This window comes from Microbacterium esteraromaticum, from assembly GCF_028747645.1.
Classification (GTDB): domain Bacteria; phylum Actinomycetota; class Actinomycetes; order Actinomycetales; family Microbacteriaceae; genus Microbacterium; species Microbacterium esteraromaticum_C.
In genome coordinates this window covers 2,157,710-2,267,517 of record NZ_CP118100.1, presented here as the reverse complement: position 1 = coordinate 2,267,517, position 109,808 = coordinate 2,157,710, and the positions used below count along the sequence as shown (strand labels likewise).

Annotated in this window: 121 protein-coding genes and 2 tRNA genes (2 of these 123 running past the window's edge); 51 read left to right on the top strand and 72 right to left on the bottom strand. The window is 67.9% G+C overall.

What is annotated here, in order from left to right; all coding sequences use genetic code 11:
- Together metG and PTQ19_RS10855 are read left to right on the top strand one after the other, a co-directional pair.
- Nucleotides 1–845, top strand: the 3' portion of a protein-coding gene (gene metG, locus PTQ19_RS10860; RefSeq protein WP_274367338.1) for a methionine--tRNA ligase. 748 nt of this gene lie to the left of the window's left edge; 845 of the gene's 1,593 nt are visible here — the last part of the coding sequence; the start codon falls outside the window, past its left edge; it ends in the stop codon at nt 843–845.
- 19 nt (nt 846–864) lie between these two features.
- Entirely contained in the window at nt 865–1,740 is an 876-nt protein-coding gene (locus PTQ19_RS10855; RefSeq protein WP_274367337.1) for a TatD family hydrolase, read from the top strand.
- 3 nt (nt 1,741–1,743) lie between these two features.
- On the opposite strand, the gene PTQ19_RS10850 is transcribed toward PTQ19_RS10855, so the two are convergent.
- The gene (locus PTQ19_RS10850; protein WP_274367336.1) at nt 1,744–3,024 is read right to left on the bottom strand and encodes an MFS transporter; all 1,281 of its coding nucleotides are present in this window, start codon (nt 3,022–3,024) and stop codon (nt 1,744–1,746) included.
- Between the two features lie 58 nt (nt 3,025–3,082).
- On the opposite strand from PTQ19_RS10850, the gene rsmA reads away from it, so the two are divergent.
- From rsmA to PTQ19_RS10825, 5 genes are read left to right on the top strand one after another with little or no spacing between them, the layout of a single operon-like run.
- On the top strand, nt 3,083–3,964 hold the full coding sequence (gene rsmA / locus PTQ19_RS10845) for a 16S rRNA (adenine(1518)-N(6)/adenine(1519)-N(6))-dimethyltransferase RsmA (protein ID WP_206824754.1): 882 nt from the start codon (nt 3,083–3,085) through the stop codon (nt 3,962–3,964).
- A complete protein-coding gene (mgrA, locus tag PTQ19_RS10840) occupies nt 3,961–5,025 on the top strand; it encodes an L-glyceraldehyde 3-phosphate reductase (RefSeq protein ID WP_274367335.1) in 1,065 nt (354 codons plus the stop codon). The genes rsmA and mgrA overlap by 4 nt, the downstream gene beginning before the upstream one ends.
- A 40-nt stretch (nt 5,026–5,065) precedes the next feature.
- Nucleotides 5,066–5,998, top strand: coding sequence for a 4-(cytidine 5'-diphospho)-2-C-methyl-D-erythritol kinase (locus PTQ19_RS10835; protein ID WP_274367334.1), 933 nt, complete (start codon nt 5,066–5,068; stop codon nt 5,996–5,998).
- Between the two features lie 53 nt (nt 5,999–6,051).
- Complete coding sequence (locus PTQ19_RS10830; RefSeq protein WP_274367333.1) at nt 6,052–7,446, top strand: threonine/serine exporter family protein; 1,395 nt, start codon at nt 6,052–6,054, stop codon at nt 7,444–7,446.
- A gap of 57 nt (nt 7,447–7,503) precedes the next feature.
- Complete coding sequence (locus PTQ19_RS10825; protein ID WP_274367332.1) at nt 7,504–9,312, top strand: ABC-F family ATP-binding cassette domain-containing protein; 1,809 nt, start codon at nt 7,504–7,506, stop codon at nt 9,310–9,312.
- 16 nt (nt 9,313–9,328) lie between these two features.
- On the opposite strand, the gene PTQ19_RS10820 is transcribed toward PTQ19_RS10825, so the two are convergent.
- Complete coding sequence (locus tag PTQ19_RS10820; RefSeq protein ID WP_274367331.1) at nt 9,329–10,267, bottom strand: pseudouridine synthase; 939 nt, start codon at nt 10,265–10,267, stop codon at nt 9,329–9,331.
- A 16-nt stretch (nt 10,268–10,283) separates the two neighbouring features.
- The gene (locus PTQ19_RS10815; protein ID WP_206551706.1) at nt 10,284–10,778 is read right to left on the bottom strand and encodes a MarR family winged helix-turn-helix transcriptional regulator; all 495 of its coding nucleotides are present in this window, start codon (nt 10,776–10,778) and stop codon (nt 10,284–10,286) included.
- Between the two features lie 99 nt (nt 10,779–10,877).
- Here PTQ19_RS10815 and PTQ19_RS10810 point away from each other — a divergent pair.
- The 6 genes from PTQ19_RS10810 to PTQ19_RS10785 all read left to right on the top strand — a co-directional run bounded on the left by PTQ19_RS10810 (nt 10,878) and on the right by PTQ19_RS10785 (nt 16,393).
- A tRNA-Gln gene (locus PTQ19_RS10810) sits at nt 10,878–10,949 on the top strand.
- A gap of 1 nt (nt 10,950) precedes the next feature.
- The gene (glmU, locus tag PTQ19_RS10805; RefSeq protein ID WP_274367330.1) at nt 10,951–12,381 is read left to right on the top strand and encodes a bifunctional UDP-N-acetylglucosamine diphosphorylase/glucosamine-1-phosphate N-acetyltransferase GlmU; all 1,431 of its coding nucleotides are present in this window, start codon (nt 10,951–10,953) and stop codon (nt 12,379–12,381) included.
- Nucleotides 12,382–12,391: 10 nt separating this feature from the next.
- Complete coding sequence (locus PTQ19_RS10800) at nt 12,392–13,426, top strand: ribose-phosphate diphosphokinase (protein WP_179410325.1); 1,035 nt, start codon at nt 12,392–12,394, stop codon at nt 13,424–13,426.
- Nucleotides 13,427–13,461: 35 nt separating this feature from the next.
- Nucleotides 13,462–13,932 (top strand): FMN-binding protein, encoded by a 471-nt coding sequence (locus PTQ19_RS10795; protein ID WP_274367329.1) that lies wholly within the window; start codon nt 13,462–13,464, stop codon nt 13,930–13,932.
- Nucleotides 13,933–13,941: 9 nt separating this feature from the next.
- Entirely contained in the window at nt 13,942–14,787 is an 846-nt protein-coding gene (locus PTQ19_RS10790; RefSeq protein ID WP_274367328.1) for an FAD:protein FMN transferase, read from the top strand.
- Nucleotides 14,788–14,842: 55 nt separating this feature from the next.
- Nucleotides 14,843–16,393, top strand: coding sequence for an FAD-dependent oxidoreductase (locus tag PTQ19_RS10785; RefSeq protein WP_274367327.1), 1,551 nt, complete (start codon nt 14,843–14,845; stop codon nt 16,391–16,393).
- On the opposite strand, the gene PTQ19_RS10780 is transcribed toward PTQ19_RS10785, so the two are convergent.
- Nucleotides 16,387–17,883, bottom strand: a complete 1,497-nt coding sequence (locus PTQ19_RS10780) for a sensor histidine kinase (RefSeq protein WP_274367326.1) — start codon at nt 17,881–17,883, stop codon at nt 16,387–16,389. The genes PTQ19_RS10785 and PTQ19_RS10780 overlap by 7 nt on opposite strands.
- 9 nt (nt 17,884–17,892) lie before the next feature.
- On the bottom strand, nt 17,893–18,621 hold the full coding sequence (locus PTQ19_RS10775; RefSeq protein WP_179410330.1) for a response regulator transcription factor: 729 nt from the start codon (nt 18,619–18,621) through the stop codon (nt 17,893–17,895).
- A 123-nt stretch (nt 18,622–18,744) separates the two neighbouring features.
- On the opposite strand from PTQ19_RS10775, the gene PTQ19_RS10770 reads away from it, so the two are divergent.
- Nucleotides 18,745–19,974 carry an FAD-binding oxidoreductase gene (locus PTQ19_RS10770; RefSeq protein ID WP_274367325.1) on the top strand — a complete coding sequence of 410 codons (1,230 nt, stop codon included), beginning with the start codon at nt 18,745–18,747 and terminating at the stop codon, nt 19,972–19,974.
- Between the two features lie 71 nt (nt 19,975–20,045).
- On the opposite strand, the gene gndA is transcribed toward PTQ19_RS10770, so the two are convergent.
- Complete coding sequence (gene gndA, locus PTQ19_RS10765) at nt 20,046–21,500, bottom strand: NADP-dependent phosphogluconate dehydrogenase (protein ID WP_274367324.1); 1,455 nt, start codon at nt 21,498–21,500, stop codon at nt 20,046–20,048.
- 99 nt (nt 21,501–21,599) lie between these two features.
- Entirely contained in the window at nt 21,600–21,725 is a 126-nt protein-coding gene (locus tag PTQ19_RS10760; RefSeq protein ID WP_274367323.1) for a hypothetical protein, read from the bottom strand.
- A gap of 200 nt (nt 21,726–21,925) precedes the next feature.
- On the opposite strand from PTQ19_RS10760, the gene PTQ19_RS10755 reads away from it, so the two are divergent.
- On the top strand, nt 21,926–22,525 hold the full coding sequence (locus tag PTQ19_RS10755; RefSeq protein WP_274367322.1) for a 50S ribosomal protein L25/general stress protein Ctc: 600 nt from the start codon (nt 21,926–21,928) through the stop codon (nt 22,523–22,525).
- 85 nt (nt 22,526–22,610) lie between these two features.
- On the top strand, nt 22,611–23,192 hold the full coding sequence (gene pth / locus PTQ19_RS10750) for an aminoacyl-tRNA hydrolase (protein ID WP_224818630.1): 582 nt from the start codon (nt 22,611–22,613) through the stop codon (nt 23,190–23,192).
- A gap of 40 nt (nt 23,193–23,232) precedes the next feature.
- On the opposite strand, the gene PTQ19_RS10745 is transcribed toward pth, so the two are convergent.
- Genes PTQ19_RS10745 through sdhC form a run of 8 tightly spaced genes read right to left on the bottom strand, consistent with a single transcriptional unit; the run spans nt 23,233 to nt 30,406 of the window.
- Nucleotides 23,233–23,730: a hypothetical protein gene (locus tag PTQ19_RS10745; RefSeq protein ID WP_274367321.1), complete on the bottom strand. Its 498-nt coding sequence runs from the start codon at nt 23,728–23,730 to the stop codon at nt 23,233–23,235.
- Nucleotides 23,731–23,760: 30 nt separating this feature from the next.
- Nucleotides 23,761–24,765, bottom strand: coding sequence for a tryptophan--tRNA ligase (gene trpS / locus PTQ19_RS10740; protein WP_274367320.1), 1,005 nt, complete (start codon nt 24,763–24,765; stop codon nt 23,761–23,763).
- Nucleotides 24,766–24,775: 10 nt separating this feature from the next.
- On the bottom strand, nt 24,776–25,618 hold the full coding sequence (locus tag PTQ19_RS10735) for an exodeoxyribonuclease III (RefSeq protein WP_206822163.1): 843 nt from the start codon (nt 25,616–25,618) through the stop codon (nt 24,776–24,778).
- 9 nt (nt 25,619–25,627) lie between these two features.
- Nucleotides 25,628–26,893, bottom strand: coding sequence for a YihY/virulence factor BrkB family protein (locus PTQ19_RS10730; protein WP_274367319.1), 1,266 nt, complete (start codon nt 26,891–26,893; stop codon nt 25,628–25,630).
- Nucleotides 26,894–26,915: 22 nt separating this feature from the next.
- The gene (locus PTQ19_RS10725) at nt 26,916–27,704 is read right to left on the bottom strand and encodes a succinate dehydrogenase iron-sulfur subunit (protein WP_218847923.1); all 789 of its coding nucleotides are present in this window, start codon (nt 27,702–27,704) and stop codon (nt 26,916–26,918) included.
- Entirely contained in the window at nt 27,704–29,509 is a 1,806-nt protein-coding gene (gene sdhA / locus PTQ19_RS10720; RefSeq protein ID WP_179410338.1) for a succinate dehydrogenase flavoprotein subunit, read from the bottom strand. Before sdhA ends, PTQ19_RS10725 begins: the two co-directional genes overlap by 1 nt.
- A 19-nt stretch (nt 29,510–29,528) precedes the next feature.
- Entirely contained in the window at nt 29,529–29,972 is a 444-nt protein-coding gene (locus PTQ19_RS10715; protein WP_179410339.1) for a succinate dehydrogenase hydrophobic membrane anchor subunit, read from the bottom strand.
- Nucleotides 29,972–30,406, bottom strand: coding sequence for a succinate dehydrogenase, cytochrome b556 subunit (gene sdhC / locus PTQ19_RS10710; RefSeq protein ID WP_222447121.1), 435 nt, complete (start codon nt 30,404–30,406; stop codon nt 29,972–29,974). Before sdhC ends, PTQ19_RS10715 begins: the two co-directional genes overlap by 1 nt.
- A 163-nt stretch (nt 30,407–30,569) precedes the next feature.
- Here sdhC and PTQ19_RS10705 point away from each other — a divergent pair, with 163 nt between their 5' ends.
- The 8 genes from PTQ19_RS10705 (at nt 30,570) to PTQ19_RS10670 (ending at nt 40,020) form a co-directional block, all read left to right on the top strand.
- Nucleotides 30,570–31,682, top strand: a complete 1,113-nt coding sequence (locus tag PTQ19_RS10705) for a mannose-1-phosphate guanylyltransferase (protein WP_179410341.1) — start codon at nt 30,570–30,572, stop codon at nt 31,680–31,682.
- Between the two features lie 155 nt (nt 31,683–31,837).
- The gene (locus PTQ19_RS10700; RefSeq protein WP_206551720.1) at nt 31,838–32,935 is read left to right on the top strand and encodes a BMP family lipoprotein; all 1,098 of its coding nucleotides are present in this window, start codon (nt 31,838–31,840) and stop codon (nt 32,933–32,935) included.
- Between the two features lie 96 nt (nt 32,936–33,031).
- Nucleotides 33,032–34,594 carry an ABC transporter ATP-binding protein gene (locus PTQ19_RS10695; protein WP_179410343.1) on the top strand — a complete coding sequence of 521 codons (1,563 nt, stop codon included), beginning with the start codon at nt 33,032–33,034 and terminating at the stop codon, nt 34,592–34,594.
- Complete coding sequence (locus PTQ19_RS10690; RefSeq protein WP_274367318.1) at nt 34,591–35,898, top strand: ABC transporter permease; 1,308 nt, start codon at nt 34,591–34,593, stop codon at nt 35,896–35,898. The genes PTQ19_RS10695 and PTQ19_RS10690 overlap by 4 nt, the downstream gene beginning before the upstream one ends.
- Complete coding sequence (locus PTQ19_RS10685) at nt 35,895–37,175, top strand: ABC transporter permease (protein WP_274367317.1); 1,281 nt, start codon at nt 35,895–35,897, stop codon at nt 37,173–37,175. Before PTQ19_RS10690 ends, PTQ19_RS10685 begins: the two co-directional genes overlap by 4 nt.
- Nucleotides 37,176–37,193: 18 nt before the next feature.
- Complete coding sequence (locus tag PTQ19_RS10680; protein WP_179410346.1) at nt 37,194–37,592, top strand: cytidine deaminase; 399 nt, start codon at nt 37,194–37,196, stop codon at nt 37,590–37,592.
- Entirely contained in the window at nt 37,589–38,908 is a 1,320-nt protein-coding gene (locus tag PTQ19_RS10675; protein WP_274367316.1) for a thymidine phosphorylase, read from the top strand. Before PTQ19_RS10680 ends, PTQ19_RS10675 begins: the two co-directional genes overlap by 4 nt.
- Nucleotides 38,905–40,020 carry an adenosine deaminase gene (locus tag PTQ19_RS10670; protein WP_206822167.1) on the top strand — a complete coding sequence of 372 codons (1,116 nt, stop codon included), beginning with the start codon at nt 38,905–38,907 and terminating at the stop codon, nt 40,018–40,020. The genes PTQ19_RS10675 and PTQ19_RS10670 overlap by 4 nt, the downstream gene beginning before the upstream one ends.
- A 24-nt stretch (nt 40,021–40,044) precedes the next feature.
- Here PTQ19_RS10670 and PTQ19_RS10665 read toward each other — a convergent pair whose 3' ends face one another.
- The 6 genes from PTQ19_RS10665 to PTQ19_RS10640 all read right to left on the bottom strand — a co-directional run bounded on the left by PTQ19_RS10665 (nt 40,045) and on the right by PTQ19_RS10640 (nt 46,703).
- A complete protein-coding gene (locus PTQ19_RS10665; RefSeq protein ID WP_274367315.1) occupies nt 40,045–40,809 on the bottom strand; it encodes an alpha/beta hydrolase in 765 nt (254 codons plus the stop codon).
- Between the two features lie 9 nt (nt 40,810–40,818).
- Nucleotides 40,819–41,766 carry an SDR family oxidoreductase gene (locus PTQ19_RS10660; protein ID WP_274367314.1) on the bottom strand — a complete coding sequence of 316 codons (948 nt, stop codon included), beginning with the start codon at nt 41,764–41,766 and terminating at the stop codon, nt 40,819–40,821.
- Nucleotides 41,763–42,743 carry a bile acid:sodium symporter family protein gene (locus PTQ19_RS10655; RefSeq protein ID WP_179410351.1) on the bottom strand — a complete coding sequence of 327 codons (981 nt, stop codon included), beginning with the start codon at nt 42,741–42,743 and terminating at the stop codon, nt 41,763–41,765. Before PTQ19_RS10655 ends, PTQ19_RS10660 begins: the two co-directional genes overlap by 4 nt.
- The gene (locus tag PTQ19_RS10650; RefSeq protein ID WP_274367313.1) at nt 42,743–44,047 is read right to left on the bottom strand and encodes a flavin-containing monooxygenase; all 1,305 of its coding nucleotides are present in this window, start codon (nt 44,045–44,047) and stop codon (nt 42,743–42,745) included. The genes PTQ19_RS10655 and PTQ19_RS10650 overlap by 1 nt, the downstream gene beginning before the upstream one ends.
- 137 nt (nt 44,048–44,184) lie before the next feature.
- Nucleotides 44,185–45,873: a phospho-sugar mutase gene (locus PTQ19_RS10645; protein ID WP_274367312.1), complete on the bottom strand. Its 1,689-nt coding sequence runs from the start codon at nt 45,871–45,873 to the stop codon at nt 44,185–44,187.
- Entirely contained in the window at nt 45,870–46,703 is an 834-nt protein-coding gene (locus PTQ19_RS10640) for a purine-nucleoside phosphorylase (protein WP_274367311.1), read from the bottom strand. The genes PTQ19_RS10645 and PTQ19_RS10640 overlap by 4 nt, the downstream gene beginning before the upstream one ends.
- Before the next feature lie 48 nt (nt 46,704–46,751).
- Between PTQ19_RS10640 and PTQ19_RS10635 the strand changes: the two genes are divergently transcribed.
- The gene (locus PTQ19_RS10635; protein ID WP_274367310.1) at nt 46,752–48,200 is read left to right on the top strand and encodes an NAD(P)H-quinone dehydrogenase; all 1,449 of its coding nucleotides are present in this window, start codon (nt 46,752–46,754) and stop codon (nt 48,198–48,200) included.
- Between the two features lie 103 nt (nt 48,201–48,303).
- Here PTQ19_RS10635 and PTQ19_RS10630 read toward each other — a convergent pair whose 3' ends face one another.
- The gene (locus PTQ19_RS10630) at nt 48,304–50,073 is read right to left on the bottom strand and encodes an acetyl/propionyl/methylcrotonyl-CoA carboxylase subunit alpha (protein ID WP_179410363.1); all 1,770 of its coding nucleotides are present in this window, start codon (nt 50,071–50,073) and stop codon (nt 48,304–48,306) included.
- Between the two features lie 66 nt (nt 50,074–50,139).
- The gene (locus PTQ19_RS10625) at nt 50,140–50,787 is read right to left on the bottom strand and encodes a Maf family protein (RefSeq protein ID WP_274367309.1); all 648 of its coding nucleotides are present in this window, start codon (nt 50,785–50,787) and stop codon (nt 50,140–50,142) included.
- Between the two features lie 34 nt (nt 50,788–50,821).
- On the opposite strand from PTQ19_RS10625, the gene PTQ19_RS10620 reads away from it, so the two are divergent.
- Genes PTQ19_RS10620 through PTQ19_RS10605 form a run of 4 tightly spaced genes read left to right on the top strand, consistent with a single transcriptional unit; the run spans nt 50,822 to nt 54,964 of the window.
- Complete coding sequence (locus tag PTQ19_RS10620) at nt 50,822–52,018, top strand: class I SAM-dependent RNA methyltransferase (protein ID WP_274367308.1); 1,197 nt, start codon at nt 50,822–50,824, stop codon at nt 52,016–52,018.
- Nucleotides 52,019–52,078: 60 nt separating this feature from the next.
- Nucleotides 52,079–52,741 (top strand): response regulator transcription factor, encoded by a 663-nt coding sequence (locus PTQ19_RS10615; RefSeq protein WP_179410366.1) that lies wholly within the window; start codon nt 52,079–52,081, stop codon nt 52,739–52,741.
- Nucleotides 52,731–53,966, top strand: a complete 1,236-nt coding sequence (locus PTQ19_RS10610; RefSeq protein ID WP_274367307.1) for a sensor histidine kinase — start codon at nt 52,731–52,733, stop codon at nt 53,964–53,966. Before PTQ19_RS10615 ends, PTQ19_RS10610 begins: the two co-directional genes overlap by 11 nt.
- Nucleotides 53,963–54,964, top strand: a complete 1,002-nt coding sequence (locus tag PTQ19_RS10605; protein WP_179410368.1) for a hypothetical protein — start codon at nt 53,963–53,965, stop codon at nt 54,962–54,964. The genes PTQ19_RS10610 and PTQ19_RS10605 overlap by 4 nt, the downstream gene beginning before the upstream one ends.
- Before the next feature lie 283 nt (nt 54,965–55,247).
- On the opposite strand, the gene PTQ19_RS10600 is transcribed toward PTQ19_RS10605, so the two are convergent.
- Both PTQ19_RS10600 and PTQ19_RS10595 read right to left on the bottom strand, forming a co-directional pair.
- Nucleotides 55,248–55,466, bottom strand: a complete 219-nt coding sequence (locus tag PTQ19_RS10600; RefSeq protein ID WP_179410369.1) for an acyl-CoA carboxylase subunit epsilon — start codon at nt 55,464–55,466, stop codon at nt 55,248–55,250.
- Complete coding sequence (locus tag PTQ19_RS10595; protein ID WP_425313096.1) at nt 55,463–57,052, bottom strand: acyl-CoA carboxylase subunit beta; 1,590 nt, start codon at nt 57,050–57,052, stop codon at nt 55,463–55,465. The genes PTQ19_RS10600 and PTQ19_RS10595 overlap by 4 nt, the downstream gene beginning before the upstream one ends.
- Nucleotides 57,053–57,167: 115 nt before the next feature.
- Between PTQ19_RS10595 and PTQ19_RS10590 the strand changes: the two genes are divergently transcribed.
- The gene (locus PTQ19_RS10590) at nt 57,168–58,127 is read left to right on the top strand and encodes a nucleoside hydrolase (RefSeq protein ID WP_274367305.1); all 960 of its coding nucleotides are present in this window, start codon (nt 57,168–57,170) and stop codon (nt 58,125–58,127) included.
- Nucleotides 58,128–58,228: 101 nt separating this feature from the next.
- Complete coding sequence (locus tag PTQ19_RS10585; protein ID WP_274367304.1) at nt 58,229–59,650, top strand: HNH endonuclease signature motif containing protein; 1,422 nt, start codon at nt 58,229–58,231, stop codon at nt 59,648–59,650.
- A 149-nt stretch (nt 59,651–59,799) separates the two neighbouring features.
- On the opposite strand, the gene PTQ19_RS10580 is transcribed toward PTQ19_RS10585, so the two are convergent.
- The 4 genes from PTQ19_RS10580 to PTQ19_RS10565 form a co-directional block, all read right to left on the bottom strand.
- On the bottom strand, nt 59,800–60,105 hold the full coding sequence (locus tag PTQ19_RS10580) for a hypothetical protein (RefSeq protein ID WP_274367303.1): 306 nt from the start codon (nt 60,103–60,105) through the stop codon (nt 59,800–59,802).
- A gap of 78 nt (nt 60,106–60,183) precedes the next feature.
- Nucleotides 60,184–61,191 (bottom strand): hypothetical protein, encoded by a 1,008-nt coding sequence (locus tag PTQ19_RS10575; RefSeq protein ID WP_274367302.1) that lies wholly within the window; start codon nt 61,189–61,191, stop codon nt 60,184–60,186.
- A gap of 80 nt (nt 61,192–61,271) precedes the next feature.
- A complete protein-coding gene (locus PTQ19_RS10570; RefSeq protein ID WP_206551739.1) occupies nt 61,272–61,964 on the bottom strand; it encodes an NTP transferase domain-containing protein in 693 nt (230 codons plus the stop codon).
- 145 nt (nt 61,965–62,109) lie between these two features.
- Entirely contained in the window at nt 62,110–62,925 is an 816-nt protein-coding gene (locus PTQ19_RS10565) for a hypothetical protein (protein ID WP_274367301.1), read from the bottom strand.
- Between PTQ19_RS10565 and PTQ19_RS10560 the strand changes: the two genes are divergently transcribed.
- From PTQ19_RS10560 to PTQ19_RS10550, 3 genes are read left to right on the top strand one after another with little or no spacing between them, the layout of a single operon-like run.
- Nucleotides 62,918–64,282 (top strand): ABC transporter ATP-binding protein, encoded by a 1,365-nt coding sequence (locus PTQ19_RS10560; RefSeq protein ID WP_425313095.1) that lies wholly within the window; start codon nt 62,918–62,920, stop codon nt 64,280–64,282. The two genes, PTQ19_RS10565 and PTQ19_RS10560, sit on opposite strands and share 8 nt — an antisense overlap.
- Complete coding sequence (locus tag PTQ19_RS10555) at nt 64,258–65,823, top strand: hypothetical protein (RefSeq protein ID WP_274367300.1); 1,566 nt, start codon at nt 64,258–64,260, stop codon at nt 65,821–65,823. Before PTQ19_RS10560 ends, PTQ19_RS10555 begins: the two co-directional genes overlap by 25 nt.
- A gap of 53 nt (nt 65,824–65,876) precedes the next feature.
- A complete protein-coding gene (locus PTQ19_RS10550; protein ID WP_274367299.1) occupies nt 65,877–66,143 on the top strand; it encodes a DUF3039 domain-containing protein in 267 nt (88 codons plus the stop codon).
- A gap of 9 nt (nt 66,144–66,152) precedes the next feature.
- Here PTQ19_RS10550 and PTQ19_RS10545 read toward each other — a convergent pair whose 3' ends face one another.
- Nucleotides 66,153–67,472: a nicotinate phosphoribosyltransferase gene (locus PTQ19_RS10545; RefSeq protein ID WP_274367298.1), complete on the bottom strand. Its 1,320-nt coding sequence runs from the start codon at nt 67,470–67,472 to the stop codon at nt 66,153–66,155.
- 102 nt (nt 67,473–67,574) lie between these two features.
- Between PTQ19_RS10545 and murQ the strand changes: the two genes are divergently transcribed.
- Genes murQ through rdgB form a run of 4 tightly spaced genes read left to right on the top strand, consistent with a single transcriptional unit; the run spans nt 67,575 to nt 70,735 of the window.
- On the top strand, nt 67,575–68,510 hold the full coding sequence (gene murQ, locus PTQ19_RS10540; RefSeq protein ID WP_274367297.1) for an N-acetylmuramic acid 6-phosphate etherase: 936 nt from the start codon (nt 67,575–67,577) through the stop codon (nt 68,508–68,510).
- A gap of 11 nt (nt 68,511–68,521) precedes the next feature.
- Nucleotides 68,522–69,385 carry a glutamate racemase gene (gene murI, locus PTQ19_RS10535; RefSeq protein ID WP_274367296.1) on the top strand — a complete coding sequence of 288 codons (864 nt, stop codon included), beginning with the start codon at nt 68,522–68,524 and terminating at the stop codon, nt 69,383–69,385.
- A 19-nt stretch (nt 69,386–69,404) separates the two neighbouring features.
- Nucleotides 69,405–70,142: a ribonuclease PH gene (gene rph, locus PTQ19_RS10530; RefSeq protein WP_179410381.1), complete on the top strand. Its 738-nt coding sequence runs from the start codon at nt 69,405–69,407 to the stop codon at nt 70,140–70,142.
- Nucleotides 70,142–70,735 carry an RdgB/HAM1 family non-canonical purine NTP pyrophosphatase gene (rdgB, locus tag PTQ19_RS10525; protein WP_274367295.1) on the top strand — a complete coding sequence of 198 codons (594 nt, stop codon included), beginning with the start codon at nt 70,142–70,144 and terminating at the stop codon, nt 70,733–70,735. Before rph ends, rdgB begins: the two co-directional genes overlap by 1 nt.
- On the opposite strand, the gene PTQ19_RS10520 is transcribed toward rdgB, so the two are convergent.
- On the bottom strand, nt 70,732–71,448 hold the full coding sequence (locus PTQ19_RS10520) for a DedA family protein (RefSeq protein WP_274367294.1): 717 nt from the start codon (nt 71,446–71,448) through the stop codon (nt 70,732–70,734). The two genes, rdgB and PTQ19_RS10520, sit on opposite strands and share 4 nt — an antisense overlap.
- Before the next feature lie 177 nt (nt 71,449–71,625).
- Between PTQ19_RS10520 and PTQ19_RS10515 the strand changes: the two genes are divergently transcribed.
- Nucleotides 71,626–72,546 carry a cation diffusion facilitator family transporter gene (locus tag PTQ19_RS10515; protein WP_179410384.1) on the top strand — a complete coding sequence of 307 codons (921 nt, stop codon included), beginning with the start codon at nt 71,626–71,628 and terminating at the stop codon, nt 72,544–72,546.
- An 18-nt stretch (nt 72,547–72,564) separates the two neighbouring features.
- Here the strand turns inward: PTQ19_RS10515 and PTQ19_RS10510 are convergent, their stop codons facing one another.
- Nucleotides 72,565–74,967, bottom strand: coding sequence for an ATP-dependent DNA ligase (locus PTQ19_RS10510; RefSeq protein ID WP_274367293.1), 2,403 nt, complete (start codon nt 74,965–74,967; stop codon nt 72,565–72,567).
- 45 nt (nt 74,968–75,012) lie between these two features.
- Between PTQ19_RS10510 and PTQ19_RS10505 the strand changes: the two genes are divergently transcribed.
- Nucleotides 75,013–75,849, top strand: coding sequence for a Ku protein (locus PTQ19_RS10505; protein ID WP_274367292.1), 837 nt, complete (start codon nt 75,013–75,015; stop codon nt 75,847–75,849).
- A gap of 1 nt (nt 75,850) precedes the next feature.
- On the opposite strand, the gene PTQ19_RS10500 is transcribed toward PTQ19_RS10505, so the two are convergent.
- Both PTQ19_RS10500 and PTQ19_RS10495 read right to left on the bottom strand, forming a co-directional pair.
- Complete coding sequence (locus PTQ19_RS10500) at nt 75,851–76,555, bottom strand: DedA family protein (RefSeq protein WP_179410387.1); 705 nt, start codon at nt 76,553–76,555, stop codon at nt 75,851–75,853.
- Between the two features lie 85 nt (nt 76,556–76,640).
- Nucleotides 76,641–76,722 (bottom strand) — tRNA-Leu (locus PTQ19_RS10495).
- A 124-nt stretch (nt 76,723–76,846) separates the two neighbouring features.
- Here PTQ19_RS10495 and PTQ19_RS10490 point away from each other — a divergent pair.
- From PTQ19_RS10490 to PTQ19_RS10475, 4 genes are all read left to right on the top strand, one after another.
- On the top strand, nt 76,847–77,341 hold the full coding sequence (locus PTQ19_RS10490) for an ATPase, T2SS/T4P/T4SS family (protein ID WP_274367291.1): 495 nt from the start codon (nt 76,847–76,849) through the stop codon (nt 77,339–77,341).
- Nucleotides 77,342–77,380: 39 nt separating this feature from the next.
- On the top strand, nt 77,381–77,968 hold the full coding sequence (locus PTQ19_RS10485; RefSeq protein WP_274367290.1) for a hypothetical protein: 588 nt from the start codon (nt 77,381–77,383) through the stop codon (nt 77,966–77,968).
- Nucleotides 77,969–78,142: 174 nt separating this feature from the next.
- Nucleotides 78,143–78,439 (top strand): hypothetical protein, encoded by a 297-nt coding sequence (locus PTQ19_RS10480; protein WP_274367289.1) that lies wholly within the window; start codon nt 78,143–78,145, stop codon nt 78,437–78,439.
- 4 nt (nt 78,440–78,443) lie between these two features.
- Complete coding sequence (locus PTQ19_RS10475; protein WP_274367288.1) at nt 78,444–78,677, top strand: hypothetical protein; 234 nt, start codon at nt 78,444–78,446, stop codon at nt 78,675–78,677.
- A gap of 60 nt (nt 78,678–78,737) precedes the next feature.
- Here PTQ19_RS10475 and PTQ19_RS10470 read toward each other — a convergent pair whose 3' ends face one another.
- The 28 genes from PTQ19_RS10470 to PTQ19_RS10335 form a co-directional block, all read right to left on the bottom strand.
- On the bottom strand, nt 78,738–79,070 hold the full coding sequence (locus PTQ19_RS10470; protein ID WP_274367287.1) for a hypothetical protein: 333 nt from the start codon (nt 79,068–79,070) through the stop codon (nt 78,738–78,740).
- A complete protein-coding gene (locus PTQ19_RS10465) occupies nt 79,067–79,408 on the bottom strand; it encodes a hypothetical protein (RefSeq protein WP_274367286.1) in 342 nt (113 codons plus the stop codon). The genes PTQ19_RS10470 and PTQ19_RS10465 overlap by 4 nt, the downstream gene beginning before the upstream one ends.
- On the bottom strand, nt 79,405–79,545 hold the full coding sequence (locus tag PTQ19_RS10460) for a hypothetical protein (protein ID WP_274367285.1): 141 nt from the start codon (nt 79,543–79,545) through the stop codon (nt 79,405–79,407). Before PTQ19_RS10460 ends, PTQ19_RS10465 begins: the two co-directional genes overlap by 4 nt.
- Nucleotides 79,542–81,017: a peptidoglycan DD-metalloendopeptidase family protein gene (locus PTQ19_RS10455; protein WP_274367284.1), complete on the bottom strand. Its 1,476-nt coding sequence runs from the start codon at nt 81,015–81,017 to the stop codon at nt 79,542–79,544. Before PTQ19_RS10455 ends, PTQ19_RS10460 begins: the two co-directional genes overlap by 4 nt.
- Before the next feature lie 77 nt (nt 81,018–81,094).
- Nucleotides 81,095–81,346, bottom strand: a complete 252-nt coding sequence (locus PTQ19_RS10450; protein ID WP_274367283.1) for a hypothetical protein — start codon at nt 81,344–81,346, stop codon at nt 81,095–81,097.
- The gene (locus PTQ19_RS10445) at nt 81,343–82,389 is read right to left on the bottom strand and encodes a hypothetical protein (RefSeq protein ID WP_274367282.1); all 1,047 of its coding nucleotides are present in this window, start codon (nt 82,387–82,389) and stop codon (nt 81,343–81,345) included. The genes PTQ19_RS10450 and PTQ19_RS10445 overlap by 4 nt, the downstream gene beginning before the upstream one ends.
- A gap of 1 nt (nt 82,390) precedes the next feature.
- On the bottom strand, nt 82,391–83,122 hold the full coding sequence (locus PTQ19_RS10440) for a hypothetical protein (protein WP_274367281.1): 732 nt from the start codon (nt 83,120–83,122) through the stop codon (nt 82,391–82,393).
- Nucleotides 83,123–83,140: 18 nt separating this feature from the next.
- Nucleotides 83,141–84,271: an SGNH/GDSL hydrolase family protein gene (locus tag PTQ19_RS10435; protein ID WP_274367280.1), complete on the bottom strand. Its 1,131-nt coding sequence runs from the start codon at nt 84,269–84,271 to the stop codon at nt 83,141–83,143.
- 77 nt (nt 84,272–84,348) lie between these two features.
- Nucleotides 84,349–85,566, bottom strand: a complete 1,218-nt coding sequence (locus PTQ19_RS10430) for a hypothetical protein (RefSeq protein WP_274367279.1) — start codon at nt 85,564–85,566, stop codon at nt 84,349–84,351.
- A 1-nt stretch (nt 85,567) separates the two neighbouring features.
- Complete coding sequence (locus tag PTQ19_RS10425; RefSeq protein WP_274367278.1) at nt 85,568–87,208, bottom strand: fibronectin type III domain-containing protein; 1,641 nt, start codon at nt 87,206–87,208, stop codon at nt 85,568–85,570.
- Nucleotides 87,195–87,356 (bottom strand): hypothetical protein, encoded by a 162-nt coding sequence (locus tag PTQ19_RS10420; RefSeq protein WP_274367277.1) that lies wholly within the window; start codon nt 87,354–87,356, stop codon nt 87,195–87,197. The genes PTQ19_RS10425 and PTQ19_RS10420 overlap by 14 nt, the downstream gene beginning before the upstream one ends.
- Before the next feature lie 81 nt (nt 87,357–87,437).
- Nucleotides 87,438–90,761, bottom strand: coding sequence for a tape measure protein (locus tag PTQ19_RS10415; RefSeq protein WP_274367276.1), 3,324 nt, complete (start codon nt 90,759–90,761; stop codon nt 87,438–87,440).
- An 8-nt stretch (nt 90,762–90,769) separates the two neighbouring features.
- Nucleotides 90,770–90,937 (bottom strand): hypothetical protein, encoded by a 168-nt coding sequence (locus tag PTQ19_RS10410; RefSeq protein ID WP_274367275.1) that lies wholly within the window; start codon nt 90,935–90,937, stop codon nt 90,770–90,772.
- A 71-nt stretch (nt 90,938–91,008) separates the two neighbouring features.
- A complete protein-coding gene (locus tag PTQ19_RS10405) occupies nt 91,009–91,503 on the bottom strand; it encodes a hypothetical protein (protein ID WP_274367274.1) in 495 nt (164 codons plus the stop codon).
- A gap of 71 nt (nt 91,504–91,574) precedes the next feature.
- The gene (locus tag PTQ19_RS10400) at nt 91,575–92,075 is read right to left on the bottom strand and encodes a phage tail tube protein (RefSeq protein ID WP_274367273.1); all 501 of its coding nucleotides are present in this window, start codon (nt 92,073–92,075) and stop codon (nt 91,575–91,577) included.
- Nucleotides 92,076–92,152: 77 nt separating this feature from the next.
- Nucleotides 92,153–92,599 carry a hypothetical protein gene (locus PTQ19_RS10395; RefSeq protein WP_274367272.1) on the bottom strand — a complete coding sequence of 149 codons (447 nt, stop codon included), beginning with the start codon at nt 92,597–92,599 and terminating at the stop codon, nt 92,153–92,155.
- The gene (locus tag PTQ19_RS10390; protein WP_274367271.1) at nt 92,599–92,970 is read right to left on the bottom strand and encodes a hypothetical protein; all 372 of its coding nucleotides are present in this window, start codon (nt 92,968–92,970) and stop codon (nt 92,599–92,601) included. Before PTQ19_RS10390 ends, PTQ19_RS10395 begins: the two co-directional genes overlap by 1 nt.
- Nucleotides 92,971–92,980: 10 nt before the next feature.
- Nucleotides 92,981–93,316: a hypothetical protein gene (locus PTQ19_RS10385; protein ID WP_274367270.1), complete on the bottom strand. Its 336-nt coding sequence runs from the start codon at nt 93,314–93,316 to the stop codon at nt 92,981–92,983.
- A complete protein-coding gene (locus tag PTQ19_RS10380) occupies nt 93,313–93,714 on the bottom strand; it encodes a hypothetical protein (RefSeq protein ID WP_274367269.1) in 402 nt (133 codons plus the stop codon). Before PTQ19_RS10380 ends, PTQ19_RS10385 begins: the two co-directional genes overlap by 4 nt.
- Complete coding sequence (locus PTQ19_RS10375) at nt 93,711–93,941, bottom strand: hypothetical protein (protein WP_274367268.1); 231 nt, start codon at nt 93,939–93,941, stop codon at nt 93,711–93,713. The genes PTQ19_RS10380 and PTQ19_RS10375 overlap by 4 nt, the downstream gene beginning before the upstream one ends.
- A 57-nt stretch (nt 93,942–93,998) precedes the next feature.
- The gene (locus PTQ19_RS10370; protein ID WP_274367267.1) at nt 93,999–94,514 is read right to left on the bottom strand and encodes a hypothetical protein; all 516 of its coding nucleotides are present in this window, start codon (nt 94,512–94,514) and stop codon (nt 93,999–94,001) included.
- Between the two features lie 59 nt (nt 94,515–94,573).
- Entirely contained in the window at nt 94,574–95,503 is a 930-nt protein-coding gene (locus PTQ19_RS10365; RefSeq protein WP_274367266.1) for a P22 phage major capsid protein family protein, read from the bottom strand.
- Between the two features lie 15 nt (nt 95,504–95,518).
- Nucleotides 95,519–96,211 carry a hypothetical protein gene (locus PTQ19_RS10360; RefSeq protein WP_274367265.1) on the bottom strand — a complete coding sequence of 231 codons (693 nt, stop codon included), beginning with the start codon at nt 96,209–96,211 and terminating at the stop codon, nt 95,519–95,521.
- A 144-nt stretch (nt 96,212–96,355) separates the two neighbouring features.
- A complete protein-coding gene (locus tag PTQ19_RS10355; RefSeq protein ID WP_274367264.1) occupies nt 96,356–97,945 on the bottom strand; it encodes a phage minor capsid protein in 1,590 nt (529 codons plus the stop codon).
- A gap of 114 nt (nt 97,946–98,059) precedes the next feature.
- A complete protein-coding gene (locus tag PTQ19_RS10350) occupies nt 98,060–99,694 on the bottom strand; it encodes a phage portal protein (protein WP_274367263.1) in 1,635 nt (544 codons plus the stop codon).
- 378 nt (nt 99,695–100,072) lie between these two features.
- Nucleotides 100,073–100,633, bottom strand: coding sequence for a hypothetical protein (locus tag PTQ19_RS10345; protein WP_274367262.1), 561 nt, complete (start codon nt 100,631–100,633; stop codon nt 100,073–100,075).
- Nucleotides 100,634–100,736: 103 nt separating this feature from the next.
- Nucleotides 100,737–100,919, bottom strand: a complete 183-nt coding sequence (locus PTQ19_RS10340; protein WP_274367261.1) for a hypothetical protein — start codon at nt 100,917–100,919, stop codon at nt 100,737–100,739.
- Nucleotides 100,916–101,173 (bottom strand): DUF7681 family protein, encoded by a 258-nt coding sequence (locus tag PTQ19_RS10335; protein WP_274367260.1) that lies wholly within the window; start codon nt 101,171–101,173, stop codon nt 100,916–100,918. Before PTQ19_RS10335 ends, PTQ19_RS10340 begins: the two co-directional genes overlap by 4 nt.
- Before the next feature lie 82 nt (nt 101,174–101,255).
- On the opposite strand from PTQ19_RS10335, the gene PTQ19_RS10330 reads away from it, so the two are divergent.
- The 3 genes from PTQ19_RS10330 to PTQ19_RS10320 are packed head-to-tail and all read left to right on the top strand — an operon-like array spanning nt 101,256 to nt 102,720.
- Nucleotides 101,256–101,891: a hypothetical protein gene (locus PTQ19_RS10330; protein ID WP_274367259.1), complete on the top strand. Its 636-nt coding sequence runs from the start codon at nt 101,256–101,258 to the stop codon at nt 101,889–101,891.
- Between the two features lie 20 nt (nt 101,892–101,911).
- Nucleotides 101,912–102,244: a hypothetical protein gene (locus tag PTQ19_RS10325; protein ID WP_274367258.1), complete on the top strand. Its 333-nt coding sequence runs from the start codon at nt 101,912–101,914 to the stop codon at nt 102,242–102,244.
- A 17-nt stretch (nt 102,245–102,261) separates the two neighbouring features.
- Complete coding sequence (locus PTQ19_RS10320) at nt 102,262–102,720, top strand: hypothetical protein (RefSeq protein WP_274367257.1); 459 nt, start codon at nt 102,262–102,264, stop codon at nt 102,718–102,720.
- A gap of 24 nt (nt 102,721–102,744) precedes the next feature.
- Here PTQ19_RS10320 and PTQ19_RS10315 read toward each other — a convergent pair whose 3' ends face one another.
- From PTQ19_RS10315 to PTQ19_RS10285, 7 genes are all read right to left on the bottom strand, one after another.
- Complete coding sequence (locus PTQ19_RS10315; protein WP_274367256.1) at nt 102,745–103,998, bottom strand: PBSX family phage terminase large subunit; 1,254 nt, start codon at nt 103,996–103,998, stop codon at nt 102,745–102,747.
- Nucleotides 103,999–104,023: 25 nt separating this feature from the next.
- Nucleotides 104,024–104,497 (bottom strand): hypothetical protein, encoded by a 474-nt coding sequence (locus tag PTQ19_RS10310; protein ID WP_274367255.1) that lies wholly within the window; start codon nt 104,495–104,497, stop codon nt 104,024–104,026.
- Nucleotides 104,498–104,623: 126 nt separating this feature from the next.
- Nucleotides 104,624–104,776, bottom strand: a complete 153-nt coding sequence (locus PTQ19_RS10305; protein ID WP_274367254.1) for a hypothetical protein — start codon at nt 104,774–104,776, stop codon at nt 104,624–104,626.
- Between the two features lie 148 nt (nt 104,777–104,924).
- Nucleotides 104,925–105,299 carry a hypothetical protein gene (locus PTQ19_RS10300; protein WP_274367253.1) on the bottom strand — a complete coding sequence of 125 codons (375 nt, stop codon included), beginning with the start codon at nt 105,297–105,299 and terminating at the stop codon, nt 104,925–104,927.
- The gene (locus tag PTQ19_RS10295; RefSeq protein WP_274367252.1) at nt 105,296–106,027 is read right to left on the bottom strand and encodes a hypothetical protein; all 732 of its coding nucleotides are present in this window, start codon (nt 106,025–106,027) and stop codon (nt 105,296–105,298) included. Before PTQ19_RS10295 ends, PTQ19_RS10300 begins: the two co-directional genes overlap by 4 nt.
- Nucleotides 106,027–106,272 (bottom strand): hypothetical protein, encoded by a 246-nt coding sequence (locus tag PTQ19_RS10290; RefSeq protein WP_274367251.1) that lies wholly within the window; start codon nt 106,270–106,272, stop codon nt 106,027–106,029. Before PTQ19_RS10290 ends, PTQ19_RS10295 begins: the two co-directional genes overlap by 1 nt.
- On the bottom strand, nt 106,269–106,469 hold the full coding sequence (locus PTQ19_RS10285) for a hypothetical protein (protein ID WP_274367250.1): 201 nt from the start codon (nt 106,467–106,469) through the stop codon (nt 106,269–106,271). The genes PTQ19_RS10290 and PTQ19_RS10285 overlap by 4 nt, the downstream gene beginning before the upstream one ends.
- 57 nt (nt 106,470–106,526) lie before the next feature.
- Here PTQ19_RS10285 and PTQ19_RS10280 point away from each other — a divergent pair, with 57 nt between their 5' ends.
- From PTQ19_RS10280 to PTQ19_RS10270, 3 genes are all read left to right on the top strand, one after another.
- On the top strand, nt 106,527–106,739 hold the full coding sequence (locus PTQ19_RS10280; protein ID WP_274367249.1) for a hypothetical protein: 213 nt from the start codon (nt 106,527–106,529) through the stop codon (nt 106,737–106,739).
- 66 nt (nt 106,740–106,805) lie between these two features.
- Nucleotides 106,806–107,354 carry a hypothetical protein gene (locus PTQ19_RS10275; RefSeq protein WP_274367248.1) on the top strand — a complete coding sequence of 183 codons (549 nt, stop codon included), beginning with the start codon at nt 106,806–106,808 and terminating at the stop codon, nt 107,352–107,354.
- A 60-nt stretch (nt 107,355–107,414) separates the two neighbouring features.
- Nucleotides 107,415–107,972, top strand: coding sequence for a hypothetical protein (locus PTQ19_RS10270; RefSeq protein WP_274367247.1), 558 nt, complete (start codon nt 107,415–107,417; stop codon nt 107,970–107,972).
- 100 nt (nt 107,973–108,072) lie between these two features.
- Here the strand turns inward: PTQ19_RS10270 and PTQ19_RS10265 are convergent, their stop codons facing one another.
- Nucleotides 108,073–108,654: a hypothetical protein gene (locus PTQ19_RS10265; RefSeq protein WP_274367246.1), complete on the bottom strand. Its 582-nt coding sequence runs from the start codon at nt 108,652–108,654 to the stop codon at nt 108,073–108,075.
- Nucleotides 108,655–108,911: 257 nt separating this feature from the next.
- Between PTQ19_RS10265 and PTQ19_RS10260 the strand changes: the two genes are divergently transcribed.
- The gene (locus PTQ19_RS10260; RefSeq protein ID WP_274367245.1) at nt 108,912–109,184 is read left to right on the top strand and encodes a hypothetical protein; all 273 of its coding nucleotides are present in this window, start codon (nt 108,912–108,914) and stop codon (nt 109,182–109,184) included.
- 5 nt (nt 109,185–109,189) lie between these two features.
- Here the strand turns inward: PTQ19_RS10260 and PTQ19_RS10255 are convergent, their stop codons facing one another.
- Together PTQ19_RS10255 and PTQ19_RS10250 are read right to left on the bottom strand one after the other, a co-directional pair.
- Nucleotides 109,190–109,480, bottom strand: coding sequence for a hypothetical protein (locus PTQ19_RS10255; RefSeq protein WP_274367244.1), 291 nt, complete (start codon nt 109,478–109,480; stop codon nt 109,190–109,192).
- On the bottom strand, nt 109,473–109,808 hold the 3' portion of the coding sequence (locus PTQ19_RS10250; protein WP_274367243.1) for a hypothetical protein. The gene runs 120 nt beyond the window's last position; 336 of the gene's 456 nt are visible here — the last part of the coding sequence; the start codon falls outside the window, past its right edge; it ends in the stop codon at nt 109,473–109,475. Before PTQ19_RS10250 ends, PTQ19_RS10255 begins: the two co-directional genes overlap by 8 nt.

The following is a 109,808-nucleotide window of genomic DNA, read 5'->3' as shown; positions in this document are numbered from 1 at the left end:
GCTCCGACCAGCAGAACTTCGACCGCCGCTGGCCCGGCTACCACGTCGTCGGCAAGGACATCCTGCGCTTCCACGCGGTGATCTGGCCGGCGATGCTGATGGCCGCCGGCGTCGACGTGCCCAAGGGCGTCTTCGCGCACGGCTGGCTGCTGGTCGGCGGCGAGAAGATGTCGAAGTCGAAGCTCACCGGTATCGCACCGACCGAGATCACCGATGTCTTCGGCTCGGACGCCTACCGCTACTACTTCCTGTCGGCGATCGCGTTCGGACAGGACGGCTCGTTCTCGTGGGAGGACCTCTCGGCCCGCTACCAGGCCGAGCTCGCCAACGGCTTCGGCAACCTCGCCTCGCGCACGATCGCGATGATCCAGAAGTACTTCGATGGCGTCGTGCCCACCGCGGCCGAGTACACCGAGCGCGATCTCGAGATCCAGAAGACGGTGGCGGATGCTGCGACCGGCGCGGATGCCGCCATGGAGCAGTTCCGGATCGACGAGGCGATCGACGCGATCTGGACGATCGTCGACCAGCTCAACCACTACATCACCGAGAACGAGCCGTGGGCGCTCGCCAAGCAGGCGGATGCAGGGGACGAGGCGCAGCGCGACCGTCTGGCCACTGTGCTGTACACGTGTGCCGAGGGTCTGCGTGCACTGGCTGTGCTGCTGTCGCCGGTGATGCCGCAGTCCACGGCGAAGCTGTGGGATGCCCTGGGCGTCACCGACGCGCTAGGTGAGCTGACGGCGCAGCCGATCCGTGAGGCAGGCGCGTGGGGTGCGCTGCAGCCCGGCACGAAGGTCGGTGCACTGGCGCCGTTGTTCCCGCGTGTGGAGCAGACCGCCTGAGCGACGAGTCGACCGAGTCATGACCGAGACATACGTGCGCGAGCGCTCCTCCGAGGGGCGCAAGGATCTGCGGTACCCGGCGGCTCCCGAGCCGCTGGCCGTTCCGGTGTACGACAACCATGCGCACCTCGAGATCGTCGACGGAGTCGAGCCCCTCGCGCTCGCCGAGCAGCTCGATCGCGCCGCCGCCGTGGGCGTCGCCGGTGTGGTGCAGGCCTCGGGCGACATCGAGTCGTCCCGCTGGGCGGTCGAGGCGGCGGCATCCGATCCCCGCGTGCTCGCGGCGGTGGCGATCCACCCCAACGATGCCCCCGTGTACGCGCAGGCGGGGCGCCTCGCCGAAGCCCTCGACGTGATCGACGAGCTCGCCGCGCACCCGCGCACGCGCGCCATCGGTGAGACCGGCCTCGACTACTTCCGCACCGGCGAGGAGGGGCGTCCCGCCCAGCACGAGTCGTTCGAGGCGCACATCGCCCTGGCCAAGAAGCACGGCATCGCGATGCAGATCCACGACCGTGACGCTCACGACGACGTGCTGGCGGTGCTCGATCGCGTCGGCGCGCCCGAGCGCACCGTGTTCCACTGTTTCTCGGGCGACGAGCAGATGGCGCGCATCGCGGCGGATGCCGGTTACTACCTCTCGTTCGCGGGCAATGTCACGTTCAAGAACGCGCAGAACCTGCGCGACGCGCTGGCGGTCACCCCGCTGGAGCGGATCCTCGTCGAGACGGATGCCCCGTTCTTGACCCCTGTGCCGCTGCGAGGCCGCCCCAACGCGCCGTACCTCGTGCCGATCACCGTGCGGTTCCTGGCCGCCGAGCTCGGCACCGACGTGGATGAGTTGAGTGCTCGGCTCGCGGCGAACACCCTCGCGGTCTACGGCTCGTTCGACTGAGTCTCAGTTCGCGGGCGCCGGGCTCGTCGGGTCGGCGTCATCCAGCGCCGGCTTGGCGTTGACGATGTGCGAGATCGGGCGCCAGACCAGCAGCAGGGTCAGCGCGGCACCGGCGAACGCGAACCACCACGGTGCGGTCAGCCCCCACACCTGGGCGATCACGCCGCCCAACGCCTGCCCGATGACCATGCCGCCGAACACGCCCACCATGTTCACCGACGCCACGCGCCCCTGCAGCTCGGGTGGCACCAACCTCTGGCGGACGGTGGTCGAGATCGTGCCCCAGACGAAGGCGTAGAAGCCGAAGAACAGCATGATCACCAGCGCCACCCACCCGGTGCTGGTCAGCGCGAACGCGAGGTGCATGACGACCTCCATCGACAGGCACACGCGCATCAGCGTCGCGAACGAGATGTGCCGCTCCAGCCAGCCGAAACTGAAGGTGGCGAGCAGACCTCCGGCCGCGGAGGCCGTGGTCAGCGCGCCGAACCCGACCGCGCCCATGTTCAGGTGCTCGGTCGCGTACAGCACGAGCACGCCCCAGGGGGCCGCCCAGGTGATGTTGAACAGCAGGATGATGAGCACCAGCATCCGCACCGGGGGATTGCGCCACAGCCATTTGATGCCCTCGGCGATGTCGGTGTGCACCGGGGTGCGCGCCGCGTCGGGGCCGCCCTCACGCGGCGGAACCGGCGTCGCCGCCATCCGCGAGACGAGCACGATCGCCAGCACGATGCACAGCCCTTCCAGCAGGAACGGCCACGCCGAACCGGCGGCGAACAAGAAGGCTCCGAGGGGAGGGCCGGCGAACTGGTTCGCCACCAGGTACCCGGCCTGCAGGCGGGCATTGCCGATGCCGAGGTCGACGGGCCGCACCAGCATCGGCAGCAGGGTGCTCGCCGTGGTGTCGACGAACACCTCGGCGGTGCCGTACAGGAACGCCACCGCGAGCACGATCCAGATGTTCGCGGTTCCGGTCAGCAGAAAGACGCACAGCGCGGCGATCACGATCGCGCGGGCGGCGTTGGCGAACATCACCAGGCGGCGGCGGTCGAAGCGGTCGGCGATGGCTCCCGCATGCAGCCCGAACAGCAGCCAGGGCAGGAACTGCAGCACGGCGCCCGAGGCGACCAGGATCGGCGACGAGGTCATCGACGCGATCAGCAGGGGAGCGGCGGCCAACGCGACGCCGTCGCCGATGTTGCTGGTCCACGACGACGCCAGCAGCCAGCGGAAATCGCGGCCCAGACGGCGCGGTGCGATGAGCTCTCCGAGTGCGGTCACCCGGTTGATCTTAGGGTCGTTTCCCGCGGCACGTGACGGAATGCGGAACAATGTGAGGATGACCGTCTCACTGCTCGGCGCCACCGAGATCCGCAGACTCGCCGCCGAGCTCGACGTCACCCCCACCAAGAAGCTGGGGCAGAACTTCGTCGTCGACGCCAACACCGTGCGCAAGATCGTGCACGCCGCGGGCGTGCAGCCCGGCGAACGGGTCGTCGAGATCGGCCCGGGCCTCGGCTCACTGACCCTGGCGATCCTCGAAGCGGGCGCGACGGTGACCGCCGTCGAGATCGACCACCGCCTCGCCGAGCGCCTGCCGCGCACCGCCGCCGAACGCGGCGTCGAGGACGGCGCACTCACCGTGGTGGACGCGGATGCCATGCAGGTCACCGATCTACCCGGAGACCCCACGATCCTCGTCGCCAACCTGCCGTACAACGTCTCGGTGCCGGTGCTACTGCACTTTCTGGAGACCTTCCCGGCGCTGCAGCGCGGGGTTGTGATGGTGCAGGCCGAAGTCGCCGAGCGGCTGGCCGCGCGGCCCGGCTCGAAGATCTACGGCGCCCCGAGCGTGAAGGCCGCGTGGTACGGCCCCTGGCAGCTGCGGGGCACCGTTTCTCGGCAGGTGTTCTGGCCCGTGCCGAACGTCGACAGCCTGCTCGTCGGCTTCGTGCGCGATGACGAACCCCGCGGCAGCGAGGACGAGCGCCGTCGCACGTTCCAGATCGTGGATGCTGCGTTCAACCAGCGTCGCAAGATGCTCCGTCAGGCGCTGTCGGGGCTGTTCGGAAGCTCTGCGGCAGCATCCGCCGTTCTGGAATCCGCCGGCGTCGCCCCCACCGCGCGCGGCGAGGACCTCACGGTCGACGACTACCACCGCATCGCACGCACGGCTCCGACAGGCACCGCATCGGCTGATGCGGATACTCTGGCACCGTGACCGAACCGCGCTTTCAGCCCCACGTGCCCGAGATCCACCGCCCGTACGTCGCGGCTCCGGATCGCTATCAGCGCTTCGCCTACCGTCAGGTGGGCACCTCTGGCCTGTACCTGCCGCCGATCTCGCTCGGCCTGTGGTGGAACTTCGGCGACAACATCCCGCTCGACAACCAGCGCGCGCTGCTGCGCCACGCATTCGACAACGGCATCACCCACTTCGACCTGGCGAACAACTACGGCCCGCCGTACGGTTCGGCCGAGAAGAACTTCGGGCGGATCTTCGCCGAAGACCTGGCGCCCTACCGAGATGAGCTGATCATCTCGTCGAAGGCGGGCTGGGACATGTGGCCGGGGCCCTACGGCGACCTCGGCAGCCGCAAGTACATCCTCGCCAGCGCCGAGCAGTCGCTGACCCGCATGGGTCTCGACTACGTCGACCTCTTCTACTCGCACCGCGTCGACCCGGTCACCCCGATCGAAGAGACCATCGGGGCGCTCGACACCCTGGTGCGGCAGGGCAAGGCCCTGTACGTCGGCATCTCGTCGTACAGCCCCGAGCGCACCGAGGCCGCACTGGCCGTGGCACGCGACCTGGGCACGCCGTTGATCATCCATCAGCCCTCGTACTCAATCCTCAACCGCTGGGTCGAGGACGGCCTGACCGATGTGCTGCGCGCCGAGGGCGTCGGCGCGATCGCCTTCACGCCGCTCGCGCAGGGACTGCTCACCGGCAAGTACCTCGGCGACGGCACGGCCGATCGTGCGCAGAAGCGCGGATCGCTGTCGGACCGGCCGCTCTCAGACGAAGGCCTCGCCCTGCTGCGCGGGCTCAACGACATCGCCGCCGACCGCGGGCAGAGCCTCGCGCAGATGGCCCTGCAGTGGACGCTGCGCGACCCGGTGGTCGTCTCGGCGCTGATCGGAGCCTCGCGTCCGGAGCAGCTCGATGAGAACATCGCCGCGGTAGATGGTCCCGCTTTCACAGACGAAGAACTCACGGCGATCGACGCGCTCTCGCACGGCATCGACGTCAACCTGTGGTCGGTGTCGTCCGAACTGTGAACCGTGCGCGCGAGGCGCGCCGCAACCGAAGGGAGCCGCGATGAGCACAGCGCAGCGCACCGAAGCCGTGCACGTACGCGCCCCCGGCAAGATCAACCTCTACCTGGGGGTCGGACTACCGCACGATGATGGCTATCACGCCCTGGCCACCGTGTTCCAGGCCGTATCGCTGTACGAGGACGTCACTGCCTACCCCGCCGACGGGTTCTCGCTCGAGGTGCACGGCGACGTCGACCTCGACGAGGTGCCCACCGATGACCGCAACCTCGCCATGCGCGCGGCCAAGCTGCTCGCTCAGGCGACCGGGGTCACGGCCGGCGTGCATCTGGTGATCCGCAAGGGCGTGCCCGTCGCCGGGGGAATGGGCGGTGGTTCGGCAGATGCCGCGGCCGCGCTGGTCGCATGCGACGCACTGTGGGGCACCGATCTCGGCGCTCACCGGCTGCACGAGCTGGCCGCGCGCCTGGGGGCCGATGTGCCATTCGCGCTGCACGGCGGAACCGCGATCGGAGCGGGGCGCGGCGACGACCTGACACCTGCGCTGGCACGCGGACGCTTCGACTGGGTGCTGATCATGAGTGCACAGGGACTCTCGACCCCCGAGATCTACGGGCGCCTCGACACGATGCGCGCCCACGGCGAGGCGCTCGCCGACGACCCGCAGCCGTCCTTGGACGTGCCGGTGGCGGTACTGCAGGCGTTGCGGGCGGGGGATGCCGCAGCTCTCGCCCCCGTGATGTTCAACGACCTGGAGCGCGCGGCGCTGGACGGCCGCCCGGATCTCGAGCATGCGCTCGCCGACGGTGTGCGCCTCGGGGCGTTGTCGGGAATCATCTCGGGCTCGGGCCCCACGGTCGCATTGCTGTGCGGCGGCCCTGAAGCCGCGCGTGCGGTGCAGCAGGAGTTGCAGGCGGCCGGCCATACGGCGGTGCACGTGCACGGGCCCGTCGCCGGCGCACGCATCGTGGTCTGAGTGCGATCGCGTCAGGGTTGAGCGGCATCTCGTGCGACTGTGAGGATGGGACGATGGGTGCAGCAGGAAAGAACTGGCGCGCGCGGCTGGTCCACGCGATCCACGTCGATGCGGCCTCGCGCCCCGAGACCCAGGCGATGCTCTCGATCGACGAGATGTATGCGCGTCGCGTCATCGAGCTGGCGATGCGCATCGCCGAGTCTCTGATCGCCGTCGGCGCCGCGGCCAACGAAGTCGTGCTGTCGATCACGAGAGTGACGGCGGCATGGGGCATCCGTCCGGTGCACGTCGACATCACGTTCAACTCGATCGCGGTGTCGTATCACGGCGGTGAGTCCGACCTGCCGTTCACCCTGATCCGGGTCGTCCGGGCGCCCGTGCCCGATCACTCCAAGCTTCAGCAACTGCAGGCGCTGGTCGCGCAGATCCAGGCGGGTCTCGACCTCGATGAGGCCCGCGTCCGCTTCCATGTCATCCGCCGCACGCCCTTCCGCTATCGCCCCACCGTCATCGTTCTGGCTCAGGGGCTGCTCGCCGTCGGCGTCTGCCTGCTCTTCGGGGCGGGCTGGATGACCACCCTGGTCGCGTTGCTCGCCGCGTGCGGCGCGGCGCTGACTCAGCGCTGGATGGCACGGATGCATGTGCCTTTCTTCTTCTCGCAGGCCGCCGGCGCGCTCGTGGTCACCGCGTTCGCGGCGGTGACCAATGCCCTGCGGGTCCACGAAGTGCCCCTGTTCGAAGGCGCCAGTCCCGGCATCATCGTCGCGGCCGGCATCGTGCTGATGCTGGCGGGGATGTCGGTCGTGGCTGCGGCGCAGGACGCCATCGACGGCTTCGCACTCACCGCCGGCGGGCGCATCCTCGACCTGGCGTTGCTCACGCTCGGAGTCGTGGTCGGCATCGTCGGCGGCGTCTCATTCGCCCAGCGTCTCGGGGTGGGCTTCCCGCTCTCCACCGATCCACCCGAACTCGGACCGGTCACCATGCAGCTCGCCGGGGTGGTGCTCATCGCCGTGACGGTGGCCGTGTGGAACGGTGCCACCGCGCGCACGATCCTCGTCTCGGCCCTCTTGGGGAGCATCGCCTGGGGCGGGTACAGCGCTGCCGTCGCCGGCGGCATCGGCGTCGCTCTCGCGAGTGCGATCGGCGCGTTGATCGCCAGCTTCATCGGCACGCTGATCGCCCACCGTCTGCATGTGCCCTCGATCGCGGTCACGACCGCGGCGATCGTGCCGATGGTGCCCGGTTCTGTGGTCTACCGCGGACTGCTCGGTATCGTCGAGGCAGAGGGCGAGGCGTTTCCTCTTATCGTGGGGTTCTCCGACCTGTTCCAGGCGGTCGCCATCGGGCTCGCCCTGGCATCCGGGGCATCGCTCGGACTCGTCCTGGGAGCGCCCGTGCGCGACACACTGCAGAGCGTGGTGCGTCGACGCGGACGCATCCGCTGACCGGTGGGTGCCGCTGACCGGCGGGCGCACAGCGGTACCGGATAGCCTGGGTACGACATGGCACATCTGCTCGGAGCCGAAGGGCTCCACCTCGAATACCCCACCCGCGTCGTCTTCGACTCCGTCACTCTCGGCATCGAGGAGGGCGACCGCATCGGCATCGTCGGACGCAACGGCGACGGCAAGTCGAGCCTGCTCGCGATGCTCGCGGGCCGCAAGGAGCCCGATGCGGGCCGCGTCACCGTGCGCGGCGGAACACGCATCGGTGTGCTCGACCAGGCCGACACACTCGACGACGCCCTGACCGTGGGAACCGCCGTCGTCGGTGATACCCCCGAGCACGAGTGGGCGGGGGATGCCCGCATCCGCGACGTCATCGCCGGGCTGGTCGGCGACCTCGACTGGGAGGCCTCGGTGTCCTCGCTCAGCGGTGGTCAGCGCCGCCGCGTCTCACTGGCGCGACTGCTGACCGGCGACTGGGACATCATCGCGCTCGACGAGCCCACGAACCACCTCGACGTCGAGGCGATCACGTGGCTGGCCGGGCATCTGAAGACCCGGTGGGCGCGCAACGCCGGGGCGCTCATGGTCGTCACCCACGACCGGTGGTTCCTCGACGAGATCTGCACAGCCACCTGGGAGGTGCACGACCGCATCGTCGAGCCCTTCGAGGGTGGCTACGCCGCGTACATCCTGCAGCGCGTGGAGCGCGACCGGATGGCCGCCGCGACCGAGGCCAAGCGCCAGAATCTCGCCCGCAAAGAGCTGGCCTGGCTGCGTCGTGGCGCGCCTGCGCGCACGAGCAAGCCGAAGTTCCGCATCGACGCCGCCAACGCGCTCATCGCCGATGTGCCGCCGATCCGAGACACCGTGTCGTTGCAGTCGCTCGCCGTGGCACGGCTGGGCAAAGACGTCGTCGACCTGCTCGACGCCGGTGTCGCCTATGGCGACCGCCAGGTACTCAAGGACGTCGAGTGGCGCATCGCGCCGGGCGAGCGCACCGGCATCCTCGGCGTCAACGGGGCCGGCAAGTCGACGCTGCTGGGCCTAGTGGCCGGCACCGTCGAACCGACCAGCGGTCGCGTCAAGCGCGGCAAGACCGTGCAGGTGCGCACCCTGACCCAGCGGATCGACGAGCTCGAACAACACTGGACCGACCCCGTGCGCACGGTGATCAACGGGCTGCGCACGTCGTACACCTTCGGCAGTGGGTCGAAGGCGCAGGACCTCACCCCGGGGCAGCTCCTCGAGCGGCTCGGATTCACCTCGGCGCAGTTGTCGACCCCGGTGAAAGATCTATCGGGTGGACAGCAGCGCCGACTGCAGCTGCTGCTCGTGCTGCTCGACCAGCCCAATGTGCTGATCCTCGATGAGCCGACCAACGACATGGACACCGACATGCTCGCCGCGATCGAGGACCTGCTCGACTCGTGGCCGGGCACACTGCTCGTGGTCAGCCACGACCGGTACTTCCTCGAGCGCGTCACCGATCAGCAGTACGCCGTGCTGCCGGGCCCCGACGGCTCAGGGCGCCTGCGGCACCTGCCCGGCGGGATCGACGAGTATCTGCGCCTGCGTGCGGCGATGCCCGCCGGCGAGCGGACGGCGCACGATGCCGCATCCGCTCCGGCCGGGTCGGCGCTGTCGGGGGCCGAGTTGCGCGCCGCTGAGAAGGAGGCGTCGATGCTTGAGCGCAAGATGCAGAAGCTGAACGATCAGATCGACAAGGCCAAGCACGCGCTCGCCGACCATGACCAGTCCGACTACGAGGGTCTGGGCGAGAAGATGCGCGCGATCCAAGCGCAGCAGGACGAGGTCGAAGAGCTCGAGATGCGCTGGTTCGAGATCACCGAGCAGATCGGCTGAGTTCAGGCTCCGCGGGTCACGCAGCCGGTGCGTCCTGCAGCATCCTGCGGGTGACGAACTCGCGCGGTACGCCGCTCAGCGGGTCGGTGAAGCGCAGCTCACGGGCCAGCAGCTGCATCGGCTTCTCGAAGTCGTCGGGCGTCTCGGGTAGCAGCTCGGGGTAGAAACCGTCGTTCAGGATGCCGGCGCCGAGCGCCGACAGATGCACGCGTAGCTGGTGCATCTTGCCGCTGTGCGGACGCAGCCGCGTGTGCACGACGCGGTCGTCCGCAGTGATCAGTTCGATCAGCGTCTCGGAGTTCGGCTCGCGTTCGGCATCCACCCGCACGCAGACGTTGCCCCGCAGCTTCTCGATGTGGTTGCGGTACACGATCGGGAACGGCTGCCCGCCCAGGGCGGGGGATGCCGGATTCCAGCCCTCGGGCAGGGCAGAGACGGCTTCGTAGACCTTCTCGACCCGCCGGTTCTCGAACAGCAGCTGGTAGGCGCCGCGGGTCTCGGGGCGCACCGAGAACATCAGTAGCCCGGCCGTGGCCCGGTCGAGGCGGTGGATCGGGGTGAGTTCGGGGATCTCGAGCAGATTGCGCAGTCGTACGAGGGCAGAGTTCTGCAGGTACTTGCCGCCGGGAGTGGTCGGCAGGAAGTGCGGTTTGTCGGCCACGACCAGGTCGCCGTCCTGGTGCAGCACCTCGACCTCGAAGGGGATATCGCGCTCCACCGGCGGTTCCCGGTAGTACCAGACGAACTCGTGCGCACCCAGCGGCGTCTCGCGCGTGAGCGCGGTGCCGTCGCGGGCAACGATCTCACCGCGGTCGAAGCGGGCCAGGAGACGTTCGGGGTCGAGATGGAAGAAGCGCTCGGCCATGTACGCGCCGATCGTCGGCCACGGACCCTGCATCGGCAGATGCAGGCGGGTCGCACCGACGCCGTCGCGCACCGGCAGGGGCGAAGCCATCGCCATCAGCGGGCGCTCACGTGTCGAAGCTCAGACTGAGCTTGCGCAGCAGGCCGGCGAGGCGTTCGCGCTCTGCGCGCGGCAGAGCGCTCAGCAGCTCGGCCTCGGCATCCACCAGGCGGGTGATCGCGGCATCCACGCGCACCCTGCCGTCGTCGGTGAGCGTGACCAGCACGCTGCGGCCGTCGGCGGGGTCGGCCTGCCGTCGCACGAAGCGCCGACCGACCAAGCGGTCGATGCGGTTGGTCATGGTTCCGCTCGAGACCAGGGTCTGTTGCAGCAGCTGTTTCGGCGAGAGCTGGAAGGGAGACCCGGCGCGGCGCAGCGCCGAGAGCACATCCCACTCCCACGGTTCGATGTCGCTGCGGTGGAACACATCGCGACGTGCGCGATCGAGATGCCTCGAGAGTCGATCCACACGCGAGAGCACTTCGAGCGGCGAGAAGTCCAGGTCGGGGCGCTGAGTGTTCCACGCACCGACGATGCGATCCACCTCATCCGCCTCATCCATCTGTCCATTATCGCGCGCTCCTCGGGCACGTCCGGACGTCGGACACAGGTGGAACGTGGCAGACTTGTCACGCGGCCCCGCACACGCGGATGGCCGTGGTCCGCCGTAGTGTAACGGCAGCACGACAGCCTTTGGAGCTGTGAGGTTCAGGTTCGAATCCTGGCGGCGGAGCATGACGCAGAACCCACTCGCCATCATCGTTCTCGCTGCAGGGCAGGGAACGCGCATGAAGTCCCGTCGGCCCAAGGTGCTGCACGAGATCGGCGGGCGGCCCCTGGTGGGGCACGTCCTGACCACCGCCCGCGCGCTCGGTGCCGAGCACATCGAGGTCGTCGTCCGTCACGAGCGCGACCAGGTCGTCGCCGCGATCACGGAGCAGTACCCCGAGGCGATCGTCGTCGATCAAGACGACATCCCCGGTACGGGGCGCGCCGTGCAGGTCGCTCTCGACGCGCTGCCCGCCGATTTCGACGGCGATGTGCTCGTGCTCTCGGGCGATGTGCCCTTGCTGCAGGCGGGCACGCTCGAGGCCCTCGTCGCCGGACACCGCGCGGCATCCGCCGCCGCCACCCTGCTGAGCGCGCACCTCGACGACCCCACCGGGTACGGTCGCATCATCCGCGGTGCGGACGGCGTCGTCGAGCGCATCGTCGAGCAGAAGGACGCCAGCGCCGACGAGGCCGCGGTCACCGAGATCAACGCCGGCGTGTACGTGTTCCGTGCCCCGGCGCTGCGCACCTACCTGGCCCGCGTCGACCAGAACAACGCGCAGGGCGAGATGTACCTGACCGATGTGATCGGTCTGCTGCGCGGCGCTGCCGAGAAGGTCGCCGCTGAACTCGCCGATGACGTCACCTCGACGTTCGGCATCAACGACCGCGCCCAGCTCGCCGAGGCCGGCCGGGTGCTGAACCAGCGCATCGTGCGGCACTGGCAGCGCGAGGGCGTCACGATCGTCGACCCGGCGACCACCTGGATCGACGACGACGCCACGCTGGCCCCCGATGTGACGATCCTGCCGAACACCCAGATCCTGCGTGCGACGGTCATCGCCGCCGGCGCCACCATCGGTCCCGACACGACGCTGGTCGACTGCGAGGTGGGCGAGGACGCCGTTGTGCGCCGCAGCGACGCCAACCTCGCCGTTGTCGGCGCGAATGCCACGGTGGGCCCCTACTCGTTCCTGCGCCCCGGCACCGTGCTGGGCGAGAGCGGAAAGATCGGCGCCTACGTCGAGACCAAGAACGCCCAGATCGGTGAGGGAAGCAAGGTTCCGCACCTGTCGTACGTGGGTGATGCCACCATCGGACGCGGCGTCAACTTGGGCGCGAGCACGATCACCGCCAACTACGACGACGTCAACAAGCACCGCACCGAGATCGGTGACGAGGTGCACACCGGATCTCACACGGTGCTCGTCGCGCCCATTAGGCTGGGAGCAGGTGCAAAGACCGGCGCCGGCGCCGTCGTCCGCAAGGATGTGCCCGCCGGTGCGCTGGCCATGAGCATCGCCCCCCAGCGCAACATCGTCGGGTGGGTCGAGAAGAACAGAGCAGGCACGGGTGCAGCTGATGCGGCGGCCCGCGAACGAGCGGCGGAGTAGGGCGGCAGCCATGGGCCAGAAGAAGAAGCGCGTAGCACTGGATGTCCAGAACGGGGTCGCCCCCGGACTGATCGCGAAGACCAAGAAGCGGCTCGTCGTCGCCGGCGGTCGCTCGCACCCCGAGCTGACGGCCGCCGTCGCCGCCGCACTCGGCCAGGAGGTCGCTCCGGTCGAGCACCGCACCTTCGCCTCGGGTGAGATCTACGCCCGCTTCGAGGTCTCGATCCGCGGCTGCGACCTGTTCATCGTGCAGTCGTTCGGCCAGCCGGTCAACGAGTGGCTGATGGAGACGCTGATCATGCTGGATGCCGCGAAGCGGGCATCCGCAAAGCGCGTCACCGTCGTCGCCCCGTACTACCCCTACTCTCGTCAGGACAAGAAGGGTCGCGGCCGCGAGCCGATCTCGGCGCGTCTGGTTGCCGACATGCTCAAGGTCGCTGGTGCGGACCGCGTCATGAGCGTCGACCTGCACGCCGCGCAGATCCAGGGCTTCTTCGACGGCCCGGTCGACCACCTCTTCGCCAAGCCCGTTCTGCTCGAGCACTTCGAGAGCACGCTGACGCCCGAGGACCGTGAGACGCTCACGATCGTGTCGCCCGACATGGGGCGCGTCCGCGTGGCCGACACATGGTCGGACAGCCTCGGCGCACCGCTGGCGATCATCCACAAGCGTCGCGACCCTAAGGTCGCCAACCAGGTGTCGGTGCACGAGATCGTCGGCACCGTCGAGGGACGCACCTGCCTGCTCGTCGACGACATGATCGACACCGGCGGCACGATCGTCAAGGCCGCGCAGGCGCTGAAGGCGAACGGCGCCCGCCGGGTGATCGTCGCCGCCACTCACGCGGTGTTCAGCGATCCGGCGTCCGAGCGTCTGCAGGACGACGCGATCGACGAGGTCGTCGTCACCGACACGATTCCGCTGACCGAGTCGCGCCAGTGGGACGGGCTCACGATCCTGCCGATCGCGCCGCTGCTGGCGGCGGCGATCAAGCAGGTCTTCGAGGACGGCTCGGTCACGAGCATGTTCGGCGGCGACGCCTGAGAAGGGCGCATAGTCGGATGCCCGAGGCTGGGCGTATGAACGCACACCACGCCGCTCGTACCGGAACCGCGCTGCTCGGGGCGGCCGGGGTCCTGCTGCTGTCCGGCTGCGCCGGTGGAGGGGCCGCCGATGCCGGCGATCCCTCTCCGATCTCGACCGATGCCACCGCACCGTACGCCGATGGCACCTACGCCGCTGAGGGTGCTTACCAGACGCCCGAGACGGTCGAGAACATCTCGGTGACGCTCACCCTGAGCGACGACGTCGTGACCGACGTCGAGGTGGTCGGCGATCCGACGGCGCCCGAGAGCACGCGCTACCAGGGCCAGTTCATCGACGGCATCGCCGCCGAGGTGGTGGGTAAGAAGCTCGACGAGCTCGACGTCGACCGCGTTGCCGGTTCGTCGCTGACCAGCGGCGGTTTCAACCAGGCCCTCGTGCGGATCAAGGAAGAGGCCGTGATCTCCGCCGCCGACAACGGCGACGCAGACACGGAGACCGAGTAGGCGGATGCCATGACCTGGCGGTTCGATGCGATCGGCACACGCTGGGAGATCGAGACCGACCAGCCGCTCTCGTCACAGCTTCAGGGGCGGGTCACGGCGACGGTCGAGCGGTTCGACCGGGAGTGGTCGCGGTTCCGCGCCGACTCGGTGGTCTCATCGCTGCGTCGCGGGGGGACCGTTGATGCGCCACCGGACGCCGGCGTCATGCTCGACGGGTTCCGTGAGCTCAGCCGTGTAACCGACGGCGCCGTCAATCCGTTGATCGGTCTGGGCTTGGAGGCACTCGGCTATGACGCGGCGATGTCGTTGCAGTCCGGTCGCCCAGAGAGCGCCCCGGCCGACTGGGAGAGCATCCTCACCTGGACGCCGACGACGCTCACGATGCACCGACCCGGCGTGATCGACGTGGGCGCGCTCGGCAAGGGACGCCTTGTCGACCTCGTCGCCGCAGACCTGCGGGATCTGCCGGGACGCACGATCATCGACGCCTCGGGAGATCTGCTCGTGCGCGGCGGAGCGGCGCTCGTCGCGTTGGAACACCCCTACGACCCCACAAGCGCGATCGGTGTGGTCGAGGTCGCAGGCCGGGCTCTGTGCGCGTCGGCGGTGAACCGGCGGGTGTGGGGCGATGGGCTGCACCATGTGCTGGATGCCCGCACCGGGGTGCCCGTGCGCACCTGGGCCGCCACGTGGGCCATCGCCGACGACGCCATGCGGGCCGACGCCGTCGCGACCGCCCTGTTCTTCGATGGGGGCCCGGGCCTTGCCGGTGCATGGGGTGTGGACTGGGTGCGCATGACCACCGACGGCCGGGTCGAACGCTCAGCGGCCTTCGCCGGCGAGCTGTTCACGTAGCGAAACAGGGCGACCCGGCGAGCCCCGGGGGCAGAACATGCGCGAGAGTAGAGGTGTGATCACCTCTCTCACGGCGCTGCGGCAGCGGACCCTCGCGCTCCTCGGCGCCCTCTCGATGTACCGGCTCGTGCTCTTCGCCCTGCTCGCTCTGGGGGTCATCGCCCTCGGACTGTCGCTGGCGGGGCTCGTTGCCCCGTCGGCGTTCGAGATCCTGGCATCCTTCGCGGTACTGGTCGTCGCCATCTCGGCCGTCGACGCCGCGGCGCAGCGCTTGCTGCACCTGCCCTGGCGCATCGAGTCGTCGCTGGTGACGGCGCTGATCCTGCTGTTCGTGCTGCAGCCGTCGCTCACGCTGCCGGGACTCGCCGGCAACGCTCTCGGCGGCGCACTCGCCGCGGCGTCGAAGTACGTCATCGCGTGGCGTGGCCGTCACATTCTGAACCCCGCGGCGTTCGGTGCCGCTGTGGTCACCATCGCCGGAATCGGTACGTTCTCGTCGTGGTGGGTGGGCACCCCCGCACTCGCGCTGCCGGTCGCCGTGCTCGGACTGATCGTGCTGTGGCGCACCGAGAAGGTGCGCGTCGTACTCGTCTTCCTGCTCGTCGCCGTCGGCGTCGCCGTGGTGCGGCAGGCAGCCCTCGCGCAGAACGCGGGTCTGTCGTTCGCACTGTCGGATGCCATCGGCTTTGCGCTGCTGCAGTCGCCCTACCTGTTCCTCGGTATCTTCATGCTGTCGGAGCCGCTCACGCTGCCCCCGCGCCGCTGGCAGCAGTTCAGCGTCGCCGTACTCGTCGGCATCCTGGCAGGGTGGCCGATCGCGATCGGCGGGCTGTTCACACTCGGGCAGGAGCGCGCCCTGCTGATCGGCAACCTGCTCGCCTTCGCCTTCGCCGTGCGCACATCCGTGCGGCTCGTCCTCACCCGGCGCGAGTTCATCACGCCGACCGCACAGGAACTCACGTTTCGCGCGAAGGGGCGCCTGTCCTTCATCGCCGGACAGTACGTCGAGCTCGAGGTGCCGCACCGCAATCCGGATGCCCGCGGCACCCGGCGCGAGTTCAGCATCGTCTCGGCTCCGGCCGACCTGCCGACCCTGCGCATCGCCTACAAGGACGGCGATCAGAAGCATCCCTCCAGCTACAAGCGCGCGCTGAAGGCCGCCGAACCCGGCGCGGTACTGGGCGTCACGGGCACCTGGGGCGACTTCGTGCTGCCTCGGGGTGGCGCACCCGTGCTGATGGTCGCGGCAGGCATCGGTGTGACGCCGTTCGTCTCACAGCTACGGCAATTGCAGGCGACCGGCGTCGAACGCGACATCGTGCTCGTGTACGTCGCCTCCTCGGCCGCCGAGCTCGCTTTCCGCGCGGAGCTGGAGGCGACCGGGGTGCCGACGATCGTCTTCACGCGCGACGCGCCGGCCGACCTGCCCGCGCACTGGTCCTGGCCGCGCGGCGTACGCCTCGACGCCGAGGGTCTCGAGCGCGTGGTTCCCGACCTCGCCGCACGGCACGCGTTCATCTCGGGCCCGCCCCGTTTGATCGCCGACCTGGCGCCGGCGCTGCACAAGGCGCACGGACTGACGACCGACGCCTTCGCGGGTTACTGAGCCGGCGTCTCCGACGACGCGGTACGTGCCGCAGGCAGGTGCACGGTGAACGACGTATCGCCCGGCTCACTGGTGACGGTGATCGATCCGCCGTGTCCCTCGACGATCGCTTTCGCGATGGCGAGGCCCAGGCCGGTGCCCCCGCTCTGGCGTGCACGCGACACGTCGCCGCGAGCGAAGCGGGCGAACAGCTCGTCGCGCACCTCGGGATCGATACCGGGGCCGTCATCGTGCACGCGCAGCTCGGCGCCGCCGTCGACTGCCGCCACGCTCAGCGTGATCGTGGTGCCGGGCGGCGTGTGCGTCCGGGCGTTCGCAAGCAGGTTCCCGACCACCTGATGCAGTCGCCCGGTGTCACCAGGCACGAGCACCGGCTCTTCGGGGGCCTCCAGCTTCCACACGTGCTCAGGACCGGTGGGCTGCGCATCGGCGACCGCCTCGACGGCCAGTTGCGACAGATCCACAGTGCCGTGCACGAGTTCGGTGCCCTCATCGAGGCGAGCCAGCAGCAGCAGGTCTTCGACCAGACGGGTCATCCGCAGAGACTGCGCCTGGATGCGCTCCAGCGCCGAGGTCGTGTGCTGCAGGGCATCCGGTCCGTCCCCCTGGCTCAGGGCGCGCAGCGAGAGCTCCGAGTACCCGCGGATCGACGCCAGCGGCGTGCGCAGCTCATGGCTGGCATCCGCGACGAAACGTCGCATCCGATCCTCGTTGCGCTGCCGCGCGGCGAGCGACTCATCCACGTGATCGAGCAACGTGTTCAGGGCGACGCCCACCCGTCCCACCTCGGTGCGCGCGTCGGCCTCGTACTCGGGCACGCGCTCGGTGATCGTCACCTCACCACGGTCCAGCGGCTGACTTGCGACACGCGTCGCCGTGGCGGCGACGGCGCGCAGCGGACGCAAGCCCATACTGATCGTCAGTGCGGTGGTGATTGCGAGCAGTATGAGGCCGCCGAGCGTCGCCAGCGCGATGGTCGTGAACAGCGAAGTCATGGTGTGCTGCACGTCCGCCCGCGGGAGCCCCGTGATCACCAGCACGCCGTTGTCGGTCTGATCGACCGTCACGCGGTACGACCCGAAGTCCGGCAGGCTCACGGTCGCGTTGCGCGAGTGCTGCAGGGCCGAGGTCAATGTCAGCAGATCCGCCCCGGAGAGCACCGTGCGGTCGTCGGGGGTGACGATGATGCCTGACGGGGCCGTGCTCGGGGGCGCGACCATCAACAACAGGCTGTTGGCGGGGACGCGCTGTCCTTCCATCGCATACTCGGCGGTGAGCGGTTCGCCGAGGATCGATGCGGTCTGGGCGCGGCTGGTCACCAGAGGTACGGTCTCGGCGGCAGCACCGTTGACCTGCTCTTGCAGTCGGATCTCGAGCGTGTTGCCGAGCGTGGCACTGGTGATGATTGCGACGATCACCAGGATGAGACTCACGAACCCGATCACCGCGGCCATCAGCCGGGCCTGCAGGCTCAGCGGAGCGGCGAGCATGGCGATGTCCTACTGGGGCGCTTTGATCATGTAGCCGACGCCGCGCACCGTGTGCAGCAGGGGAGTGCGCCCGGCATCGATCTTCTTGCGCAGATACGAGATGTACAGCTCGACCACCGATGACTTGCCGCCGAAGTCGTAGCTCCATACGCGGTCGAGGATCTGTGCCTTCGACAGCACTCGGCGTTCGTTGCGCATCAGAAAGCGCAGCAGCTCGAACTCGGTTGCGGTCAGCTCGATCTCGTCGTCACCGCGCATGACCTCATGGCTGTCCTCGTTCAGAGACAGGTCTGCGACCCGCAGGATGGCCTGTTCGTCCTCGGCCTGCCCCTGCCCAGAGCGCCGGATCACGGCACGCAGCCGGGCGATCACCTCTTCGAGGCTGAAGGGCTTGGTGACGTAGTCGTCGCCGCCTGCCGTGAGGCCCGCGATGCGGTCGGCCACGGCATCCTTCGCCGTGAGGAACACGACGGGTACGAGGTTGCCCGACTCGCGCAGTCGGCGCAGCACGCTCATGCCGTCGAGGTCGGGCATCATGACATCCAGCACCAGGGCATCCGGTTCGAACTCCTGCGCGACCTGCAGCGCTTCCAGGCCCGAGCCCGCGGTGCGGACCTCCCAGCCCTCCATGCGCAGGGCCATCGCGAGCAGATCGGTGAGCATGGCCTCGTCGTCGACGGCGAGGATGCGCAGCGGCGATCCGTCAGGGCGGCGGAGTTCGGGGTGCTCGGTGCTCATGCGCCTATTCTGCGACCTGGATCATCGAATATCCATAGGTTCCGCTGTGTGCCGCCTGTGAGTCGGCCGTGGCGACGCGGGCACGGTTTCGGATGTCCGTGCCGAGGTCTATCGTCAAGCGTCATGACCCAGCAATCCGTGTTCACCCCGACCGACGTCGCCGGCGTCGTCACCGCCGTGCAGCATGCACGGCACCACGACCTTCCCGTTTCGGTCGTCGCCGGCGGGCATGGACCGTGGGCAATGACAGAGCAACCGGGTGTGCGGATCGAGCTCGCGTCGCTCTCCGGTGTCTCCGTCGACGGCACGACGGTGAGCATCGGGGGAGGAGCGACGTGGGGCGAGGTAGCCGCGAGGCTCGCCGATGACGGACTGGCCATCAGCTCGGGTGACACGACGACGGTGGGGGTCGGCGGCCTCACACTGGGCGGCGGCATCGGTTGGATGACCCGGTGCTGGGGCCTGGCGATCGACCAGCTGATCGGTGCGCAGGTCGTCACGGCTGACGGGACGGTGATCGAGACCTCGCAACAGGCGCATCCTGAGTTGTTCTGGGCGCTGCGCGGCGGCGGTGGCAACTTCGGGGTCGTGACGCGTTTCGACTTCGCCGCGCACCGCTTGCCGACAGTCGTCCGTGCGCAGTGCACCGGAGCGACGGATGCCGGTGCGGTGCTTCGGGCGGCGCGTGACGCGATGATTGACGCGCCGCGTGCGCTGACCGCGACCTACCTCGACGTTCCGCCGATGGATCCTAGCGCGCCACCCGGTGCTGCGCTGGTGGCCGTCTGGGCGGGGGACGATGAGGTAGCCCTGCGCGCAGCTCTTGCTGGCGTCGAAGCCGTCGACGGAATCGCCGTCGAAGTCACGACCTGCGCCTATCGCGACGTGCTGGATGAGCCGCCCGGGTTCGCCGACCCCGAGCAGGCGCCGCCGGCCTTCATCGGAGGCAACGGGCTGTTCGCCTCGCTGGATGACGATCTCATCGACGAGTTGGTCGCGCTACGTGCGACGCATCCGACATCCGTGGTTCTGATGCGCTCGTTGGGTGGGGCGTATGGAGCCGTTCCGCAACACAGCACTCCCTTCCCGGCGCGGGACGCCACCTGGTTCATCATGGCCGGTGGTTTCGACGTGCCCGGCGTCGTCGACGATGCCGAGCGGACCTCGCTCGTGGCCCATACCGCGCGGATTCAGGAACGACGCGTCGCGCAGTACAGCAACTTCACGCACGAGCCATCGCCCGAGGCCGTTCCCGAGATGTTCACTCCCGATGCGTACGCACGTCTGCGCGCGTTGAAGGCGCAGTGGGATCCGCGCAACATGTTCCGCAGCAACCACAACATCGTTGTCTGAGTGAGCGAGACCTCGTCAGAGCACGAACAGGGGCGAACGCTCGATGCGTTCGCCCCTCTTGGCACTCGGTGTCAGTGGGTGTCTTCGGCTTCGATTTCGGTGCGGTCGCCGGACCACTGGGTGTGGAAGGTGCCGGGCTTGTCGGTGCGGCGGTAGGTGTGCGCGCCGAAGAAGTCGCGCTGTCCCTGGACGAGGGCGGCGGGGAGGCGGTCGGCGCGGATGCCGTCGTAGTACGACAGTGACGACGAGAACGCGGGGGCGGGGATGCCGGCGGTCGCGGCGGCGATGACGACGCGCCGCCACGCATCCTGCCCGCGGGTGAGGGCGTCGGCGAAGTACGGCGCGGCCATCAGGACGGGCAGGTCGGGGGTGTCGGTGTAGGCGTCGGCGATGCGGTTGAGGAACTGGGCGCGGATGATGCACCCGCCGCGCCAGATCTTGGCGATCGCGCCGAGGTCGATGTTCCAGTTGTACTCGGCCGCCCCGGCGCGGATCTCATCGAACCCCTGGCTGTAGGCGACGATCTTGGACGCGTAGAGTGCCTGGCGGACGTCCTCGATGAACGCCTCGACCTGATCTGCCGGGACGGTGAACGCCTCGTCGGGCCCGGGCAGGTGGGCGGCGGCGGCACGCTGCTCGGGGTGGCTGGACAGTGAGCGGGCGAAGGTGGCCTCGGCGATGCCCGAGACCGGAACACCCAGGGCGAGAGCGGTCTGCACGGTCCACGCGCCGGTGCCCTTCGCGCCGGCCTGGTCGACGATCACATCCACCAGCGGCTGCCCGGTAGCCGCGTCGACCTGACGCAGCACCTCGGCGGTGATCTCGATCAGGTACGACTCCAACTCGCCGCGGTTCCACTCGGCGAAGATGTCGGCGATCTGCGCGGGCGTCTTGCCCGTGCCGCGGCGGATCAGGTCATACGCCTCGGCGATCAGCTGCATGTCGGCGTACTCGATGCCGTTGTGCACCATCTTCACGAAGTGCCCGGCACCGTCATGACCCACATGCGTCACACACGGCTCGCCCTCGGCGACCGCGGCGATCGACCGCAGGATCGGCCCGAGGGTCACCCACGACTCATCCGACCCGCCCGGCATGATCGACGGGCCGGTCAGCGCGCCCTCCTCGCCACCCGAAATCCCGGCGCCGACGAAGTTGATTCCCGTCTCACGCACCGCACGTTCGCGGCGGATCGTGTCGGGGAAGTAGGCGTTGCCGCCGTCGACGATGATGTCGCCGGGCTCGAAGACCCGCACCAGCTCATCTATGACCGCATCGGTCGGCCCACCGGCCTTGACCATGATGATCGCCGTGCGCGGCCGCTGAAGCGACGCCGCGAACTCCTCATACGAGAACGCCGGAACGAAACCCGCTTCCGGGTGCGCGGCCACCAGCTCATCGGTCTTCGACCGCGAACGGTTCAGCACCGCCACCGTGTTGCCCTCGCGAGACGCCAGATTCCGGGCCAGGTTCGACCCCATCACGGCCAAGCCGACGACTCCGATGTTGGCAGATGCTTCGGGCACAGTGAACTCCTCGAGGGCAACGGGTGGATCGATCTCAGCGTACTCGTGTGCACGCGGCCTACGGCGAATGTGACGGTGCCGGCCGGCCCCGTCGGGGGATCAGTCCTTGCGGTAGGCGTCGCGGCCCATGGCGAACAGGGCGACAGAGACGGCCACGACCGCACCGAGGGACATGGCGCCGATCAGCCAGAGGATCGCGTGAGACAGGAATGCGGCATCAAACATGGCTTCAGCATATCGGCGTTTCGGGTACGATGAAGGAGTTCCTCGGCGAGGGATGTGTCGCGCGTGCGCGCACATCCGTAATCGACGCGGTGATGTGAGCCCTGTGGTCAGATGAGCACGCTGGTTCCTCGTCCGTGTTCGAGACGTCGATCCACGACCACCGTGCGGCGCCAGTCGCGCGTCTTGAAGGAGAACCACTCATGTCTGATGACAACAAGGTCCACGTCGACCTCCGCACCAACTTCGGCAAGGGCTTCGCCCGCCGTCTGCGCGCCGAGGGCAAGATCCCCGCGGTCATCTACGGCCACGGCACCGACCCCGTGCACGTCGCGCTTCCCGGCCACCAGGTCTCGCTGATCATCCGTCGTGCCAACGCGCTGCTCGACCTCGACATCGAGGGCGCCTCGCAGCTCGTGCTGGTCAAGGACGTTCAGAAGGACCCCGTGCGCCAGATCATCGAGCACATCGACCTGCTGGTCGTCAACAAGGGTGAGAAGGTCACCGTCGAGGTTCCCGTCTTCCTGACCGGTGAGTCGTTCTCGGGCACGATCGTGACCCAGGACGTCACGACCATCAAGCTCGAGGTCGAGGCTACGCACATCCCCGAGCACGTCGAGGTCAGCGTCGAGGGCCTGGAAGAGGGTGCTCACATCACCGCCGGCGACGTCACCCTGCCCGAGGGCGCCGCTCTGCTGGATGACGCCGACCTCCTGCTGGTCGCCGTGTCGGTGCCGGCCGCTGAGGTTGCTGAAGAGAACGCTGCTGAGGCCGCTGAGGCCGCTGAGGCCGCCGCGGAGTGATCTGCCGCTGATGTCGACGAAGGGGGCGCGAGTCATCGCGTCCCCTTCGTCTTTTCCCCTGACCTGACTATCTGAGGAGCAGCACGTGGCATCCACCTGGCTGATCGTGGGACTGGGCAATCCAGGCCCGCGCTACGCGCCGACCCGTCACAACATCGGGCAGATGGTGCTCGATGAACTGGCCGATCGCCGGGGCGAGCGCTTCCGCGAGCACAAGGCGGGAGCGCGCGTCGTCGAGACCTGGCTGCGTCCGGGCGGCGACAAGCTCGTGCTGGCCAAGCCCAACTCCTACATGAATACTTCCGGCACTCCCGTGGCGGCGCTGGCCAGGTTCTACTCGGTCGACCCCGAGCGGGTGCTCGTGATCCACGACGAGCTGGACATCCCGTTCGACAGCATCCGCATGAAGACCGGAGGCGGTCACGGCGGGCACAACGGAGTGCGCGATGTCGCGCGTGCCCTGGGCACCGCCGACTTTCCCCGCGTGCGCGCCGGGATCGGCCGGCCGCCGGGGCGGCAGGACCCCGCAGACTGGGTTCTCGCACCGTTCGGGACCGTCGAGCAGAAGACGCTGCCGATATTCCTCTCCGACCTCGCGGATGCTGTCGAGCAGCTCGTCGACGAGGGATTGCTCGCCGCGCAGCAGAAGCACCACTCGCGCGGCTGACGCCTCGCGGTGCGGCGGGACAGACCGCCGCACCGTTGCTTCAGAGTGTGCCGACAGCGGTGCCGATGCCGAACAGCATCGCGACGCCGACGAAGAAGAACACGGGGCCGACTGCCGCGATCACGATCGCCGCAATGCCCATCCCGCGCCCACGACGCGTGACGCCGGCGATGATGCCGAGCACGATGGCGGCGACGCCGACGACCGTGGCCGCCCAGAAGGTGATCTCGGCCCACAGCACGTGCATCCGCGCCGGCGAGAGCAACGCGAGATCGTCGGTGAACGTCGTGTCGACGTCCAGCGCGGTGGCAGGGACAACCGTGCCGATGACGAACGCGAGACTCGCCCCGATGATCGGTGCGACCACCGCGGCGAGGAACGCGGCGACCAGTGCGAGCGCCCCCAGTGTCTTGCTCGGTGCGGGCGGAGCGAACGGTGCCGGTGCAGAACCGGGGGGAGCGGTGTAGCCGCCCACCGGAACCGCATACGCACCGCTCGGCGGAGGCGGCGGGATCGACGGCAGATCAGGCGAAGTCAACGGAGATCCTCCAGACGGGTCTGCGGTGCGTCACACGCGACGCAGCAGCCCTACCTTGTCGTAGACGTCGGCGAGGGTGGCATCGGCGACAGCATCCGCCTTCGCCGCGTTCACGGCCAGGATGCGGTCGAGCTCAGCGGGATCGGCCAGCAGCTCGTTCGCACGTTCGCGCACCGGGCCGAACTCGTTCACGACCACCTCGGCGAGCCCCTTCTTGAAGTCGCCGTAGCCCCGGCCGGCATACTCGTCCTCGATGGACCCGACCTGGCGGCCGGTGAGAGCCGCGTAGATCGTGAGCAGGTTGGACACGCCGGGCTTGGCCTCGCGGTCGAATCGCACCGAGCCCTCGTTGTCGGTGACCGCGCGCATGATCTTCTTCGCCGACTTCGCCGGGTCATCCAGCAACCAGAGCACACCGGCATCGGTCTCGGCCGACTTCGACATCTTCGAGGTCGGGTTCTGCAGATCGTAGATACGCGCGGTGTCCTTCTGGATCACCGGAGTCGGTACCGTGAAGGTCGTGCCGAAGCGGCTGTTGAAGCGCTCGGCGAGATCGCGGGTCAGTTCCACATGCTGCTTCTGGTCGTCGCCGACCGGCACGAGCTCGCTCTGGTACAGCAGGATGTCGGCGGCCATCAGCACCGGATAGGTGAACAGACCCACCGACGTCGCGTCCGAGCCGTAGCGCTGCGACTTGTCTTTGAACTGTGTCATTCGGCCGGCTTCACCGAAGCCGGTGATGGTGCTGAGGATCCAGGCCAGCTCGGCGTGCGCGCGCACGTGCGACTGCACGTACAGCGTCGACTTCGACGGCTCGATGCCCGCGGCGATGTACTGCGCCGCCGTGCGCCGAGTCTTCTCACGCAGCTCTTCGGGTTGCTGGGCCACCGTGATGGCATGCAGGTCGACCACTGAGAAGAACGCGTCGTACGAGGCCTGCATGTCACGCCATTGCAGGAGAGCCCCGATGTAGTTGCCGGTCTGGAGGGAGTCGGCGGAGGGCTGCATTCCGGAGTAAAGGCGTGGTTTGGTCACGAGGTCAATCCTATTCGTACGTGTAGTCGACGATGACCGGCGCGTGGTCGCTCCAGCGTTCGGCGTAGGTCGCGGCCCGGGCGATCGTGTAGCCGGTCGCGCGCTCGGCCAGCGCAGGTGTGGCGAGGTGATAGTCGATGCGCCAGCCACTGTCATTGTCGAAAGCCTTACCGCGCATCGACCACCAGGTGTAGGGCCCTTCGACCTCGCCGTGGTGCGCCCGGCCGATGTCGACCCAGCCGAGGCCGGGGCCGACGGTGCCGTCGACGCCGGTGATCTGCTCTCCGCCGGCGCCCAGGAAGCGATCGAAGTAGGCCCGCTCACGGGGCAGGAAGCCGGACTTCTTGCGGTTGCCCCGCCAGTTCTTGATGTCGAGCTCGCGGTGCCCGACGTTGAGGTCACCGGTGACGAGTGCCAGACGTCCCTCGCCCCCGAGCTCCGACATGCGTGTGGTCATCGCATCGAGGAAGCGCCACTTCTCGTCCTGCTTCGGGGTGTCAGCCTCACCGGTGTGCACATACGCGCTGACCACGGTCAGCGGTGTGTCTCCGAGCGTGAAGTCGGCCTCGATCCAGCGACCCGCCGAGTCGAAGTCGTCGTCGCCGAAGGCGGTGCGCACGGCCAGAGCGGGGTCACGGCTCACGATCGCGACCCCGGAGCGTCCCTTGGCGGTCGCCTTGTCGTGAACAATCGACCAATCGGGGAATGCAGCGGCGAGATGCTCGTCTTCACCGCGCACCTCTTGAACCGTCAGAACGTCGACGTCGGCGGCGTCCAACCACGCGTGGATGCCGTTGCGCACCGCCGCTCGAATGCCGTTGACGTTGACAGAGGCGATACGCAGATGGGGCATGCACCAAGCCTAACGATCGCCACCGACACGCTTCGCCCCGCGCCGGGCGGTGGGGGCCGGGGGAGTGGCATCCTCCACCTGCTCGAGCTCCTCCTGCGCGGCGCGCAGGGCGCGATCCGCCGCCCAACGGCGATACCAGGGGGCGGAATCGCGCTCGTCGACCGCGGTGCGCAACCGCACCTGGGCCGCCAGCAGCAGCGCCTGGTGCTCGGCGGCCAGCCGCTCGGCCTCGGTTTGCGGAATGAGCGCGATGTGGTCGTCGGACGCGGCCACGGCGATCCAGGACGCCGACACCAGCAGCACGATGCCGATCAGCCGGAACCACAGCAGCAGCACGATGAACACCGTGAACGTCACCAGCAGCGGGTTCGACGGCGAGTACGACAGAAACAGACCGAAGCCGAGCTGCAGCAGGGTCGTGGCGCTCGCACCGAGGAGTGCACCGGGCAGGATCCGCCGCCACGTCAGGCTCGTGCCGGTGAGAAAGCGGAACAGTGCCGCCATCAGCGCGGTATTGATCCCGTACAGCACGACCAGGGTGATGAGGCGCACCCCGGTATTGAACAGTGCCGAGGAATCACTGATGCCGATGAGATCGAACACGAGGTTCAGCGCCCAGGTGGCCATGGTGCTCAGCGCGGTGCCGAGCAGAAGCCCGAGCCCGAACGTGAGCGCGGCCATGAGGTCCAGCGACTTGAGTAGGAAGTAGTTGCGCCGGTCGGGCGCGATGCCGAACACGCCCCGCACCGCGCGGCGCGCGAAAGAGATCGCGCCGATGGCCGTCCAGATCAGGGCGCCGAGAGCGATGAAACCCGTGATGCTGAACGTGCCGGTCATCCCGCGGGTGATCGTGCGCACATCGTCGGGTGTCGCGATCCCGTTCTCGCTGATCATGTCGGGCACGAACGTGTTGATCACGTGAATCAGGCCGTCGATGGCGTCCTGATCATTGCCCAGCCACAATCCGACCACCGCGAAGGCGACGTAGATGGCGGCGAACGCGGCGAACAGGGTCTGATAGCTGACGCCCGCAGCCAGCAGGAACCCCTGGTTCTGCAGGAAGTTGCGCCACACCCGCACTGGGAACAGCGCGAGCGTGCGCCGGGTCAGTGTCGTCGCCCGGGCGATCGGAACATCGAAACGTTCCCGCAGGTTCTCTTGCGTGGCCTCCCAGCGCTCACGCAGAGCCTGTTCCTCATGAACGGCCTTGGCCGCCAGTCCACGTTTCTCACGCGGACTGGCGGCCAAGGTCACGTCGGGTTCGCTGGCGCTCACGTCCCCAGAGTAGCGATCCGCGTCAGCGGCCGCCGCTGAGGACAGCCTGCTTCACCTCGGCGATCGCCTTGGTGACCTCGATGCCACGCGGGCAGGCCTCGGTGCAGTTGAAGGTCGTGCGGCAGCGCCACACGCCCTCCTTGTCGTTGAGGATGTCCAGACGCACATCACCGGCGTCGTCACGCGAGTCGAAGATGAAGCGGTGCGCGTTCACGATCGCGGCGGGCCCGAAGTACTGACCGTCGGTCCAGAAGATCGGGCAGGACGAGGTGCACGCGGCGCACAGGATGCACTTGGTCGTGTCGTCGAAGATCGCGCGGTCGGTGATCGACTGCACGCGCTCCTTGCCCTTCTCAGGCGTCGAGTTCGCGATCAGGAACGGCTGCACCTCGCGGTAGGAGGCGAAGAACGGCTCCATGTCGACGATCAGGTCCTTCTCGAGCGGCAGGCCCTTGATGGCCTCGACATAGATCGGCTTCGAGATGTCGAGGTCCTTGATCAGCGTCTTGCACGCGAGACGGTTGCGGCCGTTGATCCGCATGGCGTCGGAGCCGCAGATACCGTGGGCGCACGACCGACGGAAGCTCAGCGAGCCGTCGACCTCCCACTTGATCTTGTGCAGCGCGTCGAGCACGCGGTCGGTGGCGTACAGCTCGACGTCGTAGTCCACCCAACGCGGCTCCTCGTCGACCTCGGGGTCGAAGCGGCGGATGTTGAACGTCACGAGGAAGGACTGCACGCCCGAGTCGGCCGCCGCGTCCGCGGCTTCGGCCTGGGCAGCGGTCTCGGGATCGACGACTGCGGTGGACATCAGTACTTCCTCTCCATCGGCTGGTAGTTCGTGACGACCACGGGCTTCCAGTCCAGCTTGATGTGATCGGCGGCATCCGACGAGTGCGGGTCGCCGACCAGGTACGCCATGGTGTGCTTCATGAAGTTCTCGTCATCGCGCTTGGGGAAGTCGTCGCGCATGTGGCCGCCGCGGCTCTCGTGGCGGTTGCGTGCGGCGTAGACGACGACCTCGGCGATGTCGAGCAGGAAGCCGAGCTCGACGGCCTCGAGCAGATCGGTGTTGAACCGGCGCCCCTTGTCGTCGACGTGCACGTTCTTGTAACGCTCGCGGAGCTCTTCGATGACACCCAGCACGTGGGTGAGCGACTCTTCGGTGCGGAACACCTGGGCGCCCTTGTCCATCTCGTCCTGCAGCTTCTTGCGCAGCACGGCGATGCGCTCGGTGCCCTGGTTGTTGCGCAGGCCCTCGATCATGTCGCTGACGAACGCAGCGGGGTTCTCGGGCAGCGGCACGAATTCGGCGTTCTTCGCGTACTCGACGGCGTTGCGGCCGGCGCGCTTGCCGAAGACGTTGATGTCGAGCAGCGAGTTGGTGCCGAGGCGGTTCGAGCCGTGCACCGAGACGCACGCGCACTCACCCGCGGCGTACAGCCCCGGAACGACGGTGGAGTTGTCCGCGAGCACCTCGGCGTCGTTGTTGGTGGGGATGCCACCCATCGCGTAGTGCGCGGTCGGCATCACCGGCACGGGCTCGACCACCGGGTCGACGCCCAGGTAGGTGCGGGCGAACTCGGTGATGTCCGGCAGCTTGGTCTCGAGCACCTCGGCGCCCAGGTGCGTGCAGTCCAGCAGCACATAGTCGCGGTGCGGGCCGGCGCCGCGGCCCTCAGCCACTTCTTGCACCATGCTGCGGGCGACGATGTCGCGCGGTGCGAGGTCCTTGATGGTGGGCGCGTAGCGCTCCATGAAGCGCTCACCCGAGGCGTTGCGCAGGATCGCGCCCTCACCGCGCGCACCCTCGGTGAGGAGGATGCCGAGGCCGGCCAGACCGGTCGGGTGGAACTGGAAGAACTCCAGGTCCTCCAGAGGCAGGCCCTTGCGCCAGATGATCCCGACGCCATCACCCGTGAGGGTGTGCGCGTTGGAGGTCGTCTTGAAGATCTTGCCGAATCCACCGGTCGCGAACACGACGGCCTTGGACTGGAACACGTGCAGTTCACCCGTGGCGAGGTCGTAGGCGACCACACCAGCGACCTGGGTGGCGCCGGCGTCGTCCTTGACCGTGATCAGGTCGAGCACGTAGAACTCGTTGAAGAAGTTGATGCCCAGCTTGACGCAGTTCTGGAACAGCGTCTGCAGGATCATGTGGCCGGTGCGGTCGGCGGCGTAGCACGCGCGGCGCACCGGGCTCTTGCCGTGCTCGGCGGTGTGGCCGCCGAAACGGCGCTGGTCGATCTTGCCGTCGGGCGTGCGGTTGAACGGCAGACCCATGTTCTCGAGGTCGATGACCGCGTCGATGGCCTCCTTGGCCAGGATCTCAGCGGCATCCTGGTCGACCAGGTAGTCGCCGCCCTTGACGGTGTCGTAGGTGTGCCACTCCCAGTTGTCGTCCTCGACGTTCGCGAGCGCCGCGGCCATACCGCCCTGCGCCGCACCGGTGTGCGAGCGTGTGGGGTACAGCTTCGAGATCACGGCCGTCTTCGCGCCGGGACCCGCCTCGATCGCGGCACGCATTCCGGCGCCGCCGGCGCCGACGATGACGACGTCGAACTGGTGGTAGTGCACGCCGTCGCGGACGACGGAATCTTGGGTCTGAGTAGTCACTCTGTGTCTGCCTTCTTCGTTACTCGCCAAGTGCCTGGCAGGTCTCCCACAGCGTGCCGTCCTCGAAGACGCCAGCGCAGGGGTCGAACGTGAACACCACGAGGGTGCCCAGGATGATCAGCAGGCCGGCGGCCAGGCCGAGGGCCCACACCAGCGCCTTGCGCGCCTTCGGGTGGGTGACGTAGTCGTTGACGATGGTGCGCATGCCGTTGGACCCGTGGATCAGCGCCAGCCACAGCATCAGCACGTCCCACCACTGCCAGAAGGGAGACGCGAGCTTGCCGGCGACGAAGCCGAAGTCCAGCGCGTGGATGCCCTCGCCGAGCATCAGGTTGACGAACAGGTGGCCGAAGATCAGCACGACGAGCAGTACGCCCGAGCCGCGCATGAACAGCCAGCCCCACTTCTCGAGGTTGATGCCGCGCTGACGGCGGGCGACGGGAACAGCAGTCTGGGTGGACATCAGTGGTCCCCTCCGAATCCGGCGAACGCGAGGCCGAGGTGACGCGGGATGAATCCGGCCATCACGACCGCCCACACGCCGATGACGATCCAGAACATCTGGCGCTGGTACTGGGCGCCCTTGGCCCAGAAGTCCACCAGGATGATCCGCAGACCGTTCATGGCGTGGAAGACGATGCCGGCGACCAGCACGACCTCACCGAACGCCATGATGGGGTTCTTGTAGGTGCCGATGACCGCGTCGTACGCCTCGGGCGAGACCCTGATGAGCGCCGTGTCGAGCACGTGCACCAGCAAGAAGAAGAAGATCGCCACGCCGGTGATGCGATGCAGCACCCAGGACCACATGCCTTCCCGGCCGCGATAGAGCGTTCCGCGCGGAGACTTCGAGGTCGTCTCCGAAATCGACGGTGTCAAGCGTGTGCTCGTGGACACGTCGTCCTCCCTGATCGATGAGATGTCGGGTGCTTGCGTGAGGGCATGCCCCGCCGCACCCATCCTATTCCTGTCAGAACGCTGGGTGCGACGAAGGGGAACCTTAGCGCGTCGTCGGCGGGTGGCACAGGGGCAGGGTGAGGTGCCGGATAGGTTGGATGCCATGGCCAGAATCGACGACTTCTACGCGGTGATCCCCGCCGGCGGCATCGGGAGCCGGCTGTGGCCGCTCTCGCGGGCGGACGCACCGAAGTTCCTGCACGACCTCACCGGATCGGGGCACTCCTTGCTGCGCGACACGTGGGACCGCCTGGTGCCGCTGGCGGGTGAGGACCGCATCGCCGTGGTCACCGGCCGTGCGCACCGCGCCGCCGTGGAGGGCCAGCTGCCGGGCATCCCGGATGCGAACGTGTTCCTCGAATCCGAGCCCCGCGAGTCGGCCGCCGCGATCGGCCTGGCGGCGGCGATCCTGCACCGCCGCGATCCTGACGTGATCATCGGGTCGTTCAGCGCTGATCACGTCATCCGAGGCACACAGGTGTTCGAATGGGCCGTGCAACAGGCGGTGCAGGTCGCGCGGCAGGGCTACATCGTCACGATCGGCATTCCCCCCACCGAGCCCTCGGTCGGCTTCGGCTACATCAAGCGCGCTGGCGAGATCGTGGTGGACGGCGCGCCCGAGGCGACGCTGGTTGAACGTTTCGTCGAGAAGCCTGACCTCGAGACCGCCAAGCAGTACCTGGCCGACCGGGACTACCTGTGGAACGCGGGGATGTTCATCGCCAAGGCGAGTGTGCTGCTCGAGGAACTCGCCGCGAACGAGCCGGATCTGCACGCCGGGCTGCTCGAGCTCGCCGAGGCGTGGGACGACCGCGAACGTCGCGGACCCGCGGTGGATCGCATCTGGCCGACGCTGAAGAAGGTCGCCATCGACTATGCGGTGGCGGAGCCTGCCGCCGAGCGCGGTCACCTCGCGGTGATCCCCGGACACTTCGACTGGGATGACGTCGGCGACTTCGCCTCGCTCACCAAGTTGATCACGCACGGGCGCAAGAACGATCTCGCCGTGCTCGGCCCCAAGGCCCGCGTGCTCTCGGATGCCGCCAGCGGGATCCTGGTGAGTCAGACCTCGCGGGTGATCAGCCTCGTCGGTGTGAAGGACATTGTGGTCGTCGACACGGACGACGCCCTGCTGGTGACCACGGTGGAGCACGCGCAGCGGGTCAAGGGTGTCGTGGAATCGCTGAAGATCACGGGGCGGGATGACGTCCTCTGAGCGGTGCCCGAGGTGGCTCTCGTGCGCGCCGCGCGTGATCATTGCAGATCTGTAACCTTTCGCGAGTGCACTGCGATCCGTAATGCGAGCGGCGCGTAACACTCGGTAATCTCGATCGATCCGCGATGTCCGCGGAACCGTTCAGGGAGGCATGAGTGTCCATCTCCATCACCAAGAAGCTGCTCGGCGCGACGGTCGCTGCCGGCGTCGTCCTCAGCTTGGCCGCGTGCGGTCAGGCACCCACCGACACGCCCGCGGGCGATGGCGGTTCTGAAGCCCTCGACTTCCTGCCCTGCATCGTCTCCGACGAGGGCGGATTCGACGACAAGTCGTTCAACCAGCTCTCGTTCGAGGGTGCCAAGAAGGCCGCTGACGAGCTCGGTGTCGAGCTGAAGGACGTGCAGTCCAACGCCGAAACCGAGTACGGCCCGAACATGACCAACCTGGTCGGCGAGGGCTGCGACGCCATCGTCGCCGTCGGTTTCGCGCTGTCGGCCGCAACGGTCGAGGCCGCCTCGGCAAACCCCGAGATCGACTTCATCCTTGTCGACGACGCCGCCGATAACGACTTCGATGGCACCAAGGACGCCGACAACGTCAAGCCGCTGCTCTACGACACGGCTCAGGCCGCGTTCCTCGCCGGCTACCTGTCGGCCGGATACTCGACCACCGGCAAGGTCGGCACCTTCGGTGGACGCGAGTTCCCGACCGTGACGATCTTCATGGACGGCTTCAAGCAGGGCGTCGACCACTACAACGAGGTCAAGGGCGCCGACGTGGAGGTCGTCGGCTGGGACGGCTCGACCGGTTCGTTCACGGGTGGCTTCGAGGCCAACCAGGACGCCAAGCAGGTCGCCGTGAACATCCTCGACCAGGGTGTGGACGTCATCCTTCCCGTGGGTGGACCGATCTACCAGTCGGCTCAGCAGGCCATCAAGGAGTCCGGCAAGGACATCGCCCTGATCGGTGCTGACGCCGACCTGTTCGTCACCGACCCGAGCACCGCCGACGTCGTGCTGACCTCGGTGCTCAAGGCCATGGACCTGTCGACCTACCAGGCCGTGCTGTCCAGCGGCAACGGTGAGTTCGACCCCGAGGCGTACGTTGGCACTCTCGAGAACGAGGGCGTCGGTATCGCCGACCTGCACAACTTCGCCGACAAGGTGGACCAGGAACTGCAGGACGAGGTCGACCAGCTCCGCCAGGACATCATCGACGGAAAGGTCGAGGTCACCTCGTACCTCGCAGGCTGATGCCATCGGATCGGGGAGGTCGGCAGCTGCCGACCTCCCCGATTCTGCCTGTCGGGCCCTCCCGATCAGGACGGCTGCCCGAATAGGATCAACAACATGAAGCTTGAACTGCGCGGTATCACGAAGAGATTCGGCGCGCTGACGGCCAACGACCACATCGACCTCACCGTCGAGGCAGGGGAGATCCACTGCCTGCTCGGCGAGAACGGTGCCGGCAAGTCGACGCTGATGAACGTCCTCTACGGTCTGTACCAGGCCGATGAGGGCGAGATCCTGCTCAACGATGTGGAGCAGGAGTTCGACGGCCCGGGTGACGCGATGGCAGCCGGCATCGGCATGGTGCATCAGCACTTCATGCTGATCCCCGTTTTCACCGTCGCCGAGAATGTCATGCTCGGGCACGAGCAGACGACGTTCGGTGGACGTCTCGACCTGGCGGCCGCCCGCGCGAAGGTGCGCGAGATCTCGGACCGTTTCGGGTTCCAGGTCGACCCCGATGCGCTCGTCGAAGACCTCCCCGTCGGTGTGCAACAACGGGTCGAGATCATCAAGGCGCTCTCACGCGACGCGCGCGTGCTCGTGTTCGACGAGCCGACCGCCGTACTCACGCCGCAGGAGACCGACGAGCTGATGGCGACGATGCGTCAACTCAAGTCGCAGGGCACCTCGATCGTGTTCATCACGCACAAGCTGCGCGAGGTGCGCGAGGTCGCCGACCGCATCACCGTCATCCGACTCGGCAAGGTCGTCGGCGAGGCAGAGCCGACGGCATCCAACGCCGAACTCGCCTCCCTCATGGTCGGACGCGCGGTCGAGCTCACCGTCACCAAAGACGCCCCCACGCTGCGCGAGAACGGTCTCGTCGTCAGCGACCTGACCGTCGCCGACGAGGTGGGCACCGTCACCGTCGACGGAGCCAGCTTCGAGGTACGCGGCGGCGAGGTGCTCGCCATCGCCGGTGTGCAGGGCAACGGCCAGACCGAGCTCACCGAAGCCATCATCGGTCTGCAGGACGACGTGCGCGGCAGCATCCGCCTCGACGGCAAGGAACTCGTCGGGCGTTCGGTGCGCCACATCCTCGAATCCGGTGTCGGCTTCGTGCCCGAGGACCGCAGCGTCGACGGCCTGGTCAAGGAGTTCTCCATCTCGGAGAACCTCATGCTCGACCGCTCCTTCGGCGCGCCGTTCGTCGTCGCCGGCAGCGTGCAGCGCGGTCTGCTCGAGAGCTTCGCGCACGAGAAGATCGCCGAGTTCGACATTCGCACACAGGGCCCGACACAGTCGGCGGGCCGTCTCTCGGGCGGAAACCAGCAGAAGGTCGTGCTCGCGCGCGAGCTCAGCCGTGACCTGTCGCTCTTCGTCGCGGCGCAGCCCACCCGCGGTGTGGATGTCGGCTCGATCGAGTTCATCCACAAACGCATCGTCGAGACGCGTGACGCCGGTGTACCGGTGATCCTCATCTCTACCGAGCTCGACGAGGTGTCGGCGCTCGCGGATCGCATCCTCGTGATGTACCGCGGCCGAATCGTCGGCATCGTTCCCGGCGACACATCCCGCGAGACACTCGGCCTGATGATGGCCGGCATGAGCGAGACGGCCGCCCTCGCCGAGGCAACCGAGGCGCCGGCCCGCGGCGACCAGAACGGGGAGATCGCATGAACACCATGCAGACGTCGAATCCGCTGGCCGAACCCGAGACGAAGGTCGCGCCCTCGCGCTGGCAGGTGACCCTGCAGGCGATCGTGCACGGCAACGGCATCATCTCGTTGCTCGCCGTGCTGTTGGCCGTACTCGTCGGCTCGATCATGATCGCCGCGACTGATGAAGACGTCCAGGCCGCAGCCGGGTACTTCTTCGCCCAGCCCGCCGACACGTTCGTCGCGATCTGGGATGCCGTCGCCGGCGCATACGCGGCGCTGTTCCGCGGCGCGATCTACAACTACAACGCCGACACGTTCGCGGCCGGCATCCGACCGCTGACCGAGACGCTGAAGTTCGCCACGCCGCTGATCGCCGCAGGCCTCGGTGTCGGACTGGCGTTCCGCGCGGGTCTGTTCAACATCGGTGGTCAGGGCCAGATGCTGATGGCCGCCGCCGCGGCGGGCTACGTCGCCACCGCGATGGACCTGCCGATCGGGCTGCACCTGGTCGCCGCAATCGTCGCCGGTATGGCCGCTGCGGCGATCTGGGGTGGCATCGCCGGATTCCTGAAGGCACGCACCGGTGCGCACGAGGTGATCACGACGATCATGCTCAACAACATCGCGGTGTATCTGCTGGCCTGGATGCTCGCCACGCAGGGAATCCTGCAGGCACCGGGGTCGAGCAACCCGAAGACCGCTCCCATGGCCGAGACGGCCCAGCTGCCGCAGCTGCTCGGCCCGCAGTACAAGCTGCACGCCGGCTTCCTGCTCGCCCTGCTCGCCGTCGCGTTCACCTGGTGGCTGCTGGAGCGTTCGGCGCTCGGCTTCCGCTTCCGTGCGGTCGGCGAGAACCCGGCCGCGGCACGTGTCGCCGGTATCGACGTGGGCCGGATGTACTTCGTGGTCATGCTGATCGCCGGAGCGTTGGTCGGTATCGCCGGCGTCAGCCAGGTGCTCGGCACCGAGGTCAGCGGCTTCAGCGGCGGTATCGACGCGGGCATCGGCTTCGACGCGATCACTGTCGCGCTGCTCGGCAGATCGGCGCCGCTGGGCATCCTCGGAGCCGGCCTGCTGTTCGGCGCCTTCAAGACCGGTGGCTTCACGATGCAGTCGGCTGAGGGGATCCCGGTCGAGATCATCCTCGTCGTCCAGTCGCTGATCGTGCTGTTCATCGCCGCGCCGCCGCTGGTGCGTGCCATGTTCGGTCTGCCCCAGCCCGGGCGACCGTCACGCCGCAGCAAGCGCATCGCGGCCAAGCGCCGTGCCGCGTCGAAGCCGCAGGCATCGGGTTCTGACGAAGAGAAGGAGGTGTCGGCATGAGCACTACCGCTCAGGTCGACGCGCAGCTGGAAGAGCCGCGTCGTATCGCCGTCGTCTCGTGGAAGACGCCGATCATCTTCGGTATCTTCACCGTGCTGTTCGCGCTACTGCCGCTGTTCGCTCCGCGCGAGGGGGTGACGACCTTCCGTCTCGGCAAGGAGAACGCCGCGATCCCCGTGCCCGACGTGGTGCTTCCGGCCACGCCGACGGCCTGGGTCGCCGTGCTGCTCATGGCCCTGTGCGCCGCAGCTGCCGCTGCACTGGTGCAGCGCCACCGCAAGATCCCGCTGTGGCTCATCGTGGTCTACGTGGTCGTGCTGCTGATCGGTTTCCTCGCGTGGGCCGCTGCCGGCGCGACGCTGCCGATGATCGGTCTGCTCGCCGGTGCGCTCGCGCTGGCGACGCCACTGATCTACGGCGCCCTCGGTGGAGTCATCGGCGAACGTGCCGGTGTCGTCAACATCGCCATCGAGGCGCAGCTGCTCGCCGGCGCATTCACCGCGGCCGTTGCAGCGTCGCTGGCGGGCTCGCCGTGGGCGGGCCTGATCGCGGCCATGATGGCCGGCATGCTGGTCGCGCTGGTGCTCGGTCTGTTCACGATCACGTACTACGTCAACCAGGTGATCGTCGGTGTCGTGCTCAACGTGCTGGTGATCGGCATCACGACGTTCCTGTTCCGGCAGGTGCTCGCACCCAACACCGAAACGCTGAATAATCCCGAGACGTTCACCGTGCTGCCGATCCCGGTGCTGAGCGAGATCCCGATCATCGGCCCGATCCTGTTCCAGCAGTCGTTCATCGTCTACCTGATGTACGCCGTCGTCGCACTGGTCGCGTACTCGCTGTATCGCACGCGCTGGGGTCTGCGTCTGCGCGCCGTCGGTGAACACCCTCAGGCGGCCGACACCGTGGGCATCAAGGTCGCGGCGACGCGCTACCGCGCGGTTCTGCTGGCCGGTGCCGTGGCCGGAATGGGCGGTGCGTTCTACACGCTCGTCTCGGTGCCGCGTTTCAATCAGGAGATGACGGCGGGCGCGGGCTTCATCGCTCTGGCCGCCGTGATCTTCGGTAAGTGGGACCCGATCCGTGCGACGCTCGCCGCACTGCTGTTCGGCTTCGCGACCAACCTGCAGGGCGTGCTGAGCGTCATCGGTTCTCCGGTGCCGAGCCAGTTCATGCTGATGCTGCCGTACGTGGTGACGATCTTCGCCGTCGCCGGTCTCGTCGGGCGCTCGCGTCCGCCGGCCGCCGATGGCGAGCCGTACATCAAGTCGTAGCTGCGACAGAGGAGAGAGATGACCGACATCGACTGGGACGAGCTGCGTCAGATCGCCACCGATGCCATGCACAAGGCCTACGCACCGTACTCGCGGTACCGCGTAGGGGCGGCCGCCCTCGTGGGGGATGGCCGGATCGTCGCCGGGTGCAACGTCGAGAACGCGTCGTACGGCGTGACGCTGTGCGCCGAGTGTGCCCTGGTGGGCGACCTGCACATGTCGGGCGGCGGCCAGTTGGTCGCGTTCGTGTGCGTGAACAACGACGGCGAGACGATCATGCCGTGCGGGCGCTGCCGCCAGCTGCTGTTCGAGCACGCGATGCCGGGCATGCTGCTCGAGACCGTTTCGGGCATCCGCACCATCGATGAAGTCCTTCCCGACGCGTTCGGGCCCCGAGACCTGGAGGATGCCCGATGAGCGCCACCACCGCGATCGAGCCGTTCGACGCGATCGACGTCATCCGCGCCAAGCGCGACGGCGGTGTCGTCCCCGAGGCGGCCCTGCGCTGGATGGTCGACGCCTACACGCGCGGCTACGTCTCGGATGCGCAGATGGCCTCGTTCGCGATGGCGATCTTCCAGCGCGGCATGCAGCGCGACGAGATCCGGGTGCTGACCGACGCGATGATCGCCTCAGGCGAGCGGATGAGCTTCGCCGCGCTCGGCAAGCGCACGGTCGACAAGCACTCGACGGGTGGTGTCGGCGACAAGATCACGCTGCCCCTGGCGCCGCTGGTCGCAGTGTTCGGCGTGGCGGTACCGCAGCTGAGCGGTCGTGGACTCGGTCACACCGGTGGCACGCTCGACAAGCTCGAGGCGATTCCCGGATGGCGCGCCGCGCTCTCGAACGACGAGATGTTCGCCCAGCTTCAGGGCGAGGTCGGCGCGGTGATCTGCGCGGCCGGCTCGGGCCTGGCGCCTGCCGACAAGAAGCTCTACGCGCTGCGTGACATCACCGGTACTGTCGAGGCGATCCCGCTGATCGCGTCGAGCATCATGTCAAAGAAGATCGCCGAGGGCACGGACGCGCTGGTGCTGGACGTGAAGTTCGGCGACGGTGCGTTCATGCAAGACATCGATCGCGCCCGGGAGCTCGCGCGCACCATGGTCGCGTTGGGCACCGACTCGGGGGTGGCGACCACCGCGCTACTGACCGACATGAACACGCCGCTGGGCCGCGCGATCGGCAACGCCAATGAGGTGCGCGAGTCGGTCGAGGTGCTGGCCGGAGGCGGCCCCGCCGACGTGCGCGAACTGACGGTCGCCCTGGCTCGCGAGATGCTGAGTCTGGCCGGGCAGCCGGACGCGGATGTCGAGGCCGCGCTCGACGACGGGCGTGCCATGGACCGCTGGAATTCGATGATCCGCGCGCAAGACGGCGATCCGACCGCACCGCTGCCGCAGCCCCGTGAGACCCACGTCGTCACGGCGGAGCGCGATGGCTTCGTCACCCGAATGGACGCCCTGGCGTTCGGCATCTCGGCCTGGCGCCTGGGTGCGGGCCGCGCGCGTGCTGAGGACGCCGTCGTGCATGCCGCCGGAATCGACCTCGCGGTCAAGCCGGGGGAGCGCGTCACGGTGGGGCAGCCGTTGTTCACCCTGTCGGCCGACGATGAAAGCCGCTTCGCCCGAGCCCTGGAGGCGCTCGACGGCTCCTATGCGATCGGTGACGCGGCGCCCGATACGACCCCGATCGTCCGAGAGCGGATCACAGCCGAGGAGATGACGCGATGACCAACGCGCAGAACGAAGACCGCAAGATCCAGGGGTTGTCCCTGCGCGAGCTCCCCAAGGTGTCGTTGCATGACCACCTGGACGGTGGCGTGCGGCCCGCGACGATTCTGGAACTGGCTGATGAAGCCGGTATCCCGACCCCGGCGGCGGATGCCCGCGGCTTGCGCCGTTGGTTCGCCGAGCAGTCGAACGCCGGATCGCTGACCGAGTACTTGAAGACGTTCGACCTGGTCACCTCGGTGATGCAGTCCGAGCGCGCGCTCACGCGCATCGCGCGTGAGTTCGTCGTAGACCTCGCGCAGGACGGTGTGATCTACGGCGAGGTGCGCTGGGCGCCCGAGCAGCACGTCGGCGGCGGCCTCAGCCTGGCGCAGGCCGTGGATGCCGTGCAGCGCGGCATCGAAGAGGGCGAGGACGAGGTGGATGCTGCGGGCAGTGGCATTCGCGTCGGACAGATCCTCTCGGCGATGCGCCACGACAACCGGGCCCGTGAAGTCGCCGAGGTCGCGGTCGCGTTCCGCGAGCGCGGCGTCGTCGGCTTCGACATCGCCGGTGCCGAGGACGGATTCCCCGCCTCGCAGCATCGGGACGCCTTCGACTTCCTGGCGTCGGAGTTCTTCCCCGTGACCGTACACGCCGGAGAGGCGGCCGGGCTGGCATCCATCCGCTCGGCCCTGATCGACGGGCGTGCGTTGCGCCTCGGACACGGTGTGCGCCTGGCCGAGGATCTGCAGATCATCGAACAGGAGGGCGACGAGGTGCACGTGCAGTTCGGCGACCTCGCGCGCTGGGTGCGTGACCGCGAGATCCCGTTGGAGATGTCGCCGTCGTCGAACGTGCAGACCGGTGCGATCGCCCGCTGGGGCGATGAGATCGCCGATCATCCGTTCGATCTGCTGTACCAGCTCGGCTTCTCGGTGACGGTCAACACCGACAACCGCACCATGAGCGGTACGACGCTCACGCGTGAGCTGGGTCTGCTGGTCGACGCGTTCGGCTATGACCTGGACGACCTCGAGACATTCCAGTTCAACGCAGCGGCGGCGGCGTTCCTGCCGGTCGAGGAGCGCGAGGAGCTTGTCGAGATGATCGCCGAGGGCTTCGAACGCTGAGCCGTACCGACCGCTGATCGGCGATCAGCCGAGCTCGTCCGCGAGACCGCTGACGAGCTCGGTGATCTGCGTTCGCATGTCGTCGTCCGAGATGCTCGGCGTGCCGTCGCCGGCTTGTGGCCCGTAGTCGCCGAACGACGCGTGCGCTGCGCCGTCGATCTGCACCATCTCGGCATCCGCGGGCAGCAGGTCCCGGGCATCGGCGATCTTCTGCGGCGTCGACAGGCCGTCCTCGCTACCCGAGATGCTCAGCACCGGCAGCCCGGAACCCGACAGGTCGGCCGCGCAGTACGAGGCGAACAGCACGAGCGCGTCGGCGTCACCGGCGAGCTGGCAGCCGCGCACTCCGCCGAGCGAGTGCCCGCCGACCATCCACGTGTCCACGTTCGGCGCCGCCGACGTGAAGGCGTCCATACCGCGCGGGTCGAAGAACGCCAGATTCAACCAGGGGCGGGTGATCACGACCGAGACACCGTGCTCGACCGCCACATCCTGCAGGATCGCGATGTACGCCTCGGGTTGCACCTTCGCCCCGGGGATGAACACCAACCCGCGGGTCGATCCTCCGGCGGCCGGCGTCAGCACGACGCCCTGCGGGGCATCGTCGATCACCAGCCCGGGGTTCGCCTCGGCCCGGGCGAGAGGCTCCGGCTCGGCCGACATCACACCGACCTGACTCCACACCAGCATCCCGGCGATCGCCAGCGCCACGGCCGCGAGCACGCCCCACAGCGTCCATCGCAGACAGCGGCCGCCGCGTCTGCCTCGACCCGCGCGTGTCTTCGCCATTCCGCAAGGCTACCGGCGCGCGACGCCCGGATGCGTGCGCAGGTACTCCTCGAACGCCTCGGCGCTGGTGCGGTGGGGCGTGTAACCGAACTGGTCTTTGAGGCGAGTGTTGTCGAGCACGGGGCGGTACCGCAGGAAGCGCACCTGCTGCGGGCCGTGCGGCGTCAGCCGCAGTGCGCGGCCGACCCACAGGGCGCCACCCAGTGCCCAGGCCGGCACCACGAGCATCCGCTTGCCGAGGCGCGCGGCGATCTCGGGGACGGTCATGCGCCCGTCGCCCGCGACGTTGAAGATGCCCGCCGGGCCATCGGTCGCGGCGCGCACCATCGCCGCGGCGACGTCGTCGACCCAGACGAACACGAACGGCGATTCGGAGCCCGCCACGCGCAGCAGGCGGCGGCCGTCCCACAGCGCGGTGATCTGGTTGCGCACGGTCGGGCCGAGGATCGTGCCGATGCGGAAGACGACCTGCTCAAGGTGCGGATGCTCGTCACGCGCCCGCTCCAGCAGCTCCTCGACGAGGCGCTTGTGCCGCGAGTACGGGAACTCGTCGTTGCCGCGCACCGGATCGTCCTCGGTCAGCCAGTCGGGATTGTCGGGATGGTAGCCGTATGCGGCCCCCGAGCTGGAGACGACGAGGCGTCGCACGCCGGTGGCCACGCAGGCGGTGAGCAGGTTCTCAGTGCCGGTGACGTCGACGCGGTACTCCAGGTCGGTGTCACGCCCCGGGTTGACGATCGCCGCCAGGTGCACAACCGTGTCGATGCGGTGCTGGCCCAGCACCGGCGCCAGCGACGTACCGTCGGTGACGTCGAACGGCGCCGAGACGACGCCGGGAACCGAGGAGTCGCGCAGGTCGCCGCTGACGACGAGATCGACGGCGGGGTGTGCCGCCAGCAGAGCGGTGACATGCGAACCGAGGAACCCGGCACCGCCGGTGACCAGAACGCGCGTCATCGGGCATCCTCGTTGCTCGGGCCAGACGCGGCGCCGGGGGCGGCCGCGTGACGGCTCGCGTCACCCGACGCCGATCCGGTGCGCCGGCGCGTGTGCCGCGCCCACAGGCCCGCCACGAGGAGCCCGGCGATGATGTCCCAGATTCCCCACCAACCGGCGACGACGGCCATGCCACCCAGTCCGCCGAAGAACGCGAAGATGAGCCCCAGCCCGAGTCCGGCATTGCGGATGCCGACCTCGAACGTCATGGCCTTGCGTTCGCGACTGCCGAGACCGCCGACGACGGCGGTGCCGTAGCCGATCGCCAGGGCCACGGCGTCGTGCACCGCCACGACGATCAGCACCGTGCCGATGACGCTGACGAAGATCGCCCAGTTGCCGGCCAGCGCGCCGATGATGAAACCGAGCAGCGCGATCAGGCTGAACCAGCGCACGAACGGCTGCACGCGCCGCGCGAACCCGGGCAACGCCGCCCGCAAGAGCAGGCCGAGCGCGAACGGCAGACCGATGATCAGCACGATCTCCAGCAGCATCCGCCACGGATCCAACGCGACCGTGCGCAGCAGATCGCGTCCGGTGGGGTGCAACGAGCCCCAGAACGCGATGCTGATCGGCATCGCGATGATGTAGAGCAGATTGCCGACGGCAGTCATCGAGACCGACAGGGCGACGTTTCCACCCGAGCGGTGCGTGAGCACCTGCGAGATATTGCCCGGTGGGCAGCACGCGACGACGATCATGCCGAGCGCCATCGATGCGCTGACCGGCAGGATCAGGGTGAGTCCGAACGTGACGGCCGGCAACACCAGCAGCTGTGCCAGGATCGCGATGACGAACGGCTTCGGGTGCCGCGCCACGACCCGAAAGTCCTTCGGTGCGGTGTCGAGGGCGATGCCGAACATGATCAGGCCGAGTACGACGTTGAGAATCAGCAGGGTGCCCGGGGTGAAGTTCAGCACCAGGTCGTCGAAGTCCATCAGTCCTCCAGCGTCCGGGCCGCGACACGCACCGCCGAGCGGTAGGCGTCCTTGTTGACGTAGTACGACATGCGGTCGAGCCCGAGATACCGGTAGCCGCCGCTGGTGTCGGGCCAGGGTTCGCCGGTCACCCGTTCGCGGAACGCCGTCGCAGCGTCCGGCCGCGTGTCGACGGCATCGAGATACGCCGCGAGCAGCTCGGCCTGCTCATACCGCCCCTGCCAACCAATGCCCGATGCCTCGATCATGCCCATCACGTACAGGCCGTTGAACGAGGGCGGGAACACATTGAGGAACAGGCGCGGCGCGGCTGCCTCCCAGTGCAGGTGCTCCCGATCGACGAAGGGATAGTCGAGCGTGTAGCCCGTCGCGAGCAGGATCAGGTCGTACTCGGCGGCGGAGCCCTGGGGGAAGTGCGTCGATGCGCCGAAGTGCACGCGGGTACCGTCGAAGCGCTCGACGTCACCGCGGATGCGCAGGTCGCCCTGCCCGAGGTGATTCAGGATGAGCGTGTTGACGATCGGGTGCGACTCGTAGATGCGGTAGTCGGGCTTCGGGAATCCGAAGCGCACCGGATCGCCGGTGAACGCGCGCAGCACTCGCGTGTCGACGGTCTGCTTGATGCGTGCGGGAAGCGGGCGGCGCTGGTTGAGGGTGTCGCTGGGACGGCCGAACAGATACCGCGGCACGAAGTAGTAGCCGCGTCGCACGCTCATGTCGACCGACGCGGCATGGTGCACGGCGTCGACGGCGATGTCGCAGCCGGAGTTGCCCGCACCGATGACCAGAACGCGGCGTCCTGCGAGCTGCTCGGGGCGCTTGTACCGGCTGGTGTGCATGATCTCGCCGGTGAACGCCCCGGTGAAGGTCGGCACGTTGGGCTCGGCGAGGGTGCCGTTGGCAAGGATGACACCGTCGTAGTGCTGGGGGTCGGCGTCCTCGGCGAGCAGCGTCCATCCGTCGCCGGCGCCGCCGGCCGGTTCGAGTCTGATGACCCGGGTGTTGAACCGGAACAGCTCGCGCAGACTGAACCGGTCGGCGTACGCGTCGAAGTACTCCTTCAGCAGCCGGTGGCCCGGGTAATCGACGTCCGAGGCCATCGGGAACTCGGTGAACTCCGTGGTGGTGCGCGACGAGATCAGGTGCGCCGACTCATACATCGTGCTGCGGGGATTGTCGATGTCCCACAGCCCGCCGACCCCGGATGAGGCCTCGTAGCCGGTGACGTGGATGCCGCGCCGCTGCAGGGCGCGCGCGGCGGCGAGACCTGACGGGCCGGCACCGATGACGGCATATCTGTTCATTTCACTCCCGCACGACGTCGTGCATCGCAGACGATCCCCCCGGGTAACCCTGATCGTAGCGGTTACCCGGGGAGATCTCGCAAGTCTCGCGACGGGGCGTGCGCAGTCGGCGGGGTGTCAGCGCCGGCGGAGCGGGCTCATCCCCGCTCCGCGAGCAGCTCCCGCACGGCCGACTCGATCTCCGAGACCGCCGTCGTCGCCTCGTCCGCTGTCGCACCGCGCGCATCGACGTAAACCTTGAGCTTGGGCTCGGTGCCGCTGGGGCGCACGATGACTCGCGACCCGTCGTCGAGACGGTACCGCAGCACATCCCCGGCGGGCACGCCGTCGCCGCCCTCGGCCAGGTCTTCGGCGCCGGCGACGCTGCGCGCACCGAATGCCGTCGGATGCTGCCCGCGCAGCGATGCCATCAGCGCCGGGATCACGGCCACATCATCGACGCGGATCGAGACCTGACCGCTGGCGAAGTGACCCACCTCGGCGCCCAGCTCGTCCAGCAGCCCGGCGATCGTGGTACCCCGCACGCGGGCATCCGCGGCCATTCCGAGCATCGCGACCGCGGCCGAGATGCCGTCCTTGTCGCGCACCGTTTCGGGGTTGACCAGGTACCCGAGGGCTTCCTCGAAGCCGAACACCATGCCCGGGGCACGCGAGATCCACTTGAACCCGGTCAGGGTCTCGTGGAAGTCGAGTTCGTAGCGCTCGGCGATCACGCCGAGGCCGGGGGAGGACACCAGCGAGCACGCCAGCGAGGCACCGGCCGTTCCGGCCTCCTGCGCGGCCTTCGCGGCGCGCCAGCCCAGCAGCAGGCCGACCTCATTGCCGGTCAGACGGCGCCAGCCGCCGTCGCCGTCGGGGATCGCCACGGCGAGACGGTCGGCGTCGGGGTCGTTGGCCAAGATGAACTCCGCGTCCGCGGCGCGTGCCCGTGCGAACGACAGGTCCAGCGCGCCCGGCTCCTCGGGGTTGGGGAACGAGACGGTCGGGAAACCGGCATCCGGGTCACGCTGCTCGTCCACGACGCGGGGCGCCGGGTAGCCTGCCGCCTTGACCACGCGTGAGAACGTCTCCCAGCCCACTCCGTGCATCGCGGTGTACACCCAGCGCATCTCCTGCACGCCGAACGGAGCGGGCGCCAGCGCGGCGGTGGCAGCGATGTACGCATCGACCACCTCCTCACCCGCGGTCTCGTACGCCGTGGAGCGCGGCAGGGAGCCCACGTCACCGGCATCCGCGACGCGCTGGATGCAGTCGGCGATCTCAGCATCCACCGGCGCGACGATCTGCGACCCGCCGTCGGCGCCGCCGAGGTAGACCTTGTAGCCGTTGTCGTCGGGCGGGTTGTGGCTGGCGGTGACCATCACACCGGCATCGGCGTCGAAGTGGCGCACGGCAAAGGCGAGCACCGGCGTCGGCAACAGACGCGGCAACAGGATGGCCCGCAGGCCCGCACCGGCGAACAGCTCGGCAGAGTCCTGCGCGAATCGACGCGAGTTGCGGCGTCCGTCGTAGCCGACCACGACCGTCGGTCGCCCGTCGGGCGCACTCCCACGGCTGCGCAGGAAGTCGGCGAAGCCGGCGGCGGCCTGCGCCACCAGCACCCGGTTCATGCGGTTGCTGCCCGCTCCGAGCGCACCACGCAGTCCCGCCGTGCCGAAGGCCAGGCGGGTGCGGAAGCGGTCGTCGAGGTCGGCCGCGGCGGCCGCGTCGCCTCCCGCGGCGCGCGTGATCACGCCGGCCAGTTCGTCGCGGGTCTCGGGGTCGGGGTCCTGCCGGAGCCACGCACGGGCCTGGGCGAGCCGCTCAGCGGCATGCGTGTCGTTCACAGCGCCTCGATCACTCGGGCCAGCAGAGCCGAGATCACTGGCTCGGCCTCGCGTCCGGCTTCGATGACCTCTTCGTGGCTCAGCGGGGTCTGCTGGATGCCGGCGGCGAGGTTCGTGATGAGCGAGAAGCCCAGCACCTCCATACCGGCTTCACGCGCGGCGATCGCCTCGAGTGCGGTCGACATGCCGACGATGTCGCCGCCCATGCGCCCGACCATCCGCACCTCGGCGGGGGTCTCGTAGTGCGGGCCGCGCAGCTGCGTGTACACGCCCTCATCGAGTGTCGGGTCGACGCCGCGCGCGACCTCGCGCAGACGGGTCGAGTACAGGTCGGTCAGGTCGACGAACGTCGCGCCCTCGAGCGGCGAGTCGGCGGTGAGGTTGATGTGATCGCTGATCAGCACGGGCTGGCCGGGCTTCCAGCTCTCGCGGATGCCGCCGGCACCGTTCGTGAGCACCATGATCCTCGCGCCCGTCGCGGCCGCCGTGCGCACGCTGTGCACGACGCGTCGCACGCCGTGGCCCTCGTAGTAGTGCGTGCGGGCGCCGATGACGAGCACGTTCTTGCCGTCGGGCGTGCGGATGCTGCGCAGCGTGCCGACGTGGCCCTCCAGAGCGGGGCGCGAGAAGCCGGTGACCTCAGTGGCGGGAACCGTGGCGATGGTCTCACCGATGATCTCGGCGGCCTTGCCCCAGCCCGAACCGAGCGTCAGGGCGATGTCGTGATGGTCGACCCCGGTCAGACGCGCGATGTCGGCAGCGGCCTGGGCGGCGATGGCGGACGGATCGGCGTTCGCGTCGTCGAGGGGGTGAGAAGCAGTGTCAAGCATGACTCCACTCTAGGAAGGTGTCGGCTGTGGTGCCAGGATTGGGGAAGAATGGAGATCATGTCTCAGACTTCCTTCGCGAACCGTCAGAGTGTGGCTGTGCTCGGCGGTGGCCCCGGTGGCTACGAGGCAGCGCTCGCCGCAGCCCAGCTCGGTGCCGAGGTGACACTCGTCGAACGCGTGGGCGTCGGCGGATCCGCTGTGCTCACCGACGTGGTTCCGTCCAAGAGCCTCATCGCGACCGCGGATGCCGCCGTCGCGATCTCTGAGGCGACCGACCTCGGCGTGCAGTTCTATGCCAAGGGTGCGCACGGCAAGCCGCTCAAGCCCGAGATCGCGATCAACCTCGCCGCCGTGAACAAGAGACTGCTCGCACTGGCCGGCCAGCAGTCCGAAGACATGCGTGCCACGCTGCTCGACGCAGGCGTGCGCATCCTGTCGGGTCACGGGCGCCTCGAAGGCCCCAATGCGATCATCGTCGCCACCGGCCCGGGCGGCACGGACTTCGATCGGATCGAGGCCGACACGGTCGTCGTCTCGGTCGGTGCGTCGCCACGCGAACTGGACTCGGCCAAGCCCGATGGGGAGCGCATCCTCACGTGGACCCAGCTGTACGACATGAAGGCGCTCCCCGAGCACCTGATCGTGGTGGGTTCGGGCGTGACCGGCGCCGAGTTCGCCTCGGCGTACATGAACCTCGGTGCCAAGGTGACGTTGGTCTCCAGCCGTGACCAGGTGCTGCCCGGCGAGGACGTCGACGCGGCTCATGTGCTTGAGAAGGTCTTCAAGCGCGGCGGTATGCAGGTGCTGTCGAAGTCGCGCGCCGAGAAGGTCGAGCGCACCGAGGACGGCGTGCTGGTGACGCTCTCGGACGGACGCACCGTCGAGGGCAGCCACTGCCTGATGGCCGTCGGTTCGATCCCCAACACCGCGGGCATCGGCCTCGAAGAGGCAGGCATCGAGCTCGACGCGTCCGGGCACGTGAGCGTCAACCGCGTGGCACGCACCTCGGTGCCGAACGTCTACGCGGTCGGCGACTGCACGAACTTCTTCCCCCTGGCATCCGTCGCCTCGATGCAGGGGCGCACGGCGGTGTTCCACGCGCTCGGCGACATCGTGATCCCGCTGGAACACCGCAAGATCACCGCAAACATCTTCACCGCCCCCGAGATCGCCACGGTCGGTTACTCGGAGCGCGACATCGAGAACGGTGCGGCCGAGGGCATCTCGTACAAGCTGCCGCTCGCGGCCAACCCCCGGGCCAAGATGATGGGCATCAAGGACGGCTTCGTGAAGATCATCGCCCGCCGCGGATCGGGCACGGTGATCGGCGGCGTGATCGTGGCGCCGAAGGCGTCCGAGTTGATCTACCCGCTGGCGATGGCCGTCGAGCGCCGGATGAACGTCGACCAGGTCTCGCGCGTGTTCGCGGCATACCCGTCGCTCACATCGAGCATCACTGACGCGAGCCGGGCGATGCACGAGGTCAACAACGCCTGATCCGTCGCGCAGACGAGACACGCGAAGAGGCCCGGTCGAGATCGACCGGGCCTCTTCGCGTGTGCGCTGGCGGACGGGGCGCGAGGCCGGGTCCGCCGCGGGGTCAACTGATGGTCAGCAGCTGGTGGCCGGCCGAGACCGTCGTACCGGCGTCGGCGTTGATGTTGCCGATCACGCCATCCTTGTGCGCCTGCAGAGGCTGCTCCATCTTCATCGCCTCGAGCACGACGACCAGGTCGCCCTTGACGACCTGCTGGCCCTCTTCGACAGCCACCTTGACGATCGTGGCCTGCATCGGCGACTTCACGGCATCACCCGAGGCGCCGGCGTTGGCGGTGGTCGTGTGGCTGCGGCGCGACGGCGGAACAGTGGCGGGACGACCGGCGGTGCCCGAGACCGTTGCAGCGACGCGGTCGGGCAGGCTCACCTCGAGGCGCTTGCCGCCGACCTCGACGACGACGGTGTGCCGCCCGGGGGCGGGGGACGGGTCGTCGAGCTCGCCGTCCCACGGCGCGATGTCACCGGCGAACTCGGTCTCGATCCAGCGTGTGAACACACCGAACTCGCCGTCCTCGGCCACGAAGGCGGGGTCGCGGACGACCAGGCGGTGGAAGGGGAGCACGGTCGGCAGACCGGCGACCTCGAACTCGTCCAGGGCACGGCGCGAGCGCTCCAGCGCCTCTGCGCGGTCGCGGCCGGTGACGATGATCTTCGCCAGCAGCGAGTCGAACGCACCCGACACGGCGTCACCGGCGGTCACACCCGAGTCGAGGCGCACACCGGGGCCGCCGAAGGTCTTGAAGACGTTGATCGGGCCGGGCTGCGGCAGGAAGCCGCGCCCCGGGTCCTCACCGTTGATGCGGAACTCGATCGAGTGCCCCTGCGGCGTCGGGTCGTCATAGTCGAGCGTGCCACCCGCAGCGATGCGGAACTGCTCGCGCACGAGGTCGATGCCGGTGACCTCCTCCGAGACCGGATGCTCGACCTGCAGGCGCGTGTTGACCTCGAGGAACGACACGGTGCCGTCGGCGCCGATCAGGAACTCGCAGGTGCCGGCGCCGACGTAGCCGACCTCCTTCAGGATGGCCTTGGATGCGGCGTACAGCTGCTCGTTCTGCGCATCGGTCAGGAACGGCGCGGGTGCCTCTTCGACGAGCTTCTGGTGGCGACGCTGCAGCGAGCAGTCGCGGGTCGAGATGACCACGACGTTGCCGGCGGCGTCTGCCAGGCACTGCGTCTCGACGTGGCGCGGCTTGTCGAGGTACTTCTCGACGAAGCACTCGCCGCGGCCGAAAGCGGTGACGGCCTCGCGGGTGGCCGATTCGAACAGCTCGGCGACCTCGTCGAGCTCGCGGGCGACCTTCAGGCCGCGACCGCCGCCGCCGTAGGCGGCCTTGATGGCGATGGGCAGGCCGTGCTCCTGCGCAAAGGCGATGACCTCGTCGGCTCCCGAGACGGGGCCCGGGGTGCCGGGGGCGAGGGGAGCGCCGACCTTCTCAGCGACGTGGCGTGCGGTGACCTTGTCGCCGAGTGCCTCGATGGCGTCGGGGGAGGGGCCGATCCAGATCAGCCCGGCCGAGATCACGGCGCGCGCGAAGTCGGCGTTCTCGGCGAGGAACCCGTAGCCGGGGTGAACGGCATCGGCACCCGAGCGCCGCGCGACCGAGAGGATCTTGTCGATCTGCAGGTAGGTCTCTGCGCTGGTGGATCCGTCGAGGGCGTAGGCCTCGTCGGCGAGCCGCGCGTGCATCGCGTCACGGTCCTGGTCGGCGTACACGGCGACGGACGAGATCCCCGAGTCACGGGCGGCACGAATAATGCGTACGGCGATCTCGCCGCGGTTGGCGATGAGCACCTTGGCGATAGCAGGCATGGGTTTCAGCCTAGCGAGTGCGGGGGCGTTCCTTTTGACGACCACCCACAAGAAACCGTCGATTCGTTATGACTGTGTCCACAGATCGGTCCAGGTGACCCCGAGCTCGCCGGCCAAACGGCGCAGCGTCGACAGCGACATACCGACCACGGTCGACGGGTCGCCGTCCACGCGCGTGATGAACGGTCCGCCCAGGCTGTCGACGGTGAACGAGCCCGCCACGTACAGCGGTTCGCCGCTGGCGATGTAGGCGTCGAGTTCAGCATCCGAGACATCGGCCGCGAAGGTGACCGCCGCCTCGGCGACCGCGGTCGCCTCGACCGGGGGGCGGTCGGGGTGCACACGGAACACCGAGTGGCCGGAGTGCAGGATGCCCGTGGCGCCGCGCATCTGCTGCCAGCGCTCGCGGGCGACCTCGGCGGTATACGGCTTGCCGTGCACCTGCCCGTCGATGGCGAACATCGAGTCGCCACCGATGACGATGCCGTCGAAGCGCGGGTGCTCGTCCGGCATCCGCGCGGCCACTTCGGCCGCTTTCGCCCTGGCGAGCAGCAGCACTAGCTCGTCCGGCGACAGCGGCGCGCCGCGCGCCGCCTCGGCGGACGCGGCGACGGCGTCCTCATCGACGTCCGGAGCGACGATGAGGGGTTCGATGCCCGCCTGCCGCAGCAGCATCAGTCGGGCCGGAGAGGTGGATGCCAGGCACACGCGCATGGTTACACGGTAGTCGGTGTGGGATCCTGGAACGATGACCTCGCAGGCTCCCGTTCTCGACCTCGACATCACCGGCATCGCTCACGGTGGGACGTTCATCGCCCGTCACGAGGGGCGTGTCGTCTTCGTGCCGGACGCCATTCCTGGCGAGCGGGTGCGTGCGCGCATCACGGATGCCACGAAGTCGAGCTTCTGGCGCGCCGAGACGCTCGAGGTGCTCGACGCGTCGCCGCACCGCCGCCCGCACGTGTGGGCCGAGGCGGACGTCTCGCGCGCCCCTCAGGACCGCGCCGGGGGCGCCGATCTCGGCCACATCGCCCTCGACGAGCAGCGCGTCCTCAAGCGCCAGGTATTGCAGGAGGCGCTCGACAAGTTCGCCGGAGCGGGCTTGGACGCCCCTGAAGTCGAGGCGGCGGATGCCGGCGACGGCACCGGCTGGCGCACGCGCGTTTCGCTGCACGTCGACGACGCCGGACGCATCGGCCCGTACGCCGCGCGCAGCCATCGGGTGATCGAGGTGGCCTCCCTGCCTCTGGCGCGCCCGGCGGTCGAGGCGGCTGCCTTCGCACTGCGTGACCACAAGCCGGGACGGGTCGATCTCGTCGAGCCCGAGGACGGCAGGGTCCGTGTCCTCCCGCGGCCGGAGGGCGCGCGCCGGGGCAAGAGCGAGACGATCGTCGAGCGCGTCGCGGGTCGCCGCTTCCGCGTCGACGCCGGCGGGTTCTGGCAGGTGCACCCCCGCGCCGGCGACACCCTGCATGACGCGGTCGGCGAGGCGCTCGCGGGCCGGGTGGACGCGGATGCCACCCACTTCGACCTGTACGGCGGTGTCGGTCTGTTCGCTGCGACGCTGGGTGAGCAGGGGGCGACCGACATCGTCACGGTCGAGTCCGACCGTCGTGCCACCGAGTACGCGGCTGAGAACCTCGCGGTGTTCGACGCTCAGGCTGTCACGGCTCGGGTCGACCGGTTCCTGGGCGGGCTGCCCGCCGGTACGCGCGCGGGCGCGGTGGTGCTCGATCCGCCGCGTGCGGGTGCCGGTCGTGCCGTCGTCGAGTCGATCCATGGGCTCGACCCCGAGGCGATCGTGTACGTCGCGTGCGACCCGGTCGCGCTCGCCCGCGACCTGGGCACCTTCCGTGAGCTCGGTTGGAACGTGCCGTCGCTGCGGGCATTCGATCTGTTCCCGCACTCGCACCACTTCGAGGCCGTCGCACTGCTGACCCGCTGAGGGCATGTGCGCGCCTGCGTCGGCACGTACGACCGGGCACGCACTGAGTAGGCTGGCGGGATGAGTACCGTCGCCCTCATCGACGACCACGAGTCGGTTCGTCTCGGCCTGGAAGCCGCGTGTCTGCGCGATGGCGAGCAGCAGGTGGTCTTCTCGGGCGGAACGGTCAAGGAGTACCTCGCCTGGCGCGGGGCATCCGAGTCCGGTCCCGTCGACGTTGTCGTGCTCGATCTGACGCTCGGTGATGGCACCACCGTCACCGAGAACGTCACGGCGCTCGTCGCCGACGGCGCGAGCGTCGTCATCCACAGCGTCGCCGACCGACCCGCTTCGGTGCGCGAAGCGCTGGTGGCCGGTGCCGTCGGCGTCGTGAGCAAATCCTCGGCGCTCGACGACGTGCTCGACGCGATTCGCACCGTGGCACGGGGTGAGGCGCTGAACAATGTCGAGTGGGCGAGTGCGGTCGACGGTGACCGCGAGTTCGCCGATGCGCAGCTGTCGACGCGCGAGCGCGAGGTGTTGCGGCTCTACGCGGCCGGTCTGCCGCTGAAGGCGGTTGCCGAGCGTCTGGGCGTGGCCTATTCCACCGCCAAGGAGAACATCACCCGCATCCGGGTCAAGTACGTCGAGGTCGGGCGTCCCGCACCCACCAAGGTCGACCTGCTGCGTCGCGCGATGGAGGACGGCATCGTCGCACCCGACGGGGTCCCGAGTGGGAGCTGACACCCGAAGCATCCGCGACGCCTGGCTCAGCGTCCCCTCGCCGGGCGAGGCCGGCGCCGGACTCGAGCGCTTCACCGGTCACCGGATGGAGCGCATCCTCGCGATCGTCGCTGCGATCGGTTCGTCTGCTCTCGGGCTGCAGGCATTGCTGGCCGCGACGACCACCATCAGCCGTGTCGACGCGCCGCGCGTCGCGCTGATGCTGCTGGTGTTCGGTCCGCTGCTGTGGATGATCGTGGCGTGCATCAGCGCCAAGACCGTCCGCGCCGCGTGCGGTACGTTCGCGGTCGCCTATGTCATCGGGCTGCTGCTGTGGCCGGTGATCGTCGATCGGGCGACCCGTGAGCCGTCCAGTCAGCCGTGGATCTTCTTCCTCGTGAACATCGCGGTCATCGCGGCGATGCTCGCCTTCCCGCCCCGGTTGCAGGTGTTGTGGGCGGCCGGCATGCCCTTCGTCTACGGATACGTCCGGCTGGTCGAGGGGGATTTCTCGCAGCAGTACTGGATCACCACCGCGTTCGATGTGTCGTTCACGTTGATCCTCGGGCTGGTCATCGTGTCGCTGGGATGGATGTTCCGCCAGGTGGCCGCTGGCGTCGACGAGGCGCGCGATAACGCCGTGGCGACGTATGCGCGTGCGGCGGCGGCCACAGCCGCGGAAGAGGAACGCGGGGCGATGTCGGCGCTGATGCACGACAGCGTGCTCGCTGCCCTGATCGCGGCTGAGCGGGCCAGCTCAGAGCGCGAGCGGGACCTGGCGGTCGTGATGGCGCGCGAGGCGCTGACACGCCTGGCCAACACTGAGGCGCTGCTTGCCCAGGAGGGCAACGACGAGCCTGTGCACCGCGCGCAGGTGGTCGCGGAACTGCGACGGACGCTGTCGGAGCAGGGCGTCGATGCCGTCGTGGAGGAACGCGGACCGTCTGTTCAGGTGCCCGGGCGGGTTGCGCGAGCCCTGGTGCTCGCTGCGCGCCAGGCGATCAGCAATGCGCTGATGCACGCCGGCGGGCGTGGCCTGCACGTGGTGGCTGAGACGACGACCGGGCACGGTCTGGTGCTTTCGGTCATCGACACGGGGCCGGGGTTCGACCCGGATGCGATCGGCGAGGATCGCCTCGGCATCCGCGCGTCGATCGTGGCGCGGATGGCCGCGGTCGCCGGAACATCCGAGATCCGGACGGATGCCGGCGGCACGATGGTCGTTCTGGGATGGGAGCCGGCATGAGGCGCACCGTCCGCAGTATCGTCACCGCGCTGGCGCTTGGTTTCGCGATCTACTTCGCGGCCCGCGCGATCTGGTGGACCGAGCAGCCGACCGCGCCGCTGTTCATGGTGGCGGCGATCGGACTGTACCTCGCGGCCACGCTGACGGCCGTGCTGGCGGGCGCCGGGCACAGCATTCGCCTGCCCGCAGGGCCCGGGTTCCTGGCATTGGGCACCAGCCTGGCCGTGCCCACCCTGGTGAGTCTGTCATTGCCGCCGGACGCGCGAGAGGCACCGTTCGCAACCTGGTACATCGGCGCGATCGGCCTGCTCGCGGTGATCTGCATCGTGCGACGCCGCATGGTGTGCGGCTGGGTGATGCTCGCGGCTCTCATCGTCTCGTCGTCGCTGTATCTCGGCATCGATCGGGCGTTCACGCTGGGTCTGGTGGGCTCGATCACGTGGGTGGTCGTGGCGCAGCTGCTGGTGCTGTTCTGGGGTCGGGCGGTGCGCGACACCGAGCGGCTCGCCGACATCCAACGCGCGGTGTCGGCGTGGAACGCGACCCAGGAGGTACGTCAGCGCGAGCGACGCGTGCGGGCGCAGTTGGCGCTGGCCGTCGCCGGCCCGGTGCTCTCGCGCACGGTCGCCGCACACGGTCACCTCAGCGAGCAGGAGCGGCTCGACGCACGGTTGGCCGAGGGCACACTGCGGGACGAACTGCGTGGTGCGGTGCTGCTGAACGACGCGGTGCGCGCCTCGATCGCGGATGCCCGACGCCGGGGCGCCATGGTGACCGTGTTCGACGAGGGGGGCATGGAGGGTGTGCCGGCCGACCGCGTCGGGCAGATCCGTGCCGAGCTCGCCGAGGTCGTCGCCGGGTCGCGGTCGAATCGGGTGATCATCCGCGCGGGGCGCGACGACCGGGTGGCGGTGACCGTCGTGGGGCGCGCCGCTGGCGGTGCGCACGACGACGACGCGGTCGATCTGTGGCACGAGATTCCCCGCGTCGCGGACTGATCTCGCGTCGAAGACGAACCGGCGCGTGCAGGTGGCACGGGCGTCGGGCTGAGAAGGGCGAGGGGCGGCGAAGCCGCCCGCCCCTCGCCAGCGCGGACCAGCTACCCGAAAACTGTCCGCAAGGGGGCGTACTGCGTCTGTCTACCCTGGGACAGAGCAGCCGCCTAACGCGAAGCGTTGATACTAGTTTCGCGCGTAGATCGGCGTCTGTCTGTAGGTATTTTGGGGGACAAATGCTGGCCATTTGTCCAGAAATCGACGTTTTCGGGCCGATTCGTCTCGCTCAGCCGCTGAAACGGCCCCACGGGATGTCTCGCCGCAGCGGTCGCCGCAGTGCACGCTGCGTACGCTGCCACGCCGAGACGTGCGGCACATCGGCCACGGCCTCTTCCGATTCGCGTACGTAGGCGTCGCTGACGACCGCGATCAGCGCGGCGAGCTCTTCCTCGGTGGGCTGGCCGCGCGTGATCTCGATACGCGGGGTCTGCTCGGGCTCGGTCACAGCGGGATGTTCCCGTGCTTCTTGGGCGGCAGCTCCGCGCGCTTGCCGCGCAGTGAGCGCAGCGCCTTGGCGATCGCCACACGCGTCGCGGCCGGCTCGATGATGCCGTCGATCTCGCCGCGCTCGGCGGCGAGGAAGGGGGAGGTCACGCTGTACGTGTACTCGTTCGCGAGCCGGGTGCGCACGGCCGCGACATCCTCACCGTTCTCTTCGGCCTTCTTGATCTCGTTGCGGTACAGAATGTTGACGGCGCCCTGCCCGCCCATGACCGCGATCTCGGCGGTCGGCCAGGCGAGGTTGACGTCGGCGCCGAGCTGCTTCGAACCCATCACGATGTAGGCGCCACCGTAGGCCTTGCGCAGAATCACGGTGACCAGCGGAACGGTCGCCTCGGCGTAGGCGTAGATCAGCTTCGCGCCGCGGCGGATGACACCGGTCCACTCCTGGTCGGTGCCGGGCAGGTAGCCGGGAACATCGACGAGCGTGACGATCGGGATCGAGAACGAGTCGCAGAAGCGCACGAAGCGGCTGGCCTTCTCGCCAGCCTCGATGTTCAGGGTGCCCGCCATCTGCGAGGGCTGGTTGGCGATGATGCCGACCGAGCGTCCCTCGACCCGGCCGAAGCCGATCACGATGTTCGGCGCGAACAGCGGCTGCACTTCGAGGAACTCGCCGCCGTCGACCACGTGCTCGATGACGGTGTGGATGTCGTACGGCTGGTTGGGCGAGTCGGGGATGATCGTGTTCAGGACGTGATCGGCGTCGGTGGTCTCGAACTCGAACGCCGAGTCGTACGACGGCACCTCGGCCATGTTGTTGTCGGGCAGATAGCTGAGCAGCGTGCGCGCGTAGTCGAGCGCGTCGTCCTCATCCTCGGCCAGGTAGTGGGCGACACCCGAACGGGTGTTGTGCGTGTGCGCACCGCCGAGCTCTTCCATGCCGACGTCCTCGCCGGTGACGGTCTTGATCACGTCGGGGCCGGTGACGAACATCTGGCTGGTCTTGTCGACCATGATGACGAAGTCGGTGAGGGCCGGGCCGTACACGGCGCCGCCGGCGGCCGGTCCCATGACGATCGAGATCTGCGGGATGACGCCCGACGAGCGGGTGTTGCAACGGAAGATCTCGCCGTACTTGCTGAGGGCGAGCACGCCCTCCTGGATGCGGGCGCCGCCCGAGTCGAGGATGCCGATGATCGGCATGCCGCCCTGCAGCGCGAACTCCATGATCTTGATGATCTTGTCGCCGGCGACCTCGCCGAGCGAGCCGCCGAAGGTCGTGAAGTCCTGGGAGTAGACGGCGACGGTGCGGCCGTGGATGGTCGCGACGCCGGTGACGACGGAGTCGCCGTAGGGGCGATTGCGGTCCATGCCGAACGAGGTGGTGCGGTGGCGCACGTACTCGTCGAACTCGACGAAGCTTCCGGTGTCGACGAGCAGCTCGATGCGCTCGCGTGCGGTCATCTTGCCCTTGGCGTGCTGCTTCTGCTGGGCGAGCTTCTCGGGCTCGACGACCGCCTCGGTGAAGCGGGAGCGAAGGTCCGCGATCTTCGCGGCCGTGGTCGAGAGGTCAGGCTTTTCCGTCACGGATTCCACACTAGCGCCGGGGCGCCGAGCGGCGTTGGATGCTCGGCACAACGCACACGCGATTCCTTTGGTTGATCTGCTCGGTGCGTGGGGGCGGAGATCTAGGCTGGACATCATGCCCACACCTGTGATTCTCGATGTCGACACCGGCGTCGATGACGCTCTCGCCCTGCTGTTCGCTGTTGCGCACCCCGAGATCGAGGTGCTCGGTGTCACCTGCGTCGCCGGGAATGCCGGGTTGGATGACGTCGTCGCGAACACCCTGCGCATCCTCGATCTCGCCGGTGCGGCCGACGTGCCGGTTGCGGCCGGTGCCGCTCGCCCGCTGATCGCCCCGGCGCGCGCGGCGGCCCACGTGCACGGCGACGACGGTCTCGGCGGCATCGCGCTGCCTCCCGCGTCGCGCGGTGCGGCTGACGAGTCGGCCGTCGCGATGATGCGACGGCTGATCATGCAGCATCCGGAGCCGGTGACGCTCGTCGCCCTCGCGCCGCAGACCAACCTCGCCCTGCTGCTGCGCACCCACCCCGAAGTCGCGGCACGCATCGAGCGGATCGTGTTCATGGGCGGCTCGGCGAGTGTCGGCAACGCGACGGCCGTGGCGGAGTTCAACGTATGGCACGACCCCGAGGCGGCCGCGATCGTGCTCGATGCCGGGGTGCCGACCACGATGTACGGCCTCGACGTGTTCGAACGCGTCTCCGTGCCGCTGGAACGCGCGAAGGCGTTGACGGCCGGCGCGCATCGTGTGGGACGGGCGGTCGGTGAGCTGTTGGGCAACCGGGTGGCCATGAGCGAGGACGAGTCGCTGCAGTACACCGGGCTGATCGGCGACGCCGGTGCGGTGTGCGCGATCGTCGCGCCCGAACTGGTGCTCTTCGAATCGCTCCCGGTGCGGGTCGAGTTGAGCGGCTACAGCCGGGGCCAGACGGTTGTCGACCGCCGTGCGTACACGGGGGAGGACAGCCTTCACGGCCTCGACGAGGTGTGGTCGCGTTCCGAGGTGGCGCTGGGTATCGACGCGGATGCTGTCGCCGACCTGTTTCTGAAGACGGTGCTGACGCTGCCGGAGTGAGGGTACGGATGTCTTGCGGTCTTCGAGGCTCGGTTAAAAACTCTCTCTGATCAGCCAGAATCCCCGCAGTCAATGTCGGTGGCCCCCTGTTGAATGGAGGCATGACCAACCCCGCCGCAGTTCTCGATCGAGTCGTCACCGACCTCGATCAGCTGCTCGGTGCGGATGCGCTCATGAGCCTCACCGATGCCGAGAGGCGCGTCGTTCTGAGTGCTGCCGGCGATGCTCTGCGGCGCGTCGAGGCGACCATCATCGAGACGGTCGCGACGGGCGATCCGGTTGACCTGCCGCACGGCGCGGGATGCCGCAACGTGAACGAACTGCTGCAGCGCACACTGCGGGTCGACTCGCGGGGCGCGGCGCGGTTCGTGAAAGCGGGCAAGGTCGTGCGCCGCGACGTCGACCTCACGTCGGGGGAGTCGCTGCTGGCGCGGTGGCCCGCTCTTCGACGGGTGATGCTCGACGGTGCCGTCGGAACCGATGGGCTGCTGGCCGCCACGGGGCCGATCGAGTCGGCCGGCGACCGGATCGGTGCCACCGACCGATGGAAGGCCGATGACGTGCTGGCGGGTGTTGCGCGCGGACACGTCGTTGCTGACGACGCGGATGCTGACGCTGACGCACGGTTCGCGACAGCACCCCCGGCTACACCTGACGATCTCAAGATGGTGGCGCATGCGATCGCGGCGCAGCTCGATCCTGATGGTGCCGAGCCGGCCGAACAGCGTGCGATGAACCGGCGGTTTCTCTCGATCGGGCGCATGCATGACGGTGTGTACCCGGTGCGCGGCAACCTGCTGCCCGAGACGTACGCGCAACTGCAGCTGTTGCTCGACGCACAGCTGAACCCGAAGACCGACGGGCCGCCGCCGCCCGAGGGTGTCACATTCCGGCCCTCCGAAGACGAGACCAGCACCGACGATGAGTTCAACAGTGACCCGAGGAGCGTGCTCGATGCGCGTACCCGCGGGCAGAAGCAGCACGACGCGCTCGCCGCGGCGCTGGGCATCGCGGCGCGGCACGCCGACATGCCGTCACTGGGTGGTGCGGCGCCGACGCTCGTCGTGCACCTCGAGTCCGCAGACAGCTCGTGGGCCAGTGTTCCGGGTGTCGACGGCCCGGTGAGCGCCGCGGTCGCCCGGCACACCGGTTGCACCGGTGCCATTCAGCGTGTGTTCACGGAGCAGGGCCGGATCGTCGGGATAACGGTGACCGACCGTATCTTCAACGTTCACCAGCGCCGGGCGATCACGCTTCGCGACAAGGAGTGCCTGATTCCCGGATGCCACGTGCCGGCCTCCTGGTGTGAGATCCACCACGTCACCGAACATTCCCGCGGTGGGCCGACCAGCACCGACAACGGTGTGCCGTTGTGCTGGTGGCACCACAGATCACTCGAGTTCTCCGGCTGGGAGATCCGCATGCACGACGGCCTACCCGAGATCCGCGGACCCGCCTGGTGGGATCCTTTGCATCACTGGCGCACCCCGCGCCTGTCGTTGCCCGACTTCGCGTTCACGTAGTCGCTCGTTCGCGTGCGCCCTGCAATGTCGTGTATGTCATCCACGCCGGTCTCCATCCGATCGAGCAGGCGATCGCTGAGAACGACCGGGCTGCTGAGCAAGCGCTGAAGTCCGGGGAAGCTCAGCAGCGTCTCGTCGCGCACCGGCCATCACACGACGAACCGCCACACGTACTCCAACCCGTCGGCTTGGCGGAACCAGGCGATCGTCACAACCGCCTCGTCGGGGGCCGACGCGCACAGGCACAGTTCGACCGTTTCGGTGGGAAGGACCTGACCCCACAGATCCACGACGCAACGGGCATCGACATCGTCGCGAAAGACGCGGACGAAATCGACGGGCTCCTGGCTGGCATTCATCACGACCGGGTGGGCGCGGTCGTCGCGGGTGACCACCCAGGGCACGCAGTACGCGGTCGGCGGCGGGGACTGACGGGGATCGATGGGATGCAGCATCCCGCCAAGCTAGGAACGCCCTCTGACGGTCAGAGCGCCTCAGAGCGACTCACGACGGATGCTGTGCAGAAGTCGTGCTCAAACCCCTTCTGGGGATGCTGAATCAACAGCATCCGAATCGGCAGCATCCGACCCGGGGGCGAGTCCTTCCCTCCGTCGGCGCAGCTTCGCTCCGACCTCGCGGCTCGCCGCGCCGAGCCCGCGCCCTGCCGCGCCCACTCCGCGACCGGCGGCCCCGAAGCCGCGACCCACGCTGCCTGCGACCCCGACAACGCCACCGCCGAGGGAACGCGCGCCCGACAGCATCCGTCGCTCCAGTCGCTCGCTGCCGGGCGTCGGCTCCAACTCGGGTGGCAAGAAGACGGGCGCCGCGCCGAAGGCGCGACGCGACGTGACCAGCACCCGTCGTCCGAGGATGTTGTTGCCGGCACCGCCGATGACCGCGCCGATGCCGAACGGCAGCGCCTTGCCGATGAACGACGCCCCGCCCCGGCCCGCGAACTGCCGGATGAACGCCGACTTCAAACGATCCACAAGCGGACCGACGGCGGCGCGTGGCAGTGACTTCGTCACCAGCTCGCCCCAGTACGACGAACGCGTGCCGCCCCGGCCCGTCGCCTGCTGCGCCAGCTGCGAGACGAGGTCGACGCCCTCCTTGCCGAGCATCAGGGTCATCACCAGCGCCCGAGCGCGGTCGGGGTTCTCGATCGCGATGCCGTGCACCTCCGCGACAGACTGCGCGAAGAGTGCCGTTGACTCCATGAACCCGATGGTCTCCACGCCCGACAGCGCCAGCGTCACCCCGGTGCCGATGCCCGGAACGACAGCGGTCGCACCGACGGCCGCGCCGCCGGTGGTCACCGCGGCGAGGTAGCGGATCTCGAGCATGCGCACGATCTCGTCCGGCATCGCGCGCGGATTGCGCAGGCGGATGCTGCGGATGTGCGCCACGACCAACGGGCGCTGCACCGACATCACCCGATCGATCCCGCGCACGGTGAGCGGGTGCTCGTCGGACCCGACCGGAGGCACGCGCGCATCCCACGGGGCGTCATCCGGCAGCGAGTGGATCTTGTGGACCTGCATGACCCGAGCCTATGCATCGCATCCGCGAGAACGCCGAAAGCCGCCTCCCGACAGGAAGACGGCTTTCGAGAGGGAGGCGCTCAGACGAAGAGGTTGGCGCGCTCCAGGTCTTCAGCGAAGTCGACCTCGACGGCGTACAGGTCCGAGACGTCCATCGGCTCGAGCAGCAGGCCATCCTCGGCGATCGCCAGCTCGAGACCACGCTCGAAGTAGTCCTGATCCTCGACACGCTGCAACTGGCGCATGAACGCCTTCTTGTCGCGCGACGAGATGTAGTTGATGCCCACGGCCTCGCCGAGGCCGCCCTTGACGGTCTTGGACAGCTCGTTGATGAAGCCCTCGGCGGTGACGGTGTACTTGACCTCTTCGTCGCTGACCTTCGAGGTGTTCACGGTCACGAACGACTGGTCGCGCTCGATGAACTCGATCGCCCGGCCCAGGATGCGCGGGTCGAAGACGACATCGCCGTTCATCCACAGCACGCCGCTCTTGCCGGTCACGCTCAGCGCGCGCAGCAGACTCTTGGAGGTGTTGGTCACGTCGTAGCGCTCGTTGTGCACGTACTTCGCCGACGGGAACGCCTCGATGATCGTCTCGGCGCGGTAGCCGACGACGGTGGTGATGCGGGCGTCGCCGCCGAAGGCCGCGCGGATGTTGTCGTGCTGCTGGCGCATGATGGTGCGGCCGTCGCTGAGCTCGGTCAGCGGCTTGGGCAGCGCGCGGCCGAGCCGCGAGCCCATGCCCGCAGCCAGGATGACGGTCTGAAGAGTCACGTTTTCTCCTAATAGGAACTGTGTTCACTGTCGATTCATCGACGCGACACCTCTTCGTGCCTCCGTAATGCTACTGATCACACCTGGGAGGCCGAAGGCTTCAGGGGCGCTGTTGCTGTTTCGTGACCTGTTCCACACGAGTCTGTCAGGAACCGTGAGCCGCGTCGAGGGGCTCTGCGGCACCAAAACACGTCGTCACCGGGTCGGCGGCTCTGTCAGGGCGGATTGGTACCTTAGTAGGCGTGACAGCATCCGGGGAGACGCACGAAGACCGCACCGAGGGGGTGCCGACCGCGAGCGCGGGCGCTGACACCGCCGCCACGCCGAGGCCGAAGCGGGGTGCCGCGGCGGCGAAGAAGACACCGGATGCCACCGACTCGGCTTCCGACACGAACGTGTCGTCGAAGGTCGAGGACAAGCCTGCCGTCAAGAAGGCAGCGCCGAGGAAGACGGCCGCGAAGAAGACCGCAACAGGTTCGACGGCGTCGAAGACGACCGTCTCGCGCAGCACGGCGACCAAGACGGCGACACCGTCGAAGACGGCCACAGCGTCGAAGGCGGCCGCAACCGCCAAGCCGGGCACGGCGTCGAAGGCCGGCGCCACGTCGAAAGCCGGTGCCACGTCGAAGACCGGTACGACGTCGAAGACCGGTACGACGTCCAAGAGCAGCACGGCGTCCAAGACCGCGGCGGCGAAGAAGGCCGCAGCGACCAGTGCGGCGGCGAAGTCCGCCGCGGCGAAGAAGACCGCCGCAGAGACGGCGGAGAAGACGACGGCGGTGAAGGCGGCCGCTGCTCGGACCGCGTCGACGAAGGCCGCGACCAAGGCGACCGCCGCCAAGACCACAGCTGCCAGGACGACTGCGGCCAAGACGGCCGCCGCGAAGTCTTCCGCGTCGACGACGGGCGCCAAGGCGAAGACATCCGCGGCGAAGAAGCCCGCGACGAAGACCGTGAGCACAGCGTCGAAGACGAGCGCGGCGTCTCAGCGACCTTCGGCCAAGGCGTCGACAGCCAAGAAGAACGCGACGCCCACGACCGAAAACGCCACGCCGGCTCTCATCGCCGATCTGACGGTGCCACCGGCAGCTGAGGTCACGACCGACACGCGGATCGACCTGGAGGCGTCGCCGTCGGCGCGTCGCCTTGTCGCTGCTGAGCACAGTGCACCCGAGCGGTCCGAGGCCCGGCCGCCGCGGGGCGCCGTCGCGGCCGCCGCCGCGCCCATCGTCGCCGAAGTGTCGGCTCCTGTGCCGACTGAACAGCACGAGACCCCGGCGTCCGAGGAGTCCCCGGCGTCCGAAGACGCACCGGCGTCCGAAGAAGCCGCGGTAGCCGAAGAAGCCGCGGTGGCCGAAGAGGCCGCGGCAGTAGAAGAAGCCCCGGTCGCCGTTGAGGCCCCGGTCACCGACGCGCCGTCGAGTGACGACGACGCGCCTCTCGCCGAGGAAGCCGAGGACCACGCGCATCCGACATCGGACGGTCAGGCGGCGCACGACGCGAGCGCTACGGCGGTCGTCGACTCCGGCGCCGTCGATGCCTCCGATGATGCCGATCGCCCCGAGGCGGTACACATCCGCGGACTCGTGAAGCGGTTCGGCGATACAACGGCTGTCGACGGTATCGACCTCACCGTTCCCGCCGGATCGTTCTACGGTCTCGTCGGACCGAACGGCGCCGGCAAGACGACCACGCTCTCGATCATCTCCGGGCTGTTGCGGCCCGACGCCGGCACGGTGCACATCAGCGGTATCGATCAGCGTGCCGAGCCGTTGGCCGCGAAGCGGGTGATGGGCGTGCTGCCGGATCGGCTGCGCGCGTTCGACCGGCTCACCGGTCGCCAGCTGCTGTTCTACTACGGTCAGCTCCGGGGCCTCAAGCGCGCGGTGATCGAGAGCCGCACAGCCGACCTCGCGCGTGCGTTCGACCTGACCGAGGCGCTCAGCCGTGTCGTGTCCGACTACTCGGCCGGCATGACCAAGAAGCTCATGCTGGCAGGGGCGCTGATCCACTCGCCGCGGGTGCTGGTGCTCGATGAGCCGTTCGAGGCCGTCGACCCGGTCTCATCCGGCGTCATCCTCGACATCCTGCGCGCCTACGTGTCGCATGGCGGAACGGTCATCCTCTCCAGCCACGGCATGGATCTGGTCGAGCGCGTCTGCTCGCGCGTCGCCGTGATCGTCGGTGGCGAGGTGCTTGCCGAGGGCACCATCGACGAGGTGCGCGCCGGGCGCACGCTCACTGAGCGGTTCGTCGAGCTCTCCGGTTCCAGCGGCGAAGTGGAGGGACTGGAGTGGTTGCACACGTTCTCCGGCTGAGGCTCGCCCTGCTGGTCGGCGCGGCGCACGGAGAGCACGGAGTGCGCCGTGTGCTCGCACTGCTGGCATCCGCCGCGATCACGGTCGCGGTGTGCATCGCGATCCTCAGCATGGGCAGCGCACCGCTGCCCACCGCGCAAGCGGTGCTCGTGCTGGGGGCCGCAGCGACGTTCATCTCGTTCGTGCTCGCACCGATGCTCACCGGCACCCCCGATCAGCTCGATCCGCGACGCTTCGCCCCGTTCGCCGTCGACCAACGGCAACTGCCCTGGATCCTCGCGCTGAGTGCACTCGTCAGCGTCCCCAGCTTCGCGTTGATCGCCGCGACGACGTGCGTCGTGATCGTCGCCGTCTCGGCCGGCGCCCCCGCGCTGCTGGCGATCCTCGCCGGGATCGTCGGTGTCATCTCGATCGCCCTCGCCGCACGCATCGGCATGGCGATCAGTGCGATCCTGCTGCCCGAGCGACGCTCGCGCGAACTCACCGTGCTGATCACGATCCCGGTGCTGGTGGTCGCGTTCCCCGTCGCCGCGTACTTCGCCTCGATCCGCTGGGACGGCGAGGTTCCCGCCGCCGTCGACACCGCCACGACCATCGTCAGCTTCTCACCTCTCGCCGCGCCCTATGCGCTGCCGTTCCACGCGGCCGCCGGCGATAGCGCCGCGGCCTGGGGGAGCGGACTGGTCGCGTTGGCATCCCTCGCCGGTCTGCTCGGTCTGTGGGCCTTCCTCGTGCGCCGCCTGCTGACCGTCACCGAGCGTCCCTACGCCACACGAGAGCGGTCGGGCCTGGGTTGGTTCGGTCTGCTGCCGGCGAACGCGTTCGGCGCGGTCGCCGCGCGCAGCCTCGTCTACTGGCTGCGTGACCGGCGTTATATCGTCAACGTGCTCGTCGTGCCGATCGCCGGCGTGCTCACGGTCTTCCCCCTGATCGTCGCCGGCGTGCCGGTGTGGATCGCCGCACTGGTGCCGGTGCCGCTGATGGCGCTGTTCTTCGGCTGGCTGCCGCACAATGACGTCGCGTACGACTCGACAGCTCTGTGGGTGCACGTCGCCAGCGGCGTACGCGGACTGCCCGACCGTCTCGGGCGGCTGGTGCCGGTGCTGATGGTGTCGATCCCGGTGCTGGCGATCGCGATCTCGGTGACACTCGCGTTCATCGCCCAGTGGAGCCTGCTGCTGCCCTTCATCGGTGTGACGGCCGCCCTGCTGTTGAGCGCGTTGGGCATGTCGAGCATCGCCTCGGTCGTGTTCCCCTACGCCGTCTCGCGCCCCGGCGACAGCCCGTTCCAGCAGCCGCAGCGCTCGTCATCGCACGGGTCGTTCGGCGCGGCCGGAACCTTCCTCGGCGCACTGGCCTTCAGCGCACCGACGATCTGGCTGTTCGCGCTCACGATCGCCGAGGGCGACCAGCACGCCCCGGCGGCGTTCTGGGTGGGCATCCTGACCGGCGTGCTGGTGCTGTTCGGTGGAGCGGCCATCGGCGGCGCCATCTTCGAACGCAGCGGCGAGCGGCTGATGGAGTTCGTAGAGACGACCTGATCGGTTGTGCAACCGCCGCGCCGTGAGCAGCCCGCGGCGGCTAGAATCGCGGCATGAGTACTCCGCTGGACAGCCCCGATCAGGGTGGCGTGGCAACACTTGATCGCGAACTCGAAGAACTCCTCCGCGAGGAGAACGTCGAGCCCGGCGACCATGAGCGCTTCTCGCACTACGTGAAGAAGGACAAGATCCTCGAATCGGCCATCACCGGCAAGCCGGTGCGCGCCCTGTGCGGTAAGAAGTGGACCCCGGGGCGCGACCCCGAGAAGTTCCCGATCTGCCCGACCTGCAAAGAGATCTACGAGTCGATGGTCAGCTGAGCCGAGCGCTCAGTCCGCGTCGACGAACACGGTCGGGATCGCCGGATCGGACTTGCTGAGCGCGAGCGCCCGCACCGGCAGCTCCTCGCGCACCCGCAGGTGATGTTCGCGAGCCGCTGCCGTACCCGCGGCGCCCTCGTGCGCCGAGTCGATCTGGCCGCCGTCCACGAGCACGACCTGCAGGGCACGGGCATCCGGGTGCTCAGCGGCACTGTCGACCTGCTCGAACCCGTCGGCCACCGAGATCGTCTCGGAAACGGCCACGCCGTTCTGCAGCGCACGGAACGCCGACTTGCGCCCGCCCTTGGACCCCTTGTCGGCCGAAGCCTTCGCGACCGAGACCCACGCCCCGCTCGGGTCCTGACGCGCGACGAGCTTGTAGACCATCCCCGCGGTCGGATACCCGGATCCGGTGACCACTGAGGTGCCGACGCCGTAGAAGTCCACCGGTGACGCCGCGAGAGCGGCGATGGCGTATTCGTCGAGATCGCTGGTGACGGTGATCGCCGTCTCGGTCGCGCCCAGTTCGTCCAATTGAGTGCGCACCGCGGCGGCCACCAGCGGCAGGTCGCCCGAGTCGAGGCGTACGCCGCCCAGCCCGGTTCCGGCGACGCGGATCGCCGTCTCGACGCCGGTGCGGATGTCGTAGGTGTCGATGAGCAGCGTGGTCTCCACGCCCAGGCTCTCGACCTGCGAGCGGAACGCGGCCTCTTCGGAGTCGTGTAGCAGCGTCCACGAATGAGCGGCGGTGCCCATCGTCGGGATGCCCCAGCGGCGGCCCGCCTCGAGGTTGCTCGTGGCCGCGAAGCCGGCGATGTAGGCGGCCCGTGCTGCGGCGACGGCCGACTGCTCGGCGGCCCGACGGGAACCCATCTCGGCCAGTGGGCGCTCGCCCGCGGCGATGCTCATGCGTGAGGCGGCCGTCGCGACCGCCGAGTCGTGGTTCAGCACGCTCAGCGCGAGCGTTTCAAGCACCACGGCGTCGGCGAAACTGCCCTCGACGGTGAGGATCGGCGAACCGGGGAAGTACAGCTCACCGTCGCGGTATCCGCGGATCGTGCCGGTGAAGCGGTAATCCTCCAGGTAGCGCAGGGCGGCAGCATCCACCACATCGTTGTCACGCAGGTACCGCAGCTCGTCCTCACCGAAGTGGAAATCGCGCAGCAGCGTGAGCAGCCGGCCCACGCCGGCGACGACGCCGAAACGGCGTCCGCCCGACAGGCGGCGCGAGAACAGCTCGAAGACGCTGGGGCGTTGCGCCGTTCCGTCGCGCAGCGACGCGGCGAGCATGGTCAGTTCGTACCGGTCGGTGAGGAACGCGGAGCTCATCGGCCCAGTGTATCGAGGGCGCGCATCGGCAATACTGATCAGCGGGCTCCGACCCTCCGACGGCGACCGCCGCCGGGCACCCGCCGACCGGAGAACACTCACATGTCAGATCGTGAACAGCTGCGCGCCACCCTGGGAACACTCGCCACCGAGGGCGTCGACCCCGCCTTCGCCGAGCTCGATGTGCTCGCGACCGGCGACCAGGTGGCCCTGATGGCCGAGCAGGGCATCGTCGCGGCCCAGGCCGTCGCCGCCGAGCGTGAGAGCATCGCCCATGCCGTGGATGGCATCGTCGAGCGACTGCGAAGCGGCGGGCGCCTGGTCTACATCGGCGCCGGCACGGCCGGACGCATGGGGGTGCTGGATGCCAGCGAGATCCCGCCCACGTTCGGCACCGATCCATCGCTGGTGACGGGACTGATCGCCGGTGGCGAGCATGCGCTGCGCAACGCCGTCGAGAACGCCGAAGATGACCGGGATGCCGGCGCGCTCGCGGTGGCCGAGCTCGGCCCCGACGACGCGCTCGTCGGGATCTCGGCCTCGGGGCGCACCCCCTATGTCGCTGCGGCCCTGCAGACCGCGCGCGAGCGGGGTGCCTTCACCGTGAGCCTGGCGTGCAACCGTGACGCAGAGATCTCGCAAGGCGTCGACGTCGCCATCGAGGTCGTCGTGGGCCCCGAGGTCGTCGCAGGCTCCACCCGGCTCAAGGCCGGTACGGCGCAGAAGCTCGTGCTGAACACGCTCTCGACGTTGGCGATGGTGCAGTCGGGCAAGGTCTACGGAAACCTCATGGTCGATGTGCAGTCGAGCAACGAGAAGCTGCGCGTCCGCGCCGAGCGCACCGTCATGCACGCCACGGCGTGCTCGCCCGAGCAGGCGGCATCGGCACTCAGCGACGCGGGGGGATCGGTGAAGCTCGCCATCGCGATCGTCGAGACCGGAGCGGATGCTGCCACGGCCCGCGCCGCGCTCGACGCGGCCGGGGGCAATCTGCGCCAGGCGCTGGCCGCGACGCGGGCGGGTGGACGGCCCGACTAGGCTGGATGATCATGAACGACGCGCCCATCGGCATCTTCGACTCCGGAGTCGGCGGGCTCACGGTCGCCAGGGCCATCCGCGCTCAGCTGCCGCGCGAATCGATCGTCTACATCGGTGACACCGCGCATTCGCCGTACGGCCCCAAGCCGATCGCCGATGTGCGCCGGTACAGCCTCGAGGTGCTCGACACGCTCGTCGATCAGGGCGTCAAGATGCTCGTGATCGCGTGCAACACCGCATCGGCGGCCGTGCTGCGCGACGCCCGTGAGCGCTATGACGTGCCCGTCGTCGAAGTCATCGGTCCTGCCGTGCGCCGAGCCGTCTCGACCACGCGCAACGGACGCGTCGGCGTGATCGGCACGATCGGCACGATCGGCTCGCGCGCCTACCAGGACATGCTCGAGGTCAATGAGCGGCTCGAGGTCTTCACCGCCGCCTGCCCGCGATTCGTCGAGTTCGTCGAGGCCGGCATCACCGGGTCGCCCGAGGTGCTCGCCACAGCCGAGGACTACCTGGCACCGCTGCGGCAGGCCGACGTCGACACGCTCGTGCTCGGATGCACGCACTACCCGTTTCTGCGCGGTGCCATCAGCTACGTGATGGGTGACGGCGTCTCGCTCGTCTCCAGCGATGATGAGACCGCCGCCGACGTCTACCGCCAGCTCGTGCGCGGCGACCTGCTGGCGTCGCCCGACGCCGTGCCCACCTACACCTACGAGGCGACCGGTCAATCGGCCGATGACTTCGCCACGCTCGCCAACCGGCTGATGGGCCGTGAGGTACGCGATGTGCAGCTGGTGCAGACCGGCGTCATCGTGCTGCCCGAGCTCGCCGGCCCCGACGGCACCGATTTCCCAGATGCCGCCCGGCACTGAACCCTTTCGAGAGGACACCATGACCGACATCGTCCGCGCAGACGGCCGCAGCACCGATCAGCTCCGTGAGATCACCATCGAACGCGGCTGGGCGGCGCACGCCGAGGGATCCGCGCTGATCAGCTTCGGGGGCACGAAGGTGCTGTGCACCGCCTCGTTCACCAACGGCGTGCCCCGGTGGTTGACGGGCAAGGGCAAGGGCTGGGTCACGGCCGAGTACGCGATGCTGCCGCGCGCCACCAACTCGCGCAACGACCGCGAGAGCGTCAAGGGACGCATCGGCGGACGCACGCACGAAATCTCTCGGCTGATCGGGCGCGCGCTGCGCGCCGTGGTCGACACCAAGGCTCTGGGTGAGAACACCATCGTCATCGACTGCGACGTGCTGCAGGCAGACGGTGGCACCCGTACGGCGGCCATCACCGGTGCGTACGTGGCACTGGCGGATGCGATCGAATGGGGCCGCGAGAAGAAGTTCATCGGCAAAAACGCCACGCCGCTGCTGGATTCGGTCGCGGCTGTCTCTGTGGGCATCATCGACGGCGAGCCGATGCTCGATCTGGCATATGTCGAGGACGTGCGCGCAGAGACCGACATGAACGTCGTCGTCACCGGCCGCGGGCTGTTCGTCGAGGTGCAGGGCACCGCCGAGGGCGCGCCGTTCGACAAGCGCGAGCTCGATGCCCTCACCGAACTCGGGATGAACGGCTGCGCCGAGCTCAAGCAGCACCAGCTGACCGCACTGGCGGCCGAGTGATGCGGGTCGTTCTCGCTACCCACAACCCGCACAAGATCGCCGAGCTGCAGCAGATCGTCGCTCTCGCCCGGCCCGATCTCGAGGTCGTCGGCTACGACGGGCCCGAGCCGGTCGAGGACGGCGTGACGTTCGCCGAGAACGCTCTGATCAAGGCGCGCGCCGCGGCGGCGCACACGGGTTTTGCCGCTGTCGCCGACGACTCGGGCATCTGTGTGGACGTGCTCGGCGGGTCACCCGGGGTCTTCTCGGCCTACTGGGCGGGGCAGAAGAAGGATGCCGTCGCGAACCTCGACCTGCTGCTGGACCAGCTGCGAGACATCGCCGATCCGCACCGCGCGGCGCAGTTCCGCTCGACGATCGCGCTCGTGACCGCCGACGGCGCCGAGCACGTGGTCGAGGGCATCTGGGCGGGCAGACTCGCGCACGCTGCGGCGGGGGAGGGCGGCTTCGGCTACGACCCGATCTTCATCCCGGCCGGTCAGGATCCGGCATCCGAGCGCACGGTCGCGGAGTTCTCAGCCGACGAGAAGCAGGCACAGTCGCACCGTGCGCGGGCGTTCGCCGCGCTGGTGCCGCTGCTGGAGAACCTCTAGCCGAGCTCGCCGGTGCCGGTGCCGGTGCCGGTGCCGGTGCCGTTCGCCTCGCTGATCCGGCGGCGGCGCAGCCGCAGCAGTCGCGCGACGATGAACCAGATCATCAGCAGGGCGATCACGACGAGTACGGCTTTCGACAGCACGCCGCTCCATCGTTCGAGCACGGGGTCGATGGCGGGTCCGAACGCGAAGCCGAGGCCGATCCAGATGCCGTTCCAGATCGCCGAGCCCAGGAACGTGTACGTGGTGAACTTCCACAGCGGCATCCGCTCGATGCCCGCGGGGATCGAGACGAACGAGCGCACCAGCGGTACGCACCGCCCGACGAACACGGCGACGCCGCCCCAGCGCTGGAAGAAAACCTCGGCCTTGTCGAAGTCGTCAGTGTCCATCAGCGGGATACGGCCGACCAGCCGGCGCGTGCGGTCGCGTCCGAGCGCGGCGCCCAGCGCGTACCAGATCCATGCGCCGACGAGCGCGCCGGCGGTGGCGGCGATCCACGCACCCCAGAAGCTCATCAGCCCCGCGTAGGCGAGAAAACCGGCCCCGGGCAGGATCGCCTCGGAGGGCACCGGTGGAACGAACGTCTCGATCAGCACGGCGACGCCGACGCCGACCTCACCGAGCGACTGCATCAGCGAGAGCACCCAGCCGATGAAGCCCTCGTACTGGGCATCGGCGGCGCTGCGCGCCACAAGCGCACTCGTGATCATCTGCGTCGTCCTCTCGTCTCGCGACGCAGGTGCGTCCCTCCCATCGTGCCATGCGCGGGCGGGCACGACCTGAACACGCACTGCGCGACGGAGCTCGCGATGCCGATGAGAATCGTTACCGTTCCCGACTGCGCGAAACCGGCATCCGCAGGCATTCGCCCGGCCTAGCCTGGAGGCATGCACGATCACGCCCCTGCCCCCGGCGGCATCCGCGGCGCCGGAAACCGCCGCCTGCTTGCCATCTCGCTCGCACTGACCGCCACGATCATGGTGGTGCAGGTGATCGGCGCGATCCTGTCGGGGTCCCTGGCGCTGCTGGCCGATGCGGCGCACATGTTCACCGACTCGTCCGCGCTGGTGATCGCGCTGATCGCCAGCATCGTCGCGGCGCGCCCGGCCGATGACCGCCGCACCTTCGGCTACCAGCGGGCCGAGGTCTTCGGCGCGCTGATCAACGCCATCATCCTGATCGTGCTGATGGTGGTCGTCGCCGTACAGGGCGTCGGGCGGCTGATCGACCCGGGTGACGCCGAGGTCGCCGGACCGCTGATGCTGATCGTCGCCGTCATCGGCATGCTCGCCAACGCCGTGTCGATGTGGCTGCTGAGCGCAGCGCAGAAGACCAGCATCAACGTGCGGGGCGCATACCTGGAGGTCATGGGTGACCTGATCGGCTCGGCGTTCGTGATCATCGCCGCCGTGGTGATCGTGACGACGGGGTGGATGCCGGCTGACGCGATCGCCTCGTTGCTGATTGCGGCGATGATCCTGCCGCGCGCGATCTCGCTGCTGCGCGAGGTGTTCTCGGTGCTCGCCGAGTCGGCACCCAAGGGCATGGCGGTGAGCGAGATCCGCACGCACCTGAAGGTGTATGACGGGGTCGTCGACGTGCACGACGTGCACGTGTGGCAGCTGACGCGTGGCGCACCGGTGTTCACCGCGCACGTCGCGGTCGACCCCGCGGTGCTCGCGCAGGGGCGCTCGGCGCAGTTGCTGCAGGAGCTGCAGTCGTGCCTGGCCGATCATTTCGACGTCGAGCACTCGACGTTCCAGCTCGAACCCGCCGGGCATGACGAGTGCGAGGCGACGCACGCCTGAGCGTGCCACCTGGTCGGCTCAGCTCTCGCGCCGCACGTCATCCGGTGTCTTGTCGGGGCGCAGGCCCCGCCAGCGCGAGTGGCGCAGCACCCCGGCGGGCGACCAGTTCGCGAACTCCACCTCGCCGACCAGCGTCGGTCGCACCCACAGTGCGTCGCGGCGGTCGGCGTCCGGAACGCCGTCGAGTGGCGGATGCTCGATGCGCAGCGGCTGCAGGCGCTGGTCGAGGTCGCGCAGCATCCGATCGGTGAAGCCGGTGCCCACGCGGCCGACGTACCGCAGCCGGCCGGCCTCGTCGGGCACGGCGAGCAGCAGCGAGCCGATGCCACCCGCGCGGTTTCCCTGCCCCGGGCGGATGCCGACGATGACCACCTCTTGTGTCTGCGTGTTCTTGATCTTCAGCCACGACGCTGAGCGGGTGCCGGCGCGGTAGGGAGACGCGGGGTTCTTGATGACGATGCCCTCCAGGCCGTAGTCGCGGCTGAGTGCCAGAGCCGCGTCGAGGTCGTCGAACACCGGCGGCACCTGCACGCGCGCGTCGAGATCCGACGCGAGGCGTTCGAGCAGTTCGCGCCGCTGCCGCAGTGGCAGACCGGTGAGATCGTGTCCGTCCAGGCGCAGCAGGTCGAACAGCACGTAGATCACCGGCGTGCGCACGACCTCGCGTTCGATCTCGCGGGGTCGGGTGAGGTGCATCCGGTCCTGCAAACGGGCGAAGCTCGGGCGTCCCTGCGTGTCGAAGGCGACGATCTCGCCGTCGACGACGGCGTCGGATGCTGGCAGGTCGGGCGCCCCGTCGGCGGTGAGCTCCGGGTAGCGCGACGTGATGTCGGTGCCGCTGCGGGCCCGCAGGGTGAAACGGCCACCGGCATCCGAGGCCTGCCACGTGCCGATGGCGCGGATGCCGTCCCACTTGACTTCTGCCCAGGCGGGCGTTCCGAAGGCGCGCGCAAGACCCGGCGTGCCGGGCTCGCAGAGCATCGGAGCCGGTGCGGCGGGCGCTTCTGCCGGAGCCGGCCGGTGTGCTGCGGCGGACGAGGCGGATGCCATCCGGTGCAGCAGCCACTGCGACTTCTCGCCCTCGCCGGTGGTGCGGATCAGGGCGAGCCGTGCGGTTCCGAGCCGGCCGCCGGTCTGCCCCGTGAACGTGCCGATCACCTCGTCATCGCGCCACTTCTCAATGGTCACGGTGCCGGTGTCCCATACCGTCATCGACCCGGCGCCGTACTCGCCGCGGGGGATCTCACCCTCGAAGTCGAGGTACTGCAGCGGATGCGGCTCGGTCATCACCGCGAGGTGGTTCTCGGTGCCGGACGTGGGGATGCCCTTCGGCACCGCCCAGCTGACCAGCACGCCGTCGCGCTCGATGCGCAAGTCGTGGTGCACGCGCCGAGCGTGGTGCTCCTGCACCACGAACCGTGTCGTACCGGCGGGGGAGGCCCCGGCTGTGGTCGGCATGGGCTCGGGGGTGCGGGCCGCGTCGCGTTTGGCGAGATAGGCGGCCAGCGCAGCCGGGGCGGGGGCCAGGGTGGCCAATGGGTCGAGCCCGGCGTCGACCCGTTCGAGCACCTCGGTGAATTCCAGCTGCCGCAGATGCGGGTCGTCGAGCTCGTGCCACTCACGGGGCGCGGCGACCCAGGGGTGCGCGCGCCCGCGCAGGGAGTACGGCGAGATGGTCGTCTTGGCGGCGTTGTTCTGGCTCCAGTCGATGAACACCCGACCGGGCCGCGCCGACTTCGCCATCACATGCGTGGCGAGATCGGGGTGGTCGGCCTCGAGCAGTCGGGCGAGTTCCTTCGCGACGGCCGAGACCTCGGCGCTGCTCTGCAGACCGGTTCCATCGGCGGCAGCCGGCAGCGATGCGTAGAGGTGGATGCCCTTGCTGCCACTGGTCACGGGGATCGGCGCCAACCCCATCCCGACCAGGACGTCGCGGGCAAGGCGCGCCACCTCAGCGCACTCGGCAAGTCCGGCGCCCGGCCCCGGATCGAGGTCGAGCACCAGCCGATCGGGGTTCGCCCGCTGCCCGGACGGCGAGAACCGCCACTGCGGCACGTGCAGTTCGAGCGCGGCGACCTGGGCGAACCAGGCGAGGGTGGCGACATCGTCGGCGAGCGGATACTGCTTCGGGCCGTCGGAGTGCTCGATCGGCAGGTGCCGCACCCAGTCCGGCGCGCCGGGTTCGAGCTGTTTCGTGAAGAAGCTCGGCTCGGGGGCATCCGCTGTGCCCACACCGCCCACCCAGCGCTTGCGGGTCACCGGACGCCCCCGCAGATGCGGCAGCATCACCGGGGCGACCCGAGTGGCGTACGCGAGCACCTCGCCCTTGGTCGTGCCGGTGGCGGGATAGACGATCTTGTCGAGGTTTGTCACGCGCAGGCGGCGGCCGTCGATCTGCACGACCTGCCCGGTGCCCGCCATGCAGAAAGGGTAGCCGCCTGCGTGGCCCTGGTGTGTACTGGTGCCATGAGGAGCATCTGGAAGGGCTCACTGACCTTCGGGCTCGTGAACGTGCCCGTGAAGGTGTACTCGGCGATCGAGGATCACGATGTCTCGCTGCACCAGGTACACGACGAGGACGGCGGGCGCATCCGCTACCACCGCGTGTGCGAAGTGTGCGGTCAGACGGTCGCGTACGCCAACATCGACCGCGCCTACGTCGACGAGGGGCAGACGATCGTGCTCACGAAGGATGATCTGGCGGCGCTGCCCGCCGAACGCAACCGCGAGATCGATGTGGTCGAGTTCGTGCCCAGCGATCAGGTGGATCTGCTGCTGCTCGACCGGCCGTACTACGTCGAACCCGATTCGAACTCGTCGAAGGCGTATGTGCTGCTGCGCCAGACGCTGCAGAAGACCGATCGCACCGCGATCGTGCGCTTCACGCTGCGGCAGAAGACGCGTCTGGCGGCGTTGCGGGTGCGCGGCGACGTGCTCGTGCTGCAGACACTGCTGTGGGCCGATGAGGTGCGCGAGGCGGCGTTTCCCGCGCTGGAGGAGGACGTCACGATCAGCGACAAGGAACTCGAGCTGTCGGCGGCGCTGGTCGACAGCTACTCGGCCGATTTCTCACCCGAGGAGTTCGTCGACGAGTACCAGAACGAGCTGCGCACGCTGATCGACGCGAAGATCGAGGCGGGCGAGGGCTTTGAGGTGACCGAGACGTTCGGCGAGATGGGCGAGGCAGGCGGCGGCGAAGTCATCGACCTGATGGAGGCGCTGCGCGCGAGCGTCGAACGCACGAAGGCTGAGCGCGCAGCAGCGGCGGAGGCGGCTGCGCCGCAGGCCAAGGACGCCGGCTGAGTCAGCTCGGGTCGTCCACCGATGCGTCGGCCGCGGCGGCCTTCTTCGCACGGTGCCGCTCGACGAGGTAGTGCCAGCCGGTGACGATGATCGTGCCGCCCACGGCGACGAGCAGGATCAGGTCGATGTACTCCACGACGAACTCCGACACCCAGGGGATGTACGCGATGAGGTAGCCGAACATCGTCAGCCCGAAGCCCCACAGCAGAGCGCCGATCAGGTTGTACAGCGAGTACCGCTTCCAGGGCATGTGTCCGACGCCGGCGGCGACAGGGGCGAACGTGCGCACGATCGGCACGAAGCGGGCCAGGATGATCGTGATGCCGCCGAAACGCTCGAAGAAGGCGTTGGTGCGGTCGACGTTCGTGCGGCTGAAAAGACCTGATTCCTTGCGCTCGAACACGGCGGGTCCGCCCTTGTGCCCGATGAAGTACCCGACCTCGCCGCCGACGAACGCCGACAGGGCGATCAGCAGCGACACCGGCCAGATGTTCATACCGAAGATGTCGTTGGTGTGCGTCAGCAGACCCGAGATGATCAGCAGAGTGTCACCGGGCAGCAGGAAGCCCACCAGCAGGCCGGTCTCGGCGAAGACGATGAAGCACACGACGAGCAGCGCCCAGGGGCCGGCCGCTTCGATGATGACGGCGGGATCGAGCCAGTCGGGGAGGATGCTCGCCGGAGCCGTCAGTGCGGAGTGGAGCAAGAGGGTTCCCGTCGTCGGATGTCAGCGGTCCGCCGGACGGCGGACCGGGCCCGTCACGGCCCGGTGATCCGCGCGTCGGCACCGGTGCGGAAGGTGGGACTTGAACCCACACACTCGAAAGCACAGGAACCTAAATCCTGCGTGTCTACCAATTCCACCACTCCCGCGCAGGCACAAGTCTACTGGCGGGAGCGGTGCTCGTTTCCGTCTATCCGCTGGAAATCGTGCCGAGAGCTCCGCGGCTGTGGATAACTTCTGCGCCCGGATCGCGGGTTCTGTCAGGATGCCTGCGTGAGTCATCCGTCTGTGATCGTCGCCGAGAGGGTGCGGCGCCGCCTGCGCCTGGAGCAGACTGACCCGTCGGCGCAGCCCGATGAAGCCAGGCGCATCGCGCAGACCGAGGTGCGGCGCCACAACGATCAGGCGCTGCAGCGCGGCGGGACGATGATCGACGACGAGGCGGCGCTCGTGCGCGACGTGCTCGCGTCGGTATCGGGGTTCGGAGTTCTGCAGCCGCTGCTCGATGACGACACGGTCGAAGAGATCTGGTTGAACGGCCCCGACCGGGTGTTCGTGGCCCGCGGCGGAAGTACCGAGCGCATCGACCTGGCGCTGTCGGATGCCATGGTGCGCGAACTTGTCGAGCGGATGCTGCAGTCGACCGGCCGCCGCGTGGATGTCAGCCAGCCCTTCGTTGACGCCTCACTACCCGATGGCTCACGGCTGCACGTGGCCATCGCCGATGTCGTACGCGGTTCGATCGCCCTGAACACGGGTAATAACTAAACCGAAGCCTTGCCTACGCTTGACAGCTACCCTGGGCGGGTGACTCGAATCCCTGAGACCCGGCCATCCGATGTGATCGTGGCGGGGTGGGGTGAGTGCGGGCGTTTACTGCGCATCAGCGCGGTCGGGACAGTCGCTGTGATGCGACGGCAGAAGTCGATGCGGTATCTGTTCATGATCGTGATGCCGCTGCTGGCTATCGAGATGGTCGTACTCTCCGTTCTGACCGGATCAGCCATGGTGGCGTTCGTCATGATCGGACTGATGATCGCAACGTTCCTGGGAATCACGACCGCGCACACAGTGTGGCGTCTCATCGACCCGCGACGGCTCGTCTTCCTGTCACACGACCGTCGGGCCGTACTCGACGTGCGATTCAAACGCAACGGCACCATCGAGCCCAGCAACCACGGACGACTCAGGAACACCACCCAAGCCCCCGGACTACGAGAGCACGTGGCGGCATGGCTTCGCACACTCGACGGGTTCGCATTCAGGATCCGCGCGCAGAACACCAAGGTCGCTGAGATCTACTCAGCACAGTTCCCCGGACTTGTCGCTGGCACGCCCGACCCGCTTGGAAGGGTGCCGCTGACCTTGATGCAGGCGGGCGATGGCCATGGATGAGTTCGGTCAGCCCCGATGCCCAGGTGACGGGATCGCGATGCGCGACACCCCGGACGCGTTCGTCTGCCCATACTGCGGGTATCGGATCGAGATCGAACCGGTGGACATGCCGTCAGGGTTCGACGGGCCCGACATCGACGACTGGCGTCCCCGCCCCGGCGTATAGTCCCGCCCGTGTCCTCCCGCCCACTCGACCCGCTCACCACCCTCTCAGTGGAGCTCTCGGCGACGATGTCCCGCAACCGGTACACCACCGACCCCGGCCCGGTGATCGCCGAGCTGCAAGGCCTCGCCGGCGAACACCCGGAATTGCTCGCCGAAGAAGCCGGACTGTGGGCCGGGTTCAACGAAGCCGACCCGCACAGCGCCGCACTCGTCGACGCGCTCAAGACGATCGGGACACCCGCGGCGATCGCGGTCGGCCGTGAGCGCTCGACGGCAGGGTCGCACTCCACACCCCCGCTAATCTGAGAGCATGCTCACCGGTGTCATCCGCCCCATCGAAACCCGCACGATCGACGTTGAAGCGGACACCCTCGAAGCCCTCGACGCGGCGGTGCGTGCCGCCACGCCTGCAGGGTGGGAGCGGACCGGGCCACGTGAGATCAGCCGCCGCGACGGCATCCGCGAGATCCAAGCGCAAGACCTCGACGCGATGGCAGCGCTGGTACCGGACGGGTGGCAGCTGCTGAGCATCCGCCGCTCCTAGAGAACGACGAAACGCCCCTCCCCGACCGAAGTCGGAGAGGGGCGTCGTCGTATCAGGATGTCAGCGGCGGCGTGCGAGAGCGGCCTGCAAGTCCGCGTTCTGCTCGTCGGGGTCGAGCCGTGCGAAGTCCGCGAGGATCTCATCCTTCGTCGGAGCGCCGTACAGCGGCTGCTTCGGGAGGCCGATCAGCCAGCCGAGCTTCGGGTGAACGTACGTCTCGAAGATGCGCGCGAGGAAGTACCAGAGCGCGGAGGCGCCGAGCATCAGCACGGCGGTGATCTGCGGGGCAACCTCGGGGTCGAGGGGCACGCCGAGGCTGACGAGCCAGCCGATGACGATGCCGGCCAGCCACGGCACGTACGTGCGCACCAGGGAATCGAACAGATCCTTCATGAGTCCTTCTTTCGTTCGAGGTGGGTGACACGGTCGGCGAGTGCGCGATGTGCCTCTCGGTCGCCGCGGATCTCGGCACGCATGCCGCCGAAGTCCTTGGCGAGAGTCTTGATTTGGTCGGTGAAGTTGTCGCTGAGGTCGTCGATCCACCGCTTCGTCTCCGCGTGGCGGGAATCGTTCTCCTCGCGCATGTTTGTGTCGTGGGTGTTCTCGACCTGCCACCGTGCTGCACTGACGTCGCGCTTGACCTTCCCGAGTCGGACGCCGAGCAGCCCGATCAGCGCGAGGATGATCGCCTGCCCGGCGGTGATGATCGTGACCAGTACGCCTTCAGTCACCCGAACACCGCCGGCAACAGCGGAGCGATGATCGCGGCGAGCACGATCGCAAGCAGGACACCGCCAGCGACGAACTCCCCGCGTGCGTACATCCGGGGTCGCTTCTGGCCGTGCTGGATGTTGCGGCGGCGGGTCATGACAGCCACCCGTCGACGACGTCGCGCAGCGCTTCCAGGTCGGCCCGGGGCACCGTCACCATCCCGTCCACGACAGGCGCGAGCAGTGCGTTCGCGCCAGCGATGATGCGGTCATGGTCGAGCGTCCCGGGGCATTCGGTGGCGACGTAGTGACTGTGCGGGAAGATGTTGCGCTCCCACACCAACTGCTTGATCCCGATACGCCGCGCGATATCCGCAACCAGACGGATCGACGCCTCATAGGTCGCGTCCGTGACCGGCTTGCCAGGGCCACCCTCGTGCTCGATCGTGATGCCAGTCGCGTTCGCGTCGGTGTCGCCGTTGGTGTGCGCGTAGTCGGCCTCGCGGACGTACTGGTGCACGGCGCCGTCGGCGCCGATGCCGTACTGCGACGACGCCCCAGTGCCGCGGCCGTTCTTGATCGTCCCCGGCTGCTGGAAATGCGCATCCGTCCCCGCGAGGGACGACGGCGAGCCGAACCAATGCAGGTCGATGTGGTCCTTCCGCCGTGCCGGCGCCTGGCCGTTGTTGAAGTTCGGTGAGCCGACCCACTTCGCGTCCTTGTAGTCGACCGGCTGGTCCTTCCACGGGGCGGCCGGGTCGAGCACCGACCCCTCCGGTGTACTGGGCGGCGTGGCAGGACGGAACGACCTGCCAGCGTTGAGATGCCGCTGTGTCTTCCGCCAGGTGTCGGGCCCCTCCTCGCCGTCGACCTTCGCGCCGACGACAGCCTGCAGCGCACGGATCGTGCCCGCACCGCGGATGCCATCGACGACGACGCCAAGCTGCTCCTGCAGGTGACGGTTCGTGTCCGGGCCGTCGACACCGTCGATCTTCGCGCCGACCGCGTGCTGTAGCTTCGCGATCGTTCGCACCCCCGGGTCGCCGTCCTCCGTGATCGGGAAGCCGACTGCGTCGGAGATCACGCCCCAGATGCCGTCGGCGGTGAGACGGTTCGCTTTCTGCCAGGCCTTGATCTTGCGGTCCGTGTCCGGGCCGTGGATGTCGTCGGGTTCCGCGCCAACGAGGCGCTGAATGTCCTTCGTCGGCCGGGAGGTCTGGTTCCACCCGCCCGTGCTGATGCCGCCGGCGACAGCGCCGCCCACGACCGCGTCGCGAGTGAATGCGCGCCATACGCCGGCGGTGGTCGCGTCGCCGTTGATCTCGATGTGCAGGTGCGGGCCGGTGGAGCGGCCCGTGTTGCCGACGACACCGATCTTCGTCCCGGCGCGCACGCGCGTCCCGACAGGTGGGCAGGCGGCGTGCGACGGCATGTGCGCGTAGCCGACTTCCTTGCCGTTGAGGTCGTAGCGCACCCAGATCTGAAAGCCACCGTTGATCTTCCAGTTGCGGTGGTAGACGACGCCGTCGCCGGACGCGGGGATCGGAGTGCCCTCCCGCTGCGCGAAGTCGACCCCGCTGTGGCCGGCGTAGGTGGCCGGGTTGCCGAACGGCATCGGGAGCTTGGACATGATGGGGTTTCCTTCCGGGTACGACGAAGGCCCCACGCAACGGCGGGGCCTGAGATGTCTGAGTGGGGGGCGTGAAGCTACGAGGATGCGATGACGGTGATCCGGTTGTCCTTCTCCGCGCAGAACACTGCTGCGCCGAGGGTGAGCGTGCCCGTCATCGACACGGCCGGCGTCGCGATCGGGTTGTCGTCGTCGTCAAGATCACCGTCGAGGTACACCGTCAGCGGCGACACGGACGCGACCGTCCCGGCCATCAGCTTCGGCATGAGGGTGTAGTACCGCCACAGCACCCGCACCTTACGGATCAGCTCGGCCAGACCAGCGTTCATCCGACTTCCCTCCACTCGGCTTGCACGTCGGTGAACTCGTCGAAGGTGAACCGCATCCGCTGCACCGTCGCCAACCGGCGGCGCCCGTCCTCCGGGGTGAACCCGACCAGGTCATGCGCCTCGAGTGGGAGCATCGCGTGGTCGAGCTTCAACGTCGCGACGCGGTCTCGAAGGTCGCGCAGCTTCCGCTCGGCGAGCTGGTCGATCACCGCCTGCGACTCCGCCTCGACGCCGGTTTCCTTGTGGGGAATCCACCGGCCCGGCTGGGAGCCCTTCGCCCGGTTCTGGTAGCTGAACGGCGAGGTCGGATCGGTGTCACGGGCGATGCCGACCAGCGGCACCTCATCGGAGGCGGCGGACCCGATCAGGATGACCTTGTTCGGCACCGACGTGAGGTCCTGCTCCCGCGCCCAGTCCGGGAAGTGCAGGGACGTTTCACCGTGCTCGAACTCGTGTGCCGGGGGTCGGTCCTCGGGTCGCGTGTACGGCTCGATCCGGAAGAGCCCGCTGCGGTCGCACCGCAGCGACCAGTAGCCGATGGACGTGAGCAGCGTGTTGATGACCTCCAGCTTCGACGTCGCCGCCTCGAACGTCAGCGGACCAGCGAGCACCGACGACGACGGGGTCGCCGCGATGCGTGTCTCCCCGGTGGAGGTGAGTAGGTCGACGGCCGCCTGAACGACCGGTGTCCCGGCCGGGAGGGTCAGGCGGGCGTCGAGGGCGTCCTCCTGGACGACGTTCATCTTCGTCAGCAGGGTGATGTCGTACCCGACGACCCCGAACTCGGAGTGGCGTTCCTTCGGCTGGGAGAACAGGAACACCCCGAACGGCCACGATTCGGCGCCCTTGTGGAAGGTGGCGCGCACCCGGTTGGACATGAAGTCCGGCACCTTGGACGGGTCAGAAGCATCGAAGCTCAACGCTCCTGAGCCGCCCAATGGTGACTGTGCGACGATCTCCGCGTGCCCGCCGGTCACACCCCGCAACATGTCCTTCTTGCGGTCCTGGGAGTCGAGCAGCTCGAACGACCAACGCACCAGCATCTCAGGCTCCCTCTTTCTTCGCCTCCGTGAACTGGAAGCTGAATCCCCAGAACGCGTTCCACGGCCGGAACTCGCCCGGGTCGTAAGTGCCCGCGTGCTGGCGGTGCAGCTGCGGGTCCTTGGGGGCCCCGTAGCGGCGGTGCCCATCCGGGGTGCGCAGCAGGAACAGCGCCTCGGGATTCTCGATCAGCTCGACAAGCTCATCCGGAGTGGCGCACTCCTCGATGAACGTGCGGTCGGTGACACGGCCGCCAACTTGCCAGACACGGGTGAGTCTCTCGCTGCTGTAGGCGGTGGGTTCTTCGCTCCCTGCGTAGTGCTTCAGAGCGCGACCCCGGCCAGGGGCGCGGGAGATGTCCGGGTTCATCGGCAGTCGGCATGTTTCGCCGAACCCGACACCGCCGGACAGCCAGATCGCGATCGACCTTGCCTCGACGGTGATCTCCGTGACCGCTGTCGCACCCTCCACCGTTGTTGCGATGGCACGGTACAGGGTGTCCCCGTAGGAGAGGGATTCCCAGTCGATGAGGGTGACGCCGTCAGGTGACGGGGTGTCGCCGAGCACGCTCTCCCACGTCTGCCCGTCGATGGAGCGTTCGAGGGTGAAGTGCGTGGGGCTGGTCGGGATGGGCTCGACTGCGAGCCTGTCTCCGACCTCCACGATGCGGCCCTCGTCGGCGCCCGTCTCGACGTAGGGCCGGTCGTGCTCGTCAAAACCGATGTTCGTTGGCATGACTGTCCCCTTTCAGCGCTACGGCAGGATGGACGCGAGATACCCGCTGATCAGGTCGTGCGCCGCACTGTTGAAGTGCGTCCCGTCGCCCCCGAGTGGCCCGACGTCCACCCGGAACCGCCCAGTGTCGTCGGCGTCCTGGATCACCGATGACGTGTCGGCGAGCAGGTCGACCGGGTGTCCCGCCTGGCCGATGCGCACCGTGGCCGGGTCTGTCGAACCGGGAGACGGTACGCCAGACAGCAAAGGTGCGCCGTCACGCAGCCAGGCGTTCACCTCCGGCCTGTTGTTCGTGGCTGGGGTCTGCCCTTCGAGCGTCGTGAATCCATCCGTTGACGAGACGAAGCACGGTGTGATCGTGCAGGCGATCAGTTGCTCGATCTCGTCGAAGGATCGGATCTGTTGCCAGTAGCTCACAGCGTTCTGCATGGCTGTGGCCGCGGAGGTATTCACGTCGTTGACGCCCATTGCCGACAGCACGTGGGTGCCGAACGGGAGAACCTGCCCGAGCCGTTGGTTGAACACTGCCGGGTAGTGGTACCAGCCTTCCCCGCCCATTGCGGACTTCACCGCGGCCCGCACCGTTCCTCGCGCCCACCGTTCGAGGTGGCTGTTCGAGGTCATGGTGATTGAGTCACCTGTGAGCACCCATGATGGGAAAGTTCCTGGCCCGAGGATAGCCGCGGGTCGCATGGAAGGCTTCAAAAGGCCGGTGGAGTACGTGGAGTCCACGACAGTCGCTTGACCGCCGAGGATGTACCCCGGGTCAACGCCGCTGATCCAGGTATTCGGTGACACTTGCACTGCCCCTCCGGTGTCGGAGTTGCCCCACACGTTCACCGTTACCTCGCTCCCCGCCGGGATGGTGACGGGGATCGGATCGGATTCAATGATGACGACTTCCCCGGATGCGGTGATCGGGAACGACGTTTCCGGTTGGCCGTCGAAGGTCACCGGGACGAATGCGCCAGCCCCGACACGGATAGCCGCGCGAACGGTGGCTGTGGAGGTGACAGTGCCGCCGAGTGCGGGCTTCGACAGCACCCAACGCACGACAGGGCTCTCCACTGCCGAGACGACCGTGTGCTTCGTGCCAACAGTGGTTCCCCCTGCCGAGACATTGCCTGGCCGGTCGGTCGTGCTGAGCATCGTCGCAACGTTCCGCAAAGGCCCAGTCGGCTCCGGGTCGGGCGCGGTACCCTCGGTCGCGGCGAGCAACAGCAACATCACGCCACCCCCGCCGAGACTGCTGCGTCCATCATCTGCCCCGCCGTGAGTGCGGTGCCCGCGAGCACGAACCCGTAGTTGACATCGGCGTTGTCGCCCGCGTTTCCGTACGAGACGCCGATAGCCGCCTTCCAGGTCGGCTGCGGGTCAGCGATCGGGGACGCCAGCCCGCTGGCAGTCTTCACCGGTGCCCCATCGAGGTAGACGGTTACCGTTCCGTTGTCGAAGGTGAACCCGACAAGATGCGGGTCGGTGTCGAAGGGGACGAATCCGCCCTGATGCGTGCCGGAGAGAGTCGCGGCGGCGGCGTGACTGAGATCGTCCGCGGACGGGGCCATCTTCACGCCCCATCCCAGGTTCTTCCCCAAAAGCGTAGGGCTGGCAACGGTGTTGTCGACCCGTCGAACCAGGATCATCACGGTTGCCTGAGTCTGCCCTTCAATGGTGGTGTTGGGGAGGTTCACGTAGTTGCTGGTCGAGGAAGCCATCGAAGAAGGGGCATCCGCCATGCCGGGGCGTCCAAACGTCGGGGTACCGTTGACCGTCAGCGTCCCGCCCGCCGTGCCGATATTCGGCACCGTCGTCGCACCCGCAGAGTCATCCAACACCGCAAGGTACTGGGGAGCGTAGGACAGCAACCTGTCACGCAACGGCACAACCACACCCGTCGTCGTCACCGGCACGACCGCCCCCGCCGAGGTCTTCCCCGACGAGTCGCGCACCTCATGCTGGCACTGATACGTCGTAGACGCCGACAGGCCCGACACCACCAACTGCGGAGACGCCTGCCACGCCGACCAAGTCACCCCGTTGTCGGTCGAGAAACGGAACGGAGACGCGTGCAACGCCACATCATCCGACGCCCCCGTGACCGTCAACGTGAACCCCGCATCGCTGATCGAAGAAGCCGACAGCGTGCCAGCGGTAGGAGCAGTCTCGTCACCCGGCACCGGATTGCTGACCGCGTACAGTCGCCACCCGGACGACAACCGCACCGCCACCCACGTCTCACCATCAGCAACCGGCTGACCCTCAACCGTGCCCGCCGTCCCAGCCCAGACGATCGCGACCTGCGCGCCCGGGTACCCGTCCAGCGTCACCACAGGCGACGCCCCCCCGGTGAGCTCGTACACGTGCTCGTGCTGCACCCCCAACGTCACAGCCCCCGCAACGGTCTGCTGATGCAACCCCGTCGTCACGATCTCACTACGCGCCATCTCAGACTCCTACTTCCGTGTACCAGGCGCCGCCCTCGAAGACAGCACCGCCATATTCCTCAGCCGCAACAGACAGCACCACGCCACCCTGCGACTCATCCCAGACACCAGTGATCACCGGCGGGCCGGGCGGGATGAACGCGACCTCAAACGCGACCGTCGTCCACGCCGAGAGCACGTCCCCAGCCGCGGCACGCACCCGCACCTCGTAGAACCCTTCTGGAAGACGAGATGTCAGCGTGATCGACGTGGCAGCACCGTCACCCTGACGGGACTCGATGACGTCACCCTCAGAGAGCAGTTCGAGCTCCCACGACGACTGCGGGTGCGCTTGCGCCTGAAAGAACGTCCACTCCACGGGCAGCGTCGACGCATCCCAGATCGTGGCCGGTTGAATCACCGCAACGCCGGGCGGGTCGATGACCTCGAACACCGCGGTCGCTGACCACGGCGACCAGTCCGGGTGCGCACCCTTCGTCCGCGCCTCCCATTCGAAATGGTCAGTCGCCAGGGCCACGGTCACACTGTCCGCAGTCGTCCCGCTGATCGTCGTCCACACACCACCCACCGGGCGGTGACGCGCCTCGAACGCAGACTGCGGTGACGAGTCGACAGGGTTATGCACCCACGACAGCACCACGTCCTCATCCGACGGCGCAGTGCCCCCATTCGGGGACAGCGACACGGGCGCGTTCGGAGGCGAGATCAACTGGATGACGTTGGAGTACCCCGACCACGCCGAGTACAGCGTCGTCGAACCAGCGCCGCCCGAAGCGACCCGGGCCCGTGCGCGGTAATTGTGCGGGATCGCCGGGTTCGGCGCCACGTGGTCCCACGGCAGGCTCGACTCAGGTAGCGCCGAGACGACCGTGGCGCCGTCATCCTGAAGGTCCAGATGCGTCCCGTACCCGCCCATCGACACCGCCACGCGAATGTCATCACCGGACGTGCGGGCCGCGGTCGGTGTAGACGGAGCCTTCGGTGTCGTCCGCACCGTCACACTGTTCGACTGAGCCGACTCGCCCGCAGCAGCAATACCACGCACCGCATACTCGTACTCGTGCTCAGCCGACGTCGTCGTATCCGTGAACGTCCACAGGTTCCCCGACGGTGTCGCGACACGCTCCCACGACCCGCCATCCGTACGACGGTTGATCCCAACCTTCGTATACGTCGAATGCCGTGACCACTGCAACGTGTGCTGCGTGTCCGACACACGCGTCACCGTCAACCCCGACGGCGGAATCGGGATCGTATCCGTGTAGAAACTGCCCGACAGCGACGCCGAACCGAACACACCAGCCGGACCATGCGACGCGGAGTAGTTGACCTGCAACTCACCCGACGACGAATGCGACTTCCACCCCGTCGTGCCCGACGCGATCTCGATGTACGACTGTCCGCCACGGAAGTCCAGGTGATGCCCGCCAGACCAGCTGTCACCCTCGACGTTGACCGCGTACGGGTCGTTGTCGAGCCGGTAGGTCAGCTTGTTCCGGTCCGGGTTGTACGCCCGCAACCACCACGAGTACCGCGACCGGTTGTTCGCGATATCCAGCGACGACCGCCACACGTACAGGCGCAGGTAGAACGCCGGCCGCCCAGAATAGGCGTCCTTCTTCGTGCCGTTATTCGTCGCCATCAGGCACCACCCGGGCGTCGAACACGACCTCACCAGCGTCGTTCAGCACGTACCCGCCGTCGGCCCGGGCCGCATCACGCACGGCATCATCGAGCACGCCGTCGCCGCCCGTGAGGCGACCAGCCGCGTTGAAGATCCGGTAGCCCATCGGGCACCTCCAAACTCCCGCACCGCGGGGACGACAAAGGGGGCCAGCCCTGATGGACTGACCCCCTACGAACAGGCGGGGCTAGTGGAACGGCAGCTCGGAAGCCACCTGGCCGGCCGACGGCAACGCCTCTTCGAGACGCCCGTCGATCAGCCGCACGATGCCGTCCGGGCCGATCTCGCCCCGCACCTGAAGCGGCAGACCGGACAGTGCGGCCACGAAAGCGGCCACCATGTCCGACATCGACGGAGCACGCGTCACGTTCGACGCGGACGCCGCCGTCGTACGTGCCACGGGCAACGTCGTATCTGGAAGCGCCCGCAGAGGGTAGATGGGCCCACCCTCGGCACGGCCAGGGAACAAACCAGCGAACTCGCCGTCGCGGAGCGCCTTCCTGATGCGGAACATGCCCTCGTGGCCGCCCGCAGCCGAGACTTCCTGAGCAGTGACGACGTGCTCGTTGTTCGAAAGTCGGTACAGGCCCGCCGTATCTGACGTGCCCGTGCCTGGTCCGAACACCGGCCCGCCGCGGGCGCGGCCAGGCCAATCGATGCCCCCGCCAACACTCGACGACGGAACACTCTGTGTTCCGGGGTACATCTTCGTGATGATCGCCGCTGTGCGGGTGCGCGCCAGGTTGTTGAGCGCGTTCTCGACGCTGGAGACTCCGGACGCGGTGACCTTCACCTTCCCGTCCGGGAGGTGCGTGATCTCGAAGCCCATCGCTTCCAGTTCTTTGATGATCCCGGCGATCGACTTGCCGTCCTCGACGACGAACGAACCGTCTGGAGTGGCAAGGACTTGCTGCGCCAGCTCGATCAGCTGCTGCTTCTGAACCTCGATGGAGCCGTCATCCGTGATCAGGAATGAGACCACCTCAGGCGTGTCGAGCATCGTCTGCACGAGCCCGTCAACCTGCTCCTGCGAGAGCCCCGATTCCTTCGCGATCGAGCGCAGCTTGTCGATGTATGGCTGTGCGACCTCCGTCGCCCGCTCAGTGCTGACACCGGTCTCTCCGCGCTTCTTCGCCAGAGTGTCCTCGGCGAGGATCGCGTCGAGCATCTGGTCATTCAGCCGTGAGACCTGGTCATGCAGGTTGATCCCTGCGCGGGTGGTGGTGTCGATCTCACCTGTCGCGGACACCAGCGACTTGGCGAGCTTGCTGCCGTTCTCGTCGGTGGCGGCGAACGCTTCCGACAGGTTCAGTGCTTGCTCGTTCAGATCGCGGGTCAGCTCGGCCTGCGTCTTCGTGCCACCGTTGAGCTCATCCAGCGCCTGCTTCAGCGCCTGCAGGCGCTCCGTAGCGTCGCGGGTGATGTCGCGGGCGATATCAAGAGCGGCGTTGAGGCGGGAGTTGGACCTCTCAGCCTCTGTCATCGCCGCGGCGGCCTCACGCTCGGCGCGCGCCTTTTCGCGTACCTCGCGTGCCGCGATCTCGCTAGCCTCTGCGTACGACTTGACCGTATCTTCGAGGTTCGCGATGTCCTGCGAAGCGACTTCCCTGGCCGCCTGATCGGACTCGAGCGCCTTCTGGACGACAGCCATCGCATCCGCGTTGCCCAGCATCGCCTCGGTGACGGTCTCCAGATCCAAGCCGAGCTTCTTCGCCGTGTCGCCCACGCTGTTCGACTCGAACCACAGGAACGAGGTCTTCGTCTCCAGTGCGGCCTCGGCGACCTTCCGCGTCGCTTCGGACATGTCCGCAGCCGCACCAACGAGCGTGTCCTTATACGCGGCGACCCGCTCACGCGTCAGCTTCGCCTGCTCAGCTTGAGCTGACAATGCCGCGGTCAGGATCGCTGCGGCCGTCGAGACCCCGAGGATGATCATGCCGACAGGGTTCGAGATGAATGCGGCCTTCAGGCTGTTGCCGAGTCCGGTCGCCGCTTTTCCAGCAACGCCGAAGGTGCCAGCGAGGCGCCCCGTGTTGCCTTCCATCCCGGCGAGGGCACGCTGTACAGCGGCCTGCTCGCCGATCCGGCGGACACCATCGACAAACCCCTGCAGCGCGGGAGCCCCCGAGCGCATGGCCGCGTAGACGGCGACGGCAGCGGCGGCGGTCGCCAGCATCGGCGACGGGATCGCGGAGATCATGTCCACGAGCGGGCCGGCCACAGCGGTCACCGCGCGGATGCCGCCAGCCACCACAGGAAGCGCCGCATTCAGCGCCCCCGACATGGTCGTGGCGAGCTCCACCGTGACTGGCAGGAGCGGCTTGAACTCGCCGAGAAGCGCACCGAGCTCCGCGCGAAGCTGAGGAGAAGCGAGCGCGGCAGCGGCGATCGCGCCGGGCAGAGGGCCGAATGCGGGAACGAACTTCCCCAAGACAGGGATCGAGGCCAACAGTTGGCTGTTCACACCGAGAACGGCGCCAGCCAGAGCCGCGAGGGCGGGCGCATGGTCAGCCATGCTGTCCAGCGCACGATCCAGGCGTGACGAGTCCCAGGAGTTCACCTGAACGCGCGCCTCGTCGAGCGTCGCCGTCAGATCCGCGAATGCGGGCATCGCCCGACTCGTGAGCGTCGACACGACGGGCGCCACGTGCCCCTCAACGGCGCGCATGACGTCAGCTACTTGGTTTCCCCAGTCGACGGCGAGGCCGCCGCCGTTCTTCGACACGAACGGCTCAGCCAGCGCAGCTCCGATGTCGCGCGATGCGGCGTTGATCCGGTCGACGGTGCCAGCGAAGGTGCCCTTGACGTTCGCGGCAGCGCCGTCGAACTTCTCCTTCATGCCGGCGACGAGAGCATCGACAGCCTCGGTCGCGCCCAGGGTGCCGGCGGAGATCTCCGACTTGATCTGGGCGCCCGTCTTGCCCATCTGCGAGCCGATGAGCTCGGCAGCGTTCACACCTCGCTGACCGAACTGCAGCAGGTCCTGGCCCGTGATCTTCCCGGCAGCTTGAATCTGCGCGAGGATGAACACCAGGTCGCCGAGCTGCTGGTTCGAGCCGCCGACAGCGGCGACCGCGTCCTGCATCGCGTCGAGAGTCGGGATGACCTTCCCGGCCTCCATGCCGAACCCGATGAGTTGCTGCTGAGCAGTGATGAACACCGACTTCGAGAACGGCGACGTGCGCGCAAACGCGTCCAGCTTGTCCATCTGCGCGTTCGCCTGCTCAGCGCCACCGACCAGCGTCTTCAGCGCGGCACGCGATGTCTGCTGCAGCTGGTTGTACGCGACACCTGTGCGGATCAGGCTGGTGACGTAGACGGCCGCCGCGGCAGACGCCACCCCCACCGTCGTCGCTGCGCCGCGGAACGTCGCCGCGGCAGTCTTGCCGAGCTTCGACACCTGCGCGTCGGCGTTGGTGAGCTTGTCGTGGAACCGGTCAAGGTCACGATTCGCGGTCGACACACCACCGAGCTGGATGGTCGCGACAAGATCAGCGGCAGAGAACGACACAGGTCACCTCACTTCTGCAGGGCCCTCGCAAGCCGGGTCTCAGGGATGTCGAGGAGCGCGATGATCTGCCACCGAAGCCACCTCCATGGGCGGTCGATGGCGTCGAGGTCGTAGGCGTCGATCCGCGGGAACGTCGCCAGGTCGGCGAGGATGTACCGATCCCAGTTGCCAAACACCGCCCGCCAGACGGTCCGTTCCGGGATGCCGTCCGGTTGCTTCGGGTCCGGCTTCTTGCTCGCCGCCTGGATCAGTTCTTGGAACCAGGCGGGATACTCGTAGCGCTCGTAGCGTCCGGTGCGGGGGTCTCGCTCGCCTCGTCCGAACTGAGCAATGTCTGCAACAGTCCGAAAGCGTGCGAGAGCCCGTTGCGCTCCATCAGCAGTGAGAGCGCTTTTGGGTAGCCACCAAGGCTCTCGTTCAGGAGCATGTTGACGAGGTCGATGCCGCCACCCTGCACGTTCCAGAAGAACGCGGCGTTGACGACGGCCTCCGACTCTTTCCAGCGGAGTTGCTCATCGATGAGCGGCCAGTTCTCTTCGCCGACGGCGAGCTTGCCCATCATCTCGGCCTGATCTTCGGGGAGTTCGGCCTGTCCGAAGGCGATGCCCGCGTGGAGGGCCTGCAGTGCGGCGCCCTGCTTGGCGGGGAGCGGTTTGATCGTGATGCGAGTGAAGTCGTCGTCGGTCTCGTCACCGAGGTCGATGATGAGCTTGCGGCCGCGCTCGTATGCGTTGATGTTCATGGGTGTCTCCTTGGAATCGGTGGGGTGATGTGCGGGGCTGTCGAGCTGTGACAGCCCCGCACGCCTGGGTGCTACGGAGTGAGCACCGGGTTGGCGATCGGGAGGATCGGGCCGGCAGCGGCGAACGAGAACGCATCCCAGCCGGGGCCCTGCGCGCCGTTCTCCGGGCGGGAGTCGCGCGTCACGAGGAACAGGCCCTCGTACGCGTCGGAAGCGCCCAGTGCGTCGTACCAGCGCAGGTACACGAGGTTGTCCTTGCCGGTCTTGTCCGACGCGTTCTTGAGGATCAGCCACTCGGGCTGGAACTCGCCGGCCTCGTCACGGATCTTCAGGATGTTGAACGCGGCGGTCGGCGCCGAACCGACCTTCGCCTGCGCCTGCTGCCCCTTGTTCGCATAGGTGGTGATGTCCTGCAGCTGTGCGGGGAACTGCGGGTTGAACTGGTTGATGTCGGGCACATTGACGTATGCCTTCTCGGCCGGCGCGACGGGAACGGTGGCGACGTCGACGATGTACTCGTACGACTGTGCAACGTCGCCGACAGTGGGCGTCACGGTTGCGTAATCGGTCATGCTGTTTCCTTCCAGGGGGAACGACGAAAGCCCCCACAGGGGTGTGGAGGCTTATGGGGTGGTGCCGCGCCTGGCGGCTATCCCGCGGCGGGGACGTAAGGGAGCGGCGCCAAGCCGGTCAACTGCCAGTTCGAGGTGAACTCGAAGCCCGTGCGGGATTGCCCGAGTGGGCTGAACGACCGGTACTGCCCGTGGACCTTCACGCCGCCGAGATCGAGGCGTTTCCGGTCGATCAGGTCGTGCAGGCTGTCGAACAACTGCAACCCCTCGAACGGGTGACCCTGCAGCCGGTACTTGATCTGCACCATTGCCGATGACAGCCGCCGGTCTGCGGTGGGGGACAAGCCGGTGCCGTCGGGGAGGTACAGCGACACCGCGATGATCTCCGGTGGTTGCTCGGGGAACGAGTGCACGACGATTCCGCGCTCCTCGTCCGTGAAGACGCCGTTCTCGCGGTAGGTGCCGAGGCCAGCGGTGTGTAGAGCGCGGGCGAGTCCCTCAATGACGGCGGGGTGGAATGACATCAGCCCACCTCCCGCCGGATCTCGGTCGCGACGACAGCCATGAGCTTGCTCTCCAGCTCGATCGCAGGGCGTTCGAGGAACTTGGCGCTCGCGCCGGGGTTGTGGTCGGCGCGGAAGTTCATGTGGAGGCCCTCGTGCACGGCGACGCCGTAATTGAAGCCGTCGGGGGAGGTGGCGCTGTACGTGACGGCGGCTTCGAGTTCGGCGGGCGATGCTTCGTGCACTGTGCCGGAACGGGAAAGGTCGCCACTGTCCCAGGGCACCCGCGTCTGAGACTCGGCAAGCAGAGCGCGGGCGGCACGGGTCAGCCCCCGGGCGCCGCCGGTGCGGATTCGACGTATCGCTTCGTCGCCTCGCCAGTTGACCGCCACATCGCACCTCCTATTCCAGCGCGATCTCCACGAACTGCGGGAGGCCGGGCCAGTCGGCGACCGCGACGACCAGTGCCGTCGTCTCGCGTTCGTTCGCGCGGCCACGCCAGATCGTCACGAGCGACCCGACAGGCATCAGGTGTTCGAGGTCGAGCGCGATGCGGGACTGCGACATGAGCTCGCGGCCGTCCGCGGTGCGGATCAGCTTCCGCTTATCATCGATCGCGGCGCGCTTCGGCACCACCTCGACGTCGTCGTGCTGCGGACCGTAGGTGCCCTCGCCGAGCTTCGCGCGGTACGACACGAGCCCGCCGTGAGGCATCATCCGTTTCGGGAGCCGTCTCATCGGTACATCACCGACCAGTCGATGCCGGGGCAGGAGCGCAGGATCTCCTCGACCGCAGGCGCGTCACGTGCGTCCTGCTTCGCCCGGGCGTCGGTGGTTCCACTACCGCCAGGCAACGAGACGCTCAGGATCGACCCGCCACCACTCTGTGCGCCCGCGCCGGTGGCGTCGCCGGTCTCTGCCCAGAACGCCAGCAGTGCGACGGTCGCGTCCTTGATCGCCGCTGCGACGTCGTCGTCCGTCGGCTTCCCCTCGGAGTCGACGGCGAACCGAGCGGTCTTGAGTGACGCACGGATCGCGTATGACGCGGCGCGGAGCGTGAACGCGACGTCATCGAACTCCTCATCGACGGACGCCGGAACGTCGGACGGTTCGGCGTACGGGAACCACACGGTCACTCCTTCTTGCTGCGTCGCGGCTTCTCGACCGGTGCGGGAGCGTCCACCTCAGGGTCGGTCGGCGCGGGAGCCTCCGGCGCGGAATCGGTGATGGTGGCACCGATGAGGGCGAAGTAGTGGCGGACGTTCGTGCCGAGCCTGTCGACGGACGCCGAACCAGCGTTGAACTCGATGCCAGCGAGCAGGTGGCTCGAGGCGAGGTGCTCGGGCAGGGTGATGGTAATCATCTGATGCTCCTTCGGGCAGTGAGGGCGACACACAGCAGCGTGCGCCGCCCTCGGGGGTTACTCGCCCGCGGGCGCGGTGAGCTTGGCCACCTTCGTGGCCTTCGACGCGTTCGAGCGCCACGTGATGCCGCGCTCCTTGCCGAGAGCGTCGAGCGCCTCGTCAGTCCACGTCTCGTCGGGGACGGGGACCTCTTCCGGGGTCTCAGCGGCAGGCGGGAGCACGGGGATTCCGTCCTCACCGGTCGGCGCCGCGCTGCCGTCGGCGTTGATGATCTCGCCGGGGGCGACGTGCTCGCCGTCCTCGACAGGCTCACCGATGATCTCGATGGGCGGGTTGTTCTCGGTGCCAGGGATTGTCTCGATGACGTCGGCGGGGGTGCTGCCTGTGTCACCGACCGCTTCTCGGGCCGCGGCTTCAGCGAGCTCAGCCTCGGTCAGCGGAGTGCCAGCGGGCGGCACGGTCGCGTCGGGGACGGGGACCTCTTCCCAGCGGGCTTGTGCTTCGAGGTCCGGGCGTGGTTCGTCGCTGACGACGATCTGGCCGGAGTTGATGTTCTGGTAGGCGGGTGCCATGGTGCTCTCCTTTGTGTGCGGACGGGCGCCCGAGTGGTCTCGGGCGCCCGTCCTCGTGGTCACGCCGCGTCGGCGCCCTTGATCAGGACAGCGCGATCCGCGTCGAGCGTCTTGACGCCGTACAGGATGTCGAGGGAGAACACGGTGGCCTTGCGGTCCATCGAGTAGTCCCAGGTGACACGGATGGCCAGGCCGTCGCGGGTCTCGACGGCGCCGTTGGCGCCCGGGGGGACGGCCATCGGCGCGGACGCGAACGCGAACGCGGTGCGGTGGAACGCGAGACCGACCTCGGTGGTCGGCTCACCGGTCGCAGGGACACCGGCGGGGCCGGCGATGTTCTGCGTCCAGTACGGGTCGAAGCCCGACAGGCGGCGGCCGATGTACGCCTCGCGCAGCGCCTCGGTGGTGCCCGACTTCTCTGCGTGCTGCAGGTCGTCGCTGTCGAGCCACGATGCGTGCGTGCCAACACCGATCACTGCGCGGCGCTCCGTGGTCGGGACCTTCGCGGCGTTGAGCACGCCGCCGGCGCCGATGAGCACACGCGGGTCGGAGTAGGCGCGGGCACGGAACGGGTCGTTTGCGACGACGGTGCCGACTTCCTGGGTGATGTCGTTGCGGAGGGTGAGGATCTGCTGGTCCACACCGGTCGCGATCGCGAACGCCGCGGGGGTGATCAGACGCTCGTCGAGGTCGTCGATCTCCAGCATGAAGTCCTCGGAGGTGACCTCGAAGTCGACGGTGTCGAACTGGTCGAGCTTGACCGGCACCTTCGACTCGGTCGCGTCCTGGATCTCGATGCCGTTCGCGCGGTTGAACTTCTTCGACTCGAACACGGCAGGCTTGCGGACGTTGACGGTGTCGCCGACACGTGCCGAGGCGAAGTCCGACGTGATGTCGGTGTAGACGAGCTGCTGCATGACCAGCTGCTCACGGAGGGACACGAGCGCCTGACGGGCGATCACATCCGGGGTGACGAAAGTGTTAGCCATGGTGGCCCTTTCTGCCTAGAGGCGGTTCTTGCGGCGCTCGGCGCGGCGCTTCGCCAGACCCTCGAAGGAGGTGTCCGGCTCGGCCGGTGCCGGGTCGCCGGTGGGGATGTTCAGCCCGTTGCTGTTGGAGGTGGCCACCTGGACCTTCCGGTAACGGGCGTTGGTGTCGATCTCCGACTTCACGAGGTCCTCCACCTGGGAGGCGTAGTTGTCGGCGGTCGAGTCGATGGCCGCGAGCTTCTTCTCGAAGTCGCGGGAGTCGAGGAGGGCGTCAGCGTCGCCCTTGTGCTTACCGGCGAAGCGGAGCACGGCATTTTCGGCACGGAGGGCCGTCTGAGCGGCCTGGGCGGTGGTGAGGTTCGAGTCCTTGTCGCGCAGTGCCTCGGTGAGGCTCTCCACGGTCGGGGCCTCGTCATCCTTCACCAGCCCGAGTGCCTTGCCGATGTTCTGCACGAGATTCCGTTGAGCGGTCTCGGCCTCTTCCTTCGCCTTCTTCGCGGCATCACGGTACGAGGCCGCTTCCTTGTTCGCCTTGGTGAGCGACTTGCGCGCCCACTCAGGCAGCTCGTCGATGTTCTCGCCGGCGGGATCGGCATTCGGTTCTGACGGTGCGGCTGGCTCGGCGGCCGGTGCCGGGGGAGTGGGAACGGGCGGTGTCGGCTCGGCGGCGGGCGCGGCGGGGTTGGTGGCGGGTGCTTCATCGGACATGGGTGTCTCCTTCCCGGCGCCTGGCCGGATTTGGTGGACCGCGCCGACATGACGCGGGGTCTGGCCACGCCCGGGCGGACGCGGTAGAATGGCGAGTGAAGGCGGCAGGCAGTTCACTAGGACAGCCGGGCCGCCTTCGTCGTGTCAGTTGCGCTGGATGCGGGTGACGGTCCCGTCGCGGGCGATGTGGATCATCGACTTCCACCAGATGTTGTGCTCGAACCGCCGGCGCATCTCATCGAGCACTGCGGAGTCGTCGAGCGGCGTTCGCGCGGTGTCCAGGACTACGCGGGACGCACCCTGTTCCTTCGCACGGTGCAGCTGGTTGGAGATGGTGCTCGCCCCCGCGCCGCGGGGGCTCTTGAGCTCCCACAGTTGGCTGTCGATGGTCACGTCGATGTTCTTCACCCCGGGCCGGTTGTCGATCTCGCGGAAGCGGACACGCAGCCCGACATCGGCGAGGCGATTCGCGGTCGCGACCTCGTGGTCCTGCAGCGGGAGTCCGGTGGGCACGTGGGGTGCTACTCGGGTGCCCGCTGACACCGGGCGGAGTATCCGCTCAGCGGGGCCCGCGCCGGCGTCCGGCGGGTGGCCGTCGGCGAAGCGGACCTGCGCGCGGTTGTAGCGGCGGCGCTGACCGGTCGCGGCGACGTGCTCGCGTGTCGCCTTCTGGATCGCGAGGATTCGACGTTGCTGCCGGTTTGCCTTCGCGGTGTCGCCGGCGGCCGTCGCGATCTCCAGCTTCCGTTTCGCGTCGCGTTCGCTCACCTCCAGCTCTCGTAGCCGGGTGCGGGCGGCGTGAGCTGCAGGATCATAGCCGGATGCCGAGACGGGGATCTGGAAGCCGGGAAGGTACTCCACGGGCATGCACGCACAGTTCGGGTGCTTGGCGCCGGACGCCCGCCAGTCCTCGAACGTGCCGGCGACGTTGACGGTGATCATGCGATCCTCGAACGCGTGCGGGACGAGCCGAGGGCCGGTCGGGCCGGTGCGGGCGATGATCTTCCCGAACCATGACGCGCAGGGCTCGCACGCGGCGTTCCCACCGAGCACGCTGAACAGGTCGATTCCAACCTGCCCTGCCCGGTACATCTTCGCGTCGTCGTACGCGCGGGACACGGCCGTGCGAGTAGCCATCTCCGTGTACGTGCCGATGCGCCAGTTGCGTCCCGCGATGTCGGTGAAGCCGGTGACGCCGCGCTCAAGGAACTCGTGCAGTGCGGCCTTGCGTGCCAGGTCAGAGGGCATTCCCAAGGGCACCTGGCCGACATGGTTCGCGATGACCTGCTGGTACACGTCGCCGCCGACGACGAACTGGCCCATCGCGTCGCGGGGGTAGCGGAGGATCCTGGCGCGCATGTCGGCGAAGGCGTTGCCGAGGTCGTACGCGACGAGCGCAGCGGCGAGTGCACTCTGGGTGGACACGCCAACCAGCGGCGGAACCGCCGGGAGTTGGACGACGGAAGCCGCGCCCTCCCTGGCCGCGCGGGCGACGATCCCCTCGGCGTACTCGCGGGTGATGCCCTCCGTAAGTGCCGCGGCGACGCCTTCGAGCTCTCGCACGATGCGGAGTCGCTCGGCGAGGTCCGGGTACTCGGGGAGGTCGCGGATCAGGCGGCGGGCGATCGCTGCGAGAAGCCGTGTCTCGGCATCAGCGAACGTGCCCGCCACCTGAGCGGCGATCCGATACACGAGCGACTGGTAGTCGTCATGCTCGGGGGAGAACCCGGCCATGGGTCACCTCCGCTCAGCGGCGGCGTGAGGCCCGCCATCCGTCGATCAGCCCTGTGACCAGCCCCCAGACGAATCCACAGATGGCGGCGAACGCACAGAGCGTCAGCGCTGCAGTCACGGCTCCTCCGGTGTCTCGCCGGCGGCCTCGCGCGCCATCCGGTCACGCATCCGGGCGACATCCTCCGATGACGGGTCGGTCGCGTCGTGCACGGCGCCGACTTTCGTCGGGTCCGCAGAGGCTCCGACACCGAACTCGGCCTTGATCTTGTCGACCTCGGTATTCACGGTCGGGCCGTCCCACTCGGGATGCTGCAACCGCACACGTGTTTCGATCGACGCGGACTGTGACGCGAACAGCATCTGGTTCGTGCGGGACATCGCTTCCTGATCGGCTTGCGCTTCCGCGGGGAACCGGAACTCCGGCTCATCCTTCGGCTTCTCGCCGCCATAGAGCTCTGCGTCCAACTGCAGCCAGGTCAAGAAGAACGGTGCGAGCGTCTTCCAGTAGTTGATCTTCTTGTCACGGGTGCGTTCAGAGAGCCGATCATCGGACTTGATCTCGGTCGCCGTGCGTAGCCCGGCCTCAGAGCCACCGATGCTGCCCGGGGTCCAGCCGGCAGAGCGCATTGCCTGGTCGCGGAGGTCCTTGACCGTGGCGGCATGCTGCTCGACACGGATCTCGAACTGGTGGGCATGGAAGCCGAACTCCTGGCCGCCGGGGCCAGTGAGCGTGGCCATGCCCTCGTACACTTCGCGGTCGTAGTCGAAGCTCGCGCCCGAGCCGAACGATGCACCGGCTTCGAGGTACTGCTTCGCGACGACGATGCGGGCCTTCGCGATGCGGATATCTCGCATCCACGACGACCACACCTCATCGACCGCATCGAACAGCTGCACGATGTCGGTGAAGTCGGAGATGCCGAGGGGTGCGAGGTGCGGTTTCTTGCGGAACAGCTTGTTCGGGCGCATGTTCGGTACGTACGCGGCCGTCAGCCCTTCCACGCCGGTCGCGAGCGCAGATGACTCGTTCGCGAGCAGCGGTGCCAGCCATTTGGTTTCGGGGCGCTCAGTGACCGGGACACGGCGTCCGAGCTTCCCCTTCGTGCCCTCGAACAGGCCATGCTCGATGAGTCCATGGGAGTGGTGCTCCAGGTGGCGCCACACCTTCCCGTCGTCCTCGGCGATCTCCGACCAGAACGTGACCTCGTGGAGCTGCCCGTACCGGAACGTCGGGATTGCGGCGTCCGCGTGCACGGCTTCGGCGCGCACAGCCTTGAGGTTCTCGGTGTCCCAGACGAGTCGCAGGTACGTGCCGCCGAGCGCGGATGCCACCTCACCGGCCTCAAGCAGTAGCGAGTGGAACGCGGGAGTGTTGATGACCTTCTCCGCGCGATCCTGCATCCGGTCGCGGGGAGTGTTGCCGTTCTCAGAGCGCTCACCGGGAAGGACCACACGGGGAGCCTCGGAGAACAGGTAGTCGGCCGAGAGCGTCGCGATGTCCGGCGCGAGCGGGATGTGCAGTCGCGCGCGGCTCTCGCCCTGCCTCGGGGGCTTGCCGAGCCAAGCGCGGGCACCGAACCCGACGAGACCGCCGTTGTACTGGGCGGCGTGGGTGATCGGCTGCGACTGGTACTTCTCGGTCAGTCCCGCGATGTCACCGACATACCAGCCATCGAACACGGCGAGCATGTCGAAGTAGTCCTTGAACTCGGCCGGTGGCCATGTGACGTTCCCGGTGGGCAGCGGCATGATGGGGCTCCCTTCCGGGGATCGTGTGGGGGAGGGGCGCAGGTAGTCCTCAGCGGAGGTTCGGCTTCGTGGGAGCCTTCGCGGGATTCTCGAGCCGCGTTGACGCCCCTCCCTGGTCTGTGGGGTCGATCTCGTCGATCGGTTCGTACGGGTCGCAGTGGAAGATGCTCCCGAACAGTGACGGGACGGGTTCGCCGCATCCGGGGCATTCGAATTGCATCCAGCTCACGGGGTCCACCTCCTCGCCTGGTTGGTGCGCGCGACCCGACTCGCACCGGGTGGCAGTCTGTGCCAGTTCCTGGCGCGCGCAGTGCATCCGTTCTCGTCTTCTCGGGTGGATGCGACCCTCAAACCGGGGAGGAGACAGCCTCTGGACGTTCAGTCGTCGTTCGCGTCGAGCATGGCGTGCTCGATAGTGACCGACAGGAATCGGGCGAGACCGGCAGCGGTCACGACGGCTGTCTGCGGGCCGATCGCGTACGTCTCACCGCTACGGAGAGGGAGCAGATCATCATCCGAGAAATCGATCCGCGATGTTGCGGTGCCGAGCACCCAACCGCTTACGGTTTTCCCCTCGCCGCCGGTCTGCTCCACGAAGTTGTGAATGGCGTCGTCAAGGCGCTGCAGCGGAGTCTGCTTTACGGCTGGGGTCGCCGCCGACGGCCGCTGATACGTCTGCTCGAAGATGTCCGGCTTGCACGGGTAGAACTCGCCCTGCACGCCCCGGATGATCCAGTCGCCGATGTCCGCCCGCATCTGTCCTTCGAGTGTGTGGATGAACAGAGCGACGGGACCGGTTCCGCCGTCGGTGTTGTACGCCGAAGCCTCTCCGCCGTTTGCCCTGATCCAATTGACGATCGCCTGAGAGTCCATATACGCGCCGAGCCACATCGCCTCAATCTCGACCGGCTTCTTGCGGAACCGCTCCGGGGCACTCACGTGTACCTCCGGCGGCCGATCCACGTCAGGTGATGCGTGTGCGGCGAAGAGGCCCAGCAACCCCGGCAACGTCGGGTGGAGAGCGCCACGAGCAGACGGCGGATCATCGTTCGACTCCCTTCAGCGCGACGCACAGCGCCGGATCCTGAGCGAACACGCACCCGACGTCCCCGCCCGTGATGGCAAGGCGGACGCCGACGACGCCGGCGACGAGGGCGAGGATGATCACACCGACGATCACGCGGGCCATCACGTCGACCGATTCGCGCTTGCGGTGCGTGGTCATGCGCTCGGCCCCGTAGCGAAGATCGCACGGTTCGCGCGCATCTGCACGTCCTCCAGCGCGGTCAGCGCGAGGGACTGGTTCCGGGATCGGGGCGTGAGTTCCTCGATCGCGACGGCGAGCTCGACAACGAGGTTGCTGAGCTGTCGGACGGCGTCGCGCTGCTCATCGGTCGGTGGCTGGCCAGTGGAGGCGGTGATGAACCGTGCGCGTGCGCGGTCCTCGGCGGTCGGTTCGGGACGCTTGGACTCTGCCATGATCATCTCCTTTGGTTGTCCCCGGCTCTGCGGGGTGACCCGGCGCCGTGCCGGGAAGCGAGTGGACGATACGCTCGGAGCCATGACCGACGATGAGCGCGATCAGGAACACATGCGGGCAGTGTGGAAGCTCTGGAACATGCCCTTGGCAGATGTCGCGAAGATCGAAGCGGACCCTCAGCATCCGCTGCATGAGGCAGCCGTCATCGCCGGCCAGCGGATGATGTCGCCGTTCACTGCTGCGTTCCAATCACAAAGCGCCGCACTCGGCCAGAAGTACCAGGCCGAGTTCGGCGAGTGGGCACGCAAGGCGCTGGACCCAGTTGCGACAGCATTCAGGGAGTCTGGACAAACGTCGTACGGCTCAGCGCTCGAAAATCTGGTCCGCTCGAACAACCGCGCGGTCTCGCGAGTGATGTTTGACCCTCCGCTGGCTGTTGACGTGCCGCAGACTGGCGTCGAGGTTGATTTCTCAAGTGATGCTCCGCCTGAGATAACCGTTGCGGAGGTGCATGACGCCGCGGAGAGTGTTGTAGCGGCTGGGCTCACCCAACTGTTGCGCATTCAGCAGGATCAGTTGGATCACATGACCAGCGATGCTCGAAGTCGAGAGGACGACGCAGGAAAGGACCGCACGATCCTCGTGTGGGGGCTCATCGTAGGCAGCCTGACCTTGCTTGCGACCGTCGTTCTTGGCATAGCCAACCTCAGCAGCTAGATGGCCGCTACCCTGTGGGCATGGGCCTGTTCAGTAGCAAGCCGCGCGGAATGACGCCGGCAGAAGAAGCCGCGCGGCGTCGTGGCGTGCACATTCCGGACGATGCGGCCGCCAACGCAGCGCAGGCGCAAGCCGCGCATCGTGCGGCGACAGCGGCACCGTCAGCCCCGATCCAGTCCGCGCCGGCGTTCGAGACGAAACGGATCAAGCTGTGGGATTCCGGGTTCCTCGGCACCTCGCACCCCGATCAGAAGGAGCTCGAGCGGTTGCTCGCTGACGGGTGGGAGATCGTGAACAAGGAGCGGTACACGCGACGGCCGTGGTACACGCTCCGCCGCCCCAAGCGCGGCTAGGCGCTACGCTCGGCGGCATGGAGATCGCTGGATTCGTCGTCGCTGTGCTGGCCGTTGCCGCATCGGGGTTCTCACTCTGGTACGCGAGGGCTGCGAACATCACGTCAGACAAAGCGCTCGATCTGCAAGCCGGGATCGATGCACGTGAGCGGGAGTTCCGCGATGTCGTATGGAAGGGCAGTTATGAGACCGCTGAGGACAATAGTGTCGTTTTCGCGCTCACGAATGTCGGCTTGACGCCCGCCAAGCAGGTCACGCTCGTGTTCACCCACAATCAGGAGAGGCGGGCGCATTCTCTTGGTGACATCGCCGTCAACGGGACTGCAACCGCGACCTTCACCACCGAGATGACGGGAGGTCTGGCTGTTGAGTTGATGCTCTTCACTGACCCACCTTTCTTCGTTCACTGGTCGAGCCCCGCTGGACAGGTCGAAGAGTACGAGTACAAAGGGAGGCCACGCCAGCCAGGGATGTGAGAAACCACCTCCCGAGCGCTCCGGTCAGGCCGCGAGTCCCCAGTTCAGCATCGGTCGCCACATCGTCTCGGTCGTCGCGATCACGTACCGGCCGCCGTCCAGTGAGTGGTCGTTGACCTTCACGGGGACGTCCTGGCCATTCAGTGCCGCCTTCGAATCCCACGAGTAGCCCGGCGCCTCGGACGTCCAGCCCGCACACCGATCGGTGACGACCAACTGATCCTCCGCGAGTAGCGACGCGACCGTGCTGATCCCGTACGAGACGTTGTTCAGGCCGCCGGCCGTTGGGATGTCCAGCAGGTTGAGTTCCTTCTGGAAGTGGATCGCGGCGGGGTCAACGATGATGAACTCCGGTCGGAGAGCCGTCTCGTAGGGGAGATGGTCGCGGTGCAGCCAGTCACGGAACAAGCGCGCCTGCTGGGACGGAGACAGCATCGCGGCTTCGTCCTTGCGGGCGTCGTGCCGCCACTCGTCGATCAGCCACAGGCGGGAGCCGTAGCGGCCGTTCTGCTGCTTCTCCTTCGAGACGCCGAGCAGAAGCCCCGTCGACGGGTTGTTGGTGCCGAAGTCGAGGCCGACGCCAAGGAGGCGGTGCATCGACGGGACCGTTGCCCAGGGGCGGATGTGGCGGGACGGATCCCACATGCCGTAGATCGCGCCCTCAGCGGACACCCACTCACCGAGAATCTGCCGGCGGTACCAGAGGCCCGTGTATTGCGACCGCAGCCGTGCTTTCACCGTCTCGGACAGGGACGGGTTGTCGTCCATCATGAAGTGGTAGCGGCGCCAGTCGGGCAGGTGCAGCATCCGGTCGATGAAGTCGGTCTTGAGCCAGTGGGCGGGGGAATCCGGGTTCGTCGTCGCGAACAGCTTCGAATCGTCCAGCGACATGCGGTTGAGGACCTGCTTGAACGCGGTCTCCTCGATGACAGTCGCCTCGTCGACGTAGACGAGCAGGACCGTCATGCCTCGGATCTTGCCCTCAGCGCGAGAGTCATTGATACCGATGACCTGCACCTCGCGGCCGAAGATGTGAGCCGTCGGCGCGTTCTGCCGGTACTTCACCACATGACGGAACGCCCGCAGACCCTCAGAAGTCTCGATCGTCTGGAAGAAGTTGCGGTAGATCGAGCCGAGGTTCTTCCCGACGATGAGCAGCTGTCCGTTAGAGTCGCCCTCGATCTGAGCGACAGCCAACAGGAACGCGAGCACGGAGACGTACGTCTTCCCCGCACGAATCGATCCCTCCCACAGGTTGAACGTAGCCCCGTCCTGCAAGCATGCGTTCAGCGAGCGGACCTGATTACGGCCCAGGCTCGGAAGCTGAATCGTGCTCGGTGCCGGAGGAGTCATCGGTCACCTGCCCGTAGTCATCGCCCCGCAGAGCAGAGGCCATGGTCGTCACGAACCCGGCGACTGCGGCACGGACATCGGCGGCACCGTCTTCGGGTTTCTTCTCGTACAGACCGAGGAGGCGTGCGCGCTGGTCCATGATCTTGAGTGCCCGGTCGACGGAGTAGTTGTCGCCTCCACGTGCGGCCTCGTACAGGCCAGCGAACATGTCGTCCAGGCGGGAGAGTTCGAGTTCGAGGAGCTCGGTCGCGGACTCGCGGGTGATTTCCTTGATCGCCTTCTGGACCTGGGTGTGGGCGGTGCCCTTGTTGGCCCATCCGACCTCGTCCGCGATCTCTTGGTAGCCCCATCCGGCGCGCCGAAGGTCGAGCGCCTGCTTGCGCTTCTCGGCTGCTGTTGCTCGCCGGTCGGTTTCATTCACCATGGGGTTGCCTCTTTCGCTTCACCGCGCCTGGCGGGTCAGTGGGGGATGCTCGACGCCTGGCCGGGCATGGCAGAGCCCCCAGGAGATCGGGTGTCGTCCTGGGGGCTCTGGTGTTGCAGTGCGGGATTAGCTGCCGGAGGATCGGCCTGCTCGGGCGGATGCTGCACGGCGTGTGCCGGTGCGGCGTCCGGAGAAGCCGGTGCCGCTCGCGAGGTTCGCGAAGCCTTCGGCTGCGGCGATGCCACCGCCGATGTACTGCGCAATGGATCGGTTTCGCATGAGGGGTGTCTCCTCGGGTCAGGAGCCGGACGAGCGGCCAGCGGATGCGGATGCGGCGCGTCGGGCCTGGGAGGCGCGGAAGGCGGTGCGGATGCCGCGGGCGATGTTGCGGAAGCGGTCACGCATGGTGTCACCTCCTCACGGTGGATCAGTCGAGGTTGACGCCGAGGCTGTCGGCGACGAAACGACCGTCGAGGTACTTGTCCCCGTGGGCGATGAGTCCGGCGCGTTCGAGGAAGCGCTCTTTCTCCTCGCGGGAGTCGAAGCAGACTGCGAACCAGTACTCGTTGTCGGTCGCGCGCTTGAACCGGTCGGATTCCGCCTTGGCGCGGTTCCGGTACCCATGCTCGAGTGCGGTGAACTCGGCGGCCGCGTCTTCTGCGAGCTTGCCGGTGTACTCGACGGAGGCGAGCGGATCGGGCTCGGGGGTGTACTTGGGTCGGCGCCCGGAGAGTCCGCCGGCGGAGCGGCCGGATCCTGGGCGCTTGCGGGGGCCGGAGAGCCCGGAAGAATCGCGGGTCATCGGTTCGTCTCCATGTTGGCGCGGAAGAGCTCGAGGTCGGCGAGGGGGAACCAGTCGAGGATGCGGGCGAAGTCATCTGGGAACCGCTCGCTGATCGGTTTCAGGAATCGAAGGTCGATGCCGTCGAAGGATCGGCCGAACAGTTCGTAGTCGACGGGGAGGTTGATGTTCGCGGCGGCGATGCGGTCGAGTACTTCGCCCTTGAGCCAGTCTGCGACGGCAGACACCTTGCGGTCCTTCGGTTTCATGATGCCGTGGCGGGTGAAGCTCGCGCGGCGGACGATGCTGTCGGATGCGCGGACGCCATCGGCGATCCAGGTGTCGGGGGCGAGGCCGAGGTCTTCGCGGATGAAGGTCCACATGGTCGCATAGTCGGGGATCGGGAGTCTGGCCGCTTCGATGACCTCGCAGCGCTCTGGTGGCTGGAAGACGAAGTTGTTGAGCCAGCGGTAGAACGACGGGTGCGGGTAGCGGTGGATCGGCTTGCCGAGCGCCTTTTCGAGGTCGGTGAGGCCTTGCTCTACGAAGTCGAGTGTGCGCCCAGGTGTGCGGCCGGGGATGTAGTAGAGGTGCGCGAGGACGGTTTCGATCCCGGCGTCCTGCAGGGCGAGCTCGGTGGCGATCGCATCCTTCCCGCCGGAGAAGGCGACGAGCACCGGTCGACCTTCGGCCTTGAGGTGGTCGCGGATCTCGGCGGAGGTTGGTTGGCCCTTGATGATGGTCGGCATCACGACTCCCACGGGGTGCTGATTGAGCGCGGTCCGGTGAGCTTGACGACTTCACCGCGGGCTGATGCTTGCTCGAGTCGAGCGCGCCGCCAGTCCGCGAGGTCGGTGGACAGGTCCGGGTGGTCGGCGCCGATCATCACGACGCCGGCATAGCTGCTGATGGTGACGATGTCGCCCTTGACCGCGACGACGGTGGAGGGGCGGCCCTGAAAGGTGACGGACTGGCCGGCGGCGAGGGCGGTCATGCGAGCGCCCTCGCGGATTTCAGCATCTGGTCGAGGGCTTCGGCGAGGCGCTCAACCCGGGCGAGTGCATTGAGCGATTCCGGGTCTACATGCTCGGAAGCGATCTCGAAGACGGTCTCGAAGTCGAGGGGGGCATGGTTCTCGATCTCGGCGCTGATGCACTGCGCGAAAGCGGCGGCGATAGTTGCGGAGCTCATGTATAGAGTGTAGCGACGCTATACAGTTGGTGTCAACCGGCGATGTACTCTATACGCATGGCGAAGCTCACCGATCTGAAACAGGTCAACATCGAGACGCTCAACGCGCACCAGGAGAACATTGCGGAGAAAGAAGCCGCGCTCGCCGGAGCGATCCGCGCGCGAGATGAGTTCGTGCGAGGCATGCTCGCCATGAACTACAGCCCTACTGCTATCGCCGACGTCCTGGGCGTGACCAGGGGTCGGGTCCACCAGATCGGCAAGTCCTAACGATCGCGGGTTGCCTGGACACGGTCACGTGCGGCTGCTGGGCCGGATGTCTGGGATGCTGAGGGGGTGATTTGTGCCGCCGCCGCGTTCCCCGTCAGTTTTGGTCCGCATGAGGCCGATTGGTGGATGGTCGCGGTCACGGCTAGCTCCGTGGTCGTTTCGAGCGTTTTGGCTTGGCTGGCGTATCGGAATGGTCGGCGGGCGACTGTTATCGCGAGTGAGGCGGCCGCACGGGATGAGGAGCGCGGGGTTCAGGCATCGATACAGCGCGCGGAGGAAGCGCGGGCCGAGGTTGCCCTGTCGATGCTCAGGGCCCTTGCAGTGATGGAACGATTTGCGAGCAATGAGCCGCACTACGCCGATCTTGAAACGGAGCTGCATCTTCGTCGAGCGGAGGCGCTGGCTCAGATTGACGTCTATTCGACCTCGGAAGCGGACGAAGAGCTTCACGTGTGGTTCGCGGCGCAGATGGCCGAGCTTGAGAAACTCGGCCGGAGAACGCCCGTCACCCTCGCGAAGGTGATCCCCATCGTGGGCTTCGTCCGTCAGGGAATCGTGCTGTGGAATCAGCGCGCGGTGTCAGTCGATTCGCTGGTGATGGGACAGTTGGAGTGATTGAATACCCGGCAACCTTGTGAGGGTGGCGATGGTGTCGGCATCTGGGATGCTGTGACCATGACTGAAGCTGTGCTCATTGCTCTGGTCGCCGGTGGGGCAGGCCTGATCGGAGCCATTGTGGGTGGTGCGACTTCCCTACTAACGACCTATCTGGGCCCGAAGTGGGAACGCACGCGGAGTGAGGCATCCGAGTTTCGAGAACGGCGCCGAGCCGCGATTATTGAGTGGATCGACGCGTCGCAGCGGGTAGCGAACGCTGCGGTGCGCAAGGCAGCAGATACGCCTGAGCGATCAGCCGATTTCAACCTGGCGCTCTCGCAGCTGACTTCCTTGCTCTCGGCGGATGAAGCGCCCGTCGACAACTTCCTGCACGGCGTTGGGTCCTACGCTGGAACGTTCAAGACCAATCGAGGCGCTCGCGCTCTGGTCATCGCGAATGCAGGAAGGATGCTCATCGCGTGGCACCGCGGATCCTTGCCCATGTCAGCGCTGAAACCGTTCAAGCTCATCCACGCCAGCGGCCTGAACAAGAGCTCCGTAACCTTTACGAGCAACTGGGGCGACGCGGTCGATGGTGAAGTGCAAGATGATCCCAACCCAGCCGTCGTTGAGTAGGCGAAGCCCGGTGTTCTCCTGTGAGAGCCGGGGCTTCGTTCTGGGCGGAGTGATCCACCATCTACGTTCTATCGTTGCGTGTTTCGCGAATTAATGCACGTCACCGGGCCGCGACACGAGGACCATTGATCCGGGGGATTTCCTTGCGGGCGGTTTCTTCAAGCCTTCGGATCAGCGCAAGCCATGCATCGGTGAACTCCGAGGCCAGCTTCATCCGTATCGCTTGATCTGGATGCGCACCGGAGAGGTTGGCAGACATGGGGGAAAGCACTTCCTCCCAGAACTTGAGCATTTTATCGTTCATCTCGTCGACGACCTCGGCCAATGAGCCGTCGGCGACGAGGAGCTGCAGGTCCGTCAGCTTGGCGTGCAAGTCATCCCCGAAGCGCTGGAAGTCTTCGCCCGACGTGGAGTTGTCCAGAAGGTCGAGAAGGTTCTTGGAGAACTGCTCTTTCGATTTCGAGAGCGAGAGTCCAGTGGAGAGGCCGGTTGTGGCTCCGCCCCAGCCGCGCGCAGCGATCAAGACGCCGACCACGAGCGTCCGGATTTCTCGTTGCAGCGTCATCGAGCGCTGGTCGAGGTCTCGTTGGCGTGCGCTGCGGTTCGTGAGCCATGCGGCGCCGAGGCCGCTGAGAAGCGTTGCAGCGACACCGACGAGCGCCACGATTCCGGTTTCAGTCATGCGCCGATGCTCCCACACCTCATCGACGTTCAGCCGCCCCGCGGGGCCTCCCGCGCCGCACCGAGGGTTCGATGCGTAGGACGGCCTTGGACATGACCTGTGTCACGCCGTTGGCGTTGGTGCGGGTTGCGAGGCGGCCGGCGTCGATCCACCTGTAGATCTGGGAGACGTGGCGGCCGACGAGGACCGAGGCTTCGCGAATTGTCACCCATTCTTTCGGCTCAGGCATTGGGACTCCCGGCGGTAGCTTGGTGGGCATGGATTCTGTGGAGCAGTTGACGAAGGAACTGCGCTTGAAGGGCGGCGCCCAGCGTGCCATCGAGGACGATGCCGAGGCCGCCGAATGGCGAAAGCGAGCGCGTGCTGCGGCGCGTGCGCTCGGCAGGCCGGTGGAAACGGCGCGATGTGGCCGTGTTACGGTCGCCGCGCTCCGGGACTGGCCGGCGAACGAGCTCGAGGCGGAAGTCCACCAGGCGAAGCTGCGGAACGCGATGGACCGCATGGCTTCGTCGTTCAAGAGCGACGCGTAGCGTGCTCATCGCTCTGCGCTCCCGTCCTCGCGATCTGGACTCGGCTTGAAGATCGCCGGTTCCGGTACGGGGTCGGGCATCGGCGGCTCGGTGTGTGACACCAGTTCCTCCCAGAACCGGGGATCGCGGCCGAACTCGCGTTCGTCCATACAGTCGACGCAGACCTCTATCGTGATCTTCGGGCAGGCCGACCAGTCTTCCGGTTGGCCGTCCTCATCGATGTGCTCGCATTCACCCTCGACACAATCCCAGCCGAGAGCGTCGGTGATCGTGACTCGCTCCTTGTGGTCAGGCATGTTCGCTCCCGTTCTCTGTTGAGGGCTTGTGGCGGGACAGCACGGCGCGGATCTGAGCTCGCCCGAACATGTCCTGTGGGCAGCCGTACATGCCGCGCGGCCACATCGGTTCGATCGCTTCGACCGCCGCGATGATCGAGTCACGCTCGGATTCGGCCTCGGCCTGCTTCCGCTCGGCTTCCTTCACGCGGGCGATCAGGGCGAGCGTGGTGGGCGGATCGAACGCGGCGATGTGTGCACGGTCCTCGTCGGACGCGTCGGTGCCGCTCGCGTCGTGCCCCCACCCGCTGAGCACTTCCTCTGGGTATCCGTCCTCGCCATGGTCGAC

What these genes read in the sequence shown, in the direction of transcription:
- PTQ19_RS10855 (WP_274367337.1), top strand. Translation starts at nt 865, where the DNA reads ATGACCGAGACATACGTGCGCGAGCGCTCCTCCGAGGGGCGCAAGGAT.
- rsmA (WP_206824754.1), top strand. Translation starts at nt 3,083, where the DNA reads ATGACCGTCTCACTGCTCGGCGCCACCGAGATCCGCAGACTCGCCGCC.
- PTQ19_RS10835 (WP_274367334.1), top strand. Translation starts at nt 5,066, where the DNA reads ATGAGCACAGCGCAGCGCACCGAAGCCGTGCACGTACGCGCCCCCGGC.
- PTQ19_RS10830 (WP_274367333.1), top strand. Translation starts at nt 6,052, where the DNA reads ATGGGTGCAGCAGGAAAGAACTGGCGCGCGCGGCTGGTCCACGCGATC.
- PTQ19_RS10825 (WP_274367332.1), top strand. Translation starts at nt 7,504, where the DNA reads ATGGCACATCTGCTCGGAGCCGAAGGGCTCCACCTCGAATACCCCACC.
- PTQ19_RS10820 (WP_274367331.1), bottom strand. Translation starts at nt 10,267, where the DNA reads ATGGCTTCGCCCCTGCCGGTGCGCGACGGCGTCGGTGCGACCCGCCTG.
- PTQ19_RS10815 (WP_206551706.1), bottom strand. Translation starts at nt 10,778, where the DNA reads ATGGATGAGGCGGATGAGGTGGATCGCATCGTCGGTGCGTGGAACACT.
- glmU (WP_274367330.1), top strand. Translation starts at nt 10,951, where the DNA reads ATGACGCAGAACCCACTCGCCATCATCGTTCTCGCTGCAGGGCAGGGA.
- PTQ19_RS10800 (WP_179410325.1), top strand. Translation starts at nt 12,392, where the DNA reads ATGGGCCAGAAGAAGAAGCGCGTAGCACTGGATGTCCAGAACGGGGTC.
- PTQ19_RS10795 (WP_274367329.1), top strand. Translation starts at nt 13,462, where the DNA reads ATGAACGCACACCACGCCGCTCGTACCGGAACCGCGCTGCTCGGGGCG.
- PTQ19_RS10790 (WP_274367328.1), top strand. Translation starts at nt 13,942, where the DNA reads ATGACCTGGCGGTTCGATGCGATCGGCACACGCTGGGAGATCGAGACC.
- PTQ19_RS10780 (WP_274367326.1), bottom strand. Translation starts at nt 17,883, where the DNA reads ATGCTCGCCGCTCCGCTGAGCCTGCAGGCCCGGCTGATGGCCGCGGTG.
- PTQ19_RS10775 (WP_179410330.1), bottom strand. Translation starts at nt 18,621, where the DNA reads ATGAGCACCGAGCACCCCGAACTCCGCCGCCCTGACGGATCGCCGCTG.
- PTQ19_RS10770 (WP_274367325.1), top strand. Translation starts at nt 18,745, where the DNA reads ATGACCCAGCAATCCGTGTTCACCCCGACCGACGTCGCCGGCGTCGTC.
- PTQ19_RS10760 (WP_274367323.1), bottom strand. Translation starts at nt 21,725, where the DNA reads ATGTTTGATGCCGCATTCCTGTCTCACGCGATCCTCTGGCTGATCGGC.
- PTQ19_RS10755 (WP_274367322.1), top strand. Translation starts at nt 21,926, where the DNA reads ATGTCTGATGACAACAAGGTCCACGTCGACCTCCGCACCAACTTCGGC.
- PTQ19_RS10735 (WP_206822163.1), bottom strand. Translation starts at nt 25,618, where the DNA reads ATGCCCCATCTGCGTATCGCCTCTGTCAACGTCAACGGCATTCGAGCG.
- PTQ19_RS10725 (WP_218847923.1), bottom strand. Translation starts at nt 27,704, where the DNA reads ATGTCCACCGCAGTCGTCGATCCCGAGACCGCTGCCCAGGCCGAAGCC.
- PTQ19_RS10715 (WP_179410339.1), bottom strand. Translation starts at nt 29,972, where the DNA reads ATGTCCACCCAGACTGCTGTTCCCGTCGCCCGCCGTCAGCGCGGCATC.
- PTQ19_RS10705 (WP_179410341.1), top strand. Translation starts at nt 30,570, where the DNA reads ATGGCCAGAATCGACGACTTCTACGCGGTGATCCCCGCCGGCGGCATC.
- PTQ19_RS10695 (WP_179410343.1), top strand. Translation starts at nt 33,032, where the DNA reads ATGAAGCTTGAACTGCGCGGTATCACGAAGAGATTCGGCGCGCTGACG.
- PTQ19_RS10690 (WP_274367318.1), top strand. Translation starts at nt 34,591, where the DNA reads ATGAACACCATGCAGACGTCGAATCCGCTGGCCGAACCCGAGACGAAG.
- PTQ19_RS10685 (WP_274367317.1), top strand. Translation starts at nt 35,895, where the DNA reads ATGAGCACTACCGCTCAGGTCGACGCGCAGCTGGAAGAGCCGCGTCGT.
- PTQ19_RS10680 (WP_179410346.1), top strand. Translation starts at nt 37,194, where the DNA reads ATGACCGACATCGACTGGGACGAGCTGCGTCAGATCGCCACCGATGCC.
- PTQ19_RS10675 (WP_274367316.1), top strand. Translation starts at nt 37,589, where the DNA reads ATGAGCGCCACCACCGCGATCGAGCCGTTCGACGCGATCGACGTCATC.
- PTQ19_RS10670 (WP_206822167.1), top strand. Translation starts at nt 38,905, where the DNA reads ATGACCAACGCGCAGAACGAAGACCGCAAGATCCAGGGGTTGTCCCTG.
- PTQ19_RS10665 (WP_274367315.1), bottom strand. Translation starts at nt 40,809, where the DNA reads ATGGCGAAGACACGCGCGGGTCGAGGCAGACGCGGCGGCCGCTGTCTG.
- PTQ19_RS10660 (WP_274367314.1), bottom strand. Translation starts at nt 41,766, where the DNA reads ATGACGCGCGTTCTGGTCACCGGCGGTGCCGGGTTCCTCGGTTCGCAT.
- PTQ19_RS10655 (WP_179410351.1), bottom strand. Translation starts at nt 42,743, where the DNA reads ATGGACTTCGACGACCTGGTGCTGAACTTCACCCCGGGCACCCTGCTG.
- PTQ19_RS10650 (WP_274367313.1), bottom strand. Translation starts at nt 44,047, where the DNA reads ATGAACAGATATGCCGTCATCGGTGCCGGCCCGTCAGGTCTCGCCGCC.
- PTQ19_RS10640 (WP_274367311.1), bottom strand. Translation starts at nt 46,703, where the DNA reads ATGCTTGACACTGCTTCTCACCCCCTCGACGACGCGAACGCCGATCCG.
- PTQ19_RS10635 (WP_274367310.1), top strand. Translation starts at nt 46,752, where the DNA reads ATGGAGATCATGTCTCAGACTTCCTTCGCGAACCGTCAGAGTGTGGCT.
- PTQ19_RS10630 (WP_179410363.1), bottom strand. Translation starts at nt 50,073, where the DNA reads ATGCCTGCTATCGCCAAGGTGCTCATCGCCAACCGCGGCGAGATCGCC.
- PTQ19_RS10625 (WP_274367309.1), bottom strand. Translation starts at nt 50,787, where the DNA reads ATGCGCGTGTGCCTGGCATCCACCTCTCCGGCCCGACTGATGCTGCTG.
- PTQ19_RS10620 (WP_274367308.1), top strand. Translation starts at nt 50,822, where the DNA reads ATGACCTCGCAGGCTCCCGTTCTCGACCTCGACATCACCGGCATCGCT.
- PTQ19_RS10615 (WP_179410366.1), top strand. Translation starts at nt 52,079, where the DNA reads ATGAGTACCGTCGCCCTCATCGACGACCACGAGTCGGTTCGTCTCGGC.
- PTQ19_RS10605 (WP_179410368.1), top strand. Translation starts at nt 53,963, where the DNA reads ATGAGGCGCACCGTCCGCAGTATCGTCACCGCGCTGGCGCTTGGTTTC.
- PTQ19_RS10590 (WP_274367305.1), top strand. Translation starts at nt 57,168, where the DNA reads ATGCCCACACCTGTGATTCTCGATGTCGACACCGGCGTCGATGACGCT.
- PTQ19_RS10585 (WP_274367304.1), top strand. Translation starts at nt 58,229, where the DNA reads ATGACCAACCCCGCCGCAGTTCTCGATCGAGTCGTCACCGACCTCGAT.
- PTQ19_RS10580 (WP_274367303.1), bottom strand. Translation starts at nt 60,105, where the DNA reads ATGCTGCATCCCATCGATCCCCGTCAGTCCCCGCCGCCGACCGCGTAC.
- PTQ19_RS10575 (WP_274367302.1), bottom strand. Translation starts at nt 61,191, where the DNA reads ATGCAGGTCCACAAGATCCACTCGCTGCCGGATGACGCCCCGTGGGAT.
- PTQ19_RS10550 (WP_274367299.1), top strand. Translation starts at nt 65,877, where the DNA reads ATGAGTACTCCGCTGGACAGCCCCGATCAGGGTGGCGTGGCAACACTT.
- PTQ19_RS10545 (WP_274367298.1), bottom strand. Translation starts at nt 67,472, where the DNA reads ATGAGCTCCGCGTTCCTCACCGACCGGTACGAACTGACCATGCTCGCC.
- murQ (WP_274367297.1), top strand. Translation starts at nt 67,575, where the DNA reads ATGTCAGATCGTGAACAGCTGCGCGCCACCCTGGGAACACTCGCCACC.
- murI (WP_274367296.1), top strand. Translation starts at nt 68,522, where the DNA reads ATGAACGACGCGCCCATCGGCATCTTCGACTCCGGAGTCGGCGGGCTC.
- rph (WP_179410381.1), top strand. Translation starts at nt 69,405, where the DNA reads ATGACCGACATCGTCCGCGCAGACGGCCGCAGCACCGATCAGCTCCGT.
- rdgB (WP_274367295.1), top strand. Translation starts at nt 70,142, where the DNA reads ATGCGGGTCGTTCTCGCTACCCACAACCCGCACAAGATCGCCGAGCTG.
- PTQ19_RS10520 (WP_274367294.1), bottom strand. Translation starts at nt 71,448, where the DNA reads ATGATCACGAGTGCGCTTGTGGCGCGCAGCGCCGCCGATGCCCAGTAC.
- PTQ19_RS10515 (WP_179410384.1), top strand. Translation starts at nt 71,626, where the DNA reads ATGCACGATCACGCCCCTGCCCCCGGCGGCATCCGCGGCGCCGGAAAC.
- PTQ19_RS10510 (WP_274367293.1), bottom strand. Translation starts at nt 74,967, where the DNA reads ATGGCGGGCACCGGGCAGGTCGTGCAGATCGACGGCCGCCGCCTGCGC.
- PTQ19_RS10505 (WP_274367292.1), top strand. Translation starts at nt 75,013, where the DNA reads ATGAGGAGCATCTGGAAGGGCTCACTGACCTTCGGGCTCGTGAACGTG.
- PTQ19_RS10475 (WP_274367288.1), top strand. Translation starts at nt 78,444, where the DNA reads ATGCTCACCGGTGTCATCCGCCCCATCGAAACCCGCACGATCGACGTT.
- PTQ19_RS10470 (WP_274367287.1), bottom strand. Translation starts at nt 79,070, where the DNA reads ATGAAGGATCTGTTCGATTCCCTGGTGCGCACGTACGTGCCGTGGCTG.
- PTQ19_RS10460 (WP_274367285.1), bottom strand. Translation starts at nt 79,545, where the DNA reads ATGACCCGCCGCCGCAACATCCAGCACGGCCAGAAGCGACCCCGGATG.
- PTQ19_RS10455 (WP_274367284.1), bottom strand. Translation starts at nt 81,017, where the DNA reads ATGTCCAAGCTCCCGATGCCGTTCGGCAACCCGGCCACCTACGCCGGC.
- PTQ19_RS10450 (WP_274367283.1), bottom strand. Translation starts at nt 81,346, where the DNA reads ATGAACGCTGGTCTGGCCGAGCTGATCCGTAAGGTGCGGGTGCTGTGG.
- PTQ19_RS10445 (WP_274367282.1), bottom strand. Translation starts at nt 82,389, where the DNA reads ATGCTGGTGCGTTGGTCGTTCGAGCTGCTCGACTCCCAGGACCGCAAG.
- PTQ19_RS10440 (WP_274367281.1), bottom strand. Translation starts at nt 83,122, where the DNA reads ATGCCAACGAACATCGGTTTTGACGAGCACGACCGGCCCTACGTCGAG.
- PTQ19_RS10435 (WP_274367280.1), bottom strand. Translation starts at nt 84,271, where the DNA reads ATGCTCAGCACGACCGACCGGCCAGGCAATGTCTCGGCAGGGGGAACC.
- PTQ19_RS10430 (WP_274367279.1), bottom strand. Translation starts at nt 85,566, where the DNA reads ATGGCGCGTAGTGAGATCGTGACGACGGGGTTGCATCAGCAGACCGTT.
- PTQ19_RS10425 (WP_274367278.1), bottom strand. Translation starts at nt 87,208, where the DNA reads ATGGCGACGAATAACGGCACGAAGAAGGACGCCTATTCTGGGCGGCCG.
- PTQ19_RS10420 (WP_274367277.1), bottom strand. Translation starts at nt 87,356, where the DNA reads ATGGGCTACCGGATCTTCAACGCGGCTGGTCGCCTCACGGGCGGCGAC.
- PTQ19_RS10405 (WP_274367274.1), bottom strand. Translation starts at nt 91,503, where the DNA reads ATGAACATCAACGCATACGAGCGCGGCCGCAAGCTCATCATCGACCTC.
- PTQ19_RS10400 (WP_274367273.1), bottom strand. Translation starts at nt 92,075, where the DNA reads ATGACCGATTACGCAACCGTGACGCCCACTGTCGGCGACGTTGCACAG.
- PTQ19_RS10395 (WP_274367272.1), bottom strand. Translation starts at nt 92,599, where the DNA reads ATGTCATTCCACCCCGCCGTCATTGAGGGACTCGCCCGCGCTCTACAC.
- PTQ19_RS10385 (WP_274367270.1), bottom strand. Translation starts at nt 93,316, where the DNA reads ATGAGACGGCTCCCGAAACGGATGATGCCTCACGGCGGGCTCGTGTCG.
- PTQ19_RS10375 (WP_274367268.1), bottom strand. Translation starts at nt 93,941, where the DNA reads ATGATTACCATCACCCTGCCCGAGCACCTCGCCTCGAGCCACCTGCTC.
- PTQ19_RS10370 (WP_274367267.1), bottom strand. Translation starts at nt 94,514, where the DNA reads ATGGCACCCGCCTACCAGAACATCAACTCCGGCCAGATCGTCGTCAGC.
- PTQ19_RS10365 (WP_274367266.1), bottom strand. Translation starts at nt 95,503, where the DNA reads ATGGCTAACACTTTCGTCACCCCGGATGTGATCGCCCGTCAGGCGCTC.
- PTQ19_RS10360 (WP_274367265.1), bottom strand. Translation starts at nt 96,211, where the DNA reads ATGTCCGATGAAGCACCCGCCACCAACCCCGCCGCGCCCGCCGCCGAG.
- PTQ19_RS10355 (WP_274367264.1), bottom strand. Translation starts at nt 97,945, where the DNA reads ATGGCCGGGTTCTCCCCCGAGCATGACGACTACCAGTCGCTCGTGTAT.
- PTQ19_RS10350 (WP_274367263.1), bottom strand. Translation starts at nt 99,694, where the DNA reads ATGCCGCTGCCCACCGGGAACGTCACATGGCCACCGGCCGAGTTCAAG.
- PTQ19_RS10340 (WP_274367261.1), bottom strand. Translation starts at nt 100,919, where the DNA reads ATGACCACGCACCGCAAGCGCGAATCGGTCGACGTGATGGCCCGCGTG.
- PTQ19_RS10335 (WP_274367260.1), bottom strand. Translation starts at nt 101,173, where the DNA reads ATGGCAGAGTCCAAGCGTCCCGAACCGACCGCCGAGGACCGCGCACGC.
- PTQ19_RS10330 (WP_274367259.1), top strand. Translation starts at nt 101,256, where the DNA reads ATGACCGACGATGAGCGCGATCAGGAACACATGCGGGCAGTGTGGAAG.
- PTQ19_RS10325 (WP_274367258.1), top strand. Translation starts at nt 101,912, where the DNA reads ATGGGCCTGTTCAGTAGCAAGCCGCGCGGAATGACGCCGGCAGAAGAA.
- PTQ19_RS10320 (WP_274367257.1), top strand. Translation starts at nt 102,262, where the DNA reads ATGGAGATCGCTGGATTCGTCGTCGCTGTGCTGGCCGTTGCCGCATCG.
- PTQ19_RS10310 (WP_274367255.1), bottom strand. Translation starts at nt 104,497, where the DNA reads ATGGTGAATGAAACCGACCGGCGAGCAACAGCAGCCGAGAAGCGCAAG.
- PTQ19_RS10305 (WP_274367254.1), bottom strand. Translation starts at nt 104,776, where the DNA reads ATGCGAAACCGATCCATTGCGCAGTACATCGGCGGTGGCATCGCCGCA.
- PTQ19_RS10300 (WP_274367253.1), bottom strand. Translation starts at nt 105,299, where the DNA reads ATGACCCGCGATTCTTCCGGGCTCTCCGGCCCCCGCAAGCGCCCAGGA.
- PTQ19_RS10295 (WP_274367252.1), bottom strand. Translation starts at nt 106,027, where the DNA reads ATGCCGACCATCATCAAGGGCCAACCAACCTCCGCCGAGATCCGCGAC.
- PTQ19_RS10290 (WP_274367251.1), bottom strand. Translation starts at nt 106,272, where the DNA reads ATGACCGCCCTCGCCGCCGGCCAGTCCGTCACCTTTCAGGGCCGCCCC.
- PTQ19_RS10285 (WP_274367250.1), bottom strand. Translation starts at nt 106,469, where the DNA reads ATGAGCTCCGCAACTATCGCCGCCGCTTTCGCGCAGTGCATCAGCGCC.
- PTQ19_RS10280 (WP_274367249.1), top strand. Translation starts at nt 106,527, where the DNA reads ATGGCGAAGCTCACCGATCTGAAACAGGTCAACATCGAGACGCTCAAC.
- PTQ19_RS10270 (WP_274367247.1), top strand. Translation starts at nt 107,415, where the DNA reads ATGACTGAAGCTGTGCTCATTGCTCTGGTCGCCGGTGGGGCAGGCCTG.
- PTQ19_RS10265 (WP_274367246.1), bottom strand. Translation starts at nt 108,654, where the DNA reads ATGACTGAAACCGGAATCGTGGCGCTCGTCGGTGTCGCTGCAACGCTT.
- PTQ19_RS10260 (WP_274367245.1), top strand. Translation starts at nt 108,912, where the DNA reads ATGGATTCTGTGGAGCAGTTGACGAAGGAACTGCGCTTGAAGGGCGGC.
- PTQ19_RS10255 (WP_274367244.1), bottom strand. Translation starts at nt 109,480, where the DNA reads ATGCCTGACCACAAGGAGCGAGTCACGATCACCGACGCTCTCGGCTGG.